Origin of the sequence: Flavobacterium tiangeerense (genome assembly GCF_007830355.1) — a bacterium.
Taxonomy (GTDB): Bacteria; Bacteroidota; Bacteroidia; order Flavobacteriales; family Flavobacteriaceae; genus Flavobacterium; species Flavobacterium tiangeerense.
In genome coordinates, this window is record NZ_VLKO01000011.1 from 57672 (window position 1) to 153389 (window position 95718).

General features: G+C 32.4%; 96 protein-coding genes, 1 tRNA gene, 1 other RNA gene and 4 pseudogenes (1 of these 102 cut by a window edge). 17 read left to right on the forward strand and 85 right to left on the reverse strand.

Annotated features, from left to right (window positions below):
* From IQ05_RS13110 to IQ05_RS13155, 10 genes are all read right to left on the reverse strand, one after another.
* A protein-coding gene (locus tag IQ05_RS13110) for a DUF6691 family protein (protein WP_144893674.1) crosses the window boundary here: on the reverse strand, positions 1–55 show its start. The gene continues 443 nt to the left of window position 1, outside the view; only the first 55 of its 498 coding nucleotides appear in the window; its start codon is at positions 53–55; its stop codon lies beyond the left edge, outside the window.
* Between the two features lie 10 nt (positions 56–65).
* Positions 66–629, reverse strand: a complete 564-nt coding sequence (locus tag IQ05_RS13115; RefSeq protein ID WP_144893857.1) for a YeeE/YedE family protein — start codon at positions 627–629, stop codon at positions 66–68.
* 101 nt (positions 630–730) lie between these two features.
* Positions 731–1300 carry a TlpA family protein disulfide reductase gene (locus tag IQ05_RS13120; protein ID WP_144893676.1) on the reverse strand — a complete coding sequence of 190 codons (570 nt, stop codon included), beginning with the start codon at positions 1298–1300 and terminating at the stop codon, positions 731–733.
* 60 nt (positions 1301–1360) lie between these two features.
* Positions 1361–2575, reverse strand: a complete 1215-nt coding sequence (locus IQ05_RS13125; protein ID WP_244289577.1) for an MFS transporter — start codon at positions 2573–2575, stop codon at positions 1361–1363.
* A gap of 49 nt (positions 2576–2624) precedes the next feature.
* Positions 2625–2933 carry a DUF202 domain-containing protein gene (locus tag IQ05_RS13130; RefSeq protein WP_144893678.1) on the reverse strand — a complete coding sequence of 103 codons (309 nt, stop codon included), beginning with the start codon at positions 2931–2933 and terminating at the stop codon, positions 2625–2627.
* Between the two features lie 321 nt (positions 2934–3254).
* Positions 3255–3470: a hypothetical protein gene (locus IQ05_RS13135; protein ID WP_144893680.1), complete on the reverse strand. Its 216-nt coding sequence runs from the start codon at positions 3468–3470 to the stop codon at positions 3255–3257.
* Positions 3471–3552: 82 nt separating this feature from the next.
* On the reverse strand, positions 3553–3870 hold the full coding sequence (locus IQ05_RS13140; protein WP_144893682.1) for a rhodanese-like domain-containing protein: 318 nt from the start codon (positions 3868–3870) through the stop codon (positions 3553–3555).
* Positions 3871–3881: 11 nt separating this feature from the next.
* The gene (locus IQ05_RS13145; protein ID WP_144893684.1) at positions 3882–5282 is read right to left on the reverse strand and encodes an MBL fold metallo-hydrolase; all 1401 of its coding nucleotides are present in this window, start codon (positions 5280–5282) and stop codon (positions 3882–3884) included.
* A gap of 83 nt (positions 5283–5365) precedes the next feature.
* A complete protein-coding gene (locus IQ05_RS13150; RefSeq protein WP_144893686.1) occupies positions 5366–6034 on the reverse strand; it encodes a carbonic anhydrase in 669 nt (222 codons plus the stop codon).
* 103 nt (positions 6035–6137) lie between these two features.
* Positions 6138–6935: a sulfite exporter TauE/SafE family protein gene (locus IQ05_RS13155; RefSeq protein WP_144893688.1), complete on the reverse strand. Its 798-nt coding sequence runs from the start codon at positions 6933–6935 to the stop codon at positions 6138–6140.
* Between the two features lie 415 nt (positions 6936–7350).
* Between IQ05_RS13155 and IQ05_RS13160 the strand changes: the two genes are divergently transcribed.
* Both IQ05_RS13160 and IQ05_RS13165 read left to right on the forward strand, forming a co-directional pair.
* On the forward strand, positions 7351–7755 hold the full coding sequence (locus IQ05_RS13160) for a hypothetical protein (protein ID WP_144893690.1): 405 nt from the start codon (positions 7351–7353) through the stop codon (positions 7753–7755).
* Positions 7756–7770: 15 nt separating this feature from the next.
* Positions 7771–8595: pseudogene (locus IQ05_RS13165) on the forward strand (acyloxyacyl hydrolase); the annotation flags it as partial.
* A 677-nt stretch (positions 8596–9272) separates the two neighbouring features.
* Here the strand turns inward: IQ05_RS13165 and IQ05_RS13170 are convergent.
* From IQ05_RS13170 to IQ05_RS13270, 22 genes and pseudogenes are all read right to left on the reverse strand, one after another.
* Positions 9273–9569, reverse strand: a complete 297-nt coding sequence (locus tag IQ05_RS13170) for a hypothetical protein (RefSeq protein ID WP_144893694.1) — start codon at positions 9567–9569, stop codon at positions 9273–9275.
* A gap of 419 nt (positions 9570–9988) precedes the next feature.
* The gene (locus tag IQ05_RS13175) at positions 9989–10459 is read right to left on the reverse strand and encodes a phage holin family protein (protein WP_144893695.1); all 471 of its coding nucleotides are present in this window, start codon (positions 10457–10459) and stop codon (positions 9989–9991) included.
* A gap of 72 nt (positions 10460–10531) precedes the next feature.
* Positions 10532–13051, reverse strand: coding sequence for a fibronectin type III domain-containing protein (locus tag IQ05_RS13180; RefSeq protein ID WP_144893697.1), 2520 nt, complete (start codon positions 13049–13051; stop codon positions 10532–10534).
* Positions 13052–13104: 53 nt separating this feature from the next.
* The gene (locus tag IQ05_RS13185) at positions 13105–13722 is read right to left on the reverse strand and encodes a hypothetical protein (protein WP_144893699.1); all 618 of its coding nucleotides are present in this window, start codon (positions 13720–13722) and stop codon (positions 13105–13107) included.
* Between the two features lie 18 nt (positions 13723–13740).
* A complete protein-coding gene (locus IQ05_RS13190; RefSeq protein ID WP_144893701.1) occupies positions 13741–14754 on the reverse strand; it encodes a hypothetical protein in 1014 nt (337 codons plus the stop codon).
* Positions 14755–14898: 144 nt separating this feature from the next.
* Positions 14899–15201, reverse strand: a complete 303-nt coding sequence (locus IQ05_RS13195) for a hypothetical protein (RefSeq protein ID WP_144893703.1) — start codon at positions 15199–15201, stop codon at positions 14899–14901.
* The gene (locus IQ05_RS13200) at positions 15188–15475 is read right to left on the reverse strand and encodes a hypothetical protein (protein ID WP_144893705.1); all 288 of its coding nucleotides are present in this window, start codon (positions 15473–15475) and stop codon (positions 15188–15190) included. The genes IQ05_RS13195 and IQ05_RS13200 overlap by 14 nt, the downstream gene beginning before the upstream one ends.
* Before the next feature lie 212 nt (positions 15476–15687).
* The gene (locus tag IQ05_RS13205) at positions 15688–16020 is read right to left on the reverse strand and encodes a hypothetical protein (RefSeq protein ID WP_144893707.1); all 333 of its coding nucleotides are present in this window, start codon (positions 16018–16020) and stop codon (positions 15688–15690) included.
* Positions 16021–16023: 3 nt separating this feature from the next.
* Entirely contained in the window at positions 16024–16494 is a 471-nt protein-coding gene (locus IQ05_RS13210; RefSeq protein WP_144893709.1) for a hypothetical protein, read from the reverse strand.
* A gap of 4 nt (positions 16495–16498) precedes the next feature.
* Positions 16499–16981: a M15 family metallopeptidase gene (locus tag IQ05_RS13215; RefSeq protein ID WP_144893711.1), complete on the reverse strand. Its 483-nt coding sequence runs from the start codon at positions 16979–16981 to the stop codon at positions 16499–16501.
* Between the two features lie 458 nt (positions 16982–17439).
* Complete coding sequence (locus IQ05_RS13220; RefSeq protein ID WP_144893713.1) at positions 17440–17946, reverse strand: SMI1/KNR4 family protein; 507 nt, start codon at positions 17944–17946, stop codon at positions 17440–17442.
* Positions 17936–18190: a hypothetical protein gene (locus IQ05_RS13225; protein WP_208653370.1), complete on the reverse strand. Its 255-nt coding sequence runs from the start codon at positions 18188–18190 to the stop codon at positions 17936–17938. Before IQ05_RS13225 ends, IQ05_RS13220 begins: the two co-directional genes overlap by 11 nt.
* A 56-nt stretch (positions 18191–18246) precedes the next feature.
* A complete protein-coding gene (locus tag IQ05_RS13230) occupies positions 18247–18723 on the reverse strand; it encodes an SMI1/KNR4 family protein (RefSeq protein WP_144893717.1) in 477 nt (158 codons plus the stop codon).
* Positions 18724–18729: 6 nt separating this feature from the next.
* Positions 18730–18972, reverse strand: a pseudogene (locus IQ05_RS15610) (HNH endonuclease); the annotation flags it as partial.
* A gap of 123 nt (positions 18973–19095) precedes the next feature.
* Complete coding sequence (locus tag IQ05_RS13240) at positions 19096–19602, reverse strand: hypothetical protein (protein WP_144893719.1); 507 nt, start codon at positions 19600–19602, stop codon at positions 19096–19098.
* A 138-nt stretch (positions 19603–19740) separates the two neighbouring features.
* Positions 19741–20532 (reverse strand): hypothetical protein, encoded by a 792-nt coding sequence (locus IQ05_RS13245; protein ID WP_144893721.1) that lies wholly within the window; start codon positions 20530–20532, stop codon positions 19741–19743.
* Positions 20529–23072 (reverse strand): AHH domain-containing protein, encoded by a 2544-nt coding sequence (locus IQ05_RS13250; RefSeq protein ID WP_144893723.1) that lies wholly within the window; start codon positions 23070–23072, stop codon positions 20529–20531. The genes IQ05_RS13245 and IQ05_RS13250 overlap by 4 nt, the downstream gene beginning before the upstream one ends.
* A 108-nt stretch (positions 23073–23180) precedes the next feature.
* Positions 23181–23525 carry a hypothetical protein gene (locus IQ05_RS13255; RefSeq protein ID WP_144893725.1) on the reverse strand — a complete coding sequence of 115 codons (345 nt, stop codon included), beginning with the start codon at positions 23523–23525 and terminating at the stop codon, positions 23181–23183.
* A gap of 419 nt (positions 23526–23944) precedes the next feature.
* Positions 23945–24370 (reverse strand): hypothetical protein, encoded by a 426-nt coding sequence (locus tag IQ05_RS13260; protein WP_144893727.1) that lies wholly within the window; start codon positions 24368–24370, stop codon positions 23945–23947.
* Between the two features lie 141 nt (positions 24371–24511).
* Complete coding sequence (locus IQ05_RS13265) at positions 24512–25843, reverse strand: DUF2586 domain-containing protein (protein ID WP_144893729.1); 1332 nt, start codon at positions 25841–25843, stop codon at positions 24512–24514.
* 308 nt (positions 25844–26151) lie between these two features.
* A complete protein-coding gene (locus IQ05_RS15375) occupies positions 26152–26319 on the reverse strand; it encodes a hypothetical protein (RefSeq protein ID WP_158634593.1) in 168 nt (55 codons plus the stop codon).
* 101 nt (positions 26320–26420) lie between these two features.
* The gene (locus tag IQ05_RS13270; protein ID WP_144893731.1) at positions 26421–27008 is read right to left on the reverse strand and encodes a hypothetical protein; all 588 of its coding nucleotides are present in this window, start codon (positions 27006–27008) and stop codon (positions 26421–26423) included.
* Between the two features lie 280 nt (positions 27009–27288).
* On the opposite strand from IQ05_RS13270, the gene IQ05_RS13275 reads away from it, so the two are divergent.
* Complete coding sequence (locus IQ05_RS13275; protein ID WP_144893733.1) at positions 27289–28089, forward strand: S24 family peptidase; 801 nt, start codon at positions 27289–27291, stop codon at positions 28087–28089.
* A gap of 90 nt (positions 28090–28179) precedes the next feature.
* On the opposite strand, the gene IQ05_RS13280 is transcribed toward IQ05_RS13275, so the two are convergent.
* The 17 genes from IQ05_RS13280 to IQ05_RS13355 form a co-directional block, all read right to left on the reverse strand.
* Positions 28180–28395: a hypothetical protein gene (locus tag IQ05_RS13280; RefSeq protein ID WP_144893735.1), complete on the reverse strand. Its 216-nt coding sequence runs from the start codon at positions 28393–28395 to the stop codon at positions 28180–28182.
* 7 nt (positions 28396–28402) lie between these two features.
* The gene (locus tag IQ05_RS13285) at positions 28403–29410 is read right to left on the reverse strand and encodes a hypothetical protein (RefSeq protein ID WP_144893737.1); all 1008 of its coding nucleotides are present in this window, start codon (positions 29408–29410) and stop codon (positions 28403–28405) included.
* A 9-nt stretch (positions 29411–29419) separates the two neighbouring features.
* Positions 29420–30721, reverse strand: a complete 1302-nt coding sequence (locus tag IQ05_RS13290; protein WP_144893739.1) for a hypothetical protein — start codon at positions 30719–30721, stop codon at positions 29420–29422.
* Positions 30714–31271: a DUF6046 domain-containing protein gene (locus tag IQ05_RS13295; protein WP_144893741.1), complete on the reverse strand. Its 558-nt coding sequence runs from the start codon at positions 31269–31271 to the stop codon at positions 30714–30716. Before IQ05_RS13295 ends, IQ05_RS13290 begins: the two co-directional genes overlap by 8 nt.
* Positions 31272–31283: 12 nt before the next feature.
* Complete coding sequence (locus IQ05_RS13300) at positions 31284–31751, reverse strand: hypothetical protein (protein WP_144893743.1); 468 nt, start codon at positions 31749–31751, stop codon at positions 31284–31286.
* 384 nt (positions 31752–32135) lie between these two features.
* A complete protein-coding gene (locus tag IQ05_RS13305; RefSeq protein WP_144893745.1) occupies positions 32136–32330 on the reverse strand; it encodes a hypothetical protein in 195 nt (64 codons plus the stop codon).
* Between the two features lie 825 nt (positions 32331–33155).
* Positions 33156–33374, reverse strand: a complete 219-nt coding sequence (locus tag IQ05_RS13310; RefSeq protein ID WP_144893747.1) for a hypothetical protein — start codon at positions 33372–33374, stop codon at positions 33156–33158.
* A complete protein-coding gene (locus IQ05_RS13315; protein ID WP_144893749.1) occupies positions 33374–33979 on the reverse strand; it encodes a hypothetical protein in 606 nt (201 codons plus the stop codon). Before IQ05_RS13315 ends, IQ05_RS13310 begins: the two co-directional genes overlap by 1 nt.
* A gap of 46 nt (positions 33980–34025) precedes the next feature.
* A complete protein-coding gene (locus IQ05_RS13320; protein WP_144893751.1) occupies positions 34026–34958 on the reverse strand; it encodes a hypothetical protein in 933 nt (310 codons plus the stop codon).
* Positions 34959–34983: 25 nt separating this feature from the next.
* Positions 34984–35553 carry a glycoside hydrolase family 19 protein gene (locus IQ05_RS13325; RefSeq protein ID WP_144893753.1) on the reverse strand — a complete coding sequence of 190 codons (570 nt, stop codon included), beginning with the start codon at positions 35551–35553 and terminating at the stop codon, positions 34984–34986.
* Positions 35554–35565: 12 nt separating this feature from the next.
* On the reverse strand, positions 35566–35718 hold the full coding sequence (locus IQ05_RS15380) for a hypothetical protein (RefSeq protein WP_158634594.1): 153 nt from the start codon (positions 35716–35718) through the stop codon (positions 35566–35568).
* Between the two features lie 16 nt (positions 35719–35734).
* Positions 35735–35926 (reverse strand): hypothetical protein, encoded by a 192-nt coding sequence (locus IQ05_RS13330; protein WP_144893759.1) that lies wholly within the window; start codon positions 35924–35926, stop codon positions 35735–35737.
* A gap of 32 nt (positions 35927–35958) precedes the next feature.
* Complete coding sequence (locus tag IQ05_RS13335) at positions 35959–36540, reverse strand: hypothetical protein (RefSeq protein WP_144893761.1); 582 nt, start codon at positions 36538–36540, stop codon at positions 35959–35961.
* Positions 36541–36544: 4 nt separating this feature from the next.
* Positions 36545–37363 carry a hypothetical protein gene (locus IQ05_RS13340; protein ID WP_144893763.1) on the reverse strand — a complete coding sequence of 273 codons (819 nt, stop codon included), beginning with the start codon at positions 37361–37363 and terminating at the stop codon, positions 36545–36547.
* Between the two features lie 635 nt (positions 37364–37998).
* Positions 37999–38190 carry a hypothetical protein gene (locus IQ05_RS13345; protein ID WP_144893765.1) on the reverse strand — a complete coding sequence of 64 codons (192 nt, stop codon included), beginning with the start codon at positions 38188–38190 and terminating at the stop codon, positions 37999–38001.
* 10 nt (positions 38191–38200) lie between these two features.
* Positions 38201–38818, reverse strand: a complete 618-nt coding sequence (locus IQ05_RS13350) for a hypothetical protein (protein ID WP_208653371.1) — start codon at positions 38816–38818, stop codon at positions 38201–38203.
* Positions 38819–38881: 63 nt separating this feature from the next.
* The gene (locus IQ05_RS13355; RefSeq protein ID WP_144893769.1) at positions 38882–39532 is read right to left on the reverse strand and encodes a hypothetical protein; all 651 of its coding nucleotides are present in this window, start codon (positions 39530–39532) and stop codon (positions 38882–38884) included.
* A 381-nt stretch (positions 39533–39913) separates the two neighbouring features.
* Between IQ05_RS13355 and IQ05_RS15575 the strand changes: the two genes are divergently transcribed.
* The 3 genes from IQ05_RS15575 to IQ05_RS13365 are packed head-to-tail and all read left to right on the forward strand — an operon-like array spanning position 39914 to position 44683.
* Positions 39914–40039: a hypothetical protein gene (locus IQ05_RS15575; RefSeq protein ID WP_262711540.1), complete on the forward strand. Its 126-nt coding sequence runs from the start codon at positions 39914–39916 to the stop codon at positions 40037–40039.
* Positions 40032–43874: a hypothetical protein gene (locus tag IQ05_RS13360; RefSeq protein WP_144893771.1), complete on the forward strand. Its 3843-nt coding sequence runs from the start codon at positions 40032–40034 to the stop codon at positions 43872–43874. Before IQ05_RS15575 ends, IQ05_RS13360 begins: the two co-directional genes overlap by 8 nt.
* A gap of 29 nt (positions 43875–43903) precedes the next feature.
* Positions 43904–44683: a hypothetical protein gene (locus IQ05_RS13365; protein ID WP_144893773.1), complete on the forward strand. Its 780-nt coding sequence runs from the start codon at positions 43904–43906 to the stop codon at positions 44681–44683.
* A 228-nt stretch (positions 44684–44911) separates the two neighbouring features.
* Here IQ05_RS13365 and IQ05_RS13370 read toward each other — a convergent pair.
* The 4 genes and pseudogenes from IQ05_RS13370 to IQ05_RS13385 all read right to left on the reverse strand — a co-directional run bounded on the left by IQ05_RS13370 (position 44912) and on the right by IQ05_RS13385 (position 47867).
* Positions 44912–44985: transfer RNA gene (locus IQ05_RS13370), tRNA-Arg, on the reverse strand.
* A gap of 72 nt (positions 44986–45057) precedes the next feature.
* A pseudogene (locus IQ05_RS13375) lies at positions 45058–45273 on the reverse strand (GatB/YqeY domain-containing protein); the annotation flags it as partial.
* 933 nt (positions 45274–46206) lie between these two features.
* Positions 46207–46603, reverse strand: a transfer-messenger RNA (tmRNA) gene (ssrA, locus tag IQ05_RS13380).
* A gap of 64 nt (positions 46604–46667) precedes the next feature.
* On the reverse strand, positions 46668–47867 hold the full coding sequence (locus tag IQ05_RS13385; protein ID WP_144893777.1) for a serine hydrolase domain-containing protein: 1200 nt from the start codon (positions 47865–47867) through the stop codon (positions 46668–46670).
* 248 nt (positions 47868–48115) lie between these two features.
* On the opposite strand from IQ05_RS13385, the gene IQ05_RS13390 reads away from it, so the two are divergent.
* Both IQ05_RS13390 and IQ05_RS13395 read left to right on the forward strand, forming a co-directional pair.
* Positions 48116–49318, forward strand: a complete 1203-nt coding sequence (locus IQ05_RS13390; RefSeq protein ID WP_144893779.1) for an NAD(P)-dependent oxidoreductase — start codon at positions 48116–48118, stop codon at positions 49316–49318.
* A gap of 324 nt (positions 49319–49642) precedes the next feature.
* The gene (locus IQ05_RS13395; RefSeq protein WP_144893781.1) at positions 49643–50707 is read left to right on the forward strand and encodes a hypothetical protein; all 1065 of its coding nucleotides are present in this window, start codon (positions 49643–49645) and stop codon (positions 50705–50707) included.
* A 53-nt stretch (positions 50708–50760) separates the two neighbouring features.
* Here IQ05_RS13395 and fumC read toward each other — a convergent pair whose 3' ends face one another.
* Positions 50761–52143 (reverse strand): class II fumarate hydratase, encoded by a 1383-nt coding sequence (gene fumC, locus IQ05_RS13400; RefSeq protein ID WP_144893783.1) that lies wholly within the window; start codon positions 52141–52143, stop codon positions 50761–50763.
* A 205-nt stretch (positions 52144–52348) separates the two neighbouring features.
* On the opposite strand from fumC, the gene IQ05_RS15425 reads away from it, so the two are divergent.
* Positions 52349–52519 carry a hypothetical protein gene (locus IQ05_RS15425; protein WP_086453821.1) on the forward strand — a complete coding sequence of 57 codons (171 nt, stop codon included), beginning with the start codon at positions 52349–52351 and terminating at the stop codon, positions 52517–52519.
* 95 nt (positions 52520–52614) lie between these two features.
* On the opposite strand, the gene IQ05_RS13405 is transcribed toward IQ05_RS15425, so the two are convergent.
* Both IQ05_RS13405 and IQ05_RS13410 read right to left on the reverse strand, forming a co-directional pair.
* The gene (locus tag IQ05_RS13405) at positions 52615–55071 is read right to left on the reverse strand and encodes a TonB-dependent receptor domain-containing protein (RefSeq protein WP_144893785.1); all 2457 of its coding nucleotides are present in this window, start codon (positions 55069–55071) and stop codon (positions 52615–52617) included.
* 91 nt (positions 55072–55162) lie between these two features.
* Positions 55163–55507, reverse strand: a complete 345-nt coding sequence (locus IQ05_RS13410; protein ID WP_144893787.1) for an ArsC/Spx/MgsR family protein — start codon at positions 55505–55507, stop codon at positions 55163–55165.
* A gap of 79 nt (positions 55508–55586) precedes the next feature.
* On the opposite strand from IQ05_RS13410, the gene IQ05_RS13415 reads away from it, so the two are divergent.
* Together IQ05_RS13415 and IQ05_RS13420 are read left to right on the forward strand one after the other, a co-directional pair.
* Positions 55587–56507: a CPBP family intramembrane glutamic endopeptidase gene (locus IQ05_RS13415; protein ID WP_144893789.1), complete on the forward strand. Its 921-nt coding sequence runs from the start codon at positions 55587–55589 to the stop codon at positions 56505–56507.
* A gap of 26 nt (positions 56508–56533) precedes the next feature.
* Positions 56534–57583, forward strand: a complete 1050-nt coding sequence (locus IQ05_RS13420; RefSeq protein WP_144893791.1) for an AMP-binding protein — start codon at positions 56534–56536, stop codon at positions 57581–57583.
* Between the two features lie 72 nt (positions 57584–57655).
* Here IQ05_RS13420 and IQ05_RS13425 read toward each other — a convergent pair whose 3' ends face one another.
* The 5 genes and pseudogenes from IQ05_RS13425 to prfB form a co-directional block, all read right to left on the reverse strand.
* Complete coding sequence (locus IQ05_RS13425) at positions 57656–59284, reverse strand: acyl-CoA carboxylase subunit beta (protein ID WP_144893793.1); 1629 nt, start codon at positions 59282–59284, stop codon at positions 57656–57658.
* 161 nt (positions 59285–59445) lie between these two features.
* Positions 59446–60444, reverse strand: a complete 999-nt coding sequence (gene lpxD / locus IQ05_RS13430) for a UDP-3-O-(3-hydroxymyristoyl)glucosamine N-acyltransferase (protein WP_144893795.1) — start codon at positions 60442–60444, stop codon at positions 59446–59448.
* A 66-nt stretch (positions 60445–60510) separates the two neighbouring features.
* Complete coding sequence (locus tag IQ05_RS15545; protein ID WP_244289580.1) at positions 60511–60720, reverse strand: energy transducer TonB; 210 nt, start codon at positions 60718–60720, stop codon at positions 60511–60513.
* 183 nt (positions 60721–60903) lie between these two features.
* Positions 60904–61134, reverse strand: a pseudogene (locus tag IQ05_RS15615) (hypothetical protein); the annotation flags it as partial.
* Positions 61135–61323: 189 nt separating this feature from the next.
* A protein-coding gene (prfB, locus tag IQ05_RS13440) for a peptide chain release factor 2 (protein WP_144893797.1) occupies positions 61324–62419 on the reverse strand; the annotation gives its coding sequence in 2 pieces (ribosomal slippage) (positions 61324–62355 and positions 62357–62419; 1095 coding nt in all).
* 180 nt (positions 62420–62599) lie between these two features.
* Here prfB and IQ05_RS13445 point away from each other — a divergent pair.
* Entirely contained in the window at positions 62600–63622 is a 1023-nt protein-coding gene (locus IQ05_RS13445; protein ID WP_144893799.1) for a threonine aldolase family protein, read from the forward strand.
* A 74-nt stretch (positions 63623–63696) separates the two neighbouring features.
* On the opposite strand, the gene IQ05_RS13450 is transcribed toward IQ05_RS13445, so the two are convergent.
* Positions 63697–64017 carry a YbaB/EbfC family nucleoid-associated protein gene (locus IQ05_RS13450; RefSeq protein ID WP_144893801.1) on the reverse strand — a complete coding sequence of 107 codons (321 nt, stop codon included), beginning with the start codon at positions 64015–64017 and terminating at the stop codon, positions 63697–63699.
* Between the two features lie 141 nt (positions 64018–64158).
* Between IQ05_RS13450 and IQ05_RS13455 the strand changes: the two genes are divergently transcribed.
* Both IQ05_RS13455 and IQ05_RS13460 read left to right on the forward strand, forming a co-directional pair.
* Entirely contained in the window at positions 64159–66219 is a 2061-nt protein-coding gene (locus IQ05_RS13455; RefSeq protein ID WP_144893865.1) for a S9 family peptidase, read from the forward strand.
* 70 nt (positions 66220–66289) lie between these two features.
* Positions 66290–67330: a PLP-dependent cysteine synthase family protein gene (locus tag IQ05_RS13460; protein WP_086453818.1), complete on the forward strand. Its 1041-nt coding sequence runs from the start codon at positions 66290–66292 to the stop codon at positions 67328–67330.
* Between the two features lie 137 nt (positions 67331–67467).
* On the opposite strand, the gene IQ05_RS13465 is transcribed toward IQ05_RS13460, so the two are convergent.
* Both IQ05_RS13465 and gcvT read right to left on the reverse strand, forming a co-directional pair.
* Positions 67468–68178 (reverse strand): YebC/PmpR family DNA-binding transcriptional regulator, encoded by a 711-nt coding sequence (locus IQ05_RS13465; RefSeq protein WP_144893803.1) that lies wholly within the window; start codon positions 68176–68178, stop codon positions 67468–67470.
* Positions 68179–68236: 58 nt separating this feature from the next.
* Positions 68237–69319 (reverse strand): glycine cleavage system aminomethyltransferase GcvT, encoded by a 1083-nt coding sequence (gcvT, locus tag IQ05_RS13470; RefSeq protein WP_144893805.1) that lies wholly within the window; start codon positions 69317–69319, stop codon positions 68237–68239.
* Positions 69320–69788: 469 nt separating this feature from the next.
* Between gcvT and IQ05_RS13475 the strand changes: the two genes are divergently transcribed.
* Complete coding sequence (locus tag IQ05_RS13475; protein WP_144893807.1) at positions 69789–70637, forward strand: NAD(P)H-hydrate dehydratase; 849 nt, start codon at positions 69789–69791, stop codon at positions 70635–70637.
* A 28-nt stretch (positions 70638–70665) separates the two neighbouring features.
* Here the strand turns inward: IQ05_RS13475 and IQ05_RS13480 are convergent, their stop codons facing one another.
* Complete coding sequence (locus IQ05_RS13480; protein WP_144893808.1) at positions 70666–72015, reverse strand: TlpA family protein disulfide reductase; 1350 nt, start codon at positions 72013–72015, stop codon at positions 70666–70668.
* A 181-nt stretch (positions 72016–72196) separates the two neighbouring features.
* On the opposite strand from IQ05_RS13480, the gene IQ05_RS13485 reads away from it, so the two are divergent.
* Entirely contained in the window at positions 72197–72991 is a 795-nt protein-coding gene (locus IQ05_RS13485) for a HipA family kinase (protein WP_144893810.1), read from the forward strand.
* Entirely contained in the window at positions 72969–73352 is a 384-nt protein-coding gene (locus tag IQ05_RS13490) for a DUF3037 domain-containing protein (protein WP_144893812.1), read from the forward strand. The genes IQ05_RS13485 and IQ05_RS13490 overlap by 23 nt, the downstream gene beginning before the upstream one ends.
* A 58-nt stretch (positions 73353–73410) precedes the next feature.
* Here IQ05_RS13490 and IQ05_RS13495 read toward each other — a convergent pair whose 3' ends face one another.
* The 20 genes from IQ05_RS13495 to IQ05_RS13590 form a co-directional block, all read right to left on the reverse strand.
* On the reverse strand, positions 73411–73935 hold the full coding sequence (locus IQ05_RS13495) for a GNAT family N-acetyltransferase (protein ID WP_144893814.1): 525 nt from the start codon (positions 73933–73935) through the stop codon (positions 73411–73413).
* A gap of 372 nt (positions 73936–74307) precedes the next feature.
* Complete coding sequence (locus IQ05_RS13500) at positions 74308–75279, reverse strand: alpha/beta fold hydrolase (RefSeq protein WP_144893816.1); 972 nt, start codon at positions 75277–75279, stop codon at positions 74308–74310.
* On the reverse strand, positions 75263–76873 hold the full coding sequence (locus IQ05_RS13505) for a GMC oxidoreductase (RefSeq protein WP_144893819.1): 1611 nt from the start codon (positions 76871–76873) through the stop codon (positions 75263–75265). Before IQ05_RS13505 ends, IQ05_RS13500 begins: the two co-directional genes overlap by 17 nt.
* Before the next feature lie 287 nt (positions 76874–77160).
* On the reverse strand, positions 77161–77760 hold the full coding sequence (locus IQ05_RS13510; protein WP_144893821.1) for a DUF6624 domain-containing protein: 600 nt from the start codon (positions 77758–77760) through the stop codon (positions 77161–77163).
* 88 nt (positions 77761–77848) lie between these two features.
* Positions 77849–78229, reverse strand: a complete 381-nt coding sequence (locus IQ05_RS13515; RefSeq protein WP_144893823.1) for a hypothetical protein — start codon at positions 78227–78229, stop codon at positions 77849–77851.
* 365 nt (positions 78230–78594) lie between these two features.
* A complete protein-coding gene (locus IQ05_RS13520) occupies positions 78595–79083 on the reverse strand; it encodes a DUF4199 domain-containing protein (RefSeq protein ID WP_144893825.1) in 489 nt (162 codons plus the stop codon).
* A 577-nt stretch (positions 79084–79660) separates the two neighbouring features.
* A complete protein-coding gene (locus IQ05_RS13525; RefSeq protein WP_144893827.1) occupies positions 79661–80794 on the reverse strand; it encodes a PAS domain-containing sensor histidine kinase in 1134 nt (377 codons plus the stop codon).
* A gap of 63 nt (positions 80795–80857) precedes the next feature.
* Positions 80858–83269: a multicopper oxidase domain-containing protein gene (locus tag IQ05_RS13530; RefSeq protein WP_244289581.1), complete on the reverse strand. Its 2412-nt coding sequence runs from the start codon at positions 83267–83269 to the stop codon at positions 80858–80860.
* A gap of 10 nt (positions 83270–83279) precedes the next feature.
* A complete protein-coding gene (locus IQ05_RS13535; protein WP_144893829.1) occupies positions 83280–83993 on the reverse strand; it encodes a heavy-metal-associated domain-containing protein in 714 nt (237 codons plus the stop codon).
* A gap of 75 nt (positions 83994–84068) precedes the next feature.
* A complete protein-coding gene (locus IQ05_RS13540; protein WP_144893831.1) occupies positions 84069–84377 on the reverse strand; it encodes a heavy metal-binding domain-containing protein in 309 nt (102 codons plus the stop codon).
* 176 nt (positions 84378–84553) lie between these two features.
* Entirely contained in the window at positions 84554–85453 is a 900-nt protein-coding gene (locus tag IQ05_RS13545) for a DUF3347 domain-containing protein (RefSeq protein ID WP_144893832.1), read from the reverse strand.
* 95 nt (positions 85454–85548) lie between these two features.
* The gene (locus IQ05_RS13550) at positions 85549–85914 is read right to left on the reverse strand and encodes a hypothetical protein (RefSeq protein ID WP_144893834.1); all 366 of its coding nucleotides are present in this window, start codon (positions 85912–85914) and stop codon (positions 85549–85551) included.
* Between the two features lie 347 nt (positions 85915–86261).
* On the reverse strand, positions 86262–89456 hold the full coding sequence (locus IQ05_RS13555; RefSeq protein WP_144893836.1) for a PAS domain S-box protein: 3195 nt from the start codon (positions 89454–89456) through the stop codon (positions 86262–86264).
* Between the two features lie 629 nt (positions 89457–90085).
* Complete coding sequence (locus IQ05_RS13560) at positions 90086–90304, reverse strand: DUF4287 domain-containing protein (protein ID WP_144893838.1); 219 nt, start codon at positions 90302–90304, stop codon at positions 90086–90088.
* Between the two features lie 6 nt (positions 90305–90310).
* On the reverse strand, positions 90311–90682 hold the full coding sequence (locus IQ05_RS13565; protein ID WP_144893840.1) for a DoxX family protein: 372 nt from the start codon (positions 90680–90682) through the stop codon (positions 90311–90313).
* 213 nt (positions 90683–90895) lie between these two features.
* Positions 90896–91462 carry a hypothetical protein gene (locus IQ05_RS13570; RefSeq protein ID WP_144893842.1) on the reverse strand — a complete coding sequence of 189 codons (567 nt, stop codon included), beginning with the start codon at positions 91460–91462 and terminating at the stop codon, positions 90896–90898.
* Positions 91463–91966: 504 nt separating this feature from the next.
* Positions 91967–92203, reverse strand: a complete 237-nt coding sequence (locus IQ05_RS13575; protein WP_144893844.1) for a hypothetical protein — start codon at positions 92201–92203, stop codon at positions 91967–91969.
* 191 nt (positions 92204–92394) lie between these two features.
* On the reverse strand, positions 92395–92781 hold the full coding sequence (locus IQ05_RS13580; protein WP_144893846.1) for a hypothetical protein: 387 nt from the start codon (positions 92779–92781) through the stop codon (positions 92395–92397).
* A 472-nt stretch (positions 92782–93253) separates the two neighbouring features.
* A complete protein-coding gene (locus tag IQ05_RS13585) occupies positions 93254–93667 on the reverse strand; it encodes a type II toxin-antitoxin system VapC family toxin (protein ID WP_144893848.1) in 414 nt (137 codons plus the stop codon).
* Positions 93664–93912 carry a DUF6364 family protein gene (locus tag IQ05_RS13590; RefSeq protein ID WP_144893850.1) on the reverse strand — a complete coding sequence of 83 codons (249 nt, stop codon included), beginning with the start codon at positions 93910–93912 and terminating at the stop codon, positions 93664–93666. Before IQ05_RS13590 ends, IQ05_RS13585 begins: the two co-directional genes overlap by 4 nt.
* Positions 93913–95718: the final 1806 nt, after the last annotated feature.

Consider the following 95718-nt stretch of genomic DNA (forward strand, 5'->3'; position numbering starts at 1 on the left):
AAACCGTGTCCAAGGAACGCGTTTCGAAATCTGTATTTTGATCTTTTATATTCATAATTAGTAATTTAAAGTGAAAGAATAAATGGTAAAATAAGGTTTGCCATAATCAATCCGCCAATGAAGAAACAACATGTTGCAATCAATGATGGCATTTGTAAATTAGACAAACCAGAAATAGCGTGACCACTGGTGCAACCTCCTGCATAACGAGAACCAAAACCAATGAAAAAACCACCAACGACCATCATGAAAAATCCTTTGAGTGTAAACAAACTTTCCCACGAGAATAATTGTTCTGGTAACATTCCGTAAATTTCAGTAATGCCGTAGCCTGCCAATTCGGTTTGTAGATTTCCATCAATGATAATTGGATTAGGATTTGACAAAAAGCTGTAAGCAAGTATACCACCCAATAAAATACCGAAAACAAAAAACATATTCCAGATTTCTTTTTTCCAATCGTATTTGAAAAATTTGATATTTGCTGGTAAACAAATGGCACAAGTATGACGTAATGAGGCGCTGATACCAAATGATTTGTTGCCAATGATTAACAAAGCTGGAACTGTAAGTCCAACTAATGGGCCTGCAATATACCACGGCCAAGGTTCTTTGATCAATTCTAAAATTTCCATAATTATATTTTTATGGTAACAAAGGTTGTAATTACAAATGAGTAGTTATGTTACTTTTGTCACACAAGGAAAAAAAAGTAAAAATGAAATCGATTTTATTTTTTTAGTAACTCCTCTAGCTTTACTCGAAAAGAATCACTGTTCCAATTTGCTGTTCCAATTTTGGCTACAATTATATTTCCTTGTTGATCAATAAGATAAGTTACTGGAATTGTTGAAGATTCCATTTCTATAGGAGGATTTGTAACCGATTGATAAACAGGAAGTGTCAAATTTTCTTTGACCATAAAAGCATTTGCTTTGTCAAAAGAATCTGTTGTCACAAACAAAAAGACCATTTTATCTTGATAATCAACATATAATTTTTGAATACTTGGCATTTCGGCAATACAAGGCGGACACCAAGTAGCCCAGAAATTAATGAATATTATTTTTCCTTTGTATGTTGATAATGAAACAGTTTTTCCGTCTACGTCTTTTAATTGCCATTGAAAACTGGAAAGCTTTTTTTGGTCTTTAACTGCGATAGTTTTAGGTGAAAAAGCAATTAAACGGTTTAAATGCACTTTTACAAAAGTTCCCAGCGGACTAAATAAAAGCAGTGCTATCAATACGATAAAAACAATATTTTGAATAGTGGACTTTTTTGAATTTTTTGATTCCATTTTTTTAATTGTTATCCTCCAAAAAGAGATGACATTAGATTAAAATTTGCGGCTTGCTTTTTAAAAAGAGTCTTCCGGCATTCTGATTTCAATAATCACCGATGATACAATGGTGATGACACCAATCAGAATAATAGCATAATTTACACCAAATAAATCAGCTGTTATTCCTGAAATAATGGCGCCTATTGCATACCCTAAATCCCTCCAAAGCCTGAATGTACCAATGCTTTCAGCTCTTTGATGGGGATTTGTCGCATGAGCAATAGCTGATAAAAAAGTAGGATAAACTAAGGCCGTTCCCAAACCTAAAAACGCTGAAATAGCCGCCAATTGATAGAATTCTACAGCAAATGGAATAAAAAGTATCGCAATTCCCTGCAGTAGCATTCCCCAAAAAAGCGTCTTTTTTTTCGAATAAACATCAGACATTTTTCCGGTTATTAATTGCCCAAAACCCCAAACTGTTGGGTAAATAGCAGTTATAATTCCAATGTTCTGAGAGTCATAATTCAATGAAAGCAATACAATTGGTAAAAGCCCCCAAATCATTCCATCATTTAGGTTATTGACTAATCCTGCTTGCGTTATGGCGCTTAATGCTTTATTTTTGAAAGTGGTTTCAAGGAAAATATTTTCTAATTTTTCAGTTGAATTGGTCGCATTTTCTTGATGTACAAATGCTCGGGTGTCATTCACAAAAAACAAGGTCAATAGAAAACCAATTATTGAAATCCCGATACCTAAGTAAAAAGGGTAGGGCGTAATGCCGTATTCTTGTGCAATATAGCCTGACAGAAAAGCAATTAATCCAACAGCAAAATAACCTGCAAATTCGTTGAGTCCCATCGCAAGTCCTCGATCTTTTTCTCCTACCAAATCAATTTTCATGACTACCGTGCTGCTCCAAGTAAGTCCTTGGCTGATGCCCAAAAGAATGTTGGCAAAAATTACCCAATTCCAAGTTTCTGCATAAATTAAAATAAAGGGAATAGGTATGGCCAAAAGCCAACCAAATAAAAGCAAATTTTTTCTGCCAAAGCGATTCGCCAGTTTGCCTGTAAAATAATTGGTAATGGCTTTTGTGATTCCAAATGCAATGATAAAAGATAGAATAGCCGTTTTTGAAGCAATACCAAATTCAATTTCAGCGAATTTTGGAATAATAGTTCGTTCCATTCCTATCATTCCACCAACAAACGCATTGACAATAACCAAAATGGTAAACTGTTTCCAATTTTCTTTCAGTCCAAGTTTGGTTTTGTTTGTTTTCAATTGAGGTGGATTTTTTTAGAAAAGAAATTTGGTGCTATAAGAGTCGCAATTATAATTTGTAATATTCTAATTGATAGTCACCAATGTGTTTTTTATTTTCTGCAATAGATTTTTTGTGCTTAAAATAGTTCACCGTTCCAAAAACAAAAATGATAAAGGAAGTAATAAAAAGTGCTATCTCAATTAGTAAACTATTTTCAATCATCAAGAGATTTCTCAAACTCAAACCTGCGATCAAAAAATACATTGACGTTCTCAAAAAGGAAAGAAAAGTAGATTGATTAGCCAAAGTAGTTCGTTGCAATGCTAATTTTTCTCTTAAAATTAAGTCTTTGTTTGCTGGTTTTATGTCTTCCATATTACTTTTTTCTTATTGATTTTAAAGGTAATTACAACTGTCTTTGATGGATATAAAAGAAAAATTTAATACCATTTTTTTCAATGACTTTCAAATTTACCTATTTTAAATCAATTTAAAATTTTAATTTTTTCTAAGTGATTTTGCAAACATATTAAAATCAAACCTCCCATTAACCACCATATAAAGTGCTATTTAGAGTTTTGGATGTTATGGCACAAGTACCGGAATCGCAACCGATGCTCAGATATTACAAATAGCTGGCAATTGCTTCGAGAATCATACCAACAACTGTTATGATGATTGCTTTTTTCAATACTATTAATTTTCCTTGCTGATTTTATTTTCTGATTTCGGAATAGCGCAACCATTTGAACCGCAAAAACTAGTATTTAATAGTGCCATTCCGGTAAATAAAATTCCGGGAAGCAGGAACAAATAATTTTTAGTATAAACAGCTTGAATCATCACAATAAGCCCTAAAATCATACGGATAACTCTGATGTAATTCCAATTGGTGTACATATTTTTAATCATATCTTGATATTTAAACAATTGTGTAGTTTAAAACAAAAAAACGGTTTTGTTTTAAACTACACAGATGTAAATTTTCTGAAGTCTATTTATGAATCATTTCGTTTACATCCTGCCAAGTTCCGCCATTGGTAACGTTTTTGAAACCATTTTGTTCCAAAATCATTTTGGCTTGACCACTGCGATTACCGCTTCGGCAGAAAACAATTATATGTTCTTTTCCTTTGAATTTTTCTAGTTGGCTTGCCACTTTATCCAAAGGAATATTGGCAGAGCCTTTTACGTTACCTTCAGCAAATTCTGTTGCTGTGCGAACATCTACAAGAAACGCACCTTCTTTTATTATTTTTTCCATTTGTGTGGTGTCTTTTTTTGAAAACATGTTTTTAAAAATTCCGAACATAATTGTGGTTTTTAGTATTTAACATCGTTGTTTTGGTTCACCCATTCATTCATTCCAGGACTATAATTAAGTACATTTTTATAACCATTTTTTGCCAATAAAGAATAGGCAATTGCCGCTCTATCTCCTCCTTGACAATGGATTAATACTTTTTTATCTTTATTTATTTTGTCTAGATTATTTACTAAAGTACCTACAAATACATTATCAGCTCCTTTTATATGACCTGCATTATATTCTGCAACACCACGAAGATCAACTACCTGAACATCTTTTTCTTGTTGAAAAGCTTTAAATTCTTCAATGGTAATTTGGTTTACTTTTTCTAAAGAACCGCCATTTTCTTCCCATATTTTTGTAGAAGGAACGTAACCTAGAATATTGTCTAGTCCTATTCTCATTAGTTTTCTGGTCAAATCATCCAATTGTGACTCATCCGCAAGCAAGATAAAAGGTTCTTCATACGTAAGGAACCATCCTGCCCAAGTAGCAAAGGAATTGTTCCCCTGAATGTTGATGCTTCCTGGAATAAATCCTTTAGAAAATTCCAATTTATCTCTGGCATCAATTAATTTAGTTCCATTGGCTAAAGCCGCTGTTAATTCATTGTAATCCAATTGTTTTAATTTTGGAACAGTTGTAAGCAACGGACGATCTACTTTATTAAGTTTTTTCATCATTGCAAAATACTTAGGTGGTTCTGGTTGGTCTTCCAATAAATATTTTACAAATCCAGCTTCATCATTTTTATGCTGAAAAGCCCAGTTTCTTACTTTTTCATAACCTACCGTTGTACTTGGTACAGCTCCTAATGCTTTTCCGCATGCAGAACCCGCTCCGTGGCCTGGCCAAACTTGAATGTATTCAGGTAATGCGTCAAACTTTTTGATGGATTGATACATTTGTTTTGCACCTGCATCTTGAGTTCCTTTTATTCCTGCTGCTTTTTCAAGTAAATCAGGTCGTCCTACATCTCCCACAAACACAAAATCACTGGTGAACAACATGACCGGCTCTTCGCTAGCAGGCACATCTGTCAACAAAAAACTGATGCTTTCTGGAGTATGTCCAGGTGTGTGAACTACTTCTATTTTTAAATTCCCTACTTTTAGAACATCACCATCCTTTATATCAACATGCGGGAATTCATATTTCCAGTCAGGACCACCTTCTGCTGAAAGGTACATTTCTGCTCCTGTTAAAGCGGCTAATTCTCTAGAACCTGCAAGGAAATCAGCATGAATGTGTGTTTCTAAAATATGAGTAATTTTCATATTGTTTTGTTTGGCAATTTCAAGATAGGTATCAACATCCCTTTTAGGATCGATAACTGCTGCTACTCCTGCTTTTTGACAGCCAATAAAATAACTTGCTTGAGCAAGACTTTTGTCATAAATGTGTTGAAAATACATATTTCTATTTTTTAAGTTTCTAATTTATAGGACAAAATTAATGTATGAATTATTGAAATTTAGTGACTTATGTTACATAGCCTTTATAACCTAATTATTTTGCCTATATGTACGTCATAACGCATAGAAATAATTTTAGTTTTGTGCTCTTTTACAATTGAATTTTCATGAATCAGCCTATTTGAATGTTCAATATTTGCATTGATACAACCTAATATATTGTCTTGTTTTGGAGTTTGTTTTTCGGCTTCTAGTTCTTCTTTTTCCTCTGCAATAGTTTCTATTATGTCATCAATATGAGTTAGATGTTTTTTGTAATTTTTATTTTCATCATTAATATATTCTTTAATAGCTCCACATTCGGTGTGTCCTAAAATGGCTATTAATTTTATATCCAGATGTGCAACTGCATATTCAATATTACCCATATCAATATCAGAAATCAAATTTCCCGCATTCCTAATTACAAATAAATCGCCAATTCCCTGATCAAACAGAATTTCAGGTGAAACTCTGCTGTCTGAGCAAGTGACCACAACAGCAAAAGGATGTTGTGCGTTTTGATTGTCTAAAATTGATTTTTTATTTTGATGCGGATGAATTGTTTTTTCTTCTAAAAAGCGCTTATTCCCCGAAACTAATTTTTCTAATGGAGACTGGTTTTTATTTTCATAGAAATTTCTTGTTTCAGTTTTATCACATCCACTTAGAGTAAAAAGTATTAAGGAGGCAACTAAAATTATTTTTTTCATCCCACTGTGTTTTTTCTTTTCATGAGCTGCACTAATTTCAATAGTTTAATTAAGACTTAAAACTTCTTGATTGTTAGTAAGAGAATTACAAACGCTAACTTTGTTACTTCATAAAAAGCTCCTTTGTAATGATATAAATTCCCATGACTAAAACAAACCAACCAAAGGCAGGTTTCAGTTTATTGCCATCTATTTTTTTAGATAATGCTGTACCAATGAAAATTCCAAAAATTGCAAATCCAGAAATGGTAACTAGAAATTGCCAAACGATACTGTTTTCTCCACCTTCTCCAAAGAAACCAATCAATGATTTGGCAGCAATTATTACTAACGAAGTTCCAACGGCTTCTTTCATAGGAAGTTTACTTAAAATAACCAAAGCTGGAATAATTAGGAATCCACCTCCAGCTCCTACAAGCCCAGTTATAACGCCTACTAATGCTCCTTCAATAAGAATAATTGGGTAATTGAATTTTTGTTCCACAGGTTCGTCACAAGGCATTTTTTTTTCTTTTTTTATCATGCTGTATGATGCAATAATCATGATTACAGCAAAAAGTAACATTAAAAAAAGATCCTTAGTGAGGATAAAATCGCCTACCGAAAAAATTTCTTTAGGAATTTTAGGAACTATCAAAGCTCGTGTAGTAAAAACTGCAACAATAGATGGGATTCCAAAAACCACTGCTGTTTTTATGTTTACCAAACCTTTTTTGAAATACCCAAAACTACCCACGGCACTTGTTAAACCCACGATGAATAGGGAATAAGCTGTTGCAATAACGGGCTCAACAGCAAATAAATATACTAAAACGGGAACAGTAAGAATACTACCGCCGCCGCCAATGAGTCCTAATGCAACACCTATTAATATTGATGCAAAATATCCGAAATATTCCATAACTATAAATTTTATTATGCAAATATTATCCGTTTAAATTGCTGGTACAGTAACATTTATCACATAGCGAAATTTTTTTAATCAAAGTAAAAATGTTAAAGCCTTTAAAAGAACTGTTTGGTACTTATAATCAATTATTTAAGAAATTAGATTTAGTGATTTCTATTGCAAATTTTTACTTTTTCATATTTTGATTTTTTCTTTTTTTACTGATAAAAAAGGGACAGGTAACTTTAATTAGGAATACATTTTTAAATTAAAATTTGCGAAAGTTGAATTTAATTCCATGTGATCATATAAAAAGACTTTGAAACTAAAATAAGATTTTATTGTAAGGTCATTCTTTTTGCTATTTTTACCGCTTTTTTAAAGTTTGCATTATGAGTATGCACCTAATAATTTATTGTGGTAGAATATGGTTTCAAGGATAGTTTTTTTATTTCTAATTTTTTCATTTCGGGTAGGTTACGCACAAGATATTGATTCAAAAGGTAAAAAGGATCATCGTTTTATAGGGCTTGGTTTTTCTATGGGTAAAACATTGCCATCAATAAGTATTTTTCCCGAGACTGAAAATCAAAAAGGTATTGATTTAACTTTTGGAAAAACCACCTATCAAAATAAAACATGGGCTAAATTCCTGAATTATCCCAAAACTGGAATTGCAGTCACGTACGCCGATTTTGGTAATCTTAAGCAAGTAGGATACAGTGTTGCCGTTTTACCTTTTTTAGATTTTGGAGTATTTCAAAGTTTTACAAATAGAGTTCGTTTTCAAGTAGGACTTGGTACTTCCTATCACAGTGTGATTTATGATTAGGTTACAAATCCAGGGAATTATGGGGTTTCAACACCTATAACTTGGGCATTTAGGTCTTTTGTGTATTATGATGTAGCACAAACAAACCAAGTAGCTGTAAAACTTGGAGTAGGAGCAACGCATTTTTCTAATGGACATACTAGATTGCCTAATCATGGTTTGAATTCGGTTTTGGCCACGCTTAAAACCGAATTTAAGTATTCTAAAAAGGAGCATATTGACTCGAACAAAATTATAGATACTAGTCAGTCAATGACACAAAATTATATTTCTACCCGTTTTGGTCTAGGACAAAAAGTGTTGGCAAGAGGCTATAATTCTGTTAAAAACGTTTACACAGCATCATTTGCCATTGGAAAAATAAAAAATAAGACCTACAAATATGGTTTAGGTATATATTACCGTTTTTATGATGATTATTATGATTTTATAAAAAGTAATGATGAGTTGTCAAAGAATCAATTTGCATACTTAAAGGAAAATCCATTTCATAACGCAACCACTTTAGGAGTGTATGCTAATTTTGAAATTTTAATGAATCATTTTAGTGTCGAAACGGAATTGGGAGTCAATTTTTACAAACCCTCCTATAAATTAGATTGGTATTTAAACAACGGAAGCTCAAGTTCAGGGCAATATGTTGCCCAAGATTTTGGTGCTAAAGCCAAGATAAAACAAGTAATCTCATCACGATTGGGTTTTAGATATTATGCCTTTTCTTCTCAAAAATCCCCGCAACACAACGTTTTTCTTGCAGCCAATATAAATGCTAATCTTGGGCAGGCTGATTTCTCTGAACTTAGTTTAGGATATGTTTACTCTCCGAGGATTAAAGGGTAATACTCAACAAGAACATTATTAAAAAGTATTCTAAAAGAATTTTTAGCGATATTCTAAAAACTATTTGATTACTTTTTTGGTAACAAATATCAACTTTGAGAATACTTTCTAATTACTGATCATATTGCTAAAAGCTTGTATTGAATAAATATTCTATTGCTTAATTATTATGACTTTTATTAGTGTCAGTAAGTGGAAAATGTTGAAAAAAAGACAATAAAAAATCGTAAAAACCTTTTTATAAAGTATTTACGGATTTTTAAAGTGGAGTGAATGGGACTACAATCGAACACTTAATACCGATATTGACGTTTTTTGAGAGCTTAAAAATATGAGTTAATTGCTTTATTTTTTATCACTTGAATTTTTGGAAGCTTTGACGTTGGCATAATCAAGTGTCCAGACTTTTATTGTACCAATTTAAAACTGTATTTCACTATTAAAACCCATACTCTTTCTGGCTTTTTTGCTTTTGTGGATACCAGAAGAAAAGTGTTCAGTTTTCAGTGGGCGGTATGGCATTTACAAAAGTAAATGTTGGTACTTGCGATTTTGCTTTTGTGCCAGTTCTTATGTAAGTCTTTCTTCAATCAAATCTTTCCGATACTCTTTTTTATAAAAAGTTAGTGTTAAATGTAGAGCAATTTTTATTCGTGTGAAAAGAATTTTTTGTCAATTTATTTTTTAAAAATTATTAAACCTTTTTCAACCCCGTCAGATTCCACAAAAGAACTATTTTCTTGATCAAATTGTATGGTAAAATCCGTTTGATAATCAAGAATTTCAAATTGTGATCCGTCACCAGTAAGAGCTATGCCTAAACATTCTTTTAAGGCATCTATTTCCTGGTCACAAATCAATTCGTTGCCGGACAAAAATAAGGCGTAACTTTTTATTTCTCTACGTCTTTCGGTACTGAATGTTACTTTATAAATTTCTGCATCAAATAATGCCGAGGATGCTTTTCCATTCACAACAGTGAAAGAATTACTTAATCTATTGTATTTTTTATTCTTTTTATCTTAAATATTCGCTCTAATAAATAGGGAGTGTTTTTAGTTGTTGATTTCAATTTCATGGGTTATGTTATTCGCTAGAATTCGGTAAAAAAAATGGCAATAGTTTAATCTCGAGTTATTTATTGTGAAAAATATTTATGAAGTTAATTTGTCTTTCTTGGGTAGAAAGCGGAATTAGGATAGAAGGCATAGGAATCGATAAGGTTATCTTTTCTCCACTATTTCTTTTATTTGATGATCTTTAAAAGTAAATTCAGTATGTGTTTTTATCTTTTTCATAAATGAATAAAACAACTGTTTTTTTTACAGTTGTTTTATTTATTTTGAAATTTGTATAAATTAGAACAGGTACTATTCTATTGTGAGGTGTTAGTCTATTTGTCTACGTGGTATTTAGGGTCAATTGTAACCAAAAGTCTTTTAAATAGTTGTATTAGACCATTTCTTATTGCTTTGAGTGTAAGAGTCATTGCATCAAAATTCTCTACCTCTTTTTTTGTTTTTATAGCAATAATATTGCTGATTATTGAAATGCCATCACTAACAATAAGTAAATCCATCACTATGGTTACAAACCATTTAAAGTTGTAATTGAGTCCTTTACTCATTAATGCCAAGGCTGTAGGTATTAGCAATACGGCTAACTTGGATACAAATCCTAAGACTAATTTTTTAAAACTAAATTGGTCATTTAATACTATGGTTTTGATTACTCCTAAAAAAGTATCCATTACCATTAAGTAAAACAATACTTTAACTATTCCCGTATCCATTTCCAAGTACATAAAAATCCCGTAAAGCAATAATTTTATCTCATTTAAATATTCTGAAATTTTTTGCACCATTGATTTTTTGATTAAGTAATCTTTTGGGATATATACCCCAAAAGATTACTATTAATTACTATTAACTACTGTTTATACAATTTCTTCTATAGGTTTTAAATTGTGCGCAACAATTCCCGAAATCACATAGCTATCTACAGATTCCACATCCAATAAAGCCACTTCTAGAGGTTCATCTTTAAATAAAATCGATTCAATAGGTTTTATTTTTCCAGTCTTATCAATTAACAACATATTTGGTGTTATATTTTTAACACATACCCACTGTACATTTTCGCCATCTTCGGTAACCAATAAAGGATGAAACGCTGTAGCTCTAACCGTAGTCGTGTCTGCCGCTTTAATTTCGTAATAATTAGGCTGTATACTTGTTATTTTGTTAACTACCGTAACCTCTACTTTTGTGGCTTCGCTTAACTTTCCACTCCAAGACATATAATCACCTTCAGACTCATCGACTTCGTTAGGAAAAGAGAAGCCTTGAAGCTGATCTCCAACCACCACATTCTTTAATTTTTTGGATTGACCTGACACCATGGTTACCAGAGATTCTACATCAAAACAAGACCCACCGTTTGAACCTGTAGTGACATCAACCTCATAAGTGAATTCAGAATAATTACCTATACTATTTTTAGCTCTTACTTTATAATAATAAGTAGTATTGTAAGCTCCGGTATCATAAAAATAGTTTTCAGAAACATCAGCTGTATATCTTAAACTAGATATACCTCCAGTTGTTCTTCTCCATACCTCAAAACTAACAACATTTTCATTTGCTAATGCAGCACCCCATTCAATGTATATCTGATTTATATCTTCCATAAACCCGTTTATATAATTTGGAACTGAGGGCTGAGTAAGATCAATAGTATTTGTTGTTACAGTTACGATATTACTATCAACTGATAGATTTCCAGCAGCATCTTTTGCTTTAACATAAAAAGTATATTCTGTACCAGGTGCTAAGCCATAAATAGTTCGGTTGAAAACATTACCTACTGAGATTGGCAAAATACCGTTTGCGTATACAATATAATCAGTAACACCAAATTCATCAGTTGCTCCTGACCAATTTAAAGATACACTTGTTGTACCAATGTTTGATGCCATTAAAGTTGGCGCTGTTGGTGCTGTTTTATCACTTAGACGTCCAGTATATTCTATAAATTGAACAACTCTATAAGGATTCAATAGCGAAAAGGGAGTCGCTGATCCAATCGCTCCACCATCAGTCCCTCCAGTAGGGAACGATGTTCTCAACATTTGGTAACCTTTATTATCCCCATCATTATCTCCAGTACCTACATTATTAGGTACAATCACAGTACCCCAATGTTCACTAAAATATATATCATTATAATCATGAGTATGACGTGGCATTTCATTTATTCTCAAATTCTTACCTACTCTACCACCCGTATTTCCTAATGTATCAAAAGGGAATACTACCATGCCATTACTGTCTCTATAATAAGTAACATTATTTCCTCTGTCTCCATCTAGCTCATCACTCATTTCGTCTAGAGTTGGATTAAAAAGTCCAACTGGCATTTTTCCTCTCAACGGCACATATTCTTCCCAACCTTCTGGAAATGGAGCGGGTTTACCCCAAATTGCCACCATCCCGATAGGCACGGCGATTGCTGGTTTGTTTTCTAAAGCCGTGATACGACTAAGTAAAGAGTCGATTAGTGTGTCGCTTTTTGTGACCTGATTTAATCCATCTATTACTAGCAAAGAACCTGTTGAATTAGATGAATTGATATTGTTTAAATATACTTTTCCTCCTACATAAGTATTGGTCCAATCTGGCCCATAATTTAAAGTAAGACTTGTGTGTGATTGGTCACTACTATCTACCAAAGCTCTTCCGGTAGAATCCGTTGGGTTAAGCAATCCTTTTCTTTGAGTCGATCCTAATCTAAAATCTGCTACTCTCACTTTTGCAAAACCACCTTCTTTTATATCTAATTTTGACAATTGATGAGTCCCAAGATCTAAATCTCCTTGCATGGCTTTTGACCCGTTAATCGGGAGATACGATTCGTTAATTAGATTTATATCTTCTTCAATCGTATTTATATTGGCTTGAATTGCATCAATGCTGGAATTTATCGCTCTTAGGATTTCATCGATTGTTTTGATATCTGTAACAGGCACCAAATTGCTTACATCATAATATTTGATCGTTTGCACGTCGCCACTTTTAGTAACCACAACCTCATCATTATATTTCTGCGAGCTATATTCAGCTTCATAATCATAATAGGCCGTTTGAGACGCGCTAGTTCCGTAGATTAAATTTACAGCTGTTCTGGTGGTTTTTAAATAAGGTTTTTGAGTTCCAATAGTAATAGGATACAAAATTCCTACGTTATTTCCTGGGTTTACGGGATCTTCCTGACGGATAACTACCCAGCCTTTTTGCTGACTTGTTGCATGAGCCAGAATATAATCGTTAGCGAGATCTATACTAAAATGTCTTTTTAAAGCCTCGTACAACTCAGATCTGTAAGCTGTTTGAAGTCTCTCTAATGTTTCTTGCTCTAGGGGAAATCCTCCCGAATTACTAAAATTTACTTGTTTCATTTTTATTGATTTAAATGTCTGTTGTTTTTTCTGTTTTTTTCTAAAACATCTGGTTAATATGAATAACTTTCATAACTCTTGCCCGCTAGTTTATAAAAATTAAGAAGACTGTGATACTTAATAGTGGCTACGTTTATAGCTTCTGTATGTATAGATTCGTCATTTTGGGGCTGAACAACAATACCGTCTTTATTTCCGATTAAAGTTTTTGGTATAAATACTCTAAAATTAGCGTAAGCAACGGACGTATAATCTTCGCGATGGGCTAGATAAATGGGTTGGTTATTTCTGTTGTTATAATCATCATGCTTAAATACTTTTAGTTGGGGAATTATTAACGTTCCGTTTGGTTCATAATACTCTTTGTGGAGATATAGATATTGTAAAGTAGGCTTGACAGACTCGTCAATATAAATTAATCCTATTTCTCGCTTCTCCTCAATACTTAAATTGGGATTATATTTTACATCTTGATTAAAGGCTTCGTTGAGTACTTTCTCAAGATAAATAACTTGACCTGTATGTTGCATTTTATACAACGTTTCCTCGTAAATGTTTCGAAGGGGAGTGAGTACAGCCTCAAGCCAATCAAAATGTGTTTTCTTTCTAAGAATTGGAGGAATGAGCCATAGCAATAGCTTTCCCCATTTTAAAACGGTGTAATTATTCATTGGTATATAAAATTTAGACTATTGTTTATCTCGGTAGAAGTTATAAGGAATGTAGTTTACATTAATTTTAAGTTGATCTAAATCGAAATATCCCGCTTGAGGAACGAAATATTCGATTGTTATTACATCTTCATCTTTAAGTTCCAATGGTTTATCACTAGGATTTGTTGCCCAGCCAGTTTTTACTTTAGTCAATATCGGAATTTTAACCCCTTGAGCTTTCTGAATAGCATCGACTAAAAAAGTTTTCACAAAAGCACCGTTAAACTCGATATTCTTTAAATGATTTTTAATAGCTTCTTCTACCGGTTTTGTTGAAGTGTCTAAAATTAAAGAACCATTGTCCTTATTAAAGTTATGGTTTACATTTGAGTCAGGATTTTTAACTAGGTTTTTATAAACTTCAATGTCTTTAGGATCAATGAGAATTGTCATTGGGTCCACATAAACAGTAAGATTCAGTTCTAATATATCTCCTGGACTTGAGATAATATGCACTTGGTTTCCAGCATCTTTAATCTTGGCGATATATTCCTTGAAAGCATATAGTTCGTTTGGTACATCGATTCTCGAAATTTTACCATTATTTTCAGTAGCTACTTTTATAAAAACAACCCCTACTTTATTACGAAAATAGTCCGAAAAAATTTCATCTACATCTTTATTAGGTTTAAGAACCGTTTCTAAATCTACTTCACTAACTGCACAATACTTAATGATTTTAGCCTTTTCAATTTCTTTATCATCAATAAATCCAGTAGTATCAAATTGATAAGAACCGTCTTTCCATTCAAGTTCTGCCCCATGAATGTAATTTAACGCCTGTTCTCTATACCAGTTTAAAGTGTGTGGTCTAGAAACCAAAGCATTTTTTTCGACTATTTTTTCGTGTACCCAAATTGCAGATGCCACAATGTTTACCCAAAGTCTCCAAATACTTGTTTTTGAAGAGCTTGTCAAGCCTTTTAAAGCCGATTGATTATCTTTCTCGTTCAGAATTTCATTCTGTATTTCAGCAATTGTACGTGCCATATTTTATTTTTTAGATATAGTTTAGCCTGTAAGACATATGTAATATGCTTATAGATAATTTTTTATGTTTTTTTTGTAAATACTACAGAGTTGTAGTTTTCTTTTAGAGACTTCTAAAAGTTGAGATTAAATTTTGATAAATGATTAATAAATGATAAAATCATCTTCTATAATCATATAATCAATGCCTGAGAATTTGTCTAGTAAAAATTCTTCTTCTTCGGTAAGAGCAGTTGCAGGTTTTAAATTTCTGGAATTGTAATATTCTACAATATCTTTTTTAAAGGCCTCTCTACCAATTTTTAAATCTTCGTAAACACAAAGATCATCTGTAATGTCAAACTTTTCATTGTCTTCTAGCAGGTCGAATACTTTTTCTATGCTTCCATATTCTTGCAAAGAAATGTCAAAAATGTTCTGGTTTTGTTGTGGTTTAATAGTTTCCATCGATTTTAATGTTTTGCAAATCGTTAACATCTAATGTTTTAATATAAAAGTTGTCATACGATAATTGTTTATCTATTTCGTTTTCTAGTCTTAGCCTAGAGGTTGCATCTGGGCTGTTAATGTATTTTTTAATTCCTACGCCAAGGATAGGAAACTCCTTGTAGCTTCCTTTTTGGCTTAGCAAAAGGTGTTCGATATTTTGCTGATCTGAATCTTTGATGGCAAAATCTCCATTAATAATTAATAAATCGTCTTCAATAATGAAATCTTTCATATGTTGTTGCTTTGTGGGTTAATATCACCTTTGAATTTGCGCGCCATATCCAAAAGATGCTGTTTTATTTGATACTGTAAAAATATGCCATGCTTTACCCTTAACCAAGATTTTGAAGACTTGTAATCAGTAGTTTCAGCAGGTTGTGCATTACAACAAAAAACTATTAATCAATAAATTATGATGCTTTATTTTTATTTAGAATTAAATTATTACGTTCTAGGAATAATCACGTCCATAATTACTTTTAAAATGATTTTTACTATGTTTTTTTTAATAGTGTTCAGTCTTATTTTTGACAACCCATTGGCCTGAAGTGTTTTTAAAACAACTATATCCAACTGACTTTTTAACAACCATTCTAATTCTTCTTTGGTTATATCTCCAGTAGAAAAAAGAATCATCCAGCGTTCTAATTTACTCTTAGAAATCTCAAAAAAAGTATCAAAATCTTTTTCTAGCTGTGACTTAATATCTTCATAACTATTGAAGAAAACTACTTTTAATTCCTCCTTAATGTTTTCAATTACTTTGTCGTTATTCATGGCTTATGTATTGAGGTTGATTAGATCTAGCAAGGCCTCTTTAGATTCTTTGTCTTTTTTTACTTCATATTGAATGAGTAAATCGAAAGCTTCTAAAATTTGTTTTTTAAATTCCTCTAAAAATGATTTTGACACAATACCATTTACTTCCCATCGTTTAAAAAATCCAGCCAAAAGATTTTTTTCATTATCGGTCAACATTTTCCACATGGCAAAAGTGATGTCATTGTTGGGTTTATTCTTCTCATATTCTATCAATTTTTCTATGTCTAGGAATAAATTTTCAACCTCTTCTTTATGAACAACATAAGGAGTAGCTCCTTTATTTATTAGTCTATTGGTGGCCACTTTTAACTCTATGGTTTTTTCGTAAGAGTATTGATCAAAAAGAGCCGTTCTGGTAAGGCTGCAAGAGGAAAAGATCAAAGAAAAAAGGATTAAAAAGGCAAAGTGTTTTAGTTTTAAATGTTTCATTTGTTTATTTATATAAGATTACATAGTTTTTTTTGTCTCGTTTTAGCTTGCTTAGTACTTTCCAATCGCTGTATCCTTTTTTATCAAAATGCGGAAGATCCTTAAAAGTTTTCCAGTCGCCGCCCCAGTTCCAGTTGTATTTGGCGAAAATTTTCACACATTCATGCCAGTCCGAAATCTGGTCATTGTCCCAGTCTTTTGCCGTATCCCATGAGGCTACTTTCCCGTCTATAATTAAACAAATGTCAACGGCAAAACCATAGTTGTGAATCGATTGTCCGCCTTTGGCATTGGTGACTTTTTTTCCCGGTTTTGTTCTACCAAAAGCATAAAGATCCTCTTGTTCCTGAAAAGTTCTAAGACCTTGTGTAATGCGCACTTTTGCTCTTCCTGTTAAAGCAAGATTGCATTCCTCGATAATTTTAGTAACTTCTTCCCTAACCGAAGGATGAAGTAAATCAATGTGTTTTTTTGTTGTTTGATCCATATTTGTATATAATAATGATTTTAGATTTTGAGAATAAAAGGCCTTTCCCGATGGTTCGAAAACAATCACGGTGTAAATGAAAGGCGGTAAGGTGATGTTGCTTTAGAGGTATTTATGACTGCAATAACTCTTGAAAAATGTTCTTTTTTGGATTGCAATAGCCGTTTTTAAGAACACTGTAAAAATACATCGAAATAGCGTGTGTAAAAAATAATATGGCTTTGCAAAACAGTAGTTTCAGTAGAAGATTTTTTTCTTTTTATGATTTTATATTGTGGCTTAAAATCTAGATCAATAACAAAAAAACACCCGTTTTTCTAGAGGAGAAAAACGGGTGTTTAATGGGGTGAAATTATATTGATAAAAATAGTCTATTCTTTAGATTCAACTATTTTTTTCCATTCTTCTAAATCTGTTAATGAAATTTTTGGTTCTACAATTATAAATTTTAAAAAAAATTATTCAATAATAAAATCTGTATCAGTTTCAGTTATTTTTATATCTCTATTTATTGGTGAGCTTTTTTCAATTTTCCCAATTAATTCAGAGAAACTATTCGCAACTTTTTTCAAGTTTTTTAAATTTTTATTAAAAACATCAGAGTTTTCATGATTCCAAAAATATATTGATCCATTATCAATAAATAATAAATAGTCATTTCCTACTCCATCTGTAGCAATAGGTATCGTTTTTTCTGGAAAAATTAAAAACGATAAACGATCTTTAATTGATGCATGGTCATATTTATTAGCATTATAAAATCCATAATATAAACTTATACTATAAGTTTTTTTTCTATTGTAAAATAAATCGAAATCATTATTTGGTAACCCTCCATTATATTTCAATAAAAACTCTTTATAGACCCTGGGTATTATACCTATTTCATTTTCTATTTTATCAATAAATTTTATAATACTCTCATTTTTCTCTTTAAATTCAAAATGTTTAATTTTATTTACTATAAAATATTTTTAATATTTTATCATAATGATTCTCTTTAAAATCATTCCAATTTTCACCCATATTCTCGTAGATAATAATCAAACCTAGTAATCTTAATGGATCAGAAGCAATAAATTCATTTTCATCACTATAAACTTTCCAATCAAAATTTTCTTCATAATCAACGATTGAAATTTTAAAACCTTTATTTTGTATCACTTCAATCGCTGGGTTGTACGTATTCATTGCGTCTTTTAAAATCATCTTTTTTTATAAATTTTAAGTAAAAAAAGCGATATTATTTATCTATTATCTAATTTTTATTCATCGATAAACAAACCATCTAAAAATTCTTGAAATGTATTGGTTATCAATGTCATGTTTTCATAATATGGTTGTGGCGTGTCATCATCAGCTTCAAATTCCATTTCCCACATATAAACTTTTCCTGTATATTCTCCTTTTACTCCTAAGCAAATTTGATCACCTGTTAAACTACTTGCTATTGTAATAAAATTAGAAGGTATCCTCGATTTACCAAAATCATAAACATTATTCTTAAATAAATCGTATTCATTGTTTTCAATATTACCATAAAAAGTATCTATTGCTACAAAATCATAAACTTCCTCATCTAAATTTTCTTTATCTTCATAATATAAATCAGGGCAACCTTTACCAATTACAAAGGAAGTATTATCTATTTTTAAAAAAATATTTTTAAAAAAAACTTTATAAGTTTCAGGCAAGACAATTTGAAGCTCGTTCTCTAACTTTTCTAAATATTTATCATTCATTGTTTATTATTTTAATGTTGATCTTCCTCCATGGTGCTTAATAATTTTATGTAAATCAAAAGGCACTAGCTGGAGTTCAGTTGTATTTTCTATATGATGCCAGCTACATTCTTTGGGTTCTATCCATGTTGGGTTTTCAGATTTAAATTTTTTGATAGCTTCATTAATGTCTTTTTTACTTCCTGCTTTGCCTACATTTAAATTACCTAATTTAACTTGTATCTTTTTTCCTTTAAATTTTAAAACATAAGGAGAGAAATCCTGAAAATCTTAATCAGTAAATTAGAAACCTCATATGTGCATATACAATATTAATAAAAAGACACGATTTTTATTTTGAATATGCCAACAAATGAAGCTCATCTAAAAACACTATTTTATTTTATAAATAACATTAATTATCTCAGATAAAATTCTTTTAATTTTATTAATCTCAATTTTTATATCAATTATATCATCTGGTAAAAAATAATTCCATTTTTTTATATAAAGAATATCATTTTCAATATACCCAATCAAAACATTTTGATCCATAAATTCTGAGTTGAAAGGCAATAAACATTTGAAAAAAATATCATTAAATATATTAGATTCGACATCGTCCCAATCACATTCAGCTTGCTTTGATCTAAAATGTATAAATTCTTTTATAATTTGATGATTTTCTTTATTCCAAAAAGTTTTATCAATAAAATTATCTATGTTACATAAAAAAGTTTCAAAATTTGAACAAAGTATTCCTAAATCCCCTTCCACATCTGAGTCTGACAAAGAGATATTATTTATGAAAAATTTGAAATTGGCTAATAAACTTGCTTTGTTAATTATCAAAATTTCCGCATACGTTAAATCATCGATTGCAATTTCTATCTTACTCATAATTATTTATTTTTTATTTTGTCTAAATATAGTTTATATATGTAATTCAGAATGGCAAAAAATGATAAATAAGTTTACAAAAAAACACCCAATTTCCTATTGAGAAAATTGGGTGTTATTCTATTTTTTGAAAAAAAATTATTCTTCTTTTCGTTCAAAGTCGTTGATATCTAAACCATCCATAGTACTACGACCATTGATGATGATTTCACGACCTGCGTATTCTTTTGCATAGCCTAACTCATTATAATTTCTTGAACCTAATTCGTAATAAGGAGTCATTTCCAAATCGATAAGGTTATGCTCCTCAAACAATTTTTTAGATTTTTCAGATATCATAAAATAGGGTGCCATATAGACCCAGTCTAACTCTTGATTGATGTACATACTTTTATCTCTAACGAAAATGTCTGAAGGGATTTTTTCATCTATCTCCTCTTCTGTTTTAAATGTTCCTATTTCATAATGATGTACTTGTTTTAATTTCAAATCAAGTCCATAAAAGCTAGATTTACTAACATCTGTATAAGGAATCATACTACTATCAATTTGTAATATAAAATAGGTTAATTCTTTTCCTTTATCTATAGTTAACATAATAGGATAAAAACGATGCTTTGGCAGGTTTAGATGTTCTAATACCTCTTTCATTTTTGGGGATACTGTATAAAAATCTAAATTATAACCTCCAGTTTCATTATTTATGATATTAGGACCATTATAAAAATCAGTCCCTATATACTTTAAATTAGGGTTTTTTCTATCATTGTGATCTAATGCTATTCTGAATTTTAATGTTTTAATCGATTCTGAAAAATCTTCATCTTCACGATAAGAAATACCATAATAACTTTTTACTCTTTCAGGATATAATGCTTGAATCATACTCTGGTAAGTTCCATATTTTGCTTTTAATGCATATAGTTTCATCGGTTTGTAAATATTAAATCGTTTATCTTTTTACTATCATCTATAACTTGCTTTATAATGTCGTTCCGAGTTTTATTAATATGCTGTAAGAGATTTTCCTCAAATAGAACTTGACTAAATTTTTTATTTCTATCCAAACTCGACTTTTTGATTTCTAAAATTTCAAGTTTGCTTATGTCATTATAATCAGGATGATTACCGTGTCCCCCTAAATTTTTAAATTCTTTTGAGTATTTATGTATCGGTATCCCGTTGTCTAGACCGTTAAAATCAAATTTGTCTTTGTTGTTTTTTACAAATATATGTAATTCTCTTAAATCAGGATCCAACAATAATTCTTTAGGAACTATATGATGTGCTTCGAAGGTCATTTCTCGCATTTTTCCATTGTAATAAAGCGCATATTTCCCTTCAAAAAGTTGCTGTATTTGTGATTCGTTAAATTGTGTTACGTCTAATTTGTTCCCAGACACGTCATAAATATCAAGCTTTTTGAATCGTTCAATATAAGCTGAAACTACGGATTTGTTAAAGACTTTTTCTAAAGCTCCTTTACCAAGTATTACTCGATGACGGATATTAGCGTTTTGGGTATAAACCTCAGCAGCATTTACAGCTATTTCGTCTCCTTTTTCTAGAATGTTTTGTAATGCTTTTTCAGTTTTTTTACTAGCATATTTATTCGCATAATTTTCAATTTTTTCACGAACTGTTTTAGGATTAGCCGCTTTTTTTATGCTTTGTAGCATTTTTTTAGTTTCTGCGAAACCTGCATCATCACTGATTTTTTTTATGTTATCCAAAAATTTTGACAATTCCTCTCTTGTCGCTGAAAACAATTGCTGTCCGTTATACATTACTTCAAAATAACCTCCTGATATAGCTAATTGTCGGCTTAGGTCTAAGTTGTCAATATCTGCTCGTATTGCAATTCCTAATCTCTTTAATAAATCAAGTACTTCGTCATTAAGTTTGAAAAGTTTTATTAATTGAAAACGGCTAAGGATTACTAATTTTTTTAATGCTTTTACAATTTTATTTCTGGCTTTTTTTCTAACTTGTCTTCCCCTTCTACCAAAAGCATCAATCTCTCGTCGTAATTCATTGGCTACAATACGTTTGTTAGATTCATACAATACATTACCCGCTTTATCTTTGAGTACTTTTTGAATTAGGTTTCTTTGCGATTTAGGAATAGCGTCGATGGCTTTGTGTACTAATTTAGCTATTTTAGGAAATTTAGCTAATAAAGCAGCTCCTTTGGTAGTAGCGGCTAAGTATACAGTTGCTCCAGCTGTTACTATAGCTAATACAATATTAAAAACAACAACAGCAATTAATTCTCCAATTAAATAAGCTTGTAGTCTTGGGTTACCGCTGTTAAATTTTTTCCAAAAAGTATTCCAGTTTCTACCTATTGCGTCAGTTATTCCGTTTAAGAATTTTTTCAAACCCTCTAATCCACCTTCCCAAATTTTGACCACAAAATCCCATATGCTTTTAAATAAACTACCTGTTAAAATCCCTTTAAGTAAATCCAATAATCCAACTACTAAGTCTTTTGTTTGGCTGTACAAACCATATATAAATCCTTCATAAAACCCTTGGTGGGCACGAGCCATTTCTATTATGAAATTTTCAATTGCAGAACGTTGACTTAAAGTACCTTTTTTCTTTTGTAAATTAATGTACTCATTGGTAGGTATTCGCACTATATATCCACTTGTAAGTTGCAATTCATCATACAAAACTCTTGCTTTATGAAAATTAGGGTCAGCAAAGGCTTTAGCGGCTATGTCTAATTTATCAATTGTAGAGGCATCTCGTTGTTTCAATACTACACCATGCCTATGCTTACTCTGTTTGTTTAATAAATAAAATGCTTCTGCTAATGTTCTTCTATCATCGCCCGTTTTATGTTTATAATTAGGATATAAACGATTTGCAATGTTTATTTCAAAAGTATAGTTTGGTTTCACTAACAAAAAAGTGCGCGTATACTTATCCAGTACTTCGTCATAAGGTACAAGTGCAATATGTTTTTTTTCAATATAGCCATATTGACCATCTAATGTTTTTATTTTGTACCAACCTTTATTATCTAAATCTTCATGCACTATAGTTACAAAGTCCCTCTTTTTATAAATAGTGGCATAGCGTCCTTTTTTTGCTTTGTACTGAGCGTCATATGGAGAAGGTGTGGCATGCAAACGAATACCATTTTCTGCTATTACAAATCCTCTTTCGTAAATTGGTTTTAGATTTGCCTGTTTTTTTACCGCAGCTTTAGGTTTTGCTTTTAGTTGTGATTTTGTTGGCACACTAACTTTTGGTTTGCTTATAACCTCTGATGTGCTAAGTTTAGGTTGATTATTTTCGGGAGCGCTGCCATATTCGGATGCAATAAATTGATTCCATTCGGCGGCGGCTTTTCCTTCTTCCACTTGCATACGCACCACATGAAGCATGAATTGCCTAAATCGAGCCATTTCGCTTTCGCTGGTGTCTTTTAAAACTAAGTTATGTGTTTGACGAATCATTGGATAGGTATATTATAATGGGTAATTATAGAGCGCAAAAGAGGGTGCTAATAGTAGAACATAGCTTATTATTTTTTATAGTATCTAAAACAAAAACTCCGAGCGTTATTACAAAATCTCTATTGTAACAGGTTTGGGTTGGATATGGTCTGAAAATGCTGTGGTGATATTAAGGCGTAAATCGTCTTCTTGCTCTATTTTGCCATCGCCTCCCAAATAACAGTTTTTGAAAAGCACTTCGAGCGCTTTGAATTCATCCATTTTGGAGGCTTGCAGCACCGCAGAACGAATGCTCATATCTGGTTTTCTGAAATAAGCAAATAGTGGTGTTTCATCATCATCTGCAATGGTAAGTTTAACTACTTTTTTATGCTTGTATTTCCATTGATTGAATTGCGCCTGAGTAATGTTTCCGTCAAGAATATCGGTTTTTTTTGAGGGTACTGTTTCCATGTTGAAACTTAATTATTGGTTGTATGATTGAGTTCTTATTGTCTGAGTTGAAAGGGTCTTTTGCTTTTTATTTTGATGGTTTAATCAAAATAGCCATACCAGCTGTTGTTTATTGACACAGGTATCGATGTCATTGTTATAGTAACTAATTGACTTTTGGATCGTTTATGTCAATTACTTCATTAAAAAAGAGGCTGCTTGAGTTATTCGTTTTGAGTTAAACAATCTCAACACAGCCTCTTGAGGAAGATTCCTAATCTAAAACGGACGAATAAAGAGTCTGTAAAATGGTTTGCATGCAAAAGTTATATTCCTGTTGAATTCGTTTTGCGTTATGCGATTGAATGTTTGGTTTCTCTTTTAAGTCGGTTTTTAGCAATAGAAAAGGGCATTGTAATTTTAGCAATTAATCAGGATGATTAGTTCCACTCAATATGAGAGCAAATCAAATCAAAAGAAACCGCAATTTTGGTATCGCCTTGGCTAATTCCTCTGCTGTTTGAGTTGAACTCACAGTTTCTTACAGTATGTGTAATTACTTCGTTACTATCATCAAGGTAACTTACGATGATACTGAAAGGGTTTACATCTTGCAATCTTTGTCCTTTTGGCAAAGCCGCCAAAATAGCTTCTACTTCGTAGTTGTATAAAGTAATTGAAGCTTTTGCTTCATACTTCCCTCTACCTCTGTGTACTGGCATGTCTCCAGCTCCATAATGGTTTTCTTTAGATACTGAGTCACTATAGTTTACAGCAGTGATACCAGTAACGATATTGCCTGCAATACTTACTTCAATTGATGACCAGCTGTGTTGTTGTCCGTTAATTAATGGTAATTTATTCATATGTAGCGTTTATTTGTTTTTTTATCCTGATAACGTTCAGGAGCTATACTCTTTTATTTATTTGTTTTTTATCACAATCCAATTAGAAGGGTAGTGGTTGTGATTTTTTTATTGTTGGTGAATTATAACGAATTCAATACATTATGCTTTGTCGATTCCGAAAGGATTTTTGAATCCTAAATCAACCATAATTTTACGAGCTGTACCAATTGGGGTGATTTCTGCTTTCACTTTTAATTCTGATGTTGCCAAAATGTTTTGTTTTGGATCTACATATACATCAAAATCTGAAACTTCCTGGTTCGCCACCATTCCTTCTAAAGCAGATCTACATAAGCCTTCAAAGCTTTTTGAAACGGATTGAGGTAATTTTCCATCAATATCTACCAAAACTGGAGAAGCTAATTTTGGTAATAAAGCAGTACGCAATAAACGAGTTGCTTTATTTATTGTACGGTTGTTCTCTACATAAGCAAAGTCTGATGTACCCACAGTACAAGTGTGGCTGTCGTTAAAATAAATACCTGGCAATCCTGTGTGGGTTCTTGCAAAAATGAATCTCTTTTCGTTTAGCCCGTTTAAAGTTCCTAACGTTTTAATTTCTTTTCCGCCTACAAAACCAGCTTTGGAAAAACCCTCGCCAGTAAGATTGAATTTTTCGATCCAAGCGATGTTCTCAGATACTTTTGCTTTAGAGATAGCCCCTAATGCTAATCCTACTGCTGCTGTATTTATGTAAACCTCTTTGAAAGTGAATTCAAACCCCTCTTTATCGTCATTATTACTGTTATCGATTTTCTGCACCTTGTAAATATTATAAGAATTTTCTACTGGCACTAATTTCTCGTTATAAGCTAAAGTATAGAGTTTGTCATTCTCTGCTGTACTACCTTTCATAAACAATTTTTGCTCAAAAGCTTTCTCAACATCAATGGCAATTACAACAGATACATTTTCTGCGTTCAATTCAGATAGATTCATAGCAGTATCAGGATCAAACCCTTTTCCCTCTAAAATTACCTCAAAAGGCATGTAATCTTTGTAACCAAGGGCTGCTTGTGTTTGTGCTTTTAAAACAGCAGCTTTTGTGTCAGCAAATGTAGCTTCTCCAGAAAAAATAATTGCCAATTGGCGAATATTCCCGTTGGCCTGTTCCTGCATAGCCATTGCTTTATCAACAATGTCTTCATAAGAAGTTGCCGCTGTTCTCATAATGTACAAGTCTCCAGAAGGATTCATCCTGAAAAATTGTTGAATTTGATAGTAAGCCGATTGCCCGTTTACATCGTAATCAGCAGTAATTCCTAAGGCTTCTGCATCTTCTAATGAAGCCAAACGCTCTACTTTTTCAAAAAGTAATTTTGAAGTTGGAACTCCGTCAAAAAGTAATCCTGAAACCATGTCTTGATCTGGTGTTCTTCTCCCTAATCCGCCTGATAGTTTGTTAATCACAACATCATTTAATGTACTCATAATATAAATTGTTTTAATTGTTTAAATTTTACTTTTGCGTTAAAAAGAGGCAAAAGATGGACTGTAAAAAGTTTAAAAACTTTTTATTTTTAATGATTTTAATTTTAAAAAGGTATTTGTAATCTGGAATCCAAAAAGTAGTTTACTATTTTTGGAAAGCTTTCAAAAAACAGTTTTTAAATTGAATTTTACTCTTGGCCAAGAGATAAACTTGCTTTTGATATCAAGTACAAATTTAAAGTTCAAACTTGCTTTTTCCAATTCTATTGACTTTGAAAACCAGTAGTTTCAGTGTTTTAGGCTCTGGCTTATGTAGCGAGCCCTTCGTTTATAATGGTATAAATTGTACGCTCTGTGAGAAACAAGCTATCCGAAAGCTCAGATACGACAACTTTCATTTGTTTTGCTTGATTTATATTCAAATAATTGATTACATATTCTCTTCTTTTGTTTAATAGTGTTCTACTTCTTTTCATGTTTGGGGTTTAAAAAAGGGTATTAGGTTAAATAAATTTTAGATTCGGTCGTTGTCGTTTGTATATGTGTTGTCTGCTCTTAATTTAATAGCGCTAAGATTTTAAGTAGTAGTTGCTGAAGCTGTGTCTAAATCTACAGTTCCTTCAATTTGATTTGGGTTGATTCCAATTATCCCTGAGTTTAAGTCGTAGCCAAGTGCCTCTAGCGCTTCATTACTCAATCCATTATTGAAAAGGATGTATTTCTTTTTCAAGATATTTTCGACCAATGTTGTTTTATAGGTCATTTCCCAAATAAAATAGTCGTTTTTAGCCCAATACACTTCTTCATTGTTCCATTGCTTTTCTTTTACCTTAAACGTTGAATTAGTGTCTAAATAGGCATTACTACTACTAGTGGTCAATATCGCTTTATCTATGCGATGGGCGATTTCGAATACATTTTCATAGCTTGTTGAAGAAAGGGTACCAACTGGTAGCACTACATAAATACAAAAAGACACATCTGCTTTATAGTTTTTTTCAGAAGATGTTTCCCAAGCAACAGTGTCATATTTGAACATTACGATTGGACTTGTAACTGCTGTTTTAAAAACTGCATCACTGTAAAGATGCACTATTGGCGCATTAGAAGAAAACTCCGTTTCGATAGTGCTCTTTTTTTCGTTATAAAATTCTTTTAAAATCATATGATGGATTATTTTTTTTACAAATATACAACATATGTTTTATTAATTACAACATATTACGTTAAATAATGCAGTGATTTCAGTAATATGATTCAATAATTTTATATTGAAGTTACAGTAACACAATAAGAAAGGAGCTACAAACATACTGAAAACCAGTTAATTTAGAATAAAATAAACAAATAAAAACTATTTTTTGCTTTATATTATCTAACTTTGCAACATATAGCTGAATCCCTTAAAGAAAAACAAAACATATTACATAAAAAGTATTCATACTATGGAAATACATACTAAGATAAAACATATTATAGACGAGCTTAAATTAAACAATAACTCATTTGCCAAAGTAATAGGGGTAACTAGCACCACAATAGATAGTATTACCATTGGCCGATTGCAAGCCGATGGTGAAAGAAAAAGAACCAAACCAGGATTTGACTTGCTTCAAAGTATAATTACTCATTGTAATGTAAATCCCGACTACCTTTTTAAAAATAGTGATGAAATTTTCGTCAATAAAACAAACAATCAAATTAGTTTGAACATTCCAAAGATTATCACGGTAGATGCTCACGGTGAAGAAAACATCAATTTTGTTGGAGTAAAGGCTCGTGCTGGTTATTTAGACGGTTATGCTGACCCAGAATACATGGAAACACTTCCTTCATTTAGCATGCCTATGTTAAAAAACGGTACCTATAGATGCTTTGAAATAAAAGGAAACTCAATGTCGACTACAATTCATGATGGGGATTACCTTTTTGGAAAATACGTCGACAACTTTGATGATATCCTTGACGGCAGAATTTATGTTGTAATAAGTAAAAATGACGGTGTCGTAGTAAAAAGAGTTTTAAACAGAATCAGAGAAAGTGGCAAATTAATTCTAAAATCCGACAATAGAGACGGAAACTACCCCATGTATTCTATTTATGCCGAGGATATTCTAGAGATTTGGTACGCCAGCATGTATGCCTCTAAGCAGATGCCAGATCCTATTAACATCTATGAAAAACTTCATGCCCTAGAAAGTAAAGTTTATGAAATGGAAGAGGCTTTAAAGAAAAAACTGAATTAAAATTCTAAAAGTTGAGGTTCATTTTCAAATAAAAAAATCCCTCTTACTGTTTTGATGGTAAGAAGGATTTTCAACACTAACTAAAATTATTTAAGAAATAGATCCCGTTCCTGTTCCGGTTTGGGCTGATGCAGATCCAGTTGTCGTAACTGTTGTGGTTACGGTTCCTGATTTGACGAATGCTTCAATAGCTGATGCTAATTTTTCAGCTATGTTGTCTTTAGACGAAGCATTGTCAGTTTTTTTGTATTCCTCGTTTAAAAGAGATTTTATTGCCCCTTCTAAACCTGATTTATTTAAAGCCATAATTTTACTATTTTAATAATTCTGTTAATTTTCCTTTTATGTCATTAAGCTGAATTGAATTTATTGGAGGTCCAGATGGTCCAACTGGTGTGGTCACTGTTATTCTAACTATTTCATCGATCAGTTCTTCTAGTTTAGATTTTAAACTTTTTCCACCTACATCTATTTTAAATTTGTCATCCATTTCAAAAGTCAAACTTCCTTTTTTAAACGAAGTCATAGCATCTGAAATTATAGCTTCAAATCCATTTTTTATGCTGATTTTTGACTCTTTATCTTTTAAATTGAAAATTGTATTGCCTTTGTTTAGATTTACTTCTGTATGTAATTCGTCAAACGTTATTCTTTGCTTTTCATTACTGTCTTTATCCAAAAATTGCATTTCAGCATTTGCATTTTCTCCGCAAGAAAGTGTAAACTTTAAACGCTCTTTAACATCTTCGCCATTAATAGTATTTATAACGGTTTGCTGTTGATTTCCATTAAAACTGTTTTTAGAAATTTCTTTTCCCTTTTCATTATAAAAAGAGGTGGTAATATTTGAATCCTCTTTACCACTAAACTCTAGTTGTGCAATTTTTTTATATGTAGGTGCCGAGGTTGATGAAGAATCATTGCCTTCTTTTTCTTTGAATACAATCTGGAATTTATCCACTTCTGTATCAATTTCCAAATAATGGTTTTCATTATCCTTGAAACGAATAAAAATGCGTTCTACTTCCGAAAACTGAGAAATAAACGCTCTTGTTTCTACTCCATCAATAATAGAAGCCAACACCCAACTATCCTTTTTGGGAATGGTAATAATTCCTTGTTCTAAGTCCAGAATAGAAGCTTTCAAACGTACGTTTTTAATGATGGCACCATCGGCTCTCATAATGTTTACAGTATAAGCGTCTTCTGGATTATGGAGCGATTCTGTTTCTGTATTTATTTCAATGACTTTTGCCGCAAAGGTTTCAACAAGTTGATTCTTGCTAGCGACATCTTTTATTAGATCTTTTATATTTCCCATTTTGTATTTTTAAACTGTTTCTACTCTTCGTCCTATGTAAATCTTTTGCCTATAACCGTTTTCACCATAACTTCGCTCAACTTTTTCCACCTGAAAGGTGCCGTTTTTTTCTTTATCCTTAGCGTTTTCCAGAATCACTTTGTCTGTAGGCCTTACAAAGGGTTCTCCAAAAGTTGAAAAATAACCTTCAAATCCATTTGGTTTAGACTGCATGGCTCTCAAGGCACCATATTGATACAATTCTGAAGCAGCTTCCGTTGTTGCTTTTTTGAAAGCTTCAATGTCTTTTGGCAAGTCTTCATTATCATTATGTAGGACATGAGTTTTTATTAATTGCCCATTCGGATCACCTAATTCGATATAAACTGGAGTGTTTGAATTCTTAAAGTATTTTTCTACTCGTACACGGGTATTTTTTGTAGATTCATTCACTACTGTTAATTGATCCTCTATAATATTGTAACGAAATTTAAAACGCACTTCACCCGAGAAGACATCAGAATCGGATCGAGTCATTTTACTCAATTGAGATTTTAAAAGACTTAGTCCTTGGTTAATTAACTTTTTTACAATGGCACCTGCTAGCGGGCTTTTTATAAAATTCCGATCTATAAAACTCGTTAGTTCTTTAGCTGTATGTTGTTGCGGATTATTGGTAATTGTAAGTACTGGCCCTGAAGCTTCGGTTTTAAAATAAGTATATATGCCTTTATCTTTCAACATTTCGAAAACCTGAGCCAAGCTTTGATCTCTGTTAATCATAACATTCCCAAATTCTTCGTCAAGCGCATTTACTTTAAAAGGTAATTTTAGTTCTTTTATCCTTTTTTCAAAGAATATTTTGGGATTAAAACTTTCAACATTTGTTGTTGGATTTGTTGACACTACATTGTACATATCATTCTTATCCTGAACATCATTATCTTTTACTGCTTTTACTTTCTTAAAAGCATACATCACGTCTTCACAAGATATTCTAACATTTACATCCGTTTGTACTCCTGTGACATACCCTCTGAAAGCTGGTTTGTAATCGTCATCATATCCTAAAAAGATTTCGATGAAACTTTCGAGTTTAAAAAAATCATGGATTGTTTTTTGCGCACCACTTGCATTTGCAAATAAACTCTGGTCAAATCCTTTGGTGTCAGTATATACTTTTTGAGGCATTACAATAGTAGCAGTATCTGTAAGCGTTTTATAAGAACTGCTTATCTCGACATTTTTTACATATGTAAATTCATAAAATTTAGGGGTTGGAATGAGTCTGATGGTTTCGTAAACTCTAATTTTAGCATTTAGTTTAAGCATTGTCTCTAATTATTAGCTCTACCGTTTCGTCTGATGTGGCACTGGCAGTAAATTTTTGAATATTTTTTGTTCCAGCAATAGATGGGATAGAGTAGGAGTCTATTACTAGTTCATAAATGCCAAATCGGTTTAAGATGGCATGAGTTACTCTTAATGAATAGGGAGCATTTAAGAATTGTTTCAGTAAGAAAAGTTTTTCTTTTGGGTACTCATCGCCCGTTTCATTGGCAATTAATCCCTCTATCGAAATACTAAAATCGCCATTTGATATATGCTCTTTGATTGTTGAATCTCGCCCTTCTATACTCTCTTTTTTTATGTTTTTTGAGCGATTTAAATTAACCGTAACAGCATCTACTCGCAAACTTGGTAGATTAATATCGCTTTTTACCAAAGGCTCAAATACTAAAGGAGCAAAAACCCTCAGGTTAAATTCCCCTCCTGTTTTATCTATAATAAAATCTTTCGATTCTGATTCGTTATAATTGATCCCAGCGTATTCGATGTCCTTGGTATCTAAAATTTCGTTTACATTAAAATTGAATTTCATATTTTTTTATTTTTAATTTGAAAATGTTTTAGCAAAGGCCGTTATGAATGTGTTTTCTAGTTTTGTCTCCTTGTGTTTTTGTAACCACAGCGCCTCTTCTAGTAATTTGTAAAACTCATCCATAGCTAATTGATAGGGATCTATCTTAAAAGCATATCTGATTAGCGCTGCCGATTTCTTAAATTCATCCTTCTGAGGTGTAAAATCAATGGCAAATTCACTATCTTTTTTTATCATGGATACAATAGAATTCCCTGCCGAAAGCATGAATTCATCATCATAGATCTCTTTATCCAATACACATTCTTGAAACAAAAACAATATCGCTTCATGCGGATTGTCTTTGTATTTATCTTGATAGTTTAAAAATGTAGTGAACGATGGTTTTCTGCAATAAACGTTTGTTAATTGATCCTCAGAAGTAAGTTTTAATATACTACCGTATTTTTCTTTTAGTTTTTCTATTGTTTCGTTTGGCATTTTTTTAGGCTTTACTTGTTTTGTGTTTTTACAATGATCAAAAATTAGGCTTTTGAAATTATCTCTTAGTTGTGCTATTTCATAGTATAAATTGACTGTCTCTTTTTCACAGACTTTAGCATTTCTGCACTCTGATACTTTGCGAGTTCAGCTTCACGCAAAGCCACAAAGACGCAAAGTATATTTTCAATACCTTGAATATTGGGATGAGTTACGGATAGTTCAATTAAATTATGACTGTCCACTAAGCAGACGAACAATTCAAAACAGATGGGAGAGATTTTTACTCGTTTTTATATAAAAATTTGTTTTTTTTAACCATTTAAAATCTATGTTGTTCGGGTTCTATTCTCAAAACCGGAATAAATGGGCGATGGTCAACTTTTAAATCGCACTATCTCTACTTTCTCTTTTTATGACTTCGGCCAAATCTTCATTTTTTTCGGATGTAGTTAAAGGCGTAATCGTAAAACTCTCTATAAAAATGTTTCCTTCTAAAGGCTGTCCCAAAGGATTTTTAAAGTTGCTCATGTCTGGTGTTTTAGGTGTTTCGCCTAAGTCTCTTGGTGTAATATCCATGATTATTTACTATTTAGTTATTGATTAAGATTAGTATGGGAGACCTCTAAAATTGAGGTGATAATTCTCTAAAATCTTCTGAGAACGAATAGCACTATCATGTCTGTTTTTAAGTAGTAATAGTGGCTATTGGAGGGTGTAAAAATATTGCAGAAAACCATAAAAAAAGAAAAACAAGACGCCTGTTTTCAGTAGTTTCAGTAAAACAAAAACCTTCACAAAATCTTGTAGAACAACAAAATACGCTAACAAAAAGTAATCATAAAAACTATTAACCATAAGGGTTGTGATTACTACTATTTTTCTAATTAAACAATATCTGTTTTTAAATAAAAATGCGCCAAAGCCTACAAGAGAACTAAATGCTCTGATAGCCTTTGACGCAATAGTATGAGTGATAAATCAGCATCTGTGTTGGCTTTGAAAAACTCTTAACGCGAACCTCAACTTATTTTATTTACATAAGTTTTCAATGCAATATTGAGGCTATTATTAGGTTTAACCAACATTGAAAGCAAGCTTAACCGATTCGCTGTTTAACAGCTGCTTTGTGCCTTCTATATTGTTCTTTTCTTTTTTTGAACTTTACCTTTATCAAGGATTTTCTTTAAGATTTGATGATACTTGTTCATTTTTAATTCGATTTTTGATTGATTATATTTGCACCTCTCACATCATAAATTAAAATAGCAAAGCCAGCATTAGAAGACTTATGTCCTCCAACGCTGGCTTTGGTGCTAAATTAATTAAGATGTGAGAGTTTTTTTAATGTTGGAGTACTATTTATTAGTTCCTATGCTCCTTTGGAATCTCTAAAATTAAAAGCTACTTATCAGCTAGTTTATCTATCGTATCCTGTTTTTTTGCACTCCCTGAACTACTCCCAAAATAATATCCAATTACACCGCTTAGGGCTGCAACAATGGCGATTAGTATCTGTGGGTTTTCTTTACCTAAAAAAGTGGAAACAAAAAAATAAGTAAAGCTCATCATTACTATGACTATTGCAATAATTGGTTTGATTTTATCTGATAATTTTTTCATTATTGAACATTTGTTATAACTCCATTTACAACTGTAACGGTTTTGCCATCATTAGTCAAGAAAGTGGCTATGACAGGGGAAAGGATCACATCGCCTTGGTTACTCGCAGACTGCCCGTTAACAGTCATCGGCAACGTTCCTCCTTGATCAGGTAAACTAATAATTCTAAAAGCAGTTGGGTTAATTGTGAATATAGCTCCAAAACCGTTTTTATTAAACCCTAAATTAGTATCAGTAATATAGACCGAATTATTAGAAGTCAAACTTGATGCGTAGATGTAACCTGGACTGACGTAATATCCATAATTATTAGAATTTTGACCACTAATGCCATTATATCCTACATTAGAAAAATTCAATCCTTCCTCAAATTGAATTGTTTGATTAGTTGCATATCCTGCTATCAAGACATCTTGAATTTTTGGAGCGGGCACAGTTACAGTAACGTGCCCATTAACAGGCAAAACTCCATTCACTGCTTTAACTGAATTATCGGCTACTTTTTTCACTACCTTGTCCGACCCAATTACTAAATGCTGATCGCTATCTAAGCCTATTGGGACGTTATTCAATTGTAATTTTTTTGTAATTACTTGTTTTGACATAGTTATATTTATTTACGTTATTTTTTTTATTCTGACTAAAATTTTTTTAAGTCGGTAACTCAAATACATTACTAACAACTATTCCCTCAGGATCTGTGAATCTTAAATATTGGTTATATTCAATACCCACGATCATTAGCTGATATGGTTGTATATTACTTGGCTCTTTAACTAAGCCTGTATATCCCGCTGGAGGATTCCCGAAGTAAACACTTTGATTAATTGGATTAATTATTGAGCCATTTTGGTCTTCTAATATTGAAAAATCAGGGTCTGAAGATCTTTGAATTTGAAAATAATCACCATACATCTGATTATTTTGATTGTAATACAATATTTTACTACCTCTAGAATCTTCAATGGCTTCAATAGAATAAATAGGTTGTTCAACAATAGTAAATGGTTCAGAATCATTGAACTCTCCAGTCGGGTCTTTTAAAACTATAATTTCACCCGGTCTAAGCCGAATAAAATCTCCTTCAGTGCTGAAAAGTGCATAATCATAATTGATTGTTTCTGGTCCAGAAATACCCATTAATGCAATGGGATGTCCTTCCTCTATAATTCTGTCTACAACTTCTTGTCTAAGAGTATAACTTGTAAAGCCATTTGCAAAAGATGTAATTGATCCTATTCTTTCTAATCGTTGATAGCTTGCAAACAACAAAGGATCACCACCATAATACGTTCCAGCATTCAAAAAATCGCCTTCAACAAAACCTATAACCGTGTCGTCAGGTTCTAAGAAATTATTGCCGGACTCATTACCAGGATTCTTAAAAACAAGCAACTGACCCGATTCATAAACTGTCTTGGGAGGCAGTTGATCCAATATTTGATCCAATCCTTCGACCTCTTTCACAGGCACTTTGTCGTTTTTGTGCCTGAACGAATCCCAAGTGTCCCAAAACTGAGTTTGACTGGGTTTTAGACCGGTTTTAAACCAGTCTTTTATAGTACTTAATGTTTGTAATGCCATATTTGTTTATTTTTTAAATTGTTTTTCATTTTTGTAAGTACTCTTTTCTGTGGGCGTACCCATTAGAATCTCCATAGCGTTCTGTTTGGCGACCTAAATTAATGGCATCACTAACAGCGTCTAAATCATCTAGGTCAGCATATTTGTTTAAGTCGTTTTCGTTCCAAAATAAAATGGCGCAAATCATTGCGTTTGCCTCAACAAGAATTAAATCAGGATTAGAAACGAAATCAATTCCAGTCTTGACTTTTAAAAACTCGTAACCGTTACGGAATGTGTTTTGCAAAAAGCCACCACCACGAAATTTAAAACCGTCTCCAGATGCTTGGTCGCCATTGCCTCCACGATTAGCATATACATAGTTTGCGCAATGCTGGGGGTTGTGTAAAAAAGAACGAATAAACGAGTCTGTTTTATTCTTAAATGGTGTTTTGAAAGTACTTCTAAGCCTGTCCACAGATGTAAAAAATAAATTTTCTCGCCTTGCAACTAAACCGCTCTCGTGTTCTAATTGCGCTATAAAATTTGCAGTTCTTAGAGGCGTGTTAATTTTATTCTTATCTAAAAGCGATTTATATTTTAAATGAAGATTCATGGCTTTTTGTTTTTAACCATCAATATCCATCGATGAATAGTGAAGCCGACGGTAATCAAGAACGCCGTAACTTTCATCCATTTTTTCGGCTTCTGAAAACTGAACAGTTAAGCAAAAAATGCCCATAGACGACACTTTTAAATCAATAAGATATTGATGGTTCATTGGGTTGTTTTAAAGGTTATTTTGAAAGTTTTTTGGCGTTGTATTTACTGGTAAAGAAATACCCGTAAATAAGGGCTCCAAGTCCTTCGACAAATTTTATTTGCAGCGCCGAAAGCCCGAAACCGTTTAGGATGTCAAATGTGTGCTCCAATGTAAAAGCCACAATCATCCCTATTAAAATCCAGTATTTTTTGATGAAGTTTTTCATTGTTCTTTTTTTACTTTAGAATCCAAATCTTTCTAACTGGCCATTTTAATGTAGCTGAAAGTTGTAACTACAAGATATACGCCTGTAGCTTGTGCATAGATATATGCAGTAGCTTTGTCGCTTTGATTCGCTGAAGTATAGCCATATAAATTGCTCGACGTTTGTCCAGTAAAGAAATATGATAAAGTTCCAAGCCTTGTGTTGTCATTAGGAATGGCCTGCGAATCTTTCATAAGACCTGGAGGTAAGGAAATATAAATTGCATGATTTTGATTGTTTAAATCTATAATAATTTCAAAATTCACTGTAACCGTTACAACATTACCAACTACAGTGTAAATTGCCGAGATTGAACCATATTCAGATATTGACCCATATCCGCCAGCCCATGATATTGTCGGGGTATATTGACCAGACGAATTTGAATTACCCCCTCCAAAAGCACTCCTAGGCATAAATTTCATAATTTTATCGGCGCCAAGAACCAACACGCTATCGGCAGCGGTTCCTTTACCAACCGAGGTTAATTTTAAGGGTTTCGCAATAAGTTGAGGAGCCTGCGCATTCGCCATTATCCCAATGGCTAAAATGCATACTATAAGTAGTTTTTTCATTTTTTTATAAAATATTTTCAGGAAATAACACCGCAGTAAATAAGGGCAAATTGTAAATTTCTCTAGTAGTATTGTCCGTAATTTGAACATACAAAACAAGGCAGTAATCAGATTTTCTAAAGTCGGTATAAAAAGAAAAAGTGGTCTGTTTTCCATTATAATTCATAAACACATCCTTGTCAATATCAATATTCAAGAATACATCATTTTCTTGTTTTATCAAGTCTATCGTGAAGTCATTCAAATCTGGAAAATTCTCAAATAAAGAGGGATCATAAGTTAGTGCTACTAGTTCCTCTTCTGTATTAGGATCCAACAAAATCACTCTTTGTGCATCTTCAACGGTACCCAAATGGCTTTCATATATTATTTTTTGCGCTACATCTCGATAAACGTATGAACTCACTAGCACCTCATTGTTAGCCATAATCAAACTTCGCTGGGTATTTTTGTAATAAAAAGCAAAAGCGGTGGGCAAAACCTCTGGTTGTATGTAACTAGTCAATAGCATTGGATCACCACCATAATAGGTTCTTGCATTCAAAAACGCTCCCCCTACATACCCAATTACGGTATCATTAGGTTCAAGTATAGTAGTATCTAATCCGTTATCAGGGTGTTTTAACAGAAACAACTGTCCCGATTTATAAATTGCCTTCGGAGACAATTGACACGATACTTCATCCATCCCCTCAACCATAGCGACGGCTACTTTTTCGTCTTTGTCCCTGAACGAATCCCAAGTGCCCCAAAACTGATTTTGAGTAGATTTAAAACTGATCTCAAACCAGTTCTTTACAGTACTTAATTTTTGTAATGCCATATTTTGTTTGCTTTAAGTTACAGACCCCATATCCACTCAATTCTTTGATTCTTGAAACAATGATGAATTTGAATAAATGTTATAATGACACTATTAGAACAAAACTGGTACCAAATAGTAGCATAAAAACCTACAAAACTTCCTTACTGTTTAAAAAAATAATATTTTTTTAACCCTATTTAACTTTTAAAAAATAAATGTAGAATGTTAAAAATAAAACAGAGAAACATAATGAATACAAAACAAACACTTGTGTATACAGTAGTTTCAACAGAAATTAGTTTACTAAAAATCAAACCATTATTGCAATAATTCAAAGCCCATAGATATAATCGCTGCTTTTACTATTTAAACACTGTTTAACAAATATTTAAACCTTAGTACTTCTCATTTTGGCAAATTAAATTACAAAACGACCATGACCCAAACCCAGAACCTACATTATACTTGCCTATCTTTACGAATAACCTACATCGCATGACAAAATGAACTTAATGAATTAAAAATAAGACCACAGAGATACCTTTCCCATACTTAACCCTCAAAATCCATCGATAAATAGTGTCACAAAAAAATCCTTACAAGACACTTGTGAATCGATAAGACATTGAAGGTTCATTGGGTTGTTTTAAAGGTTATTTTGAAAGTTTTTTGGCGTTGTATTTACTGGTAAAGAAATACCCGTAAATAAGCGCTCCAAGTCCTTCGACAAGTTTTATTTGCAGCGCCGAAAGCCCGAAACCGTTGAGAATGTCAAATGTGTACTCCAAAGTAAAAGCCACAATCATCCCTATTAAAATCCAGTATTTTTTGATGAAGTTTTTCATGTTTTAAATATTATTGAATACTAGTTATTATACCATTTGTTACGGTGACTGTCTTGCCATCATTGGTGGTAAAAGTTGTCGAAATTGGGCTGACTTCTATATTACCATTAACATCCGCATAATTTCCATTTAATGAAATTGGGATTGTTTTACTCTGAAATCCTGAAGCAGGTTTGGGAAACAATAGTTCAATAGCTCTGTCATTATTATTCGGCCATTCAGCATCGCCTGATTGTTGAAAATATATTTTATCTTCTGATAAAGTTGACTGCGCCCATCGCCCCTCATTGCGAGGGCTACTATACTTATAGTATTGAAAACCTCTATCTGGATAAATAAAACAGTAGGCCGTAAATGGATTATCTGAATAACTCGCCCCATTTGTAGAATAGCTTGAACCAGCATTAATCACATATGGATTATTTATATCTCCTGATCCACTTATAGTTACATTATAACCAGCTGCAATATGAACTGATGAATCACCTCCAAAACTACTCCTTGGCACAAATTTTACAATTCCATCGGTTCCACGAACAAGAAAATTGTCTGTCTCAGAGCCTGAAGGCACGTTATTTAATTGTAGCTTTTTTGTAATAACTTGGTTTGTCTGTGCATTCGTCATCATCCCAATGACTAACAAGCATATTATAATTATTTTTTTCATATTGATTATTTTCTTTTTAATGTTTTATCTTGTTTTCGCTAATTCTGGCACTATATATTCTTCTGAATCGTTCAAACCGCCAATAGTATCTGTTAATTTAATAATGGTACCTGGAGTTAATTCAAGCCAGGTTACCCATGCTTGAGGGTAGGTTCCACTAGGCCATGCACTCGAAAAATCGAGTTCGCCTGGTTTTTTATACATAATATAAACTCCGTTATAGGAGCCACAGCTGTATGCCCTTTGCAATACTTCATCATTAAGTTCATAAGTAATTATGTCACCATTGTATTGATCGTATGAATTGAAGGCTATAATTCGCCCTACTTGATTATTGGATTGAGTATAACTACTCAACAACATCGGGTCGCCACCATAATAAGTTCCTGAATTCAAAAATTCTCCTTCTACATGTCCTATTACGGTATCGTTGGGCTCAAGTATAGTCGAATCTAATACGTTATCGGGGTTTTTAAAAATAAGCAACTGACCCGTTTTATAAATTGTCTTGGGAGGCAGTTGATCCAATAATTGATCGATCCCGTCTACTTCTCCCACAGGCACTTTTTCGTTTTTGTGTCTGAACGAATCCCAAGTATCCCAAAACTGAGTTTGAGTGGGTTTTTGACCGGTTGTAAACCAGTTCTTAATGGTAGTTAATGTTTGTAATGCCATATTTTGTTTGTTTTTAAATTATAGTAATAAGGTTTAGATTGTGATTTCATTCCACACTTTGTTTTTTCAAACAAAGGTGAATTTGCTTTAGATTCCATAATGATTGTTATAGAGCGGAACTTGATTTTATAAAAGCCTGTTTAAATAATGGCTTCATAAAAACGAAAGCTACTCTTGTCAGGTTTTTTTAGCTTTTCTCTGATGCCTATCGATAATAAAAAATGCATAGGGGCTATTGTTTTTAAGGTGATTACTATATAATGTAGTATGTAATTTTAGAAAAAATGCAGGAGAAACAACAAATTAAGAGTGCCCGCCAATTCCGTTTTTGAGGGTGTAAAAGTAGCACAGGAGCATACAAAAAGAACAAAAAAAGGCCCTGTGAATTCAGTAGTTTCAGCAAAAACAAAACCTACTGAAACTACTGAATACAAGCAGTTTGAAATACAAAAAAAGACAAACTTTGACATTACTTTTACACCCAGAAAAACACCTAGCGATGAGTAAAAATGTAATTCATAATTTCAATCTTTCAATACAAAATAGTGCTGATATAAAAAGCGCTGAACATTTAACCAATGTCTTCATAAAAGAGTTGGCCAAAGTCTCTAAAGGAATGAGCCAACAAAAAGATATTGTACAAATATGGCAGGAACTACAACTGCACAATACTATTACAAACGATCTTAATTCCCCAACCGAAGGAGGCGCCATCGATAACACTGCTGCAACAATCGAAAAAACAGCACTATCCACAGGCACTACTCCTTCGGCTAATGGGGATTCTATCAAAAATAATACTACTAGCTCAACAGTAGCTGTTGGCCAAGTAAAAAATGCAACTTCAAGTCTTCCAGACGGAGGAGGCGTTACTGATACCACTGATAAAACGGCAATGCGTTCTCTCACATCAGACAACACTACTCCTCCGATTTCGGAAGTCGAAAACGACACGACAAACAAAGGGATCACTAGTATCGCTCCGCAACCTTATGCTAATGTAGGCACTCAAGAAAGTGTTCGTTTGCCGCAACACTTAAAAGAAAACAATCTAGGACCTACTATCGATGAGGTGAAAAAAGGGGTGCAAACCCAATTAAATAACGCCATAAAAAATAACGATACAGAAGCCATAAAGTATTGGTCCGATGTATTAGATAAATTAGAAAAAGGCGCTTCTATTGCTGATTACAAAAATGATCCACGCTTTAATTTAATGTACAACGAATTGAAACCTCTTGGAGGTGAAATAGCAACCTTTTATTGGGACAACATTCGATTAAAAATGATTGCTGCCATAGAATCCAAAATTTTGAATGACCAAATTAGTATTGGGTCTAAAAATTACTGGAACACTATTTTAAAAGAATTAAAAAATGAACAAGTCAATATTGCCAACCTTTTTGAGCAATACGACGAATTATTTTTATTACTAAGAGAAGTAGAAGGCTTAACCCAATTGCCCAACAGCATAACATTTTTCACCAAAACTAAAGTATATCCAAATTTGAGTCCAGATAAAATGTATGCCAATTTAGGTGCTCAAAATGTTTATGCTTTCTTAAAGGAATTAAGTGCGAAAGATAATATAGGAGCTGGTGTAAACAAAGATGCGGTATTTATTAAAAACACATCGGCTAAAACCTTTATACTAGGCGAAAGTTTAGAATTTGGCTTAAACGAAATGTTAGTAAATCAAAAAAAGTTTGCCAAAGAGAACATCAATTGGGTGGTTTACTTGAACAACAAAAAAGAAAAAACTTTTGTAAACGAAGGCCCTAATTTTAGTTATAATTTTGAAAAATTAGGGAACTATATCATTGAAGCTTATGGAGAAAAAGCAGACGCTATTAAAGATAAAAAACATTCTGCTTATGTTGATATCAACATCATAAAACCAGAAATTGAAATTATTGCCCCTACTAATTTTAGTGCTGGCTATGCCCGACCATTTACAGAGGCAAAACAATTTGCAGTAAAACTAAAAGCAAATAAAGCTGCTAAACCAAAAAATCCTTTACAATTATTTTATCAAATTGAATATAAAGCAAAAGATGAATTTGTTTCTATTTCGGAAGTTAAACCATTGTCTGAAAATGGTTTATTTAATATATCGTTACCAAAATTAGGCAATTATACTGTTATTGTTACAAGTAACGGTCAGTATCCGATTAATGGAAAAGTTGATTTTAAAGTAAAAGAAAATTATGTTAAAAAAATAAGCATAACTAAAAACTTTAGGAAAGATAACATTTATTTAAAGTTAGAAAAATTACAACAAGTAGAATGTAAGGCCACTGAATTTTTATTTAATCCAGCCACTACAGAAGAAATGAATAACGTAAAATGGGTGTTGTATAATGAAAAAGAACTTCAAGCATTTAACAAAGAGAATCCTATGCCAAAACAACCTTTTGCAAAAGGAACAAAAGCCACATTTAATTTGCCTTTAACAGAAGGCAAATATTGGGTTGAAGCCTACAGCAACACCCGCGAAGGCAAAAAATCAACTTCATCACAAGAAATACAAGTGGTACATCCAACAGTCACTGAAGCCAATTGGACAGATGCCAGCGGCACGCCTAAAACTACATCTGGTTTTATAGGCGAAATCAACTATGTTAAAGCTACCGTTCCTAATTTTTGCAACGAAGAGGTTAGAATATATTTTCATGTAAAAGCACACAAAGACAGTACTTACTGCAAAAACAGATATTTTATAACTACTAAAACTGATAGTGAAGGAAAAATAAATACTGCAGTTAGTTTTTCAAAAGAAATGAAAGCTAAGTTAGGAATTTCAAATTGGAATGTTAACCTGAAATTTGCACTTGTAGGCATAGTTGATAATCAATTATATGCTTTTAAAGGAATTAGCTATCCCGTATCAAATGCAGAGTTAAAAGTAACCACCAAAAAAGAAATTTTAGACTTGTATTTTGAATATGAGGGCAAGCGATTGGTGCCAACAGATAGAGTACCTTACAATAGCAAAACACCTACTAAAATAAAAATGGTAGCTCATACTAGAAATATGATAGGCGAAAAAATTAAATTCACTGTCCATGCCTTAAAAGACGATTCTATACTTGAAAATTTGAGCGAATCCGCAATTAAAGCAAATGGTATTGCTGAATTAAGCTTTCAAAAAAAGGCACCAGCCCACTTGAAAAAAGACGACACCGAAACCTATTATGCAGGTGTAGAGGGCTTTTCTACTAAACATTTTAAGGATAAAACGCTGGTGTTTCAGGTAGGTGCGAAGTTTGAGCTTATTGATAAAGAAATTGATTTGATAAAATTTTTGATGGACAATGATAAAACTTTATCTAATACATTTAAAAAGAGTTATACTCCAAAAGATGCTGAGGATGCATTATTTCTTTTATATAAGCATTTTGGAGTGGAAATTTCTAAAGCTGTTGAGATGATATTTAGAAGTGAAACTGGGCATTTTACATCTGATCAATATATACTTTCAGGTACAGGTGGAATGGAGTCCTTTGGCAGACCTCCTTATTATGGTTGGTATGAGACTTTCTTTACTAAATATCCTAAATTTAAACCACTTGGAATAACTTCCTTATATGAAGGAGAGGGTATAAGTAAAAAAGGAGGTAACGCTCAAATTAAAAATAGACCTAAAGAGTTTGTTGTTATGCCTTCTGTATTAGCTGCAATGTTATTTTTAGTTGATTTTATAATTAGGCATGATGGAAACTGGGCGCGTTGGCATTCTATAAAAAAAGAAAAACAAGAAGCATATAGAAAATCAATGATAGGTGTTATTCCAAGATTTGTGAGGTCTTTTGATAAAAAAGAAGTTTCAAAGAATAGAATTAATAATGACAAAGGAAAAGTAAAATTACATTTTGAAGGAACAACTGCCATTGAGAGTTCTTTATCAGAAAAAACAAAAAAGATTATAGTAGAAGTTGGAAAAGCCAGTAAAAATTATAATATTTATATTACCAGTACAGCAAGATCTACATATGACCAAGCTAGAATTATGTATGAAAATTGTTCAAAAAACAATGGAGTAAATACACAAAAAAATATATATAAAGATCCAGGCGATAAAGTTATTGATGTATATGCAAATGGTATAAAAAATAAATTATCTAAATCTGAAATAATTAAATTAATGGAAAATAAAATTAAAGAGTTGGGACCTTCAACTGTTTCAAAACATATTGCAGATTATAATTTTATTAATACATTTGACATTTCTTATTCAAAATTGTCAAATAAAGAAAGTTTTTATTCTGAAATTTTAAAAAGAAAAGAATTAGAAAAAATTATGATTGAAAACAATTGTTATCATTTACAAATTATTCAGTAGATTTTTTTAATCTGAATCACAAAAGAATTATGAGATATTTTTTATTCCAATTTATTATTGTTTTTTTATTTGTTAGTTGTAAAAAAGTTGAGAATTCAACTCAAGATATTAATCCAGCAAATAAAGATGAAATTCTAAATTCCAAAATAGATACTTTAAAAATATTAGATGAAAATTCAATAATTATTTGGTCACCAAATAAAGAGGAAATAAATGTTTTAAAAACCGAAAAAGGTGAGGATTTTTATATTATTGCAGACGATGTGAATAGTTATATTGCTAATATATCCGAAGAATTAAAACTAAGAAAAATAAAATATATTGATACAGATGCACACATCATTTGTTTTAAAAATAAAAATATTTTTTTAGATAAGAGTAATTTTAAAAATAAATGGAACATAGTGTATATATCCAATAATAAAATAAAAGTTGATTCTCCAATAGATTTTAACGCAAATAATCTCACTTCGAATTTTTATTCAAATGAATCTAATTATGATGAGAATCGCTGTGTATATTTTGTAGGAAAAATTGTTAAAAAAGGAAAATGGCAATCAAACTATCCAAATATTAAAGAAGCAGGATATGATTTTTTTATTGATAAAGCAACAAAGAAAGAGATTTTAGTAAAGGTCACTTCAAAAGATAAAGACGACCCAATAGTTATTTGGTTGCGAATAGATTTAGAAAAGAATTTATTAAAAGATATAACAAAAGATGATGTTGAACCAACTTTTATAGAAAATATTGATGAAGATTTGTTAGTTGAATTTAAAAGTAGTTGTTTAAAGTATTGTTTGGATTGATTTTTTAGTTATCATAAATATTTATTCCTCTTGAGGAGAATTATTTATTGGGATAAAATTATTACAATCCCTTTATTATAAAATGGGAAGTAATACAACAATAGGAGTGATGTGAGTTTTTTGGGGTAATCAACCATACGTGGTTCTTTTTTGAGTTACCCACAAACTATAAAAGGCGTGAAGATTACCAATAGGTGTAATCTTCACGCCTTTTATTTTTCGAGTTTGTGACCACGGCAGGGTTCGAACCTGCAACCCTCAGAGTCGAAATCTGATATTCTATCCAGTTGAACTACGCAGTCAATAGTTATAAAATTAAATTTTAAAATTCCAAACTCAAAAAAAATGGAATTTGGAATTAAAAAAAATTAAAATTAAGACAATAATTTTTTCACAATTGTTGAAATTGTTTTACCGTCTGCTTTTCCAGCTAATACAGCAGATGCCAATCCCATTACTTTACCCATAGCTGCCATTCCTGATGCATCGCTATCAGCAATGATTTTAGCTACCACAGCTTTTACTTCAGCTTCACTTAATTGTGCAGGCAAAAATTGTTCGATAACAGCCGCTTGTAACAACTCTGGTTTTATAGGCGAAATCAACTATGTTAAACCCAGAATCTGCATTAGACTTCATAGCGAAACTGAATTATTCAATAAAAGCAAGAGCTCACGGACTATTTTTGAAGAAGGAATACTTTTGTATTTTGAATTTAAAAATGGGAGTAAGTTCTTGGTTTTGAAGAAGAAATTCATTCACTGAACTCCGCTAAAAATATAAAAATGGTGAAGTAATTTAGTTGGAGTAGATTTCTAATGCGGAATCTGGGTTAAAGCTACTGTTCCTAATTTTTGCAACGAAGAGGTAAGAATATATTTTCATGTAAAAGCACACAAAGACAGTACTTACTACAAAAACAGATATTTTATAACTACTAAAACCGATGGTGAAGGAAAAATAAATACAGCAGTTAGTTTTTCAAAAGAAATGAAAGTTAAGTTAGGAATTTCAAATTGGAATGTTAACCTGAAATTTGCACTTGTTAAAAAGTCATCTGTTACAAAAATGGAAGAGAATTTAAAATCTAATAAACTTGTAATAAACCAAAAGAAAATTCTACTAGATAAAACTCAAGAAAAAATGTTTTCTGTTGAAGATAAATGGATTAAAAATGAGATATCTAAAGACACATATGATAGATGGTATAACACTTATAATACCGAAGTCACATCTTGCAAAGATTCTATCACTCGTCTAAGCCATGTGGATAAACATGTATTTACAATTTTAAAAAAAAACTTGGATTTACTTGTTGATTTAAAATCATTATATAATCGAGCTACTATTACCCAAAAGAGAGAATTTGTAAAAATGGTGTTCGACAGCAACTTATACTATCAGGATGGTATCTATCGAACACCTACAATGATCGATTTGTTGTCTCGTAATCACCTGTTAATGAAGGAAAAAGGTTTGCTTTTGTACAATAAAAAAAGGGATGATTTTTCAATCATCCCATCCAGTGGAGTCGCCGGGAATCGAACCCGGGTCCAAACAAGCAATTCATACACTTTCTACGCGCTTATTTCCTGATTGAATTTTAGACGCAGTGCTAGGCCAGAAACAGCCACACTTTGCTTAGCTACTTTAGTTTCGAAAATTGCCCGTAGCTTACAAAATTCTAGGTTTTAATTTACGATTCCCCTGTTTCGAACGCTAAAAACCAGAGCTTTCGAGGAGAATCCTGCTTTCCTACCTGGTAGGACGAGGCTAATCTTACTATAATTCGGATTATGCAGCAAGAGCGTAGTTTCCTTCGCCGTGTAAATGTTTTGAAACCTTTTATTAACGAGAATTGTCCCAGTTCTCGACGTGCTTATGTATCAATTCGACTCGCTGTCAAAACCAGTCGACCCCTTTTTTAATTAGGTTGCAAATGTACAACTAATTTCAGCCTTTAAAGCAAAAATCATTCCTAAATTTATTCATCTCCAATCTTAAACGGATAATCCCCAAAAAGAACGGCCAACTTCCTAACATTATAGGTTTTTCTTGTGAATTTATTAGACAATGCAATAATTGTAACGCCTTCCTCTTTTAATGTTATATAAGATGAGGTATTACCATGCCACCAACCATTGTGAAAATAAAAGTTTTGTCCCGTATCCCAGTTGATCATTCTAATCCCAAGACCGTAATTTTTTGTTCCTTTTCTCTCGTTGCTGTATCCCACGTAGACTTCTTTTAATAATGAAGGATTTAAAAATTGAGAACTACTTCGGGCACGGTCAAATTTTAATAAATCTCTAGGAGTTGAGTATATGTTTTTATCGCCATAAACAGCATCTAAATAATCTTTACCTATTTCAACCTTATTTCCTTTATAAGACGTTACTGCTTTATTTTTGTCTTTCTCGTAATCAAAAACATAAGTGTTTTTCATACCAAGAGGTTCAAATATAATCGCTGCCATAGCATCTTTATATGCTTTCTTGGTTACTTTTTCTATTATTAAAGCAAGAATGGCGTAATTAGTATTGCAGTAACTAAACCGTGTATCTGTTTTATTTTCTAATTCGATATTTTTAGTGGCAAGTAAAGTCAGAATATCTTGATTTGTTAAAATATTTTTTCTGTCCCAAACACTTTTATCTCTATCTGTAAAATAGGCATAGTTACGCATTCCGCTGCGGTGGTTAAGCAGCGTTCTTATAGTTACATCAGGATATGGAAATTCTGTTAAGAGCGTATTTACCTTTTGGTCTAATGTAATTCTTTTAGCATTCACTAATTTTAAGATAGCAGTTGCCGTAATCACTTTACTCACTGAGGCTATATGTAATGGAGTGTTAGCATTTATTAATGATTTATCACTAAAGTTGGAAAAACCTTCGTACTTCTCAAAAATGATTTGGCCATTTTTAGCCACCAAAAAACTTCCATTAGCAGTGTTATTAGGCCAGTTTTTTTTGTAAAATGAATCTATTTGTGCTTTTTTTTGGTTTACATATAGTGCCTCCAGTGGTGGTTCTTTTTGCAATAAAGGTTTCATTATAGGCAAAGTAGTTTTAGGAAGTTGATCATCTCTAAGTTCTATTTTCTTTTTCTCCTTTTCGCAAGAGCTTAAAATGAATAGGAGCAGTATAATATGTAGTATATTTGTTTTTTTTGGAAATTTCATCAGAAGTGGCTTTAAAGGCAAATATATAGAAATGAAGGCTTTTAAGAAGCACTTATTTTAGACCTTAACACAATTTTATAAGCCTTTCGGAGCAGGGATAATCGTTAGTAAATTGTTATTCAACCTATAGTAAAATCTTTGGGCAATCCTTTTTTTCAAAAAAAAGAGAATTTTAAGATACTTTTGTTATATTTGTAACAAATACATATCATAAAGTTATATAAATTTAATTATAAGTTATTTAAATCATGAATTTCGGAATTATAAAAGAAAGAAAAAACCCTGTAGATCGTAGAGTTATTTTTTCGCCAAATGCCATTAAACAAATTTTGACACAGTTTGAAGGTGTTTCGGTGCAGGTTGAAGCATCAGATTGTAGGGTTTTTTCGGATTCACAATATGAAAATTTAGGAATACCAGTTACAGAGGGTCTGAGTGATTGTGATTTCTTATTTGGGGTTAAAGAAGTTCCTGTTGAAAATTTAATTTCAAACAAGTCCTATTTCTTTTTTTCTCATACCATAAAAAAGCAACCCTACAACAGAAAGTTACTTCAAGCCGTTTTAGAAAAAAATATTGACTTATATGATTATGAAACCATTGTGGATGAATCAAATAAAAGGCTTATTGGTTTTGGTAGATATGCAGGAATTGTAGGCGCTTACAACAGTATAAGAGCATTTGGACTTAAATTTGAACTTTTTAAATTGCCCAAGGCTGAAACACTATCCGGTAAAGAAGCTTTAATTTTACAACTCAAAAGAGTAGTGCTACCACCTATTAAGTTTGTTGTTACAGGAACCGGTAAAGTAGGAAATGGGATCAAAGAGGTCTTAGATGCTATCAAAGTTAAAGAAATTTCAGTTGAGAATTATTTAACAAAAAATTACACCCAACCTGTTTACACCCAAATTGATGTATTAGATTATAATATTAGAAAAGATAAATCTACAAACGATTTTAATGATTTTTATCAAAATCCACAACTTTATGAGTCCAATTTTGAGCGTTTTACAAAAGTTTCGGATATTTATATTGCAGGTCACTTTCATGGAAATGATGCGCCAGTAATATTGTCTCGAGCTATGTTGCAATCAAATGAATGTAAAATAAAAATTGTTGGGGATGTATCTTGTGATGTAAATGGTCCTGTTGCTTGTACTCTTAGAGCATCAACTATTGAGGATCCATTGTACGGTTATTTACCTAGTGAGGATAGAGAGGTTGATTTTTTTCATCCTGCTGCAGTTGTAGTTATGGCAGTTGACAATTTACCATGTGAATTACCTAAAGATGCTAGTGAAGGGTTTGGCGAAATGTTTATAAGTCAAGTAATTCCTGCTTTTTTTAATCAAGATAAAGATGGGATTTTACTAAGATCTAAAATTACCGAAAACGGAAAGTTAACAAAACGATTTAGTTACTTACAAGATTTTGTAGATGGTAAATAATTTTTTAATCAAATAAAGATGAAAAACACTTAATTATTTTTTAAAGCAACAATATATAATTCATTTGTAAATAGAAAAAAAAACACAAGATATTGGAGAGCAAAATCAATATTTACACGATAATCAAAAAAAAATAAGCAAATCATAAATTCAAACTCTAAGTAAATATTTATCAATAGAAAAAAAATAAAAAAATAAAAAAAATATTTCTGGTATTGTTTTTGAAAATGAATTAAATAATCTAATTTGCTACACTTAATATAGTGTTAAATGTTAAAATTTGATATTTTAATAATTTTATTAACCAAATACCGTACAGATTTCATGAAAAAGAACTTTACTTTAGTATTAATTTTATCCTTCATTTTTGCTGGATATGCCCAAAAAGAACAAATCAAAGAGGCACAACTACAGTTTAAAAACGGTAATTCTCAAGGAGCATTATCTATTTTAAAAAAATCGCAATATTTAATAAATAACGCTATTGCCGATGATAAATCAGAGTTTTATAAACTAAAAGCTGAAATTTATAAGAGTTTAGCGGATCAAAAAATTGAACCAGCTGCAAACCTTTCTGCTGCAGTAGCGACCTATAAGGAATTGATTGAGGAGGAAGACCGTATTGAAACCTATAAATACTCTGTAAAAGCCCGCGAAGCGATTAAGTTAATTAAAGATCAGGTTGAAGGTAGTGCTATTGCTGATTTAAAAGTAAACAACTATAGTGAAGGAGCAAAAAAAATGTATTCCTTGTATGAGATAGACAAAAAAGATACGCTTAACTTATATCTTTCGACTTCTTATTTTATGAAGGTAAATGATTATGAATCTGCCTTACGTAATTATAAAGAGTTAAATAAACTCAATTATACGGGTAGAGTTATGGAATATTATGCTGTTAATAAAAAGTCTAAAGTTGAAGAATTGTATTTATCAGTAGCCGATAGAGACTCAAATGTAAAAGCAGGAATAGCAGAAAATCCTAGAAATCTGATGGCCTACTCTAAGAAAAGTGAAATTCTATTAAATATGGGTTATATTTATAGAGAAAAAAAAGATTTAGTTGCAGCCGAAAACTGTTACAAGCAGCTCATTACTTATGATCCTAAATCAGTTGATGGGTATTTAGAACTTGCATATTTAAGTTTAGACAAGAAAAAAGTAATAAGCGAGCAAATGAGTGTATTAGGGACTTCAAAAGAAGAAATGCTTGCATATGATAATTTAAAAATTAAAATGGATGATATTGTAAAAGGCGCTATAAAGTATCTAGAAAAAGCTAATGCCTTACAGCCTAGTGATAAAACAGTTTCTGATTTACTATTAAAATTATACCGATCTATGGATTTGATTGCAGAATATAATGCCTTAAAAGCTAAAACAAATTAATAAATTCTAACTAAATTTATAACCCTGTAAACTACTTTACAGGGTTTTTTGTATTAGACCATATCAGTAGGTTTTACCCAATTATCAAAATCTTCTGGTGTGACATATCCAAGGCGCACTGCTTCGTATTTTAAAGTGGTACCATTTTTATGTGCAGTTTGAGCAATTTCTGCTGATTTGTAATATCCTATTTTAGGGTTCAAGGCAGTGACTAACATTAATGAGTTGTCCAGTAGCTCTTTAATTCTAGTATGATTAGGTTCAATTCCTTGGGCACAATGAAGATCAAATGACAAGCATGCATCACCAAGAAGTCTAGCTGATTGTAAAAAATTTGATGCAATGAGCGGTTTAAATACATTTAATTCATAATGTCCTTGCATTCCACCCACAGTAATTGCAACATCATTTCCTATTACTTGTGCGCATACCATGGTCAATGCTTCACATTGCGTTGGATTTATTTTGCCAGGCATTATGGATGATCCAGGTTCATTTTCAGGAATGAAGATTTCATTAATTCCAGATCTTGGTCCAGAGGAGAGCATGCGGATATCATTTACAATTTTATTTAGAGAAACGGCCAATTGTTTTAAAGCCCCATGACTCTCAATAATAGCATCATGAGCAGCTAAGGCTTCAAATTTATTTTCGGCAGTAATAAAAGGGTGTCCGGTAAACTCAGCAATGTAATGAGCAACTTTCACGGCATATCCTTTTGGAGTGTTCAAACCTGTTCCTACAGCAGTCCCTCCGAGAGCTATTTCAGATAAATGCGGTAGCGAATTTTTTAAAGCTTTCAAACCATAATTTAATTGAGCTACATATCCTGATATTTCCTGTCCTAGTGTTATAGGCGTTGCATCCATCATGTGAGTACGGCCTATTTTTACAATAGTATTAAATTCGATAGCTTTTGTATGTAACGTATCTCTTAATTTTTCAATGCTAGGGATGGTAACTTCAGTTAGAACTTTATATCCAGCAATATGCATTGCTGTGGGAAAAGTATCATTAGAGGATTGAGATTTATTAACGTCATCGTTTGCATTAATAAATTGATTTATACCTATTTTTAAACCTTTAATAAACTGCACTCTATTTGCAATTACTTCATTTACATTCATGTTGCTTTGAGTTCCTGACCCAGTTTGCCAAATGACTAATGGAAATTGATCATCAAGCTTTCCCTCCAAAATTTCATTACAAACCATTGCAATACAATCTCGTTTTTCTTCTGTTAGAATTTTTAAATCACAATTGGTGTATGCGGCTGCTTTTTTTAAGTACGCAAAACCATATATGATCTCTTTTGGCATAGAGGCTGCCTCTCCAATTTTGAAGTTATTTCTAGAACGTTCTGTTTGGGCTCCCCAATATTTATCTATTGGTACACGTACTTCGCCTAATGTATCTTTTTCTATTCTATACTTCATTTTAAATGGCTTTATTAATGGATGGAAATGGTTGCTCTTTCATATTATTTTTTTGGAATTACGATTTGCTCTACAGATTTTCGTAATTCTGTAATTTAAGAATAATTATTATTATGACAAGGACATACTTAGTTTTTGTGTTTTTTTATTGCTACCAAAAATAATTAGAGTTATATTTGTACCTACATTCAAAATTCCGGAAAACATGTTTGAATTTTCACAGTATTTAGGCTTTTTACTTTTCTTAACCATCCTAACAATGGGATTTTGGTTAATGTTTTTTCTAGTTGGTTTCGTATCCTATTGGGTAGGTGGAGCAAGTTGGGAAGCATACAAAGAGAAGAAAGCAAAAAAGAAGCAAGAACAATCTGTTTAAGCTTTTTAGTTTTATAAAAGAACTCATTTTTATGAGTTCTTTTTTTTTTTGTTATAATGCATAAAAAAAGGACTCATGAAAATGAGTCCTTTTTTTTATCCTTGATAATCTCCTTCGTTATCATTTTGCATTTTACGAGTTGGTTTTTCTCTTTCGTTTTTAGGTTTGTTGAAGCGATAGGTAAATGATACGTTTATCTGTCTTACTCTCCACTGCATTTCACCATAAGAATTTGCAAATTGAGGTAGGTAAGTTTCCATGATTCTTTTTCTAGAATTAAAAACATCGCTTACGTTAAATGAAAGTGTTCCTTTATCTTTCATTATATCTTTACTAAAAGCTAAGTTTGCTGCAAATACTCCTAAGCTTTTTCCTTGTGCATTTGCTTGAGGACCATTATATGTTGCATTTGTTTGCCAATCAATTTTGTAAGGTAAAGTTATTTTTGAGGTAATTCTAGTGAACCAAGAAGTAGCAATATTATTAAAATCTTGTGTTACTTTTTCGTTTCTAAAATTAGTATACTCATATATTCCTTGAGTTTCATTTCTAAAGAAATTAAAATTACCATTCAATTTCCACCATTTGTATGGAGAATAATTAAGTGTAAATTCAAAACCTGCTCTGTATTCTGTGGCTAAATTAATAGGTGAGCTAACAGTAATAGGTATTCCATTTACGAAGTCTCCTGATTCTCTTCTAGCAAATTGAAACACATCAGTTGTTTTATTTACGTACAAAGAAGTATTGAAGGTTAATTTTTCCCATCTTCTAATGTATCCAAAATCTAGTGCATCAGTAAATGCCGGATCTAAATCTGGATTACCTACAAAAATGTTAATGTTGCTTGATAAGTTGCTAAACGGATTTAACAAACGTCCTCTTGGCCTTTGTATTCTTCGGCTATAACTTACTGATGCACTACTTGCATCTGATAATTCGTAGGTAAAGAAAGCGCTTGGGAAAAAGTTGTTGTACTTTTTAGTGTTAAAGTCGTTTGTAGCTAGTTGATTGATGTTGATGTTTGAATCTTCAAAACGCAATCCAAAAAGAGCTGAAAATTTATTTACTTTGACACCATATTGTGTGTATAAAGCATTTACTTTCTCTTTGTATTCTAATTTGTTTGTAAAATTGTTATTTACTACACCATCATTATCAACTCTGTAATCAGTAAGTAATTCTGAGAAATCGCCACGATATCCAGCTTCAAATTGACTTGATTTGCCAAAAGGAAGTACATAATCTAATTGTAATAAATTTCGATTTTGAGATTGATTATTAAGTGTATTATCGAATTTTGTTCTATTAGAGTTGGTTGCAGTATCAGTAATTAACGCATCATTAAACTCATCACTTGTAGAAAAGGAACCATCAAGAGTTAATTTGTGTCCGTCTTTTTTGAATTTCTTTGTATAGTTTGTTGCAAATTCAACATTTTCACTATCGCTGTTTTCTAGGTTGATACGTGTTCTTCTGTAATCAAAACTACGATCAGCTCTAATATAATCTTGAAAAACGTTGTCAATATTGTTTCCGTTACTTTTTCTGTAATTAAAGCTGTTTGTCCATGTAGCAGTTTCAGAAACAAACCATTCCATACCAAAATTACTATTATAGCCTTTATTGAATCTATCATTTTCACGAGATTCATTTACAGAATTAGTAATTTCATTATTATCATTTAAATAATCAGTATTGGTAAAAGCGTTTCCAGGATTACTACGATCATTATAACCTTGAGTAGTAAAAAGATTAAAGTTTTTTGATTTGTAGTTTAAGGTACCACTCAATCCATAATTTTCAGGATAACCAGTAGACGCAATTATAGTTCCGTTTAATCCTTGGTTTTTTCCTTTTTTAAGAATAATGTTTAGTAAACCTCCACCGCCTTCGGCATCATATCTAGCTGATGGATTGGTAATAACTTCTACTTTTTCAATTGCATCAGCTGGAATTAATCGTAATGCTTCAGATATGTTAATAGCATTTGAAGGTCTACCGTCAATTAAAACTCTTACGTTGTCATTTCCTCGTAAACTTACATTTCCTTCAACATCTACTGATACTGACGGTATGTTATCTAATACATCGCTTACGGTTCCACCTTTAACCATAAGGTCACTTCCAACGTTGTAAACTTTTTTGTCTAATTTGATTTCAACGGTAGTTTTCTCAGCTCTTACAATTACTTCATTTAATTGTGCCGCATCTTCTTCTAAGCCTATAACTCCAAGATTAGTACTTTTTGTTAAGTTTTTTTGTTTGATGTCATTTCCTTTAAAAGAGATAAACTCAATTTTGATATCATACGTACCTGGTTTCACTTCAACATCAAAATCTCCAGTTGCATTACTAATTCCACCTGCTACGGGTTTTGGATTATTTGGTAATGAAAAAGTGATGGTTGCATACTCTAGCGGTTGTTTGCTTATTTTTTCGATAACTTTTCCAGTTATTTTAATTTTAGGAACACCTCCACCTGGTTGTGCAAATCCTACTATTGCTATTAAAAAAAAGGCAAGAATTAAAAAAGGTTTAATTAATTTCATTATTTATTACTTTAGTTTTTTCATTAGACGCAAAAACCTTGAATTAGTTTAATAGGACAAATCACAAATAAATGTTAAGACTAAGATTTATCTATTTCAAAAAGTTCTCTACTGATTCAGAATCTCTTCCTATTATTGCTTTTTCACCATCAATTACAATTGGTCTTTGCATTAATATTGGATTTTCGGCAATAATTTTTAATACTTCTTGGTCATTCAGGTTTATGTTTTTATAGTTTTCTATCCAAATTTTTTCTTTGATGCGCACTAAATCTATAGGTTTTATGTTTAGTTTGCTAACAATAGTTGTTAATTCATCAATCGATAGGGGGTGAACCAAGTAAAGTTTAATTTCAAACTCCTTATTGCTCGTTTCGATTTGTGCTAAACATGCTCTTGATTTCCCGCAACGAGGATTGTGATAAATTTGAATCATTTTTTTTGATTTAAGATTATGATGTAACAAAAATAGTATTTGTTAAACTAATAATATGAAAACATAATTTCAAAAAAATATGTACATAGCCCAAGGTTTTAAGTCAGGAAATACTTTTTGGAAATACATTCAAGGGTCGGTTTTACTAATTCTTGCTTCTATGGTTGGGCAGTTGTTTTTTGCAGCAGTTGTTGTTATAGACTCTTTGACTACTGGGAAACAGTTTCAACCAGTAGGATTGAATATGATGGCGTACTTTGATTCTAATACTACATTGTTTTTTTTATTGTCAAACTTTGTGTTTGTGCTGGCTGCTCTTTTTTTTATTGTGAAATTGTTACATCATCAAACTATACTTTCGGTGACTACTTCTAGAAAAAAAGTAGATTGGAACCGGGTACTGACTGCTTTTGGGATTTGGTCCCTTTTTACTATTGGATCAACGCTCATCATGTATTTTGCAAATCCTACTAGTTTTGAGGTTAATTTTAAACCCATTCCTTTTTTAATTTTAGCACTGATTGGTATCATAATGATTCCTTTACAAACAAGTGCCGAAGAATATATATTTAGAGGTTATTTAATGCAGGGTTTTGCGGTTTTAGCTCGAAATAAATGGTTTCCATTAGTAATGACTTCATTAATTTTTGGCGGTTTACATTTTTTTAATCCCGAAGTAGAAAAAATGGGTCCAATAATTATGGTGTTTTATATAGGAACCGGTTTGTTTTTAGGTATTTTGACACTCATGGATGAAGGAATGGAACTTGCCCTTGGTTTTCATGCAGCTAATAATACAATTGGTGCCTTATTGATAACATCTGATTGGACTGCCTTTCAAACGAATTCTATTTTAAAGGATGTCTCAATCCCATCCGCTGGAATTGATGTCATTTTACCAGTTTTTCTTATTTATCCAATACTTTTGTTTATCTTTAGTAAGAAATACCAATGGACCAATTGGAAAGAAAAATTGACCGGTAGGATTCCATCGGTTTAGATTATAATTTTGTAAATATCACAATCATGACCACTACCGTTACCTATCAAAACGTACATAATTTGTTTAAATTAAATGGTTTTCACCTTGATCGTGATGATTTATGCAGAGTTGCGTATAGTTTTATCAAAGAAGGCGAGGCGTATGAAAAAGCTGTAGGAGATTTTCTTTTAGATTGGTTTGATTCTAAACCTTATCTCATGCTCAATACATCTGGAACTACTGGAAAGCCAAAACTCATTCGTATGGAGAAACAAGCCATGGTAAACTCGGCTTTAGCCACTGGAGATTTTTTCGATTTGAAACCAGGAGACAGCGCTTTACACTGTTTATCAACCCAATTTATAGCGGGAAAAATGATGTTAGTACGCGGTTTTATATTAGGTTTAGACCTTGATTTTGTTGCTCCAAGTACAGAACCTTTAGTTCGTAATTCAAAGAAATATGATTTTGTAGCTATGGTTCCTCTGCAAGCTCAAAATTCACTAAAGGCATTGCATAATGTAAAGAAAATGATTGTTGGTGGTGCAAAAATGGACAAGGTTCTTGAAAATGAGTTGTCAAAAGTGACAACAAAAGTGTATGAAACCTATGGCATGACAGAAACTATTACTCATATAGCTGCTAAAAAAGTTGGTGAGGATTTCTTTTCGGTGTTGCCCAATATTAAAATCTCCCGAGATGACCGAAATTGCTTGGTGATTGATGCACCTTTAATTTCTAATGAATCGATTGTTACGAATGATTTGGTAGAAATTAATGATGACAATCAATTTGTTTTCTTAGGTAGAGTTGATAATGTAATAAATAGTGGCGGAATAAAATTGATTCCTGAAAAAATTGAACAAAAACTATCAGATAAAATAAAGGAAAGATTTTTTGTCTCCAGTATTAAAGATCCTGAACTTGGAGAAAAGCTAATTTTAGTTATCGAAGGAGAAAATCAGTTGTTGCCCAATGATTTTTTTGATGGTTTAGACAAATATGAAAAACCTAAAGCTGTTTTTTATGTTCCTAAATTTAAAGAAACAGATAATGGTAAATTAAAACGAGCTGAAATTGTAAATAGCTTATAATGAAGTTTTCCTAAATTAAAAAGCATCCCGAAATATACTTTCGGGATGCTTTTTTTATAATTGGTAAGAATGTTATACTTGAATAACTCCTAAATTGAATTTCTTTTCAATAGGAGCGTGGTTTGCTGCTTCAATTCCCATAGAAATCCAAGTTCTAGTGTCTAATGGATCAATAATAGCATCAGTCCATAATCTTGAGGCCGCATAATAAGGAGAAACTTGTTCGTCGTATCTTGCTTTTATTTTGTCAAATAACTCTTTTTCTTTGATTTCATCAACGACTTCACCTTTTGCCTTGAGCGATGAGGCTTCTATTTGTGCAAGTACTTTTGCAGCTTGCGTTCCGCCCATAACGGCTAGTTCAGCACTTGGCCAAGCAAAAATTAATCTAGGATCATACGCTTTACCACACATGGCATAATTTCCAGCTCCATATGAATTACCAACAATTACAGTAAATTTTGGTACCACAGAGTTGGATACTGCATTTACTAACTTGGCACCATCTTTTATAATTCCGCCATGTTCAGATTTTGATCCTACCATAAAACCAGTTACATCTTGAATAAAAACTAACGGGATTTTTTTCTGATTGCAATTGGCAATAAATCGAGTGGCTTTATCAGCACTATCCGAATAGATTACACCTCCAAATTGCATTTCTCCATTTTTAGTTTTAACAACTTTTCTTTGATTAGCAATGATTCCTACAGCCCAACCATCAATTCTAGCATAACCAGTAATTATTGTTTGTCCATAACCATCTTTGTAAGTATCAAACTCAGAGTTGTCTATTAATCTGTTGATGATGTCCATCATGTCATATTGTTCGCTACGAGCTTTTGGCAATATTCCATACATTTCATTTTCATCAAATTTTGGTTTTTCAGCTTTTATACGGTTGTATCCAGCTTTGTCAAAATCACCAATCTTGTCAACAATATTTTTTATACGATCAAGAGCATCTTTATCATCTTTCGCTTTATAATCAGTCACTCCAGAAATTTCACAATGAGTTGTGGCTCCTCCAAGAGTCTCATTATCAATACTTTCTCCAATAGCTGCTTTTACAAGGTAACTACCCGCTAGGAAAATACTACCTGTTTTATCCACAATCATAGCCTCGTCACTCATGATAGGTAAGTACGCTCCACCTGCTACACAACTACCCATTACAGCAGCAATTTGTGTAATACCCATGCTGCTCATTTGTGCATTATTTCTAAAAATACGACCAAAATGTTCTTTGTCAGGGAAAATTTCGTCTTGCAATGGCAAATAAACTCCGGCACTATCCACTAAATAAATGATAGGCAATCTATTTTCCATTGCAATTTCTTGTGCTCTAAGGTTCTTTTTAGCAGTAATAGGGAACCAAGCACCTGCTTTAACTGTAGCATCATTTGCTACTACAATACATTGTTTGCCTCGGATATAACCTATTTTTACAACAACTCCACCAGAAGGGCAGCCACCATGTTCAGCATACATTCCTTCGCCAACGAAAGCGCCAATTTCGATACTTTTAGCCTTTGCGTCTAGTAAATAATCTATTCGTTCACGGGCAGTCATTTTGCCCTCACTATGTAATTTTTGAATGCGTTTTTCTCCACCTCCTAATTTTACGGCACTTAATTTTTGACGTAATGCAGAGAGTAGAAGTTTATTGTGGTCTTCATTTTTATTGAAGTTCAAATCCATGATTTATTAGATTAAAAAGTTTGTGCTAAAATACAAATTACTACAAAAATACGTTTATTATTTTGTCTAGTAAAATCAAAAAAATGTTTTTATTTTGGTTTTAAATAAAAAAACAGAAGCGAACTTCTGTTTTTTTTATGAATTTGATAAAAATTATGTCTTTATTTTTTTGATTCGTTCACCAGTCTTTTTAAAATAGCCCATTGTTTTAAGGCATCACGAGCTTCAACAGCTGGATACCCTAACATTGTTTTTCCAGCGGCTATATCACCTGTAACACCTGATCCTGCGCCAACAATAGCGCCATCACCTATAGTAGTATGGTCTTTTATGGAAGCACTTCCACCAATAATAACTCCGTTACCTAATGTTACTGAACCCGCAAGCCCGCTATTGCCTGCCATGATACAAAATTTCCCTAATTTGCTGTTATGACCTATTTGTACAAGGTTGTCAATTTTACATCCGTCTCCCAGTACTGTTGAACTAAATTTGCCTCTATCTACACAAGAATTGGCACCAATTTCAACATTATTACCAATGATTACATTACCTATTTGAGGGATTTTAACCAATCCGCGTTGAGGATCAGGTCTAAAGCCAAAACCATCTGCGCCAATTGTTGCATTGGGATGTATGATGCAATCATTACCAACATGACAGCGTTCTCTGATCACGGTACCAGACCAAATAACAGTATTCTTACCAATAGTTGATTCGTCTAAAATGGTTACGTTAGGATATATTGTACTGTTATCACCAATTACTACATTAGGACCCACATAGCATCCTGCGCCAATCTGCACACCATTGCATATTTTTGCACTAGTATCAATTACAGCTGTGGGATGAATGGCTACGCTGAATATTGGAGTAGGTGGAGCAAAAAGTTCAAGAACTTGAGACATGGCTAAGTCAGCATTCTTTACTTTAATAAAAGCGCGATTATCTCCTGGTTCGATGCTAATGTCTTCGTTTACAACAGCAGCACAAGCCTTTGAGGTAGCCCAAAATTTTTCGTATTTTTTGTTTCCTATAAATGAAATCTCCGTAGTGCTTGCAGCTTCTAATTGTTCAGGAGCAGTAATACTTGTTAGGGTTGACCCAACGATTTCTCCGTTAAGAATTTCGTTTATTTCGTTAATTGTATAGGATTTCATTGAAAAATTGGATGTTTATGAGTTAAATATTTTTCAAATAAAAGAATTTACCCTTAGTTATCCTAATTAATCCTCCATTTTAGTTCTAACAATTTTTGATTGTTTTTCTTCAAATAATTGTAATGTAATCGGAAGTTTGTGCTTTGTTACGATTGCTTTACCATCAATTTTTCCAGGAAGCCATTTTGGACTATTTACTAATGTTTTGATTACTGCTAAATCAATTTCTTTGTTTACACTTTTTATAACTTCGAAATGATTTAAAGTTCCATCCAATTCTACAGAAAATTCAATTATATCTTGGCCGATACTATTATTTGGTTTTTTAAAATTGGAGGCAATGAAATCATGAAAAGCTTTTTCTCCTCCAGGGAACTCTGGTTTTACGTAGTAAGGGAAAAACGCAATTTCATTCCCATTTTCATCAAAACATTTTCCATCAATAAAGAAACCATTTAGGAAGTTTTCGATTCGCTTTACTTTTCCAGATTCATAGTAACGTGTTTGTGGACCTTCTTGTTTTCCTTTTACATATAGTGTTAAAGATTCTTTTTTTCCGTTAGAATACCAGCGTTCTGACGTACCATCAATTTGTCTTTTTTTATAGTTAGAAAAGTAATCTTTAGAGTAAATCGTGTCATTTATATAAAAGGTGGTTCGTAGAGTACCTTTGTCTTTTTGTTCGAAGATACTGTAATATTTTACTGTCTAAGCCTTGGGAAGTTCTTTAAAATCTTGGTAAAATAAATCTTGTTTTGTGCAAAAATAGGAAAGTAAATTAAAAAAAAAGTGATGTAAAAAAGGTTTTTATCAGTGATGTTTTTTTTAAAAAATAATAAAAAATCCTACACAATATGAACTTGTGTAGGATTTTATCTTTTATGAGTCCTTTTGTCCCATCATCATGAGATAGGCTTTTAAGAATTCATCTATTTCTCCATTCATCACACCATCGACATTGCTGGTTTCATAGCCAGTTCGTACATCTTTGACCAGTTTATAGGGTTGCATCACGTAATTGCGTATTTGTGAACCCCATTCAATTTTCATTTTTCCAGCTTCAATATCGGCGCGTTGTGCTTGCTTCTTTTTAAGTTCAATTTCATATAATTGCGAACGTAACATTTGCATGGCGCGTTGCCTATTGTCTTGTTGCGAACGCGTTTCAGAGCATTGAATTTGAATTCCGGTAGGCTTATGAAACAGCTGTACTTTAGTTTCTACCTTGTTGACATTTTGTCCTCCCGCGCCACTAGAGCGTGAGGTAGTTATTTCTATATCAGCAGGGTTGATTTCAATTTCTATACTGTCATCAACTAGAGGATATACATATACTGAAACAAAAGAGGTATGTCTTTTAGCATTACTATCAAAAGGAGAAATACGCACCAGTCGATGTACACCGTTTTCTCCTTTAAGATATCCAAAAGAATAATCTCCTTCAAACTCAAGGGTTACCGTTTTAATTCCAGCAGCATCTCCTTTTTGAAAGTTCAACTCTTTAATTTTATAACCGTATTTTTCGCCCCACATCATGTACATTCTCATGAGCATTTCGGCCCAGTCACAGCTTTCTGTTCCACCTGCGCCAGCTGTAATTTGTACTACAGCACTAAGTGTATCGCCTTCATCCGAAAGCATGTTTTTAAATTCAATAGCTTCAATGTGATTATTAGTAGCATTGAATTGTGTGTCAAGTTCATCGGGTGTAAGTTCACCTTCTTTATAAAATTCGTAGGCAAGTTCCAATTCGTCTGTCATTTCAACAGCTTTATTGTAATCTTCTATCCACTTTTTTTTATTTCGAAGATTTTTCACTAGTAGTTCTGCCTCTTTTGGACTGTTCCAAAAATCAGGGGCAAAGGTTTTTTCTTCTTCGTTTGAAATCTCAATTAATTTGGCATCAACGTCAAAGATACCTCCTCAACGCACCAAGGCGCTCTACAATACCTTTTATTTGTTCGGTAGTTGTCATAAATTATTATTTTAATTTTTTAAAAATCGATTTGTAGTATTCCTTTTGTGCAATTGTTTTAGTTTTAACGGAACTTTTTGCAATATACAAACCGTATTATGTAAATTTGTGCTGCAAAAATAGAAATTTTTTACAAAGGGACAATTCGCGAATAGTTCGCACTGAAAATAAAAGAATAATATGGAAATAAATTTAATTAGCGATACCATTACAAAGCCATCTCGTGAAATGCTTGTTCATATGTTAAATGCTGTAGTTGGTGATGATGTGTATAAACAAGATCCAACTGTTATTGAACTCGAAGCGAGAGTAGCCCAAATGTTTGGTATGGAGGCGGGACTTTTTTTCCCATCGGGAACAATGGCAAATCAAACCGCAATAAAATTGCACACCCAGCCAGGGGAACAGTTAATTGCTGATAAATATGCACACGTTTACCATTATGAAGGAGGCGGTGTTTCTTTTAATAGTGGAGTGTCTTGTTGCTTACTTGATGGAAATCGTGGTATGATTACTGCTGATCAAGTAGCTGCTGCCATCAATGATCCTGAATTTTATCACAGTCCATTAACAAGTTTAGTGTGTGTTGAAAATACAACGAATAAAGGTGGAGGTGCTTGTTATGAATTAGAAGATTTACAAAAAATTAAAGAAGTTTGTGATGCGCATAATTTAAAGTTTCACTTAGATGGTGCTCGTATTTGGAATGCTTTGGTTGCTAAAAATCAAGATCCTAAAGAGTTTGGTAAACTTTTTGACACCATTTCAGTATGCTTGTCTAAAGGTTTAGGAGCTCCTATTGGTTCTGTACTATTGGGAGATAAAGAAACAATTCACAGAGCATTGCGTATTCGAAAAATACTTGGTGGCGGAATGCGTCAAGTAGGATATTTAGCAGCAGCAGGTTTATATGCTCTTGAAAACAATATCACTAGGTTAGCCGAAGATCACCGTAGAGCAAAAGAAATTGCCGAAGTATTGAAGAAAACAAGTTGGGTAGCATCTGTAGAACCAGTTGAAACCAATATTTTAATTTTTTCTTTGGTTCCAAATTGTATCGAGAAAAATCTTATTGAACTCTTGAAGCAAAAAAATATCTTTATCAGTTCTATGGGTCACGGAAAATTAAGAATCGTGACACATCTTGATTATAAGGAGGTTATGCATACGTATGTGCTTGAAACGTTGCAGAAATTAGTATAGATAAAAGTGTAAGTTATGAATTATGAGTTTTTCAAATTGTTAAAACTCATAATTCATAAACTCATAATTACTGATTACTTAAACAAATTATCCATTCCAGGAATCATTGGCATGTCCATTTTAGCTACTGCATCAAGTTCAGCTTCGTTTGTTTTAGTAGCCTTTTCAATCGCTTTGTTTAATACCAGGATTAAATAATCTTCTAATTGTTCTTTATCTTCAAGTAAAGCGTTATCAATTTGTATTGATTTTATTGCTCTATTAGCAGTTAGAGTTACTTTTAATAAACCATCAGTGCTTTGTTCATCAATAAGAACAGTATCTAATCTTTTCTTAGTATCTTCAATTTTTTGTTGGGTTTCTTTTAATTTACCCATCATGCCCATTAAATCCATGTTAAAATCATTTTAAGTTTTAAATACAAAATTACTACATTAGTGTTTCAATTCAATAAAAGAATCATGAAAAATAAAGCCTTACTAAGTGGTCTTTGTCTTATTTTTGCACTTTCAATAATTAAAATAAACGCACAGCAAATGTCCGAAAATATAAAAGCACCTTTAGCAAAAATAATTCCAACCGTTTTAGAGAAACACGGTGATACTCGTGTGGATAATTATTTTTGGTTAAACAAAAGAGAAAATCCAGAGGTTATTGATTACTTGAATCAAGAAAACAGTTACTATGAAGCTATGACTGCAGATACCAAAGGTTTTCAGAAAGAATTGTATGAGGAAATGAAGTCTCGTATTAAGGAAGATGATGAATCAGTACCTTACTTATATAATGGATATTACTACATTACTCGTTTTGAAACAGGAAAAGATTATCCTATTTACTCTAGAAAAAAAGGAAGTTTAACTGCTGCCGAAGAAATTCTTTTTAACTGTAATGATTTAGCCAAAGGGCATTCTTACTTTCAATTGGGTGGGCTTAGTATAAGTCCAGATAATAAATTTGCTAGTTTTGGTGTGGATACTATCGGAAGAAGAATTTATGCTATTCAAATAAAAAATTTAGAAACAGGTGAAATCCTTTCTGATAAAATAGAAAATGCAACTGGTAGTTCTGTGTGGGCCAATGACAATAAAACGATTTTTTATACCAAACAAGATGAAGTTACACTGCGTTCTGATAAAGTATTCAAGCATAAATTAAATACAAACTCGGATCAAGATGTACTGGTGTTTTTTGAAAAAGATGATACCTTCAACGTATCCGTTGGAAAAGAAAAATCAAAGAAATATATTGTAATAGGATCGGGGAGTACCTTGACTACCGAATATAGAATCTTAAATTCAGACACTCCTGATGCTGAATTTAAGGTTTTTCAACCTAGAGTTCGTGGGTTAGAGTATAGTATTTCACATTTTGGAGATTCGTTTTATATTTTAACCAATAAAGACAAAGCAACAAATTTCAAGTTGATGAAAACCCCAGAAAGTGCTACTGCAAAAGCGAATTGGGTCGATGTCATTGCACACAGAGATGATGTATTGCTGGAAGATATTGAAATTTTTAGAAATTATCTAGTCGTTGAAGAACGTTCTAATGGTTTAAATCATATCCGTATTATGCCGTGGAGTGGTGAGGGAGAATATTATTTGCCTTTTGGTAGTGAAACCTACAATGCCTACACTACTACAAATGTAGATTTTGATACTGATATTTTGCGTTACAGCTATCAATCCTTGGCAACACCATCTTCTGTAATTGACTTTAATATGAAGACCAAAGAAAAAGAGGTTAAGAAGGAGCAACAAGTTTTAGGTGGAAAATTTGACAAAAATAATTATATAGAGGAACGAGTTTGGGCCTCAGCAACAGATGGGACTAAGGTGCCAATTTCAATGGTTTATAAAAAAGGTTTGAAAAAAGACGGTACTAATCCGGTGTTACTTTATGCGTATGGTTCTTATGGCGTGACTTTGGACACTTATTTTTCGTCAACTCGTTTGTCTATTTTAGACAGAGGTTTTGTTTTTGCTATTGCGCACATTCGTGGCGGCGAAGATTTAGGAAGACAATGGTACGAAGATGGAAAATTATTAAAAAAGAAAAATACTTTTACCGATTTTATTGATTGTTCCAAGTATTTAATTCAAGAAAAATATACTTCTCCAGAACATTTGTATGCCGAAGGAGGTTCAGCAGGTGGATTGTTGATGGGGGCAGTAGTAAATATGGCGCCCGAATTATACAATGGTGTTATTGCTCAAGTGCCATTTGTAGATGTTATTTCAACCATGCTTGATGATACTATTCCTTTAACAACGGGTGAATATGACGAATGGGGTAATCCAAATGAAAAAAAATATTACAAATACATGTTGTCTTATTCTCCATATGATAACGTAAAAGCACAAAAATATCCTAATATGTATGTTTCTACAGGCTTGCATGACTCACAAGTACAATATTGGGAACCAGCAAAGTGGGTTGCAAAGCTGCGTACGCTAAAAACTAACGACACAACGTTGTATTTAAATACAAACATGGATGCAGGGCATGGCGGGGCTTCAGGTAGGTTTGAGGCTTTAAAGGAATTAGCAAAGGAGTATAGTTTTTTACTAGATTTAGAAAAAATTAAAAACTAATTAGAATATTTTTGTTAAATTTGCACTGTTCGTAGTTGAATTAAAATCTGCTGCGACTAACTATTTTTTTATGAAAAAAGAGATATCTGCTTATAATAATGTCTTAGAATTAATAGGTAATACTCCACTTATTAAGCTAAATAAAGTTACTGAAGATTTAGTTGGAAATTTTTACGCAAAAGTAGAAGCTTTTAATCCAGGACATTCCTCTAAAGATAGAATTGCATTATATATTATTGAAGAAGCTGAAAAAAGAGGGATTTTATCACCTGGTGATACTATAATTGAAACTACATCTGGTAATACTGGGTTTAGTTTGGCAATGGTAAGTATCATCAAAGGGTACAATTGTATACTAGCAGTAAGCTCAAAATCATCCAAAGATAAAATTGATATGCTACGTAGCTTAGGTGCCAAGGTTTATGTTTGTCCAGCTCACGTATCAGCAGATGATGAACGTTCCTATTATAATGTAGCGAAGCGTTTACATGAAGAAACGAAAGGTTCTGTTTACATTAATCAGTACTTCAATCAGTTAAATATTGATGCACATTACAATTCTACAGGTCCAGAAATTTGGAAACAAACCAATGGAGCCATTACGCATCTTGTAGCATGCAGTGGTACTGGTGGAACTATTTCAGGAACTGCAAAATACCTGAAAGAACAAAATCCTAATATTAAAATTTTAGGAGTTGATGCTTTTGGATCGGTATTAAAAAAGTATCATGAAACTAGAGAATTTGATAACGAAGAAATTTATCCATACAGAATTGAGGGATTAGGTAAAAATCTAATTCCATCTGCAACTGATTTTGATATAATCGACAAGTTCATGAAAGTTACAGATGAGGAAAGTGCTCACACTGCCAGAGAAATAACGAAAAAAGAAGGTTTATTTGTTGGGTATACTTCAGGAGCGGTGATGCAAGCAATTAAGCAATACGCAGAAGAGGGAGAGTTTGACGAAAATAGTAATGTAATAGCTATTTTTCCAGATCATGGATCTCGATATATGAGTAAAGTTTTTAGTGATGACTGGATGAATGAGCAAGGATTTTTTGACAGTATCAATGAAGAAGAAGTTCAAAAAATTGAATTTATAAAATAGATCAAATTGTAATAGTCTTATATAAAACTCCAGAATTTTTCTGGAGTTTTTTTTTAAGTTTTAAAATATTTATTAGGGTATAGGCAAAAAAAAAACTCCTGATTGCTCAAGAGTTTTTAAGTTTTTAAAAAATGGGATTATTCCTCCATAGTATGATACACGTTCATCACGTCATCATCCTCTTCAATTTTTTCAATTAATTTTTCAACATCAGCCATTTCTGCTTCGGTCAGCTTTTTTGTAATTTGAGGGATACGTTCAAAACCCGATGATAAAATTTCAATGCCGCGACTTTCAAGTTCTTTTTGAATAGTTCCAAAACTACCAAAAGGAGCATAAATTAAAATTCCATCTTCATCAGCAAAAATTTCTTCGGCACCAAAGTCGATAAACTCTAACTCAAGTTCTTCTACATCTTGATTGTTATTTGGAATTCTAAAATTACAAGTATGATCAAACATAAACTCAACAGACCCTTGTGTTCCCATGGTACCATTACATTTATTGAAATAACTTCTAATGTTTGCAACAGTTCTATTGTTATTATCAGTAGCAGTTTCTATTAAAATTGCAATACCGTGTGGTGCATAGCCTTCAAACAATTGTTCTTTGTAATTTGCTGTATCTTTGTCAGTCGCTTTTTTTATAGCACGCTCCACATTTTCTTTAGGCATGTTAACTGCCTTAGAGTTTTGGATTACGGCTCTTAGTCTCGAGTTGGCCTCAGGATTGGGACCACCTTCTTTAACAGCCATTACAATATCCTTACCTATTCTGGTAAATGCTTTGGCCATTGCTGACCAACGTTTCATTTTTCTTCCTTTTCTAAACTCAAACGCTCTTCCCATTACTATTTCTTATTTTGAACTGCAAAAATACAATAATTATGCAGGTTTAAAAATCATTTTATTTCTTATAAAAAGGCAATTTTACCACCTTAGCTAATACATCATTTTTTCTAATACGAATAAAAATTTCACTATCTAGTGCGCTATTGGCAACTGTAACATAACCCATTCCAATTCCTTTGTTCATTGACGGAGACATGGTTCCAGAGGTCACAATTCCTATCACACTTCCTGATGCATCTACAATTTCGTAATCGTGTCTAGGTACAGCGCGCTCTTGCATTTCAAACGCTACTAACTTTTTAGTCACTCCAGTTTCTTTCTGCTTTTTTAAATTTTTAGCATTTGTGAAATCCTTAGTGAATTTAGTAATCCAACCTAAACCAGCCTCTAAAGGTGAGGTTGTATCGTTAATATCATTTCCGTACAAACAAAAACCCATCTCTAAACGTAAAGTATCACGAGCTGCAAGACCTATAGGTTTAATGCCAAAAGGAGCGCCAGCTTCAAAAACCTTATTCCAGATTTGTTCTACTTCATCGTTTTTACAATAAATCTCAAAACCTCCAGATCCAGTGTAACCCGTTGCTGATATAATTACGTTTTCAATTCCAGCAAAATCACCTACCTCAAAATGGTAATACGCAATGGCTGATAGATCTTTTGAAGTTAAAGATTGCATGGCTTCAACCGCTTTTGGTCCTTGAATAGCCAAAAGTGAATAATCTTCAGAAATATTTTTCATATCCACACCCAAATCGTTTTGATCTGAAATCCAGTTCCAATCTTTTTCAATATTTGAGGCGTTAACTACCAGTAAATATTGCTCTTCCTTCATTTTATAAACCAGTAAATCATCAACTATTCCACCATCATTATTTGGTAAACATGAATATTGCGCTTTGCCAATCGTTAAACTTGATGCATCATTTGAAGTTACTTTTTGTATCAAAGCCAATGCATTTGGTCCTGTAAGCAAGAATTCTCCCATGTGAGAAACATCAAAAACGCCTACTGCATTACGAACCGTTTCATGTTCTGCATTGACTCCTTCGTATGAAATTGGCATGTTGTATCCAGCAAACGGTAGCATTTTTGCTCCCAAACTCTCGTGTATGTGCGTTAGCGCAGTATTTTTCATGGTGTTTTTGATATAAAATTTAAAGTCGCTAATTTATTGATTTTATTTTGGCTTACAAAGGCTGTAGGAGCAAAGTTTCAAACGTTTTCGGTATTTTTTAGTTTGTTAAAAAAAATAATTTTAAGGAGCTATTTCCTGCTATTCGCTTTATCTTTATTTACAAGTTACAGCCATCAAAATGGCTGTAACTTGTAAATAAAGGATACCGCTGCTATCAGGGCTATCAAATTTACTATATTGATGAATGTTTTTCTTATTAAAATGAATATCAAAAAATATATTATGATAACAAATCCCATTTACGTTTCGCTTAAAGAAAACCCTTAAAGTAATTTTTAAATAAATTGGATTAAATGCTCTTATTTGTTTTTTTATTTAAGTTCGAATTTTTGTAAATAATTAATTGTAGATTAAATTATTTGTACGGGTTTCTTGTTTTAAATTAATTATTGTATTTTTAAAAAAAAAAATGTCAATATTGATACCTATTAATCATTCTGAAATACTAAAGATTTATAAAGAAACCGATCAGTTTACACATAAAGGAATTCAGGGACATGCAATGATTATTGGTGGAAGTTATGGAAAAATTGGTTCCATAAGTTTAGCGTCAAAAGCTTGTTTAAAGACTGGTTGCGGATTGGTAACCGTTTTTATTCCTAAATGTGGGTATACTAGTATTCAAACTTCAAATCCTGAAGTTATGGTGCTAACTGATGAAGATGAAGAAGTTATATCAGAGATTCATTTTGATATTAAACCACAAGCTGTTGGTATAGGCCCTGGATTAGGTCAATCGGATAAATCACATAATGCCTTACAACTGTTTTTAAAAACCTATAAAATCCCTATGGTTATTGATGCTGATGCCTTGAATATTATTTCAAAGTTTAAAAAATTATTAATCCATGTAGAACCCAAAACAATCATTACTCCACACCCAAAAGAATTACAATCATTGATTGGTAGTTGGATTTCTGAAAAGGATAAGTTAAACAAAAGTATTTCTTTCTCTAAAGAACATCAACTTATCATTGTCATGAAAGGTTCTCCTTCTCTTGTTATTGATGGTGAAACAGTTTATGAGAATACTACAGGGAACGCTGCCCTAGCCACAGCTGGAAGTGGAGATGTATTAACAGGGATGATTACTAGTTTATTAGCGCAGTTATATTCTCCTCTTCATGCAGCTTTGATTGGTGTTTATCTTCATGGTTTAACGGCTGATATTGCTTTGCCAGAAACAGGCTATCAGTCTTTCATAGCTTCAGATATTATTGCCCACATTGGCAAAGCTTTTTTGAGTATTACAGAATAAAAAATTTTTAAAAACGCTTCACAATAGCTTATATTTTCAATTCGTTAAATAACTCAATCAATTTGTTTTCAGATGGTTTTGGAGCATTTGAATTTACAATGTTGCCATTTGGGTCAATGAGAATGAATCTAGGAATTTTCTTGATTCCATAAGCTTTAATAAATTCGGAATTGAAGGCCATATCGGCTAATAATTGAATTCCTCCCATTTTTTTTGTGTTTACAAGATTGCTCCATTTTTGTCGGTCAATAATGTCGTCAACAGAAATACTAACAAACTGAATTTTTTTACCTAGATATTGTTCTTCCACTTTTTTTAGGAATGGTACTTCTTTAAGACAAGGACCACACCAAGTTGCCCAAATATCAATGTAAACATATTTTCCTTTTAGACTTTCTAAAGACGTTTTTCCACCTTTTTGGTTTACGTATTCAAATTGTGGAGATGTTTTGTTTGGTTGTGTCGCTATTATATTATTATAAATTATAGTAAGACTCTCTTTTAATTTAGGATTATCTGTAATAGAAAGATATTCTTGATATATTTCATTATAATTGGCATAATCAATATTTACGTCATGGACCGAATTCTGAATTATGCAATTTTTAAGGTGTTGACTTTTAAGAGCTTTAATATTCATTATTTTAGCGGTTATAAAATCAATATCTGTTCCCTCAAATTTGATATTAGTAAAGAATTTTAAGGTAGCTAGTTTTTGGTATTCAATAGAAAATAAAAAATCTTCATCATTATCCAAATCTATTTTTTCGTCAAATTTTGGAAATTTATCTGAAACTTGAAATCCATCTAGTCCAGCATGAAAATTATGGTAATATTCATAAAACAATAAGTGTTTTTGCTTTAAATAATTGATATTAGCTACTTCTTTTACTTTGTAATAATCATCAGAAAATTTGGTTGAATCGTACAAGGCAGAAATAGAAATTTTAATTTCATTAACTTTATTTAGGAATTCTATTTCATCCAACTTATACAATTCTTCATCTGAAATTTGAGAGGTTAGATATGACTTTTTAGCGAGATATTGATTTTCGGTACTTCCTTTGCCGGTATATTCTAAACTTTTTATAAAAGTATTATCATCAGCAATCAGGACAAGTTTAGTCTCTTTTGACAAATAAATTGGCTGGCTGTTTTTACAAGTCTCAAGTGAGTAAATTCCAGCATAATCGATACTCATGTTTTCCGAAAAACTACCGTCAGCTTTTAATTTAATTGTTTTCTCAAATGATTCACCTTTGATAATTATTGTCCCGTTCTTGCAATTTGTAATTTTCCCCGAAATTGTTACAAGATCTTTTGTAGTTGTGAATGAGGATAAAACTAAAAGTAGCAATAGATAAATAGCTTTTTTCATATTTCGTTTTTTTAAGGACAATTCAAATTTAAACTAATTCTTATATAAATAACTGATTAATTTAAAAGTTATAAATAAATAGTCATTATATGTTTTATATAAAAATAGAACTCATAAATGAATTTCATCACACTTATTTGTAAGTTTGTACCACAGCAAAATTGCTTTATCCAATTCAATTATGGAAAAACAACCCCATCTTAGGACCGTAAATGTTACGCGATACATAACTCCGCTGCGGGAAGGCGGTTCTTTACCCGCGCTCGCTGAGGCTGATGATGATTTTAAATATGTTTTAAAGTTTAAAGGAGCAGGCCATGGCGTAAAAGCCTTAATTGCAGAATTGATAGGGGGTGAGATTGCTAGAGTTTTGAACTTAAAAATGCCCGAATTAGTATTTGCAAATCTAGACGAAGCTTTTGGACGTAGTGAAGCTGATGAAGAAATTCAAGATTTATTACAAGGCAGTCAAGGACTTAATTTAGCCTTGCATTATTTATCTGGTGCTATTAATTTTGATCCTGTTGTAACTGTAGTTGATGCCAAACTAGCCTCACAAATTGTTTGGTTAGATGCTTTTATTACTAATGTGGATAGAACATTTAGGAATACCAATATGCTTATTTGGCATAAAGAGTTATGGTTAATTGATCATGGAGCAAGTTTTTATTTTCATCACTCTTGGAGCAATTGGGAGAAACATGCAAAAAGTCCTTTTGCCTTGATAAAAGATCATGTTTTGTTGCCTCAGGCTTCTTTGTTACAAGAAACAAATCTTGAATTCAAATCTATTCTTTCAACAGAAGTTATTAGAAACATTGTCAATCTTATACCTGATGTTTGGCTTCATTGGGAAGAAACTCAGGAACAGCCCGAAGCCATAAGGGAAGTTTATTTTCAATTTTTAAGTACTCGTTTAGATCATTCCGAAATTTTTATAACAGAAGCACAAAATGCAAGAGCAACACTTATATGAGTATGCCGTTATTCGTGTTGTGCCTAGGGTAGAGCGCGAAGAATTCCTTAATGTTGGGGTTATTCTTTTTTGTAAAAGAGCAAAATTTATAAAAGTTTTATTCGAAATTAATGAGGGTAAACTCCGTCTTTTTTCGAAAGACTTAGACATAGAACAATTGAAATTAAACATTCAAGCTTTTGCAAAAGTAGCTCATGGTGAAAAAGATGCTGGGCCAATTGGACAATTTGATCTCCCTTCGCGATTTCGATGGTTAACGGCGCTTCGTAGTTCAGCCATTCAAACTTCAAGACCACATCCAGGATTATGTGACAATTTAGACCATACAACTCAACGCCTTTTTGAAGACTTAGTGTTGTAGCATCTTGGTATTCAAAAATATCCTTTTAAATGCTTTAATTCAAAAGGGTATTTACACTTTAAAGTGTTTCGGGTGTGTTTATAGCTTTGCTAAGTACCATAAATTCTAAAGGTTCATTAGCAATAGGAATATGTACTTCACTTGACGGAAACGGTTCTCTCGCGCCAGTGTCTTCATAACCATTACGAAGGTACCAAGCAATTAATTCTTCACGTACCGTAATTACGGTCATGACAATTTTTGGCAAACCTAGTTCCAAAGCATGAATTTCAGCTTGCTGCAATAATTTTTTTCCAACACCTCCATTTTGCAAATGTGGTGCAACGGTCAACATGCCTAAGTACAAGTGCTCGGTTTTGTCAACTAGTAAAACGCAACCTACAATTTCGTTATTATTACTAAATTTTAGGAGTGTATTTTTTGTGTTTAAAATAGTTTCTTTTAATTCAGTCTCTGTGGTACGCAATCCTTCCAGAATGTTAGCTTCGGTAGTCCAACCTTTCTTGGAGGTTTCTCCGCGATAGGCTGAATTAATCAATTGATTTAATGCTGTAAGGTCTTCAAGTGTAGCTTTGGTAATCATAAAGGACTGTTTTATTTAGATACCAAAGGTAGAAAAAACCATTTCACAATTACAATAAATTTGTTTCTTTTCAAGGGAACTGCAATTGCGTTTATTCAGAAAATTTAATATTTATCCTTTAATTAATTACTATTATTTTGCTCACAAAGAGTGGGGCTAATGAGCAATTTTAATTTCTGTAAAACTTCCTTTTTTGTGAATTATCGGCATCGATATAGTTGATTTACAATGCAAAAAATTGACTTTTTGTAAATACTAAAGGTGGAAGTTCCTAATGTGTTGACTTCTGGTAAATAGGAATGGCTTTTGCAGATGGATATTCTTTTTCTACAATTGTTTATCGTAAATTATAATCTAAACTTTTAGTCCTTTTTAAAATTTTTTAGTGCTAATGAGATCTTTTTTCAAGAACTCAAGTACTGGTTTTAAACTTTCGATGGGACTTTCCTCCATGGGAGTATGTCCGCTGCTCTGTATTATAGTTAATGTATTATTAGGCAAATCTCTATGAAACTTCGTTGCATTTTCTAATGGAATTAATAAATCTTGAGATCCCCAAAGTAAAAGTGTAGGCTGCTTAATTGTTTTGATCTTCTTATAAGCTGTGGTGTCTTTTTCTATCGTAAAACGGTCTACAAATGCCTGACGATTACCTTCTCTCAAAGTTAGTTCATAGTAACGATCAACTAAATCTGGCGTCACTTTCGATTTGTCAAAATAAATATTTTCGACACTTGCTTGTACTATAAAATGCGGCGTAATATAAGTTAGAATTTTATTTAAAACGGGAGTTTGGCCAATTTTAAAAGCAACTGGTACACTTTTAGAAATTTGCCGATATCCTGCTGCATCTATTAAAATCAATTTTTCAACCATTTTAGGTTGTGCAACCGCAAAATTCCAAGCGATTTCTCCTCCTAGAGAATTACCAGCTAAAATGCATTGCTTAACTTTTATAGCATCCAAAAAGGTTTTGATAAATTCAGTGTAATGTTGAATCGAATAATTGCGACCAGGAAATGGTCCGGTTAAGCCATAGGCAGGCAAATCCATTCGGATCACGCGATTGGTTATTTTTAAACGGTTCGCCCACGCATCAAAGGTATGCAAACTGGATGCCGTGCCGTGAATAAGGACAATAGGGATGGTATCCTGTTGATTGCCTTCATCACGATAATGAACATTCATTCCGTCAATTGAAATAAAGGAGGAAGCCTCATTCGTATACTTTGTTTTCAAGTATATAAATGGAATATCACGATGACCAAAAAACAGCAGTATGGCGATAATAGCGATAGCTAAAAAGCCTCCAATAATTTTTATAAACTTAATTAAGTATTTCATCGACCTCCACTGATTGTTTGATGATAATTTCTTCCGATTTTTTGAAAGGAATTTGGTCCATCGCATGTTCTGCAATTGCTGTGATAGACAAAGATGGATTTACCCCAGGATTGGCTGAAATCATAGAACCATCTATGATATATAGATTTTCGTATCCAAAAACTTTATTGTTTTTATCAATTACACCTTCACTAGCATTTGATCCCATCACTGCACCACCTAATATGTGAGCTGTAGAAGGAATTCCAGCGATAGTTTCTACCGAAAAAGAAGTACTGACACCATTTACAGCCTCACTGTATTCTTTGATTAATTGAACAGACTCTGGAATAAAAGGAGATGGCTTTTTACCTTTACTTACGGTTGAATTCATGAATCCAAAAATGTTGATTTTCAGTTTTAATGTACTGTCTAATGTTTGCATAAAAAGCAGTACTACCGTTTTTTTTGCCCAACTGTTTCTAAAATAAATTGTAAAATAATTTGCTGGCGACTTTACTAAAGCACCAATAACTTTAGCAATGCGAACAAAAGCGTTACTGCCTGTTACATAGGGAAAGTGAATTAATTTCCACGCATTTGAACCTTCAGAATAGCGGCAAATTTCTAGGTGACTGTTTTCATCTGTATCTAAAATACTTCCGATGGCAACTCCTTTTGAAAAGTTTTTCTCTTTGTCAAGTGTGGAAACACTAACAAGAGTTTCATTATTAGTTCTAATGTCTTCCCCCAATCGATCTGAAATATTGGGTAATGATTTTGTCTTGAGTTGCAGTAGTAATTTAATAGTTCCTAGCACACCACCAGAAAAAATGACTCCTTTACTTTTAATGGTACTTTTTTTGGTAAAAAATTGTGTACTTGTTTTTATGGAAACTTCGTAGCCATGGGTATCATCTGAAGTATCGATTGGTTTAACATCATAGACTTCCTGCTCCGCCATAATAACCGCTCCATAATGTTGTGCGAGGTATAAATAATTCTTGTCAAGGGTGTTTTTAGAATTGTTTCTGCAGCCTGTCATGCAAGCACCGCAAAAATTGCAACCTGTTCTTTCAGGTCCTATTCCGTCAAAATAGGGGTCTTTTTTAGTAACGTTTTCTTCTCCAAAATAAACGGCAACATTTGTAGCATCAAATTTATTTTCCATACCCAATTTCTGGGCTACTTTTTGTAATCCAAGATCACCATCAAATAATTTAGGATTTTTAGCGGCGCCAAGCATTTTTAGTGCTTCTTGATAAAAAGGCGCGAGTTCTTTTTCCCAATCGTTCAAGGTACTCCAGCTTCCAGTTTTAAAAAAGGTAGATTTTGGAATGGGTAGCGTATTGGCGTAGACCAAAGAACCTCCACCAACACCAGTTCCCGAAAGAACAGCGACATGTTTAAAAATGGTAAGTTTCATGATACCAAAAAAACGGAGACTTGGCAACCAAAGCCATTTTTTAAAATTCCAGTTGGTTTTGGGAAAATCTGCTGCTTGGAACCATTTTCCTTTTTCGATTACGACTACTTTATACCCTTTTTTTGATAGTCGCAAGGCACTCACTGAACCACCAAAACCACTACCTACAATAACATAATCGTATTCCATCGTTTTTGTTTGATTATAATTTACCGCAAAGTTTGGATCGATGCTTTTGAAATTTTGTTTTTCTCAAATGTATAAAATGTTTTAATCTTAATAGAATAGTGTTGTCAATAATTCGTTGACTTTGTAAAATATATTTGGCTGTACTGATGTGATTGGCAAACTCAAAAATGAAATTCACCTTTTAAGGAAACAGTCTTTATTGGCTATAATAGCCTATACATTGCTAAAATTATCATTTTTATGCTAACGTAAATTGAGGTCTTGAAAAAAGCTTATGCAATGCTATTTTATTTAATCCATCCAACTTTTTTTTTCCAAAGATTAATCTCTATTTCTCTTTCAAAAAGGTTTTTTGGAACTGTTTGATTTTCATTTTCTGCTTGTAGTCTTATTTTTTGTGTTTGTTCTTCTATAGTATTTAAACCAATTTTTAATCTTCGAATGTTTACCATCGATAAATCATCGCACATATTTGGACTTAAGACACCATTTTTGTCCCAATCAAATTGAGTCCCAAATAATTGAGGTTTTCTCTCCAATACCGCTATTCTATCTGATAAACGAGCCAAATTTTCTTCGTAATTTTTATTTTCAACTATCCTGTTCTCTAAAATCTTCAAACATTTTTTCATGAATTCAGGTTCGCTAATAGCATGTTGTATAATTAGCCACGCAGATTCACTTGCTTCAATTCCAACTTTTTCAACAGTAGGAAAACCTAATTCATCAATAATCGCATTGAGTTTTTTTGCATTGCTAATGTGAAGATTTTCCATTTCAAGAGCATAACCATGAGAGAGCTTTTTTTGCTCAATCAATTTTTGTCTTAATTCTAAATCCTTATTTTTTAATTTGATTATTTCATTTGCAATTTCAGAATAATTCATTTTATTAGAAAAATTTTCGGTTTTAAAAATAGCTATTCACTTCAGTCTATCTAAAAAAATGTTTTAAAAGTTGGAAGTTTTTCAGTTGTTATTTTCCAACCTTTTCAATTGGCCTGAAACGTAAAGCACTCCAAGTCTCATCAATAGATATTGCAGTTACTGTCGTAATGCCGAAATCTTCACCTGTCATACGAACTGTGTCTCTATTGATATCAGTTTTAATTTTTGATGTGCCTTTTGGATATGCAAACCATAAAACACTATCGTGTTCAATATATTTTAAAACTGTTGTAAGAAAGTCTAAATATTCTTTCTTATTGTTTATAAAAATTAACGTGTTTGTGCTTTTATTTTTTTTATCAAAAGTTAGTTTAAAATCAAGTTTTAAAAATTCACTCTCCAAGGCTGATGGAGCATTAATGATTACTCCATTGTTTTTAAATTTAAATTTTTTTATGATCTCTTGCATTTTTTTTGTAAATATTCTATTAAAAATTGACGAGGGTTAAATGATAAAAATAGCAAATAATTAGGTCTAATATTTCCCATCTGATTTGATTTTTGAAACTTCAAATTCCTAAGCTTTGTATTTTTATCAATCATATTATTTAAAAGTATTTCTCTTTTCTCCATGCTTTTTTTAAATATTTCACCACTTTTTAATGTGATTACAGTAGGTTCTATTTGTGAAAAACAAATGTTAATTGTAAAAATCAATAGCATTGTTGGTAATTTTTATTTCATAGTTTGTAAGTTATTGTACCGATTAATTTTCGGTTTAAAAATAGCTATTCACTTTAGTCCCTCTTAAAAACAGCTTTAAACGTTTGTAAGTTATTCTAACTTTTTTGATCTTATAAAAATCATAGCAACGGCAGTTGTCACGATTCCCATTATCAAAGCACCTATTGCACCTTGTTTAGCATAATTTGAATAGTTAAAGTTTGCTTCTGCTTCTGCAGTCGATTTGAAGTAGCCAATTTCAACAGAACGTTTAATCACATTCGGAAAATATTCTGGCGAAATTACATATGAAATGATCCATTGAGTCAACGGACTTAACATTGCAATGATTACAGACAAAATTAAACCTGAAATAAGTCCTTGTTTATAACTCATTTGGCCACCATAATAAACCTTCTTTTTTTCTTGTAACGCCATAACCATAAACCATATAGCTGGAATGGCGAAAAGATTTGTAAGATAGAGATGGTAGTCAATATAATTACTATGGAGTCCGCTCAACTTTTCTAATACCATCCAAAGTAATGTCATAATTGAGAATAAAATTGCCCATTTGATTTCAATTTTCAGTTTTTTCATGGTCTATTTTTTAAGTTAGTTTCATATAGTTTTATCCATTCCCTAAGCCGTATCTTTCCTAATATTACCATATACTTAAGTTATATAAAAACTTTTAAACGAGTAAGTTACCGTTAATTACAAAGTAAATATATTTGATTTAAATTACAAATTAAATTTTTTCTGGTAAAAATTGCTTTTTGAGTATAAGAATAAACCGAAGTATAAAATGATTTAAAATCGCTATTTGAGTTCTAAAAAAGTAAATTCTTCCAGTTCCAGTTCTAGTTATAAAAAGTATAGAAACAGCTGAATGAGCAGCACTTGGTGGTTTGTGAGATGGTAATATCGAGTGATGCGAAAAGGGTATTTAACTTCCATCTTCTACTATGATGTACTGTATTATGACCTTAAGATTTAGAAAATAGGCTTGTTTTGAATAACCAATAAGAACAATGTTTTATGTAAACACACACCTATTTTAGAGGATATTTTGGGTGCAAAGTTCTTATACAATTTGACGTTTTTGCCGTTTTGATTACGGAACTGTCTGCATCGATTAAAGTGTTATTGTATCACAACTGCTTATTTTATAGCGTTATTTAGTTTTCTTTGCGGGTAATGTAAAATAAAAAGAAGAACCTGCGCCTTCTGTACTTTCTACCCAAATTTTACCTCCATTTTTTTCTACAAAGCCTTTCGATAATATTAATCCGATACCGGCTTCTTTATCCTTTTTCCATGTGTTTGAAATAGTGGTTATTTCTGGTGTAAAGAGTTTATCTTTTATATCTTTTGTAATGCCTATTCCGTCATCTTTTATCTCAATGATAATTGAATTTTCTTTTGTTTTCGCACGAACTACAATTTTACCGTCTTTATGCGAATATTTTATTGCATTGTTAAGTAGGCTATGGAGTATAGAAGACAGCATTTCGCTGTCTGCAAAAACATTTATATTTTTCTTTATGTTATTATGAAGGTGAACCTTATTTGCAACAGCAATGTCATTTATTGCATCAAACACTTTCTTAACATCGGTATAAAGATCAATTTTTACGGGAGCAAAAGCTTCCGATGCATATTTTATTCTTGCCCATTCTACTAAATAATCCAACAGGTTTAATTGCTGTTTTGACGTTATATGAAGTAGTTGGAGCATTTCTTTTGCTGCATCCTTATCCATTTTATCAAAATTTTTATTTAGGTATTCAGCTGTACCTGTTACTCCTGTGAGTAGAGTTCTAAAATCATGTGACAGTATAAAAAGTATACTTTCTTTATGCACGCTAAGTTCTTCTACATCTCTTGCATACTTTTCTGCATTCTGTCTCTCGGTTAGGTCTCGAAGGATTTTGACATACCCTTTTACTTCTCCATCTTCACCTTTTAAAGGATAAACTTGACCGTACGCATAAAATTTGCTTCCGTCTTTACGAATGTGCCATCTGTTGTCTGCAGCTTTTCCATCTTGTAGTGCTTTTTTAATTTCAGCTTTTGGCAGGCCTTTGGTTTTGTCATCTTCAGTAAAAATAATATCAAAGTCTTTCCCCATTATTTCTTCTACTTCATATTGAAATAATTGTGTTGAGCCTGAACTCCAGCTGTTTATTTTTAAGTCATTATCCATTGAAAAAATGGAATAATCAGGCATGCTGTCTATGACCTGACTAAAAAACTCTGCTGAAAGGATGTGCTCACCTTCGGGTGCGCTTGATTTTTTATTTTTCATTGGATTCGTTTAGAAATACGTTTTATTGCCTAATTGCTGCTATTTGATTCCTTTTTTCTAGCGTTAATAATTCAAATTCACTCCAAAACCTAATCCCATATCACTATCGAAATGTGTTTTAATGCTAACGTTTCTTTTAATAATATAGCGTATTCCTGCCATGAATTCTTTATCTGTATTCCACATCAAATCCATTCTTAATCTTTTTGAAACGGGAATGTCCATTCGTTCAAATTGCAATCTGAAATTACCGTCTGTAAAAACTTCGGCTTGTGCTTTTATAAGCATGGGCAATGTGTATTCTAATCCTGCACTAAATACAGAACGTTCGTCTTTGGTGCTACCTTGTCCAAATATATTTTTATCCATTTCGCCATCTTCCATTTTTCTGTATCGCCAATCAAATCCAACAAACGGCATAATCCATTGCATTTTGCCAATGTAACGCCCAATGTGTGTTTCTGTTTCATAACCGTGCATATTGTTATAACCCAATCTCCATTCTGTTCCGATGCTCCAACGTGTGTTGCTAAACATTGCCATTCCGTCATTTCCATTGGTTGCAAAATCATTTTCTGCCATAAGATGAAATTTTCGGTCTTCGCCAAATAATTTTCGTTGTGCTAATTTTGGATTTGGTATTAATGGATTTGGTGCTTGATTTTCATACGTAAAAACTCTGCCCATTCCTGCCATCATGTGATAGAGGATATGACAATGAAAAAACCAATCGCCCTCTACATTAGCGTTAAATTCTAAAACATCCGTTTCCATTGGCATAATGTCGATGATGTTTTTGAGTGGTGCGTAATCGCCTTGTCCGTTAAGAATTCTAAAATCGTGTCCATGCAAGTGCATCGGGTGTCGCATCATGGAACCATTGTATATTGTGATCCGAACATTCTCGCCTTTTTTGATTAAAATTTTATCGGTTTCAGAAACCACTTTATTGTCTAAACTCCAAACATAACGGTTCATATTTCCTGACAATTCAAATCGCAATTCTTTAATCGGTGCGTCTTTTGGTAGCGTTGTCTTTTTTGGCGACTTTAACATGGCGTAATTTAACGTTACAATGTCCGAAAGTTTATTACTGTTATAATCGTCTTCGGTGCTGCTTGCTGCATGCGCGGCCATTTTCATTTCATTCCCATTGTGTTTAGAATGATCCATTTTTTCACCATCACTTTTTTCTGCTTTCTCTTTGCTCTTGCCGTTTTTCTCATCTCCAGTAATTTCGGGATACATAACTACGTTCATATCCATCTGATTGTAGGACATACTCATTCCCATATCGTCTAAATCACCGTTCATTTTCATCATATCATTCATCATTTTCATACCTTCAAAATATTTTAATTTTGGTAGGGGAGAAGTAAGCTGTTTGATGCCATCACCTAAATATAGTGATGCTGATTTTGTGCGGTCTTCAGAAGTCACCAAAAATTCGTAAGCGGTTTTATCGGCTGGAATGGTAACAATTACATCGTAAGTTTCGGAAACGGCAACAATTAATCTGTCCACTTCTACTGGTTCTACATCGTTACCATCATTAGCAACAACAGTCATTTTTCCGCCTGCATAATTGAGCCAAAAGTAGGTTGATGCACCACCATTTGAAATTCGTAATCGCACTTTATCGCCACCTTTAAATTGAGATAATTGACTTTCGTTTTTACCGTTAATTAAGAATTTATTGTAATAGACATCACTTACATCCATTGCGTTCATTCGTTTCCATTCGTTCGTTACTTTGGTTTTGAAATTTCCTTGTTGGATTGCTTCGGCATAACTTTGCGTGGTACCTTTTTGAATGGCAAACCAATCGGTTGCGTTATGCAACATGCGGTGTACGTTATTTGGATTTACGTCTGTCCATTCGCTTAAAAGTAAAGGTACGCTTGGCAAATCATCAATTCCTTTTCTAAAGGTTGGGTCGTTTGGTTTTTTGAGCATTATAAAGCTGCCGTACATCCCAATTTGTTCTTGTAAACCCGAATGACTATGATACCAATGTGTTCCGTTTTGAATGATTGGAAATGTATATTTGTGAGTAGTGTTTGGTTCAATTGGCATTTGTGTTAAAAAAGGAACGCCATCTTCTTTGTTTGGTAAAAATAATCCGTGCCAATGCAATGAGGTACTTTCTTTTAGCTCGTTATGTACATAAATTTCGGCAATGTCACCTTCGGTAAATGTGAGGGTTGGCATCGGAATTTGTCCGTTTACAGCAATGGCATGTTTTGGTTTTTCACCAAAAGTTACTAGTGTATCACGAACAAATAAATCATAACGAACGATTTTTTGAGCTGATGAAATTGTTGAAATAAAAGAAAGAAACAAGCTTACAATAATTATTTTTGAGTTGTACGTATTGCAGCCCGACTTGAACGGAGCTCTTTTTTGTGAAGCGTAGCGGAGCAAAAAAAGCGGGAGTGGAAGGCGGAATAGCTGCCCAAATGATTTTAATTTCATAATTTATTTTTTAAATCAGTACACATAACATAATGCCACTCATTGCAATCATCAATGCATCTTCAATAATAGTTACAGTACTCATGGGTAAATTGAAAACTGCTCCCAAACAGGCACATTGAATTTTCTTTTTGTTTAAGACCGATTGTAGTACACCAATGATACTGATACTCATTACGAGTACTGTAAGTGAATTAGTTAGTATCGGATTGAAATTGATTAGAAATGCAATTCCCAATCCTAATTCAATAAAAACATATAGGTATGCCCATGCTGGAATTTTTTTTGCTAGAACATCATACATCACATAACTTTCAGCAAAACCTTTGATATTTAGTAATTTAAAAAAAGAGAAAATAAGAAAGAATCCTGACATAAAATGTCTCATTGCTTGCATAAAGTCAAATTTTGTATTTTGCGTTTGCACCAATGTAGTTACTAATAAAATGTAGAAAAAGATCAGCAAAATGGGTTTGTAGGTTTCAAACCATGACTTAGTTTGTTCTCCAATTTCACTGTGATTGATTGCTGATATTTGATATTTTGAGTCTAAAACGTGTTGTAAGTTGGGTAAAGCAATGTGTTTATCCATTGTAATAGTTGCGGTTTCAGTATCTTTTGAAACGGTAACATTTGTAACATTTTCTATTGTTGATAGAGCCGATTTTACTTTTGCTTCACAACTTGAACAGGTCATTCCTAGTACTGTGTAGGTGTGTGTCATGAGTTTGTATAATTAAAATCAACTTCACAAAAAATAATGCAAAGTTGATTTATTAGATTTTAAAATAGTATTGATTTACATAACAGGTTCAGTTAATGGCATTCCGCATTTTGAACATTCACTGTTTAATTCACCTTGAACTTCTGGGTGCATCGGACAAGAAAAAATTTTGGTTTCTACTTCCTTTTTGGTTGTTTCTTTCACAAAAACGGTGTCTTTCTCCATAATTATAGTTTTACTTTCTGAACTTGTTGCATCATTTGTAATGACAGTAGTGTCAGTTACTACTATTTCATTTTCAGTTGATGTATCTTCTTTGCTTTTTTGGTTGCAAGAAACAGTTACTAATGCCAATGCTACAGCGGTTAAAATTACATTTTTCATTTTTTTATCTTTTTAAAACAAAACAATATACTTTTTTAGATAAGTAGTTAGTCTTGAATTGATTATATTTTTACTTCTTGCAGATTTCTGCACATTTTCTATCTGCAATATTATAATGTCTTTGCATTTAGAATGTTACAGATTTATTTGTTTAAGTTGTGTAATTCACATTTCAATTACTTTATAGTTTCGACAACTTTACCACAGCTTAACATCATTGAGCCATAATACGGATTTTTAACTGTATTTTCTTTGCTTAACCAGTTGGCCCCTTTACCATTGTTTGCCATTGGACAATATTGGTAGTATGTTGGTGTTTTTTGTTTTGAGACTTTAATTAAAGCGTAGATATTTGATGAAAGCGTATCAAAATGATCTCTTTGTTTTTTCGCATCTTTAGTGTTTGCGATGATTTGAGTATCTACTTTTATGGTTTTTAAAACCTTCATCCAAACGGTGTGTTGGTCTGTATTTAAAGTTTCCATTTTGACAGCATTTATTGCTGAAAGCAATTCTTTTGCTTTTGTAGATGCTGCGTTTCCGTCTGTTTTTACTAAAGCATTTTTAACCTCAAAATAGTTGTCGAAAACAGCTTTTAGTGGGTTGGTTTCCATCGCCTGTATACTAGCACTTAGTTTTTTTGCTTCAACCGTTGTTGATTCTGAATGATTTGCGTGTTCACTGTGGTTTTCTGCAGCAATTTCTTTTTTAGGCTCTGTTTTTACATCAATTTTTGCTTCTCTATCGTATTGGCAACAGCCAGGAAGGTTTGAATATACGTTATCAGGGGCAAGAAATTTTTCGCTGTCGTAACCAGATAATGCAATGCTTTTTAAAATTTCATCTGGATTTGTTTTTTTGCTATCATACGTTACTGTAGCCATTTTTGTATCTTCGTTCCAATCTACAGTGGCTATATTTTTTATATTACCAGCTTTTTCGATTGCTGTTTCACACATCCCGCAGTTACCAAAGATTTTAACTGTTTCGGTTACTGAACTTTTAATTTGTGCGTTGGACACTGTAAAAGATAGCAATACTGTGATTGCTACCCATGTTTTTGACATTAGTTTCATTTTAATAAATTTTAATATTTGATATATAAATAATTTTGAAAACAAAGTATTTGTTTTCGACAAGACAGTTTTATGGCTGTTAAAATTCTAAATTATTATATTTTTGGTGGAAGCCAAACGGAAGTAAAACCTGAAGAAATATAGGTTTCTGAATGATGAAATTTTGGTTTTTCAGTAGAAAAATTAAAATTATAGTTGTTAAATTCTATTTCGTTGAACGAAATTAAACTAAAGTTTACTGTTGATGTGGTGCAGTTTGAATGACCACATTTTCCGCCACAACTATTGTCTTCTTCATTAGATTGTGTTTTTTTACAACACTCTTTCTTTTCGGTTTTAGAAGTCGCTTCTTTTTTGTTACACTCTTTTTCAGTTTTAGTTCCACATGCATAACCCAAAGATGGCAACAAAAAGAAGCCAAGCGATAGCATTATAATTAATATGTGTAACCTTTTTTTCATTTGTCAAAGATAAGGCGTAATTCTAAAATATTATGTTAATTTTCAGCAGGGTTTTTAGTGATCCGTGTAGCAAAGAGGTAGCAGTTACTATTTCGTTGCCAGACAACAGGCGTGGAGTAGCTAACGTATTTTTATATTTTATAAAAACCAAACAAAGGAAGATAAACATCCTGAAAGTGAATTCTAGCGGTCGTTTTTGACAGCCTGATGTGCGTTCGCTTTTTTCTAGTTGCTAATTTTTTTTCAGCTATCTTCTGCTAAATTGTAGTCCAAAATACCCTGGTGTATGGTCCAAAATGTTTAGGATCTCTGAGAATATTTGATCTTCATTATAAAAGATAATTTACTCAATCGGTTTTTTGGAGTGCCTTAATTATTTTACTGTATAGCAGTTGTTCATCAACAGGTTTAGAGACATAATCGTTCATTCCCATAGCTTGGGCTTTTTCCAAATCAACAGAAGTAACATCTGCAGTTAGTGCTATGATGGGAATATCAGATTTCATAATGTTACGCACGTATGCGGTTGCATCAAAGCCATTCATTTCGGGCATTTGTAAATCCATTAGCACCAGGTCGTACTTATTTTGTTCTAGTTTTTCAATCGCAATTTTTCCGTTGCCCGCAATATCTACATCAAAGCCAAAGTCAGCAAGTATTATTTTAATTAAAAGTTGATTCAGTGGCATGTCTTCGGCTACCAATATGTTTATTTTTTTTACCTCGGCTTGTGTGTTTGAAACCGGTTCCGATTCCTGCTCTATTTTTTGATTTGTTTTAGCAAAGTTTAATTGGAAACTAAAGGCTGATCCTTTGCCTAATTCGCTTTCCACGCGTATGGTGCCACCTTGCTGTTCTATCAATTTTTTAACGATGGTTAGCCCAAGACCAGTACCTCCATAAAGGCGCGAGTTTTCATAAGTTGCTTGTCCAAAATCTTCAAAAATATGTTCGAGTTTGGTTTTATGGATTCCAATTCCGGTGTCGGTTATGGTAAATTCAATAGTTATTTCCTCTGTATCTTGTTTAAGCAAGGAAACACAAATGGTTATTTTTCCTGCGTTCGTAAACTTAACAGCATTGCTTATCAAATTCAAAATGATTTGGCGCAACCGGATAGAATCGCCCATTATAATTTCGGGTATTGCGGTGTCAAATTGTGTTATCAATTCTAAATTTTTCTCCTTTATTTTCATATCGAATAATTGGAGCATTGATGAGAGCGAATCAGCTAAATTGAACGAAGTTTGTTCAAAAGTCATTTTACCAGCATCTACTTTGGCAAGGTCAAGAATATCGTTAATTAAAACAAGCAGGGCATCTCCGGAATCCTTAATTGCCGTTAAGTAGTCTTCCTGACTTTTGTCTAATTTCGATTTTAAAAGTACATTAGTAAACCCTATAATGGCGTTCATAGGAGTTCGTATTTCGTGGCTCATGTTGCTCAAAAATTGTTGCTTGGCTTGCATGGCATCCTCAGCAGCAATTTGTGCAGTTTCGGCTTTGTATTTAGCATCTTTCTGCTCGTGAATATCGGTATTAGTTCCTACCCACATTTTTATTTTTCCGTGTTCATCTTTAATGGGTAAAGCCCTGCTTAAATGCCATTTGTATGCACCGTGTTTATTTAAGATTCGGCATTCCATGTCAAAAATTTCTCCAGTTTTAAAGGAGTTTGACCAATTTGTTATAGTCATCTCCAAGTCATCGGGGTGAATTACTTTTTCCCATCCCCAACCTTTTAATTTTTCAAACTCTAGTCCTGTGTCATCCAGCCATTTTTTATTAAAATAAATCACATTACCCTCTGTGTCGGCGTTAGTTATTTTTTGAGGCATAGAATCTAAAATCTGTCTTAAATTCCTTTCGCTTTCTATAATTCCCCTTTTTGCAATCACCTGATCAGTTACTTCATTACCAATAATAGTAATACCTGAAATAGTCTGGTCCGCTTCTAAATAAGGCTGGAAAACAAAATTGAAAAAATACTCTTCCTTTATAGTTCCATGCATATTTTTAGGGCTCTGTACTTCAATACCATGAAAAGGAATACCGGTGGCACGTACCTCATCAAGCATATCTAGGAATGTGGTGTTTTTAAGTTCGGGCATAATTTCAAGCAGCGATTTACCTTCTATATCGTTTCCTCTTCCCCACACTTCTTTAATCTGGTCGTTGGCAAGTTCAATAGTCAGATCTTTACCTTTTAGCACGGCAAAAGTAAATGGCGAATTCATCAGCATCATGTTATATCGCTTATCACTTTCTTCTATTTTTTTGCGCGCCATCACCATTTCTGTTACTTCATACGCTATTTGTGTAACACCAGAAATGGAGTTGTCTGCGTCATAATAGGGTTGGAAAACAACGTTAAAATATTTATGTTTAAGCTTACCATTGTAGGTTACTTTTCCGAGTATTTCATTGGCATAGAATGGAATACCTGTTATGTATACTTTCTCGATCATTTCAGGAAATGGCTGATCCTTAATCTCTGGTAATATTTCCAAGAGCTTTTTTCCTTCTACATCTTTACCTTTTCCCCAAAAATCTTTCATTAAATCGTTAGCAAGGGTAACCATCATATCTTTTCCTTTCATTACACAAAAAGCAAATGGCGAATCCATAAGCATCATGTAATACCGATTGCTAATTTCTTCTATTTTCTTCAATGCTTTCTGGTCTGCATTGTGTAGTGCGGCTAATGCATTTTTTACAATCACAGCTGTTGTTACTTCATAAGCAATAATGGTGATCCCAGAAATAGTCTCATCTGCTTCCAGATAGGGTTGATACACAAAATTGAAATAAACATCCTCCAATTTACCATTGCGAAAAACAGGGCAAAGTACCTCATCTCCGCAAAATGGTGTACCGCTGGTATAAACCTTATCGAGCAAATCGGGAAATTCGGAATCTTTGATCTCAGGTAAAACTTCAAGTAAAGTCTTTCCTTCTAAGTCCTTGCCTTTTCCCCACATTTCTTTTACGGAATCATTGGCTAGGGTTATCACCATATTTTTTCCCTTGAGTATAGCAAAACCAAAAGGAGATTTAAGAAGCATCATGTTGTATCGCTTTTCGCTTTCCTCCAGTTGCTTTATGGCTTTTTGCTCTGCATCAAGTTGCGCTACAAGCGTTTTATTTTCAGTAACATCATCAGAACGCTGAATGATATATTGTACATTATTGTTATCATCTAGAATAGGGGAGTTCACTACTTTCCAATACTTTGTTTCAAATCCACCACCTTCAGATGCAGGTTTAGGAATATCGTATCTTATTACTGGCAAGGTATCGGCAGTTTTATTTTTGATCACGCGGTTGAAAGAAGCTCGAATCGTACTTTCTTCATTTCGGTTTGTATTGTCAGGATTAGATGGAAAAACATAAAAAATGTTTTGTCCAGTAATAAACTCACGGGTGGTTTTGGTTTTTTTAATAAAATCGTCTGAAGCAGCAATAATGATAAAGCTGGTATCTATAACAAGCATCAATGCGGGAGACTGCTCGAATATCCTGATGTAATCTTTTGCATCCATATGTTTGTAAATATCAGATAAAAAATCCGATTAATGAATGTAAAAGCTTGCCAATGATTTTATATTTGCTTGCTTAATAATATCGGTATATCAAATGAAGTTCGCTTTATTAGAATTTTGACTGATGGGAAGCATAAGGATTTGCCACTTAGAGATGGCTGGGAGTTCGTAAACGCTCATTTGTCGTCTAAAGGGAAGCTTAGAAAACGGTAATTCTACAAAATACAGCTAGCTAAAATTGCTAGTATGGGAATGTGGTTATTTTTGAATTATTTTAAATGGAAGATTATCTAAAAACCTCAAAACGAAAATTATTTGTTTGAGAATTAAAATAAAGGATTTAGACTATAATTAAAACTCTTTTAGATGAAAGTCAACTTATGGTTAAATAGGTTTAAAATTCGGCTTAGGTTTTGTAGGTTATAAATACGAATCCAATATAAGCTGAATTGAGAGTTTGATTGTTTTCATAGTTCCTGTCAAAATTGGTTTTAAGGGTAGGTGCAGGTTTGCTAAAAAGTAAAGGAAAAACACTAAAAAAAAACAAGCTAAAAACGGCTTCAAAAAAAGAGGATACTAAATCCTATTGATATTCTGTATCTAATTTTTGCGGTTTGTTATTTTTCTTGTCATTCAGTTTTCCCTTTGAATGTTGCATAAATTGCCATTGCGTGTCCGTGTCCTAATTCAAATTCTTCTTTGAGCCAATTTGTAATTTCGGAAGCCTTAATTTCCGGATTAATTTTTCCGTCAATTATAAATTCTTTTGTTTCAGCCATTTTTTTAAAGTCAGCAGGAGTCTTTCCTGTTTTTGCTTTTATATTGTCTATGTATGCTTGAAATGACATAAATTTTTAATTTTCGTTAGAATTTAATTTATGATAGTAAATATATGAAATAGCCAAAATTCCAAACACAATCAATGGGAAAAATGTTTGTCCATTTAGTCCGTCAACTGCTCCGTGACTAATTATTGCAAAAACAAAGTTAAATGCAAATCCGGCATAAGCCCATTCTTTTACTCGTTTCGGAACTTGTGGAATAACTAACGCCAAAACTCCTAAAATCTTAAAAACAACCAATGCGTTTCCAAAGTATTCTGGATAACCCAAATGTTTAATTCCTTCTTTTGCTAATTCTGTTTGTGAAGTCAATGCAGGCATTAGTCCTTCAAATAAAGCAATGATTGTTGTCGCTGTCCAATAAATTATTTTGTCTTTTTTCATTTTTTTATATTGTTAATCTTCTGCCGTGAGTTGCGGTACAATGATCGCTAATGTTCCCTTGCTATGCGACTTTGCGTTCAAAGCGGGAGGAGTATTCTTCGCTAAGATAGAATTTATTCCTAAAAATAGAATTGAAGCTACTGAAAACCAGTAATAATTGCATAGGAAGTGTTAGCGGTTCTGACCTATCCTGATTCACTTTTTTTATAATGTCTAAGTGTTTTTTTTGGACGTGATAAAATATGAAGTTTTTGTTATGAAAAATTGTATTCCGGGTTTCACTATTAGATATAAAACCGCTCCAATTAAGCTAAGAATTGATATTATTCCGATGGGTAGCACACCACCAAAAGTAAAAGTCATACCAAGAACAAATCCTAGAAAACATTCGGCCTTGTAAATAGGCAAGAAAATTGCAAGAACTAACAATGAAACAATCAGATAGAATGGTATTTCAGAATATCCTAAAGTAAAAAAAACGGATAGCAATAATCCGAAAGATAATGCTGCAATGAAGGCATAAAATATATTTACTGGGAATTTAGAAATAGTTGAATTATTTCTAATTCTCTTTTGTATTTTGTATAATAGAAACCACGTAAGCAATGGAATTAGAATTCCTCCCAACCAATTTGAAAATTTAGGTAAGTCTTCATTTTGTAGTATGTGATGGCTAGGTACACCATCATGGAAATGATCCCAAATTAAAAGCACCCAAATAGCAGCAGTAGTTATTGCAGTGAAATATAAACGAATCTTATAAAATTCCCTTTCTCTCATTTTATTTTACATTTTAGGATTTCAAATCTCTAGCAGTTTTCCATTGGCGCCTTGCATAACTGCTAAAATTCCGGTAACACAAGCAGTTTGGTACTAAATTAATCCCTATTTTAGGACTTGCCAAATCATCTTAAACACAAAAGTAATTTTCCATTAAGCCAATTGCCCAAATCCGTTGTAGCGTGTGTTACCTGTTTTTTTTTCTTTTCAATTGGGAATATGATTGAAAAACAATTATTGTCAAATTAAATACTAATAAGTAATAACCAATTTTTAGTTGCTCTATGTCTTTAAATATTTTTCCGAAGTACAGTATAATTAAAGGTGCCGTCAATAAAGTCAAGTTTATTGCACCTAAAATAAAAATTGTTTTCGGTTTCTCTTTGAACGAATAGATTATTAGAAGTAGATTTAATAAAAGTGAAATCGTAAACGGAAATATTGCCCATTGTGGAGTTTTAATATCTTCTATAAATATTTTTCCAATTTGATAGCCGTTTATTGTTAGTTCTTTTTGAGTTTAACAAAATCAGTAATTGCCTTTTTCTTCTTTAAAGTTAATTCTTCTAAAGTCAAGTTAAATTCTTTTCCATTAAGTTCAGTTTTGGGATTGCTTTTTACTTCTTCCAATAATGGACTTTTTTTCAGCATTGTATTTTCAGCAATATCTTTGTCAGAACAAGTTTGAAAAAACGGAAGGAATAGAATGAATAAACTAATTATTGAGAGCTTCTTTAACATGTTAGCTGATTGTATTTATACTGTTCATTAGTTGTTTCGGTCTCAAAATAAAAGGTAACGTTCTGGCACTACAGCGGGTTTGGGACTAAATCAAGCCCTATTTTTGGATTTGCCAAATCATCCCAAATACAAGACCATTTTTCTATTAAGCCAAATACCCAAATCCGTTGTAGTGGCTGTTGTGCGACGTTCTATTTCTCGAATTCATATTGATTAAGACCTAATTCGCCGCCATTTGTAAACTTTATAAATGAATGATCTCCATCTTCGTCGTATTCCCAATTTCCAGTTTCGTATTCTTTAATTCCATCATAAATTTTATAAGAATTGTCGAGAAACAATTCTAACACGCAAGATCGACGGCTATTATAATTTTTTAAGTCATATTTCCCAACATATTCTGCTTCGATTAAAGAATTTTCGTAATGACTTTTTATAATAGATGAGAAATAAAAACCAAAGACAACTAAAAACAAAATTCCAAAAATTAATCGTCGCTTTCCTTTATACCAAATTGCATACACCAAAAATATGGAACTAATAAATATGAAAATAAAATGTACAAATAATTCTATCATGTTATTGTCTTGATTTATCCGCAATATTGGCGAATGTCGCACAACGTCAGACTGTGAAAAAACCTCACACCCGAGCGATAGCGAATAGACGGAGTAATCTTTCAAACAAATACATTAAAAATCTTGTAAGAAAAATAAATATTTTGTATTTTTAAACATGCAATACATACAAGGAATACAGCGTAATCAACTGCAAATAGTGAGTATAGAGGACACGATAAGCCAAGACAATCCAGTTCTCCCGAAGCTTCGGGATTATAGATACTTTTTTAAATAGCACCAACTTCTCTAAAAACAGTTTTCAATGACTTGAAAACCGACTTTTAAGGCTTTATATTTTTACAAACTAAAACCTAAAGCCAAAAATAAACCTCGCTTAAAATCCTTAAACGAGGTTGTTTTTTATGTTTATCTTGAAATTTTACTTTTTAAGAGAGTTGCACAACTGCTACGTGTGTTGGCAGTAGTCGCTTTATATAATGCTACTTAAATACTCTTCAGCTGTCATAATTGGAATTGTAGAATTCTTAAAATCTTTTCCGTTTCTAGTTATAATTATTGAGCAGTTAGATTGTAAAGCAGTAAAATATTGAACAGAATCTTCAAAATCTTTGAAATTCGAATTCAACGCTTTGTCAATTGTTTCCTCATTAACCTCACAAACTTCACAGATTATTTTAAATTTTCGAAGCTTATTCAGAACAGATTCGGAAGTTTCATATTTATTCAAAACATAATCTATTGTAGTAAATGAAAGAGGTGAGACAATTAGAGTAAGTTTTTTTTGGTCTGCCAAGGTAGCAACCTTAGCAATTGAATCAAAAAAAGGAACTCTTTCTCCCAACAAATCTAATATTACGTTGGTATCTAAAAATATCCTGCTCATTTGTATTTTTGTTCTAAATAATCAGCACGATCTTTTTTATAATCATAATCATCTGGAATTTTAATTCCTGAAGAAAGACTTTTTACGAATGGCGAAATTTGTATGTCATTATTCGTTTTATCTGAAGTCAAAGAATTAAGGTAATTTTCTATAATTCGAGATAAGCTTAATTTTTTTTCAGACGCATAATGTTTAGCTTTTTCAATTATCTCTTGGTCAAGCTTTAATGTGAGTTTAGTATCCATAACATAAAATATTTATACGTACAAATATATAAATTTAGGACGTAATAAATGTTAATTTCGATTTTTTTTTTTGCGATTACTGCCAACGTTCCCGCGCTACAGCGGGTTTGGGTCTAAATTAGCGTTATTTTTCTGCTTAACCAAATTCTCACAAATACAAAACCATTTTTAAATTAAGCCAATTACCCAAATCACTAGTAACAAGTGTTACCACTCGTTTATCTTCAGAATATTAGTTGTTGTATTTCGTTTCGGATTAAGAATAAAAAAACCAAAATCAATAATGTAATTATGTTTGTTTTGGATTCAATATATTTCCGCTTTCTATAGTTTGAATAAGTTTTCAGTCCTAAATACCCACCAATTATTACAATCGGTAAATAATCTAAAATTATTTCAACGTACCATAGTTCTGAAATTCTGCTTGCAGTTGCACCTTCACCATAAATTCCCCAAAAAATAAAAATTTCGATTAGGAACAATAAAATGAGAAGTATAAAAAGTAAAGCACTACTAATTACAATACTTTTATATTCGGTCTTTAGTTTAGTGAATTCACGTATATTCAAAATGAGTCATTATTAAAGTAGAAGCATAAAATAACAGCAAATAAATGTATTCCAATCAATAAGTATTTCCATTTCGGTTTAAGTATAAAAATTCGGCTATAGATGGGGATTTGAATTAAAGCTAGTACAAAACCAATGAAATTTATTTCGTTATTTAACTTTGCTAATAACATTGTAAAAGGGAAGATTATTTTTGCTGGAATATATGTACCGTGTCCACCGCCTGCAAAGATTATCGTTACAAGTAGACATAAAAACGTAATTGTTAATATTTTAACGATTTTCATTTAAATGAGTGGTAACGTTCCCGCGCTACAAGCAGTTTGGGACTAAATTAAGCCCATTATTCGGATTTGCCAAATCTTCCTGACACAAAACCAATTTCAAATTAAGCCTAATACCCAAATTGCTTGTAGCGTGTGTTACTGGAGGCTTGTTTTTGTCGAAATTACAATTTAATCGCAAAATTTTCACGCTTCTGTTGGCAAAATCCAACTTTCAAGTTTATTCAAAACTTGTTATATTTCCACACTTCATTAATGTGCTGGTCTATGAATTGAAAGTATAACAAAAAGAATAACTGGTAAATATGAAATTGTAATTATAAAAAAGTAATACCAATTTTTATGGTTATTTTTATAATACTCAAAAGCAAAAAGTATTATTGATAATATTGTAAAAACTATAGGCGAATAGAATAAAATTAATTCTCCAAAGAAATAAGGTAAATCTACCACAAACCAACCTCCATTATTTCCAAAAGTCAGAAATAGTAAAAAAATAATAAGATTTAATATTCCAAAGCTTGTTAAGACTTTCTCAATTATTTTCAATTTCATATCAGTTTCATCTATCAATTAGACATTTTTTTGTCAGTTCGGTTATGCATCTTATTTTTTTAAGCTATTAAAATTGACTTTCCTTTTCAATTTTCACGCTTCTACTTTGTTAACTTCTTGCGGAAACAAATGTATATTTTCTAATTGTTTTTATCTGCGTAATTTCGGCACAAGTCTCCAGTAACGTTCCCGGGCTAGGCGAAGTGCCTTCTTTCGCCCGCTTCACTAATAATTGCTAAAATAGCCAAATTTTTTAATTTGTACTATTTTATCAAAAGAAGCGCAAGGCATTTTGCTTAGCCCGTGTGCTTGTTGCACAACTCGAACAAATATATCAAAAAAAACTTGCAAAAAAGTAAAAGAAATTGTATTTTTAACTATGCAAGGAAGAAAAGAAC

What these genes read in the sequence shown, in the direction of transcription:
- IQ05_RS13500 (WP_144893816.1), bottom strand. Translation starts at nt 75,279, where the DNA reads ATGAAATACTTAATTAAGTTTATAAAAATTATTGGAGGCTTTTTAGCT.
- IQ05_RS13450 (WP_144893801.1), bottom strand. Translation starts at nt 64,017, where the DNA reads ATGGATTTAATGGGCATGATGGGTAAATTAAAAGAAACCCAACAAAAA.
- IQ05_RS13255 (WP_144893725.1), bottom strand. Translation starts at nt 23,525, where the DNA reads ATGGAAACAGTACCCTCAAAAAAAACCGATATTCTTGACGGAAACATT.
- IQ05_RS13545 (WP_144893832.1), bottom strand. Translation starts at nt 85,453, where the DNA reads ATGAAACTAATGTCAAAAACATGGGTAGCAATCACAGTATTGCTATCT.
- IQ05_RS13390 (WP_144893779.1), top strand. Translation starts at nt 48,116, where the DNA reads ATGAATTTCGGAATTATAAAAGAAAGAAAAAACCCTGTAGATCGTAGA.
- fumC (WP_144893783.1), bottom strand. Translation starts at nt 52,143, where the DNA reads ATGAAGTATAGAATAGAAAAAGATACATTAGGCGAAGTACGTGTACCA.
- IQ05_RS13185 (WP_144893699.1), bottom strand. Translation starts at nt 13,722, where the DNA reads ATGAATAATTACACCGTTTTAAAATGGGGAAAGCTATTGCTATGGCTC.
- IQ05_RS13580 (WP_144893846.1), bottom strand. Translation starts at nt 92,781, where the DNA reads ATGATAGAATTATTTGTACATTTTATTTTCATATTTATTAGTTCCATA.
- IQ05_RS13590 (WP_144893850.1), bottom strand. Translation starts at nt 93,912, where the DNA reads ATGGATACTAAACTCACATTAAAGCTTGACCAAGAGATAATTGAAAAA.
- IQ05_RS13505 (WP_144893819.1), bottom strand. Translation starts at nt 76,873, where the DNA reads ATGGAATACGATTATGTTATTGTAGGTAGTGGTTTTGGTGGTTCAGTG.
- IQ05_RS13160 (WP_144893690.1), top strand. Translation starts at nt 7,351, where the DNA reads ATGGTTTCAAGGATAGTTTTTTTATTTCTAATTTTTTCATTTCGGGTA.
- IQ05_RS13245 (WP_144893721.1), bottom strand. Translation starts at nt 20,532, where the DNA reads ATGAAACTATATGCATTAAAAGCAAAATATGGAACTTACCAGAGTATG.
- IQ05_RS13140 (WP_144893682.1), bottom strand. Translation starts at nt 3,870, where the DNA reads ATGTTCGGAATTTTTAAAAACATGTTTTCAAAAAAAGACACCACACAA.
- IQ05_RS13195 (WP_144893703.1), bottom strand. Translation starts at nt 15,201, where the DNA reads ATGGAAACTATTAAACCACAACAAAACCAGAACATTTTTGACATTTCT.
- IQ05_RS13480 (WP_144893808.1), bottom strand. Translation starts at nt 72,015, where the DNA reads ATGAAAAAAGCTATTTATCTATTGCTACTTTTAGTTTTATCCTCATTC.
- IQ05_RS13155 (WP_144893688.1), bottom strand. Translation starts at nt 6,935, where the DNA reads ATGGAATATTTCGGATATTTTGCATCAATATTAATAGGTGTTGCATTA.
- IQ05_RS13340 (WP_144893763.1), bottom strand. Translation starts at nt 37,363, where the DNA reads ATGGCATTACAAAAATTAAGTACTGTAAAGAACTGGTTTGAGATCAGT.
- IQ05_RS13285 (WP_144893737.1), bottom strand. Translation starts at nt 29,410, where the DNA reads ATGGGAAATATAAAAGATCTAATAAAAGATGTCGCTAGCAAGAATCAA.
- IQ05_RS13510 (WP_144893821.1), bottom strand. Translation starts at nt 77,760, where the DNA reads ATGAATTATTCTGAAATTGCAAATGAAATAATCAAATTAAAAAATAAG.
- IQ05_RS13250 (WP_144893723.1), bottom strand. Translation starts at nt 23,072, where the DNA reads ATGATTCGTCAAACACATAACTTAGTTTTAAAAGACACCAGCGAAAGC.
- IQ05_RS13275 (WP_144893733.1), top strand. Translation starts at nt 27,289, where the DNA reads ATGGAAATACATACTAAGATAAAACATATTATAGACGAGCTTAAATTA.
- IQ05_RS15380 (WP_158634594.1), bottom strand. Translation starts at nt 35,718, where the DNA reads ATGAACCATCAATATCTTATTGATTTAAAAGTGTCGTCTATGGGCATT.
- IQ05_RS13265 (WP_144893729.1), bottom strand. Translation starts at nt 25,843, where the DNA reads ATGAGTACATTAAATGATGTTGTGATTAACAAACTATCAGGCGGATTA.
- IQ05_RS13320 (WP_144893751.1), bottom strand. Translation starts at nt 34,958, where the DNA reads ATGGCATTACAAACATTAAGTACTATAAAAGACTGGTTTAAAACCGGT.
- IQ05_RS13565 (WP_144893840.1), bottom strand. Translation starts at nt 90,682, where the DNA reads ATGAAAAAAGACAAAATAATTTATTGGACAGCGACAACAATCATTGCT.
- IQ05_RS13530 (WP_244289581.1), bottom strand. Translation starts at nt 83,269, where the DNA reads ATGAAATTAAAATCATTTGGGCAGCTATTCCGCCTTCCACTCCCGCTT.
- IQ05_RS13410 (WP_144893787.1), bottom strand. Translation starts at nt 55,507, where the DNA reads ATGATTCAAATTTATCACAATCCTCGTTGCGGGAAATCAAGAGCATGT.
- IQ05_RS13460 (WP_086453818.1), top strand. Translation starts at nt 66,290, where the DNA reads ATGAAAAAAGAGATATCTGCTTATAATAATGTCTTAGAATTAATAGGT.
- IQ05_RS13295 (WP_144893741.1), bottom strand. Translation starts at nt 31,271, where the DNA reads ATGAAATTCAATTTTAATGTAAACGAAATTTTAGATACCAAGGACATC.
- gcvT (WP_144893805.1), bottom strand. Translation starts at nt 69,319, where the DNA reads ATGAAAAATACTGCGCTAACGCACATACACGAGAGTTTGGGAGCAAAA.
- IQ05_RS13180 (WP_144893697.1), bottom strand. Translation starts at nt 13,051, where the DNA reads ATGAAACAAGTAAATTTTAGTAATTCGGGAGGATTTCCCCTAGAGCAA.
- IQ05_RS13260 (WP_144893727.1), bottom strand. Translation starts at nt 24,370, where the DNA reads ATGAATAAATTACCATTAATTAACGGACAACAACACAGCTGGTCATCA.
- IQ05_RS13520 (WP_144893825.1), bottom strand. Translation starts at nt 79,083, where the DNA reads ATGAAAAAACTGAAAATTGAAATCAAATGGGCAATTTTATTCTCAATT.
- lpxD (WP_144893795.1), bottom strand. Translation starts at nt 60,444, where the DNA reads ATGAAATCCTATACAATTAACGAAATAAACGAAATTCTTAACGGAGAA.
- IQ05_RS13135 (WP_144893680.1), bottom strand. Translation starts at nt 3,470, where the DNA reads ATGATTAAAAATATGTACACCAATTGGAATTACATCAGAGTTATCCGT.
- IQ05_RS13290 (WP_144893739.1), bottom strand. Translation starts at nt 30,721, where the DNA reads ATGCTTAAACTAAATGCTAAAATTAGAGTTTACGAAACCATCAGACTC.
- IQ05_RS13150 (WP_144893686.1), bottom strand. Translation starts at nt 6,034, where the DNA reads ATGAAAAAAATAATTTTAGTTGCCTCCTTAATACTTTTTACTCTAAGT.
- IQ05_RS13315 (WP_144893749.1), bottom strand. Translation starts at nt 33,979, where the DNA reads ATGTCAAAACAAGTAATTACAAAAAAATTACAATTGAATAACGTCCCA.
- IQ05_RS13555 (WP_144893836.1), bottom strand. Translation starts at nt 89,456, where the DNA reads ATGGATGCAAAAGATTACATCAGGATATTCGAGCAGTCTCCCGCATTG.
- IQ05_RS13325 (WP_144893753.1), bottom strand. Translation starts at nt 35,553, where the DNA reads ATGAATCTTCATTTAAAATATAAATCGCTTTTAGATAAGAATAAAATT.
- IQ05_RS13395 (WP_144893781.1), top strand. Translation starts at nt 49,643, where the DNA reads ATGAAAAAGAACTTTACTTTAGTATTAATTTTATCCTTCATTTTTGCT.
- IQ05_RS13405 (WP_144893785.1), bottom strand. Translation starts at nt 55,071, where the DNA reads ATGAAATTAATTAAACCTTTTTTAATTCTTGCCTTTTTTTTAATAGCA.
- IQ05_RS13385 (WP_144893777.1), bottom strand. Translation starts at nt 47,867, where the DNA reads ATGAAATTTCCAAAAAAAACAAATATACTACATATTATACTGCTCCTA.
- IQ05_RS13355 (WP_144893769.1), bottom strand. Translation starts at nt 39,532, where the DNA reads ATGGCATTACAAACATTAACTACCATTAAGAACTGGTTTACAACCGGT.
- IQ05_RS15425 (WP_086453821.1), top strand. Translation starts at nt 52,349, where the DNA reads ATGTTTGAATTTTCACAGTATTTAGGCTTTTTACTTTTCTTAACCATC.
- IQ05_RS13345 (WP_144893765.1), bottom strand. Translation starts at nt 38,190, where the DNA reads ATGAAAAACTTCATCAAAAAATACTGGATTTTAATAGGGATGATTGTG.
- IQ05_RS13330 (WP_144893759.1), bottom strand. Translation starts at nt 35,926, where the DNA reads ATGAAAAACTTCATCAAAAAATACTGGATTTTAATAGGGATGATTGTG.
- IQ05_RS13495 (WP_144893814.1), bottom strand. Translation starts at nt 73,935, where the DNA reads ATGATTACCAAAGCTACACTTGAAGACCTTACAGCATTAAATCAATTG.
- IQ05_RS13270 (WP_144893731.1), bottom strand. Translation starts at nt 27,008, where the DNA reads ATGATTTTAAAAGAATTTTATAACGAAAAAAAGAGCACTATCGAAACG.
- IQ05_RS13475 (WP_144893807.1), top strand. Translation starts at nt 69,789, where the DNA reads ATGTCAATATTGATACCTATTAATCATTCTGAAATACTAAAGATTTAT.
- IQ05_RS13350 (WP_208653371.1), bottom strand. Translation starts at nt 38,818, where the DNA reads ATGATGACGAATGCACAGACAAACCAAGTTATTACAAAAAAGCTACAA.
- IQ05_RS13210 (WP_144893709.1), bottom strand. Translation starts at nt 16,494, where the DNA reads ATGAAACATTTAAAACTAAAACACTTTGCCTTTTTAATCCTTTTTTCT.
- IQ05_RS13305 (WP_144893745.1), bottom strand. Translation starts at nt 32,330, where the DNA reads ATGGATATTACACCAAGAGACTTAGGCGAAACACCTAAAACACCAGAC.
- IQ05_RS13230 (WP_144893717.1), bottom strand. Translation starts at nt 18,723, where the DNA reads ATGAATGATAAATATTTAGAAAAGTTAGAGAACGAGCTTCAAATTGTC.
- IQ05_RS13205 (WP_144893707.1), bottom strand. Translation starts at nt 16,020, where the DNA reads ATGAATAACGACAAAGTAATTGAAAACATTAAGGAGGAATTAAAAGTA.
- IQ05_RS13145 (WP_144893684.1), bottom strand. Translation starts at nt 5,282, where the DNA reads ATGTATTTTCAACACATTTATGACAAAAGTCTTGCTCAAGCAAGTTAT.
- IQ05_RS13190 (WP_144893701.1), bottom strand. Translation starts at nt 14,754, where the DNA reads ATGGCACGTACAATTGCTGAAATACAGAATGAAATTCTGAACGAGAAA.
- IQ05_RS13570 (WP_144893842.1), bottom strand. Translation starts at nt 91,462, where the DNA reads ATGAGAGAAAGGGAATTTTATAAGATTCGTTTATATTTCACTGCAATA.
- IQ05_RS13420 (WP_144893791.1), top strand. Translation starts at nt 56,534, where the DNA reads ATGACCACTACCGTTACCTATCAAAACGTACATAATTTGTTTAAATTA.
- IQ05_RS13455 (WP_144893865.1), top strand. Translation starts at nt 64,159, where the DNA reads ATGTCCGAAAATATAAAAGCACCTTTAGCAAAAATAATTCCAACCGTT.
- IQ05_RS13120 (WP_144893676.1), bottom strand. Translation starts at nt 1,300, where the DNA reads ATGGAATCAAAAAATTCAAAAAAGTCCACTATTCAAAATATTGTTTTT.
- IQ05_RS13540 (WP_144893831.1), bottom strand. Translation starts at nt 84,377, where the DNA reads ATGAAAAATGTAATTTTAACCGCTGTAGCATTGGCATTAGTAACTGTT.
- IQ05_RS13445 (WP_144893799.1), top strand. Translation starts at nt 62,600, where the DNA reads ATGGAAATAAATTTAATTAGCGATACCATTACAAAGCCATCTCGTGAA.
- IQ05_RS13515 (WP_144893823.1), bottom strand. Translation starts at nt 78,229, where the DNA reads ATGCAAGAGATCATAAAAAAATTTAAATTTAAAAACAATGGAGTAATC.
- IQ05_RS13300 (WP_144893743.1), bottom strand. Translation starts at nt 31,751, where the DNA reads ATGCCAAACGAAACAATAGAAAAACTAAAAGAAAAATACGGTAGTATA.
- IQ05_RS13280 (WP_144893735.1), bottom strand. Translation starts at nt 28,395, where the DNA reads ATGGCTTTAAATAAATCAGGTTTAGAAGGGGCAATAAAATCTCTTTTA.
- IQ05_RS13415 (WP_144893789.1), top strand. Translation starts at nt 55,587, where the DNA reads ATGTACATAGCCCAAGGTTTTAAGTCAGGAAATACTTTTTGGAAATAC.
- IQ05_RS13360 (WP_144893771.1), top strand. Translation starts at nt 40,032, where the DNA reads ATGAGTAAAAATGTAATTCATAATTTCAATCTTTCAATACAAAATAGT.
- IQ05_RS13425 (WP_144893793.1), bottom strand. Translation starts at nt 59,284, where the DNA reads ATGGATTTGAACTTCAATAAAAATGAAGACCACAATAAACTTCTACTC.
- IQ05_RS13365 (WP_144893773.1), top strand. Translation starts at nt 43,904, where the DNA reads ATGAGATATTTTTTATTCCAATTTATTATTGTTTTTTTATTTGTTAGT.
- IQ05_RS13525 (WP_144893827.1), bottom strand. Translation starts at nt 80,794, where the DNA reads ATGAAAAATAAAAAATCAAGCGCACCCGAAGGTGAGCACATCCTTTCA.
- IQ05_RS13560 (WP_144893838.1), bottom strand. Translation starts at nt 90,304, where the DNA reads ATGTCATTTCAAGCATACATAGACAATATAAAAGCAAAAACAGGAAAG.
- IQ05_RS13535 (WP_144893829.1), bottom strand. Translation starts at nt 83,993, where the DNA reads ATGACACACACCTACACAGTACTAGGAATGACCTGTTCAAGTTGTGAA.
- IQ05_RS13465 (WP_144893803.1), bottom strand. Translation starts at nt 68,178, where the DNA reads ATGGGAAGAGCGTTTGAGTTTAGAAAAGGAAGAAAAATGAAACGTTGG.
- IQ05_RS13490 (WP_144893812.1), top strand. Translation starts at nt 72,969, where the DNA reads ATGCAAGAGCAACACTTATATGAGTATGCCGTTATTCGTGTTGTGCCT.
- IQ05_RS13225 (WP_208653370.1), bottom strand. Translation starts at nt 18,190, where the DNA reads ATGATTTTAAAAGACGCAATGAATACGTACAACCCAGCGATTGAAGTG.
- IQ05_RS13335 (WP_144893761.1), bottom strand. Translation starts at nt 36,540, where the DNA reads ATGAAAAAACTACTTATAGTATGCATTTTAGCCATTGGGATAATGGCG.
- IQ05_RS13575 (WP_144893844.1), bottom strand. Translation starts at nt 92,203, where the DNA reads ATGTTAAAGAAGCTCTCAATAATTAGTTTATTCATTCTATTCCTTCCG.
- IQ05_RS13485 (WP_144893810.1), top strand. Translation starts at nt 72,197, where the DNA reads ATGGAAAAACAACCCCATCTTAGGACCGTAAATGTTACGCGATACATA.
- IQ05_RS13310 (WP_144893747.1), bottom strand. Translation starts at nt 33,374, where the DNA reads ATGAAAAAATTATCAGATAAAATCAAACCAATTATTGCAATAGTCATA.
- IQ05_RS13585 (WP_144893848.1), bottom strand. Translation starts at nt 93,667, where the DNA reads ATGAGCAGGATATTTTTAGATACCAACGTAATATTAGATTTGTTGGGA.
- IQ05_RS13550 (WP_144893834.1), bottom strand. Translation starts at nt 85,914, where the DNA reads ATGAAAAAAAGGTTACACATATTAATTATAATGCTATCGCTTGGCTTC.
- IQ05_RS15375 (WP_158634593.1), bottom strand. Translation starts at nt 26,319, where the DNA reads ATGAAAAGAAGTAGAACACTATTAAACAAAAGAAGAGAATATGTAATC.
- IQ05_RS13200 (WP_144893705.1), bottom strand. Translation starts at nt 15,475, where the DNA reads ATGAAAGATTTCATTATTGAAGACGATTTATTAATTATTAATGGAGAT.
- IQ05_RS13130 (WP_144893678.1), bottom strand. Translation starts at nt 2,933, where the DNA reads ATGGAAGACATAAAACCAGCAAACAAAGACTTAATTTTAAGAGAAAAA.
- IQ05_RS13215 (WP_144893711.1), bottom strand. Translation starts at nt 16,981, where the DNA reads ATGGATCAAACAACAAAAAAACACATTGATTTACTTCATCCTTCGGTT.
- IQ05_RS13240 (WP_144893719.1), bottom strand. Translation starts at nt 19,602, where the DNA reads ATGAGTAAGATAGAAATTGCAATCGATGATTTAACGTATGCGGAAATT.
- IQ05_RS13175 (WP_144893695.1), bottom strand. Translation starts at nt 10,459, where the DNA reads ATGGTGCAAAAAATTTCAGAATATTTAAATGAGATAAAATTATTGCTT.